Source organism: Sphingobium sp. RS1 (assembly GCF_056156825.1).
Genome location: NZ_JBLZXE010000002.1, coordinates 622,615 through 736,552, shown reverse-complemented (window position 1 = coordinate 736,552; position 113,938 = coordinate 622,615). Strand labels below are relative to the sequence as shown.

Here is a 113,938-nt window from a genome sequence, read left to right as displayed (position 1 = left end):
AAAGCGCTCGAGATCATCAGCACGCGCATCGTGACCGCTCAAAACAGCCTGATCGAGATAGGCATCGCCAATCCGATTGATCGTGCATTCAACCCCACCCCAAAGGGCTGGCCGGGTCGATGGAAGGGGCGGGGCGATAGGCTTTCCTGTCATGAGAACGCAGGCACGCAAAAGCGTCCACGCGACGCACCATAAACGCATGGGCGCGTCTGCGTGGCTATAATCGTATAGACACGGATTAATTTACGCCTTTGGGCTGGATCGTCCGGAAGGGTGGCTCGTTCACCCTGCTCCGATCCTTATCCTCCAGTCAGAAAGTCCTAGCCGCATGACGCTGGTCTGTTTCTCCCATCTGCGGTGGGACTTCGTGTTCCAGCGCCCGCAGCATCTGATGTCCCGGCTTGCGGCGAAATGGCCTGTCCTGTTCTGGGAAGAGCCAGTGGGCGGCGCAGCGGAGGCATGGCTTGAGCTGCGCGAGCAGGGTCGAAACATCCTCGTCGCCATCCCGCATCTTCCCGATGGGCTCGAGGATCAGGCGCGAGACGCTGCACTCAAACAACTACTCGATGCGCAGCTGACAGAAGCGCCAGCCTCGCTCATCCGGTGGTATTACACACCCATGATGCTCGGCTTTTCGCGCCATCTGGAGTCTGCCTGCACAGTCTACGACTGCATGGACGAACTTGCCAACTTCCGTTTTGCACCCGCGCAGCTTGCCGATCTTGAGGCCGAACTGTTCGATGCGGCAGACCTCGTCTTCACCGGCGGCTATAGTCTCTATGAAGCCAAGCGGGCGCGCCATCCTTCGGTCCATGCTTTTCCATCCGGCGTCGATGTCGGTCATTTCGCGCGCGCGCGCGGACAACGGCACCCGCTTGCGGAGCGTTCGACCCCGCGCCTCGGCTTTTACGGCGTCATCGACGAACGCATGGATCTTGATCTGCTCGCCGCGCTCGCGGACGCCCGGCCTGACTGGTCGCTCAGCATGGTGGGACCGGTGGTCAAGATCGATCCGGCTGACCTTCCCATGCGACCCAATATCGATTGGCTGGGTGGCAAGCGCTATGCGGAATTGCCTCAGATCATCGCCAACTGGGACGTTGCATTAATGCCTTTTGCGATCAACGATTCGACGCGCTTCATTTCGCCCACCAAAACGCCGGAATATCTTGCCGCCGGCCTGCCGGTCGTCTCGACGCCGATTACCGACGTCGCGCTTAGTTATGGCGCCCTTACAGGAGTGGCGATCGCCGACACGGCGGAAGCTTTCGTTGAAGCTTGCGAACACGCAATCATGCTGGGCCAGCAAGCCCGAGACGCCGCCTGGCGCGAGCAAGCAGATGCTGCCCTTGCGGATCAGTCATGGGAGAAGGTAGTGGACGCGATGACACGCCTCATCGATGACATCCTCGCTGCCTGTCCGCCGAAAAACAGCGTTTCTTATGACTATCTGGTCGTAGGCGCTGGCTTTGCCGGCGCGGTCATGGCCGAGCGCCTCGCACGCGACGGCGGCAAACGGGTGCTGGTGATTGACCGTCGCGACCATATCGGCGGCAACGCCTTTGACCATCATGACGAGGCGGGCATTCTTGTCCATCGTTATGGACCGCATATCTTTCATACCAACAGCCAGGATATCGTCGACTATCTTTCGCGCTTCACGCAGTGGAGACCCTATGAACATCGGGTGCTGGCCGACATTGGCGGGGTAAAGGTGCCTATGCCGATCAACCGAACGACCCTCAATCGGCTTTACGATCTTGAGCTGCGCACCGACGAAGAGGCAGAATCCTATCTTGCCGCCCGGGCCGAGCCGGTATCGCCGATCAAAACGTCCGCCGATGTTGTGATCGCAAAGGTGGGCCGCGAACTCTACGAAACCTTTTTTCGCGGCTATACGAGAAAACAGTGGGGTATGGACCCTTCGGAGCTGGACAAGTCTGTGACCGCGCGGGTGCCGACCCGCATCAATACGGACGATCGCTATTTTACCGACAGCTTCCAGGCGATGCCCGCGCAGGGCTATACGGCAATGTTCGCCGCCATGCTGGACCATGAACTGATCGACGTTGAGCTCGGTCTGGCCTTTGAGGATATTCGCGACCGGATCGACTTCGGCACGCTCGTCTTTACCGGGCCGATCGACGAATATTTCGACCATTGTTATGGCGAGCTGCCCTATCGCTCACTGGATTTCCGGCACGAAACGCTCGACCAGGAATGGCTGCAGGATGTCGCTGTGATCAACTATCCCTCAGAGGCTGTGCCCCATACGCGCGTAACGGAGTATAAGCATTTGACCGGGCAAAGCGCCGATCAGACCAGCATCACCTATGAATATCCCTGCGCGCAGGGTGAACCTTACTATCCCATTCCCCGCCCGGAAAATGAAGCGTTGTTCAAACGCTATGAGGCGCTTGCGCTCGCCACATCGCACGTACTGTTTGTCGGCCGCCTTGCGACCTATCGCTATTATAATATGGACCAGGTTGTTGGTCAGGCGCTGTCGACCTACCGCCGGCACGCGGCCCGCCTGGCAGCAGAAACGGTAAAGCAGGGGGCGGCCATCGCGGCAGAATAAGATCAAGAACAGGGGCCGGCTGTCGCCAGCCCCTCGACTGGGTCAGGCGGGTGCGTCCGCGCCGACATAGCGGGCATATTCTTCGGCATAGCGTTTGGTCATCAGCGTCTGGTCCTCGAGGGAAGTCTTTTCCTTCAGGTCAAGAAACCAATTACCCTCTTCGGCATACATATGATGCTGGACCGCGCCCTCGATATGTTCAAGCTTGTCGATGAAATCCTTGCTCATCGGGTCCAGTTTCTCGAGCAGCGCCATCTGCACCTTGACCATCGCCTGCTCATCATAGCCGATGCCGGCATGCGCCTTTTCGCCGCCTTGGGCGAGCGCGGGGTAGATGATCGCTTCTTCCGCGATTGCATGGCCTGTCAGCAGCACGCCGAGCACCTTGGTCGCAGCGGTGCGTGAGGGCACATCGGTCGCCGCTTTGACGTCGGCAAAGGCATCTTCCAAATCCATATGATGCTGTAATATCTGATCCAGCCAGTCGCCCGGCATGGCAGCATTGGTCGCTTTGGTACGCGCCTCCAGGCGAGCCTCCGCGCTTTCGGGCGGCGTGACGGCGGCAATGAAGCGGTCGATGATCGACATGGCTAAGTCTCCTGGTCGGGATAAACCGGCAAGACGCCGGCCTCGCGGGGACAACCTGTCGCCAATCGCCCTGTTCCCGCTGAACGCGGGAAAGCAACATCGATCAATGCTTTTGTTGGCGCGCTTCACACCATCGGCACAATCGTAATGACGCAGGTTAATTTCGTCATCCAGAAAGCAACCGGTCGCTCATCCACGGGTTCTGATTGCGACCTCACGCCAAGACTGCCGCAATCTTGCGGGCAATTCGCGCGCGCACCGCTCCATCTCAATCCTGCCTTTTATAGTCGAGGACATCATATGGCCAAGAAACCCAGCGCCCTCAAACTGTCGGCCCGCAAGGCGGCTGTCACACCTGCCGATCTCGCCGGGGCGGATATAAGTGGCGAGTCATCGCGTAAGGCGCCGGCCGTACCGAGCGATGCTGCCATCTCCCTGTCCTTTGCCGAACCACAGGGCGCGGGCGGCGAGACCCATCAGGTCGCAGAGGGCGAAATCGCGACCCTTACGACCCAGAATGGCATTCCCGTTGCCGACGACCAGAACAGCCTGAAGCAGGGGGCTCGGGGTCCCACGCTGCTGGAGGATTTTCATTTCCGCGAAAAGATCTTTCATTTCGATCATGAGCGTATTCCCGAGCGCGTCGTTCATGCGCGGGGCTATGGTGCCCATGGCTTCTTCGAATTGACCGACAGCCTTGCGGACGTCAGCCGGGCCGACATCTTTCAACGTGTGGGCGAAAAAACCCCCGCCTTTGTGCGCTTCTCGACTGTCGCAGGCTCCAAGGGATCATTCGACCTTGCCCGCGACGTCCGCGGCTTTGCCGTGAAGCTCTACACCCAAGAAGGCAATTGGGATCTGGTCGGCAACAACATTCCGGTCTTCTTCATTCAGGACGCGATCAAGTTCCCCGACCTTGTCCACGCGGCCAAACCTGAACCTGACCGCGCTTTCCCGCAGGCGCAGACCGCCCATGACAATTTCTGGGATTTTGTCAGCCTGACGCCAGAGAGCTTGCACATGATCATGTGGACCATGTCGGACCGCGCCATTCCGCGCTCGTTCCGCACCATGGAAGGCTTTGGCGTTCACACTTTCCGCCTCATCGATGCGCAGGGCAGATCGACCTTCGTCAAATTCCACTGGAAGCCCAAGCAGGGTCTGCAGTCGGTCATGTGGAACGAGGCGGTCAAGATCAATGGCGCCGATCCGGACTTTCACCGGCGCGATTTGTGGGATGCAATCAACGGCGGCGACTTCCCGGAATGGGAACTGGGGGTGCAGTTGTTCGACGATGCATTTGCCGACAGTTTCGATTTCGACGTGCTCGATGCAACCAAGATCATCCCCGAAGAGCTCATACCGATCCGCGTCGTTGGGCGACTGGTGCTCGACCGGGTCGTTGACAATTTCTTCGCTGAGACCGAACAGGTCGCCTTCTGCACGCAAAATGTACCGCCCGGCATCGACTTTTCGAACGATCCGCTGCTTCAGGGCCGGAATTTTTCCTATCTCGATACCCAGATCAAGCGCCTGGGCGGGCCGAATTTCACGCACATTCCCATCAACGCGCCCAAATGTCCGATGGCGCATTTCCAGCAGGACGGGCATATGGCGATGCGCAACCCGGTCGGCCGGGTCAACTATGAGCCCAATAGCTGGGGCGCGACGCAAGGCGGTCCGCGCGAGGACCCGGTGCGCGGCTTCACCAGCTTCGGGGAGGCCCCGGATGGACCCAAGCAGCGCGTTCGCTCGGAAAGCTTCGCTGACCATTATAGCCAGGCGCGTCAGTTTTTCGTCAGTCAGACGTCGATAGAACAAAAGCATATTGGCGATGCTCTTGTGTTCGAATTGTCCAAGGTCGAGCGCCCCGACATTCGGTCGCGCACCGTTTCCCACCTGCTCAACATAGACGCCACCCTGGCGGCAACGGTGGCGCAGGGGCTGGGCTTGCCTCTCCCCGATCCCGCAGTGGCGGCACGTACGCCGATCACCAATCTTCCCGCCTCCGACAAGCTCAGCATTGTGAAGAACGGCCCCGACAGCTTCAAGGGCCGTAAGCTCGGCATATTGCTGAGCGAGGGCGCAGACGCGAAAATCGTAAAGGCGCTCATCGCGGCGGTGGACAGCGAAGGGGCTGTATATGAGGTGGTCGCGCCGAAGATTGCAGGGGTCACCTTGTCGGATGGCACCACGGTCGCAGCCAAGCATAAGATCGACGGTGGCCCCTCGGTCCTCTTCGACGCCGTGGCAATTGTCGTTTCGGCTGAGGGCGCTGCCCTTCTCTCAATCGACGCTGCCGCAAAGGATTTTGTCACCGATGCCTTTGCGCATTGCAAATATATCGGGATGAGCGCGCAAGCAGAGGCGATCTTTGCCAAGGCCGGCATAGCCGGCGACCTCGACGAGGCTTGTCTACCCTTGAGCAAGGCGGCTGACGCGAAGGTCTTCCTCGCGGCCTGTCGCACCTTGCGGCACTGGCCGCGCGAATTGAAGGTCGATCTCGACGCCCAGCCTGCAGCCTGAGATTGGCGGCAAAGCGCTATGAGACTGGTCGATCCGGTCGCATAGCGCTTCTGATCTCGTCCCTATCGGTTTTAGGAGAGACCGGTTTGGCTCTCCTGGCGTAGATGGCTTTGCAAGTCGAGGTCTCCCATTCATAGCGTCAGGTCACGCATAGGATCCTGGTTGCCGTGGCGGAGCGATCGATCAACCTTACTGAGCGTTTGCTGTGCGCGCGCACCTTGCGTGCGGCGGTGACATTCCACGTCACTCTCCCTGCAGTGGAGCCTTCAAGGCCATGAAAAAAGAAAAATATCATGACCCAGTCCGGCCATAGTAATCGGATGTGGCGGGCCCTTGAATGCGCGATCCCGATCAATCGACAGCGAGCCAGCCTGAAAGCACAGCGCGCAGGTCGGGCAATATCTCAATTATGATCGTAACGGGCATCCGACCAGTCGCAGAGGCAGGATCCACACCCTTCTGCCCATATACTGTCCATGGGGCGCTATGCTCTTTTGAAACGGGCGGCATGTTGGGAGAGGATATATGCACTGCGAAGATCGTATGAGGACAAAGCTTCAGCGCAGGAACTTTGGTTTTTCCACTCTCATCCGCCGATAGCGCGCCTCGATCAGGCTGAACAGGCCAAATAGCCCTAGCCCCAAGGCTACTATGCTCAATAGAAGGGCGCCTTCGTCCTGAGCGCGCAATTGCTCCAGAGCTTCGCCGAGCCCACCGGCCCGATCGGGATCATGGTTGAGCGCTGCTGACATGAAGAACCAGCCGATGAGCGAAAATACCAGGGCGCGTGCAGCATATCCTAGACGACCAATCCATCGCACATAGTCAGGCGCCGGGACATCGCCGTCAAGCTCGTCAAACCGGGCCTTGAATGCCTTAAGAGCTTGGGCTGCCGCGACCATGAGGAGGAGGACACCCACGAGGACGAGCAGGAGTACGCCTCCGGGCTGTTCCAGAAGCCATGCTGACCATCCTTGCGCGCTTTCATCTCCAGGACTTCCTTCCTGCTTTGCCGTCTGCACAAAAGCAAGCCGTCCCGCGAACGTCGCCAGCATGATGTGGGAGATGCCGCTCAATGCGTAGCCGAGCCGTTCGAACTTTCCTTTCAGCGTACCGCCGCGATTTTCCGGATCAGTCACCGCTTCTGTAAGCCGCCAGACGGCGTAGCCAGCAAATCCGAGCGAACAGACTGCAAGAAGAATATGTCCAAGCGGCGCATCGGCTAAAGTGCCCAGCGCACCCTGATTGTCGGTTGTCTCACCCCCGTGCCAAGCGACGTCGAGCGCGAAACACCCGATCAGAATATAAACAAGACCGCGTGCGGCAAAACCCACGCGCGCTCACAGGGTCATTCGATCACTATATGTCATGCAGCCCTCTTATAGATCCGGAACAGTCCAGTGACTGCATATGTTCCCTGCCAAGAGTGTGCGCGCCTATTTGCCCATCGAACGGCTAAACCTTTTCAGGGCGAAGGAAATCCGCGCCTCCCGGTCGCGAAATTTTTGAAATCGTGAGGCAGTCGCACCTGTTGAAGTTTGAGCCGCTATGGTCGTTTTCTTTCTAATGGGGGGCAACGCTATGCCAGCAAGCAGATTGACACGCTTGAAGCGGTTAAGGACCAAGCTGGGTCTCAAGAGCGTGGAGCCAATGAATGATCGATCGTCGTGACCTGCCCCCACCGAGTGGACCGATTGGTTTGTTAGTGGATTAATCCCATCGCCGCCATATCCGGACGGAGGTGGAGCGAAGCGGAACCGGAGGCCGGATATGGCGGTGTTGCCGTTTCTGGTGCCGGTGGTCGGTATCCAAGGCTGCTGTGCGGGCGAACGGTGTTGTAATGCCGCCGCCATGCCTCGATCAGCACCTTGGCCTCCGCGAGGCTGTAGAAAATCTCGCCGTTGAGCAGTTCGTCGCGAAGCGACCCGTTGAAGCTTTCGTTATAGCCATTCTCCCATGGTGATCCCGGCGTGATGTAGAGTGTCTTCACGCCGATCTGGCCCAGCCATTTCTGGACGGCGGTCGCAATAAATTCGCTGCCATTATCGGACCGTATATGTGCAGGCGGACCGCGCGAGACGAACAGGTCGGCCAAGGCAGCCAGAACATCCTCATGCTTGAGCTGCCGTGCAACGATGAGCGCCAGGCATTCCCTGCTGGCCTCGTCGATGATCGTGAGGATGCGGAACTTGCGGCCATCATGCGTCCGCCCCTCGACGAAATCGTAGGCCCAGACATGTCCCGGATATTCGGGTCGTAGCCGGATGCATGAACCGTCATTGAGCCACAAGCGTCCCCGCTTTGACTGGCGCGGCGGAACCTTCAGCCCCTCACGCCGCCAGATCCGCTCAACCCGTTTATGGTTCACCGTCCATCCTGCATGACACAGTAATGCCGTCACCCGGCGATAGCCATAACGACCATATTGCTTCGCCAAAGCGACGATATCCTCTGTCAGTGCCTGTTCGTCATCCGCCCCGCGCGGCACCTTGCGCTGTGTCGATCGATGCTGACCCAGCACCCGGCATATCCGTCGCTCGGACACCGGAAGCTCTCGTCGTAAATGATCGATGCAGCGCCGCCGCCGCGCAGGGCTCAGAAGTTTCCCTTGGCAGCCTCCTGCAGGATCAGCTTGTCCAGCGTCAGGTCCGAAATCGCCCGGCGAAGACGCTGGTTCTCTTTCTCCAGATCCTTCATCCGCCGCGCTTGGTCGGTCTTCAGCCCGCCATATTCCTTGCGCCAGCGATAATAAGTCTGCTCGCTGACCCCGATCCGACGGCATGCTTCGGCGGTCGAAGTCCCCTGCGCCAGCACAATCTCAACTTCACGCAGCTTGCCGATGATCTCTTCCGGCTTGTGCTTCTTGAATGGCATCTGTCGTCCCTTTCGTGGTCCAGACTATCATAGTCTCTGGGCCACTCAGCAGGGGGCAGATCAGTCGGACAACAGCGGCGCCAAGACACACCGTCGCGCCAGACAGGCGGTCCAGCGTGCGCAGAGGAAGCCGGCCCGGCTTCGAGCCCTTGACTGATCATTTGATTGCAAAATAGAAGCTGAGAATATTTCTCAATCGGAACAGATTATGTCGGGCCTCGTTCCCGCTTCTATCAAGAGATAGGAGGATGGGATGGTTGACAATAGGTATGACGACCGCGTTGTTGTCGAACGCAAGGGTCCCGGCCGGACAATCGCCATTTTGGCGATAGCAGCCCTGGCGATCGTAGGCATTCTGTTCGCCACCGGTTTCTGGTCGGCAGACGTCAAGGAAGGCGATATGCCCGAAGTCAGCGTAAAGGGCGGCGCACTGCCGAAGGTCGACGTTGATTCCAAGAAAGTGGTTGTTGGCACCAAGAAGGAAGAAATCGAGGTTCCTACCGTCGGGGTGAAAGATAACGGCGAAAACTGATATGAATATCGTTTTTTTCGCTGCGCAGGAACCGATGTAAACTTGGTAAGTTTATGCTTTGCGGACGGTGATCGGCCCCCAGCTACCATCCGCTACCCAGCCCCGTCAGCAATGGCGGGGCTTCTTTTGTATAACGGCTCGACCATGCGCCAAATCTCGTATTAAGCAGATCTGAAGCAATATACATATCGTAAATGTCAGATTTTGTTGTGGAAAGGCGAAAGCAGAGTTTCGAGCAAAGTCCAAATGCGGACGGAAGGGAAATCACAAGCCGCCCCTCTGGATCGGGAAAGCGACAAAAGACTATATTTTCTTATCTACCACAACTTCGATCGCTGCCTGAGCAGAAGCATAGCGCCACTTTTCATCTGACTACCGGCCCGTCATCAATGGACCTGATGGCGGTACGGGAAATGCAAGTGGCGCGATAACCGCGCCGCGGTAGCCTGCAGTGCTCACAGTGTATAGCTTAAGGCCGAGCCCACTATGTGTGATCAAGGTCATTGATATCTGCATAAGAGTGATGGTCGCGGCGCCCCACCACAATGCTGGATGGACATGGCCTCGGCGACGACGATCTGCCACAATCGCAATCAGCGGCCACAACATCACTGCCGCGAAAACGCACCATTCTGCATAAGGAACAAGTAACGGCATCGGCAAAAGGCGGCCAAAGGCTGGCCCGGTCAGGATCGCCATGGCGCACAACATCAAGCGCCTGTGCCATTCGGTCCGCTTGCGCATTGAAACAGCCACCATGACCAAACCGCCGAAGCAGAGTATCGACAGAATGTTCATGACGAGAAAATATGCGGGGAGGAAGAAGAACGGAGTGGCGGCGTTTCGCGTCATGGCTATGGTCGTATATATACCAACAACGACCATGGCACCGGCCCAGCCAGTGCTTATCCAGCCGAGCTGCCGGTGCAGGGCGATCGACCCTTGGGTGACGAGGAGGTTTTGGGATATGAACAGCACCACCCAGCCAAAGAAGATGAAGGCGTGGAGGTGGACAAGCGGTGGCGCGCCAAAGGTTGATCGACCCGTCGCCGCCTGAAGGGAAAAGCCGGCAACGATCGTCAAAGCCATCGCGATCGCCATCTTTAAAAAGAACCGGTCATCCCGCCCATATCCGGGTAGCGGTTCAGCCAAGGTCGCCATATGTCGCCTCCACGCCATCTGGTGATGGAAGATAACGCAAGCAGCGGCGCGGCTCAACCGGGATGGATCAGCGGTGGAACCTGACCGCATCTTACGGCAACCAACTGAAATCATGATGAAAGGGGCCTAGCGAGACACTGATCTGCGATGCGCCGGCGGGGCCTGTAGGTCAAAGTAGGCAGGGCGATGGCTTTGTGACGATGAAATCTCCGTTCAGAATGAACATAATATCGGGCGACCGAACCAGGAGATAACCTGCTTGCCTTAAACCATTCAGAATCGGCGAATCTCTCCGCGAATCCAGGGGCAAAGCAGGTGTCAGATTTGGAAATTGATATTAAAAAAACGTTTACCACGATTATGGGGAACTTGAATTCGACCAAGGCGTATCATCGACGCGGCCTTATAGTTCGCCCTTCGATAGCCTCACCTCTCCCCCCGCGAGGTGAGGCACTTCGTTCGATCTTGTGGATCGGGTCCGTTCTTTAGCAAGCGAGGGCTGCAAGCTGGCGACGCGAGACTGCCGGCGCTGTGCGTGCCATTTTTGTCAGCTATCGTGGGGAAGATATTCAAAGCCGACGGCCTCGTCATCTGCGCGCAGATGGTCCATCAGCGTCTCTGCCATATCTTCTCTTCCACCAGATATCGTGCACGAAAATGCGATTTCGGCGTGATCCGCGCGTTGGCTGATTGCAGAAGGTTTGAAGCCGGCCGCAACGAGCTGCATGCGAAACGTCTCTGACGACCGGCCCGAGGTTCTGCGAAATCGCACGGACAGATGAGCGTAACTGCGTCGCGGTACAAGCAGTTCAGCTGCTGTCACAGCGGCGAGAACAGCAAGAGTTACGATGGTCCCTCCTATTGCAAGGCTGTAAAAGCCGACCCCGAATAAGATTCCAAGCGAAGCCGTCATCCAGAGCGACGCAGCGGTCGTCAGCCCTCGAACGTTGAATCCTTCCCTGAAAATGACGCCGCCGCACAGGAAACCGATACCAGTTAAAATGCCATGTGCCATGCGGACCGGATCAATCCGTATGATGTCGTGGGGCGTGTCTGTAAGCCAGCGGATTTGATGCACCGCGGCAAGCATCAGAATAGTGCAGGATAAACTGACGAGAATATGCGTTCGAAAGCCCGCCGGGCTGGCGCGATATTCCCGGTCCGCGCCGATCACTCCTCCCGCAGCAAGCGCGCCCAGCACTGGAAGAGCAAGGTCTGGATCGAATGGATTCATCTTACCGCCCAGCGATCATTGTTTGCGCAGCGCTTATCACTGCCCTGTTGTGCGAGCAAGAGATTGGCCGGTCGACAGGGCGTATAGGTTATTTCATATCCACTGTCTGGCAGAACAAGTCGTCGGCTTCGGTAAGTGTTTTTACAGGAGCGTCGACATCGGCAAGTTTGACATCGGCAGATAATTGCTGCCGGCGGTGTCGTCCGGAACAATCAGGACCGTGTTTCTTGCAGGGCCACGCGAGGCTTTCGCCGGTAGGATGTCGGACTTTTTCCTCAGATAGCGCGAATGTTTGATGCCATGGCGGTGTCGACAGACAAATGGATGTCGAGCGTCCCTGTTTAGCGGAACACGCAATGTCCCGCGTCGTTGGGGTTTAAGCCATCATGGCTACAAAAACAGATAGAGGATCGACAAAATGGTTCAAGCATCAGCGCTTTTCGACACCCATGCTGAGGCCGAGCGCGCCGTAGCCGACCTGCGGACGCTGGGAGTGGGGGACACCGACCTTTCGGTAATCGCCCATCATGGCGGCACCACGACGGCGCGATCAGGAGATGGCGAGATCACGGACGAACATCATCGCAACATTCTTCGCGGCATTCTGGGCGGCGGCGCTCTTGGGGCTGGCCTGGGTGTAGCGGCCCTTGCGATACCAGGCGTCGGGCCCTTGGCTGCTGCGGGCGCTATTGCCGCATCGGCCGTTCCTGAAGCCGTTGGTATCGGAGCTGTGCTTGGCGCGATCGGCGGTAGCTTGAATGAGGTCCTCACCAAGCATGGCGTGGAGGAAGAGGATGTCGCCTATTACAATGATGGCCTCAAGGATGGCAGGGTCCTAGTGACGGTAAACGACGCGGGGATCGACGGCGACCTTGTTCGCGATGTCCTTTACAGAAATGGCGGCCATAATGCCGCACAGGCCCGTGCTGCCACCCTATAAATGATAGCGTCCGGGAGCGCGTGTTCCCGGACGCACCTTGATCTGAATCAACCCCAAGTCTGCCAGTTCTCCGTTCTTCAGTAGGATCGGATCATGAACAAGGATAATGACAACCTGCCCCAACTATAGACGGGAAATAAGACATCGACCGATGAGATGCTGAGGGTCAGGCCTATCCATGATGCGATCGGAACTGACGGGAGCTGGCATGCCCTGAAAGGTGCGGGGCGGTCTCAGGAAGCGGGTCTGGGCGGGCGGAGCGTCGGTAGGCAAGGAAGATTATGACAGCGCCAGTGCGGGGCGCAGGGCAGTCTTCTAGGCAAAGGCCACACCGAACAAAAAAGCCCAGAAGATGATCCGGAAATGCCAGTAGGGGGGGGGGGCTGCTGCGAACCTTCCTCCGGGCAACTCGTCAATATAGCGCGGAGCATCAGGCGGCAAGAACGCTATCTTTAGCTGTACAAATCGTCCCAGTGTCCCAGGCCAAGGAGCTAAAACTCCACCGCTCTAGCCCAGCAGCACTTTATAAACTGAGATCCGTGTCGGCAACATGTGCTGGGATTGCCGCCTCATGTTGAATCTGAGTTGATGCGAGCGGTAGATAAGCTATTTCTAGAGCGCATAGGTCCTCAGCAACGTTATCGACATATTTATGATATTAGTTCAACCCGTTTTTACAGGAACGGCCGAACTATAAACCGTCGCACCGGTAGGATAACAAATTGTTACGTATCCAGAACGTAATATTGGAGATGGTCGCCAGGGGCGAGGACTTGGCAGCAACGGCGACGAGGCTGTGCCTTGAGGTAGAGGCCCTTGTGCCAGATGCGGCGTGCTCGATCCTGACAGTTGATGCTGCAGGACTGCTGCATCCGCTCGCGGCACCCTCCTTGCCGCCCGATTACTCGCGGGCGCTCGATGGTTTGTCGATTGGTCCTTCGGTAGGATCCTGCGGCACGGCCGCCTTCCTCCGGGCTGACGTTGCGGTCCAGGATATCAGAACCGATCAGCTCTGGAGCGACTATCGCGCTTTGGTCGCCCAACTCGACTATCGCGCCTGCTGGTCGACGCCAATCCGTAACGGCAAAGGAGAGGTTATCGGGACTTTCGCTTTTTATTATCGAGCGCGTCGGGGACCTACAAAATTCGAACGGGATATCGTCGAGGCATGCGCCAACCTCTGCGTCATCGCTTTCGAGCGCCGAGATCGTGTGGAAGAGCGTGAAAGGCTGGCGCGGATCGATGGGCTGACAGGCCTTCCCAACCGCAATGGATTCAACTCGGCTCTCGACGCCCTGGACTGTTCGCAGCCTGGCGCTTGGGCGCTACTGGCAATTGACCTCGATAATCTCAAAATTGTCAACGATACATTCGGGCATCATGCCGGCGATATTCTGCTGCAGGAAGTTGCGCAACGCATGGCAGACGCAGCAGCTCCTGACCGCACATTCAGGATCGGCGGGGACGAATTTGCCGTAATCGTACAGTCGCCTGCAGCCCTGCAGGATCTGGACGCTATGGCATATAGGCTCCTCGATCGCCTGTTGCATCCCGTTGGAAGTCTCGGCCACAGCCTTTATCCGCGCGCCACGATTGGCGGCGCTATCGTGTCTGAAGGCGATCTGTTGCCCCACAGTGTACGGCTGAATGCCGATCATGCCCTTTATCATGCCAAGGAAACCGGGCGAGGGGGATTTGTCCGTTACTGGCGCGGTCTGGGCACAGCGATTACGCAGAGGCTTTGTGCCATTCAGGAAGTAGGCGTTGCTCTGCGTGAGGGCAGGATCAAAGCTTATTACCAACCTGTCGTTCGCCTCGACACTGCAGAAATCGTTGGGGTCGAAGCGTTATGTCGGATGATCACGCCCGATGGCACGGTGCGGACCGCAGGCGAATTCCAAGAGGCGATGTCGGACATGGACATCGCCCAGGCCATTACCGATGTCATGCTGGAAAATGCTGCAAATGACGTGCGCCACTGGATCGACGAAGGTATCGCTTTTCAACATGTGGGGCTGAATATATCTTCAGCCGATCTTCACAGGGCCATGCCGATCCATGAATATCTTAGTGCCGGCTTTGCGAAGGCCAATGTGCCTCTCAAACACCTGATCGTCGAAGTTACAGAAGGCGTTTATCTGGATGATCGTGATGACGATGTCGGAGCTAAAATTGCGCAAATTCGACATCATGGTCTCAAAGTTGCGCTCGACGACTTCGGTACGGGCTTTGCATCGCTCACCCACCTTCTGACGGTACCGGTGGACATCATAAAAATCGACCGGTCGTTCGTTGCGGGCCTTAAAAATAGCACTCCCAGTTCGGCAATCGTGGAAGGGCTTTCGCTCATCGCCCAGAAATTGGATGTTCGCCTTTTGGCCGAGGGCATTGAGACGGAGAGCCAGGCGCGTCATCTACTGGCTTTGGGGTGTCGCATTGGACAGGGATTTCTTTATTCCCCAGCAGTCCCCAGCGCGGAAATGACTAAGCTCCTTCATCTCTATGCGCAGGGGTCGGGTGCGTGCCGCACCATTGGAGCTCTTTGGCGGCATACGCCTGACGAAATGCCGAAAGAACGGGCAATGGGAACCGAATGATAAGCCGTCCGAAATATGACTAAAATTGCTGCATGATATTGAGAGTGAAAGCTACGTAATTGGCTGGCTCTGCGGGCTGCGCAAAATCTACAGCGTCGTTCTCCCATCGATAGTCAGGCTTGCATCGGTCATATGCTGCTGACGCGTCCCGGATAAGATAGAAGAGTTGATGATAATCTGCTCTGACGCAATCAAAGGGATTGAAGTGACCCGCTGCCGCGGGAGTCGGGTGGGTCTTGGCCACAATAGCCTCCTGATGAGATGGCTTGGTTCCTGGTGTGCAGGGCGGTGACAAACCAGGCCAATGGAGCGCCGGCAAATTGCTGAGCGCGGCGGAGTAAAAACCAGCCATTGGTAAGGTTGCTCTTTTTGGAGCGGCCGGGGATGTTTGCCGTGGAGAGCTATGCAGCGGTACGCCGCTTTGTGTTTGTCGAAGGGAACAGCCAGCGGGAGGCAGCGAAGGTTTTCGGCCTGAGCCGAGAGACGATCGCGAAGATGTGCCGTTTCTCGCTGCCGCCTGGCTACACGCGCTCCAAGCCTGTCGCCAAGCCGAAGCTAGGATTGTTGCTGCCGGTGATCGACCGGATACTGGCTGAGGATTACGTCGCGCCGGTCAAGCAGCGGCATACGGCCAAGCGGATTTTTGAGCGGTTGCGCGATGAACATGGCTACGGCGGTGGCTATACGGTGGTGAAGGATTACGTGCGGCAGAGCCGTGTGCGCAGCCGCGAGACCTTCGTGCCGCTGGCGCATCCGCCAGGGCACGCTCAGGTGGACTTTGGCGAAGCGGTGGGCGTGATCGGTGGAGTGCGGCAGAAGGTGCATTTCTTCTGCATGGACCTTCCGCAGTCGGATGCCTGTTTTGTGAAGGCCTATCCTGCCGAGACGACGGAAGCCTTTCTGGACGGACATGTTTGCGCGTTCGCCTTCTTTGGCGGGGTGCCGCTCTCGATCCTGTACGACAATACCAGGATCGCGGTCGCCAAAATCTGCGGGGATGGCAAGCGTGAGCGTACCCAGGCCTTCACGGGGCTGGTCAGCCACCACCTGTTTGCCGATCGCTTTGGCCGCCCAGGCAAGGGCAACGACAAGGGGAAGGTCGAAGGGCTGGTGAAGTATGCGCGCTCGCACTTCATGGTGCCGATCCCGCGCGCGGCGACCTATGACGACTTCAACGCAGAGCTGGAACGGCGGTGCCGGGCCCGGCAGGAAGAGCGAGCCGGGCGCCACACCGAGACGATCGGGGAGCGACTGGCGGCAGATCTGGCGGCTTTGCGCCCGCTGCCCGCCGGCACGTTCGAACCATGCGAGACCAAGGGGGCACGCGTCTCCTCGACCGCGCTCGTGCGCTACCGCACCAACGATTACTCGGTGCCGACCTGCTATGGCTTCCAGGACGTCGTAGTGAAGGGCTTCGTCGACCGGGTTGTCATCCTGTGCGGGGGCGAGGAGATTGCCCGTCATCCGCGCTGTTATGGCGAGGCCATGTTTGTGGCAAACCCGCTGCATTATCTGGCGCTGATCGAGACCAAGCCAGGCGCGCTCGATCAGGCCGCCGCGCTTCAGGACTGGACCCTGCCGGAGGACTTCCAGCACCTGCGGCATCTCCTTGAGGTGCGGATGGGCAACAAGGGGAAGCGCGCGTTCATTCAGGTCCTGCGCCTGCTTGAGGCAATGCCGATGGAGGTGGTGACCTTCGCGGTGAAAGAGGCCATCCACATCGGGGCTATCGGCTTCGATGCGGTCAAGCAGATCGCACTGGCGCGGATCGAGCGTAGACCCGCCCGGCTCGACCTGGAAGCGTATCCCCACCTGCCCAGGATGGAGGTCAAGACCACACGCGCTGCCGACTATGCCAGCCTGCTGCCGGGGATCGCTGCATGAGCCGGGCGGGGGATGACAAGATGCCCATCGGCACGACGGCGGGCACGCCGCAGGTGCTGCTGGCGCATCATCTCAAGCAGCTCAAATTGCCCACCGTGCTGCGCGAGTATGAGAAGCTGGCCCGGGAATGTGCGCGCGATGGCGTGGATCATACCCGCTATCTTCTGCGCCTTATCGAGCTGGAACTCATCGACCGGGAGCGGCGCACGGTGGAGCGCCGTATCCGCGCCGCCCGGTTCCCGGCGGTCAAGAGCCTGGACACCTTCGACTTCACGGCCATCCCCAGCCTCAACAAGATGCTCGTGCTCGAACTGGCGCGTTGCGAGTATATCCTGCGGCGGGAAAACATCATCGCGCTGGGCAACAGCGGGACAGGCAAAACCCATGTAGCGCTCGCCCTGGGCTTGGCCGCCTGCCAGAAGGGCTTCAGCGTCCTGTTCACCACCGCTGCCGCCTTGGTGAACCAGTTGATGGAGGCCCGCGATGAAAAGCGGCTCCTGAGGATGCAGCGCGAACTTGCCGCCGTAAAACTGCTGATTGTCGATGAACTGGGCTATGTCCCGCTCTCGCCGACGGGGGCCGAACTGCTGTTCGAAACCTTCTCCCAGCGCTACGAGCGCGGCTCCACGATCGTGACCTCAAATCTACCCTTCGAGGACTGGACCCAGGTTCTGGGCTCTGAGCGGCTGACTGGCGCGCTCCTTGATCGCCTTACCCACCACGTCAGCATCCTGGCCATGAATGGCGACAGCTACCGGCTCAAGCAGTCTGCCCGCCGCCGCCGCACCGCCGGGGCGGACCAAAACCAGGCCACCACGCCCGACTGAACTGCCGAAAACGGCCAATATGCAAAGGGCCCCGATCGGGGCCCTTTGCATATCATCCGCGCCACATTCACTGGCCTGCTTTTACTCCGCCACGCTGGCCTAAAATCCGACCGCCGTTGACAATTACCCTTTGCTGAACTTACCGCGTGCTGGACTGGATTGCCCTCGCGATTTTGCGTCCAGTAGATCGATGTCGGAGGCAAACTGTAATCCCGCCAGTTCATCCCTAACCCAGACGGTTGTGGCCGCAATTTCTGCCAGGCGTCCGATGTCGAGCAACAGCGTCTGTCCAACCTTCAGATGTCCGGCGCCATCGATGCAAGCGCCTCCTGAAGATATGTTTCGCACGCGATGCACCGACGGCTCGGCGACGATGAAGCCGCTCGCCGTTCCCAAAAGGAACACGCTTTCACGTGGAGCTACACGGCGATTGATCCGGTTACGCATATCTATTTCTTACCGGTAAAGGTTTACCGATTGATTGAAAAGTTGCACAGCTGCCGTTACCGGCGAGAACTTGAGCCTTTTGATAGATGAAATCAAGCTGGTGACCGAGTTGGATCGCGCTGCACTATTTTCGGGTTGAGATTTGCCCGTCGTGACTAAACAGGTCGCAGGCGTATAATTTTTTGTGCAGTACGCTGCCGGAGCTAATGCAGGGGCCTAATTCTTGACCGCGAATCAAAAAAGCTCCGCGTGTTTCTTTCCTCGATGTCGACGGCGATGTGTCGCTTGCGCCCGACTGTCTACTTTCCAGCGGCAAATTCGCGCTTTTGCGCCGAGGGCGCCTCTACCGACTGGCTGTCAATCACCGCAGCGCTCGGACTGGCCCCTCGCAGCTGGCGCTCGCGATCGAGCATCCGTTCGGTGTCGTGGATCGTCCGAACCGGGAACGGGCGCGCCAGTTCTCAACACCAGCCATAGATCGTCTGGGAGGCACCCAAATGGACCGGCAACATGCGCCACCCGCTTCGTCTTTCGGGCAATCTTGGCCATCCGGCACCGGCTTTGCTGCGTCCACATGCAAAAGCCCGGAACAGCCGCATACCAACTTTGCAACTCCCGCAGCTGATGTCCCAAACGGCCTCTCAGGCTTTTTGCGGCCGACCAAGATCAAACTGGCGTGAGGCGAGAGCTGGCTGCGGATTCCTCGACGGATATCCATGGGAGCCAGACAAAAGAGCGGGGTTTGTGGGGAAGGGCGCAACCCCGCTGGCAATCAAGGCCAGGTCTGGCTCCACCGCAAAGATTTCTATAAGCTGATCGAGCATCGCCTCGACGGTTGCTCGGCCTTGCGGACTTATGAGTACCTGACTCCGCCGGCGGTCGCGGACAGCCGTCTCCCGCGAGATCATTCCTTCTCGCTCCATGATCTCGATCTTACGAAGGGCCGTAGATACCGGCACATGTGCGAATAGGGAGAGCGACCAGGAATAGGACGACCGGCCTTCGTTCGTGGCAACGAACAATTCCAGCAGCATGTCCAATATCGGACTTGAGCAAAAGCTATAACCAAGGCGATCGCCGACCACCTCCCGGGATGCGATCAGTTTGCGGCACATTTGCAGACGGGCGCGTGTCATATGGGGCATTGACCTCACTCCTATCCTCGAAATTGCTGTACCGGCCTCCGACCTGGCGTCGTAAAGCCGCGGCGGTGTGTCAGAAGATCATTATCGACGGCTTCGCGCTTTATCTGGCGCATCCGCTGGAGCAACAGCCGGTGCTGCAGACAAGTCGCTAGGTCGGATTCGACCACGATATGCAGCCTGGCGGCGAACCTCGCCGACCGGGCGCTCATCCTTCCGGGCTGGATCTCCATGGCGCATCCGAGCCAAAATGTTGCAGGCGCCTGCGATGCCGCCACGTGCCAGCGATCAGGAGCCCTTGCACGATCCAGCTCCAAAGCCCCGCCGCGTCGATATAGGCTTGTGGGACGACGTCGGGCACGACTGAGCGCGTGAGATGAACAATCGTTTCCGCGCCTAGTATCCCCGCAATCCAGATGGGCCAAAAGCGTGTGCTGCGTGTGGCAAGAAGCAGAAACACCCCGACCATCACGATATCCACGGCGAGGATGCCAGCTTCAAATGCGCGGAACCGCAGCGGTCCATTATGGGCAGAAGCGATACTTGCCACGACACCGAAAGCCAGGGTGGCGGCCGCGATCTGTTCGGGCCGACCACCCCTGACAAGAGCATAGAGCGTGCTCAGGATCAAAAGACACACGAAGATCATTTGCCTGGTCATCGCCCAATGTGAATAAAAATGTTTCGTTTAGTCAACAAATTAGCGTCGCTTTGTTACGCGGCGAGTCGCTGGATGTCCGTGACCGTCTGCCGACTTTCGGCGACCTTGAACACATCGCCATAGGATTGCGGGCCAAGACCGATGTCGTCGCTGACCTGCTTGAGCATGTCGTGGGTGGTCACGATCTTGTCGCGCGTCCGGGCAACCAGGACGATGGCGTCGGCGCAGGTGCGGAACGCATCCTGGCCAATGGAGGCGGCAAGCCGGCCGTCCAGCCGCGCCAGGGGCAAGGCGGCATTGAGTTCAGCGATCCGAGCTGCTGCGAGGTCCAAAGCCTCCTCGGCGGCATAGAGCCGCTGTGCAATGGAGTGGGCGATGGCGAGACGTTGCTTAGGCATGCGTTTTCCTTTCCCGCGCCCACAGCTGTGGAGCGGTTGATATGTTCGGGCTGTGGAAAGCCGCTCTAGTTGCGGGCGAAACTGCTCAGCGACGAGAGAAGCGATGCGGCAGAGCCGACGGACACCAAGGACCAGGCGCTCACCACCGCAAAGACGATCATGATATAGAATTTGTTCAGGTCATTGCTCTGCCTCCTGGAAGAGCGGATCGGCAGCAGGCCAATCAAGGCAGGGACGTCACGCCTCAGCAGTTGGAGTCGCTGAATAGTTGAGACGTTCCGATCAAGATCCGACTGCGAGTCCGCGTCGTTATCGTCGAGACCAGATGGCCCATCTTCCGGCGCTTCAAACATTCTGGTTGTTTGATTACCCAATTTTTGGGGGGGTAGTTCAGAGGGGCTTGAAGCCTCCTCAAAAGTGCGAACGATCCTGGCAACGTCGAACCTGTCCATGTCGCCAAACAAGACACGAACCGCCTGAACATGCTTGTCCACGGTGTTAGGCGCTATCCCCAGACGTTTTCCAATTTTCTTTGAGTTCAGATTTTCTGCAACGAGCAGCATGCATTGCCGCTGTCGGAAGGTAAGAGCCGCCACGGCATCGCGATATTGTTCAAGTTCGGCGGGGATTGGATGCTCTGGCATGTTGACGCGACCCTTTGCCAAGGGGCCGTCACCGCTTATGCATACGCCGGACGGCGACCCGTTGTGATGAGAAACGATTGTCACCAAACCGAAATGTGAAATCAACCTTTGACGGAAGCTGGCCGCCAGGCGTGACATTTCGGCAACGCTGCCACCGCCTCGCGGATATTCGTCCTGTCAGCCGACCCTGGCGGTGATGCTCGATGTGGAGGGGAGGGGGGAGGAAAGGTCTGCGCTTTTTTAGGCCACATTCCTCTCCTTCCAGCTGGATCAGTCACCATGGTCGATAAAAGCCGACCGGCCCGTAGGGTCGCTTGCCTCATTCTGAGCCGATTATGGCGCGGCGGCGACACCTTCTTGGCCCATCAGATGCAATCATACGTCGATAGAGTGCAAGGTTCGTCGGGCCTGTTCCAGGATAACCCATTGGATGCCGACAGCTTGCTTCAGGGGGTGGGCCCCGATGCTTCGCATGTGTGCAGCGTCGATTTTCGGCACCGGAGGGACCTCCAACGTCTGGGTCAGGCTGATTTTGCGCTCGGCGCGATTCGCGACATGAAACCGCTGACCCGGCTCATCCTTGTCCTTGCTGTCTCTCACCGCATGTCCGTCGATGAGATCTCCCAACAATTCGGCGTATCTCCATATCGCGTTCGCCGACACTTGCATCGAGCCGTCAGGGGCATCGCGGCAGGCCGCGAGCGACCCGGATCATGACCATCGATCTTGACCTGGCGGGCCAGCGACTTGCGCATCAATTGGGGGGATATTGGTCCAACGGGCGGGGCATGTGCCGATGTCCTGCTCATGCGGACAAAACGCCGAGCCTTTCCGTGAGGATCGGTAGGTCGACCTTGCTCTTCAAATGCTTTGCTGGCTGCGCCATCGAGGACATATTGAAGGGCTTGCGCCGCGAGAAGTGCTTGACCCCGACCGTGCCGGACGGCGCTACGGGGCCGATCAGGCGTTTGGCTGACAGCCGCGGGGCCGCGTTGCGGATCTGGGGTGAGGCGGACCCTATCGGTTCGACACCTGCAAGTTGCTACCTGGATGGTCGTTTGATCGCCCTCCGTCCCCCTGCGCTGCGCTTTCATCCAGCCACCCCATTGGGTTCCGGCGGGATGGTTCGCTACCTCCCAGCGATGATCGGTGCGGTCACCCACGGTCGGACCTTTTGCGGCATCCAGCGGATATTTCTTCAGCCCGATGGGCGGCCAGCCCCAATCGAGAAATATAAGCGAAGCCTCGGGTCACTGGGCTGTGGCGCCGTCGCGCTGGCGCCGGCAACAGATGTCCTTGGAATAGCCGAAGGCATAGAAAGCGCATTATCCGCGTCCATGCTGCTTGGCATTCCGGTATGGGCAACGCTCGGCGCCGAGCGATTTCACAAGATGGCGATCCCGCCGCACGTGTCGCGTCTGATCCTGTTGGCCGACAGGGATCAGGCCGGCAAGCGAGCGGCGAAACGGGCATTGGACGAGCGGGCGTCGCAGGATCTGAAGGTCGTCACGCTTTGGCCGCCTGCGCCCTTTGGCGACTGGAACGAGGTGCTTCAGGCAGGAGGGGAGGTGGTGAGGGAAGTGCGCGGCTCGCGGCCTGATGGTCAGGGCGCGCCGCGCGTTGGAGAATGTTCATGACCCAGACCCAGCCACTCCTCTATGTCGCGGCTTCCAAGCTCTCGATCGCGCCCAGCAATGTGCGCAAGCGCACCGATCCGGTCGAAGATGCTGAACTCAAGGCCACCATCCTTGCCTGCGGGATCATCCAAAACCTCGTTGGCATCCCTGTTGCTCGCAAGAAAGGGGAATATCAGATCATAGCGGGTGGACGACGCCTCACCCAGGTCCAGGCGCTCATCGCCGAGGGCCAGTTGCCGGATAACTATCAGGTTCCGGTCATGGTCCTTGCCGATCGGGGTGGCGCGACCGAGGTCAGTCTGATCGAGAATTTTACCCGCGCCAATATGACGCCGGCCGAGGAATGCCGCGCCTTCCAGGCGATCATCGCCGATGGAAAGAAAGCGCCGGCCGATGTCGCCAAGTGTTTCGGGCTGACCGAGCGTTTCGTCCTGGGGCGTCTGCGCCTCGCCAACCTTGCCGAAGTTGTCTTCGATGCCCTCGCTGATGGGGCGATCACACTCGATGTGGCCAAGGCCTATGGCAGCATCAGCGATACCGCGCGCCAGGCGGCGGTCTTCGAGGAATTGCAGGGCGGCTATTATGGGGGCAACTCCGGCGAAATCCGCCGCCGCCTCGTATCAGGCGTCTACCGCGGCAATGATCCCAAGGCCATTCTCGTCGGCCGCGAGGATTATCTTGCCGCCGGTGGCCGCATCGAGAGCGATCTGTTCTCCGACAGAGAGAACGAAAACTGGATCGATAGCGAGATCATCGATCGGCTCGTCGAGGAGCGGATGGAAGCGGCCGCTGAGGCGTTCCGAACCCGCGAAGGTTTCGGCGAGCTCAGGGTGGTGTGCCAAACCCGCGTGCCTTATATGGAAACGATGGCGCTCGACGAAGTCGAAGGGGTGCCACTGCCGCTCAGCCAGGAGGAAGAGGAGCGGCAGCGCGCTATCGAAGTCGAGCTGGAATCGATCGCCGACAATGCCGATGAAGACGGCTATTCGGACGAGGAGATCGAGCGGATCGAGGCTCTTGAGGCCGAGCATGAATCTCTCGACGATCGGCCCGCCGAACTCAATGCTGAGCAGAAGGCCGGGTCCATCGCCTATCTGGTCATCGGTGAAGATGGGGTGCCCCGGCTGCACAACCAGTTTTTCGCCATCCCGCAGGAGCCCGGTGAGGATGAAGCGGACGTTGAAGCAGTTGAGGGCGCCGAGCCTGAAGATGCATCCGCGCAAGAGACCGGGTCTCGCTCCTCGATCAGCCAGCGGCTCGGCGACGAGCTGGCGATGATGAAAACCGAGATATTGCGCGTCCATGTCGCGAGCGATCCGCATTTTGCGCTCGACCTTGGCACCTTCATCATGGTCGATACGGCGGTTGGCTATCGCTACGATATGCCAAGCGACCTGCGCGCGCCTGCACAGAGTTCGCGCAGCCCCGGCTTTGAAAGCGATACGCCTGCCGCGCAAAGCTGGGCGGAGATCGAGAAGGGCCTAGATCGCGGCTGGACCAAGGCGCCCGATCTTGTCGGACGCTATGATGCCTTCTGCGCATTGGACGACAATGCCCGGGCGGCCTGGCTGAGCTGGGCGGTGGCTCGGACGCGTCATGCCGTTCCTGCAGGGGGTTCGGGTTCTGCGCTCCTCGACCATATCGGCCGCAAGATCGACATCGATATGCCGGTCTGGTGGCGTCCGACCGCAAGGCGCTATTTCGATCGGATCAGCAAACCGATGATCCTGGAGCATTTCGAGGAGGTGGGCGGAGCTGAACTGCGTAGTCGATACAGCGCATCGAAAAAGCATGATCTCGCGCTCTCGGCCGAGAAGCTCTTCACCGGCCAGATCATCGTCGAGGCGGAGGTGAAGGAGAGGGCACTGCTCTGGCTGCCCGAGGCGATGACCTTCGGCCACATGACCGACGAAGAGGCAGATCAGGACATCGTTCAGGACCAACCGCTGGAGCAAGGCACCGGCGAAGAATTGGTCGTCGACGAGGACGACACGGACATTGCTGACGCCGCGTGAGCGCTAACACGGGGCGGGGTCGGCCGCTGTCGACCCCGCCATCCTCCTTTCAGCCTGATGACCTGACCATGTCGCATGGATCGCTCGGTCCGTGCGCGCCCCATTTTTGCAGGAGCTTCCGAATGACCCATCCGCTTTTCGCCGCCCTGGACGCCGGCTCCGATCCGCTTGATCAGAAAGTCTGGACCCTGGGGGCCGTCGCACAGTCTCTCGCAGAGCTGATCGTTACAGGCCAGCCCGTCACGCGCGCTCGGCTGTCACGCATGATGGCTGACGATTTCGGTGGCAGCGACGCTGACGGACGCTGGACGTTGCGCGAAGCCTATGACGCTCTGGAGATCGCTCAAGTCGTCGCTCTTGCGCGATACGACCTCCCATCCTTCGATCCGGCGAACCCGGCCGCGGCCCTGGCGGCGCTTGGCGACCTTTCCCAGCGGCTTCCGACCCAGAGCTTTCGGTCCGAGCGGCAGGTCGAGATGCAGCAATTCTCAACGCCGGCGCCGCTCAGCTATCTTGCAGCTCTGGCGGCTCAGATCACCTCAGCGGACACAGTGCTGGAACCGTCAGCGGGCACTGGGCTTCTCGCCGTCTATGCGCATGTGGCGAAGGCCCGCCTCATCCTCAACGAGCGCGACCCGGTCCGTGCAGGTCTGATCGGGCAGGCACTATCGACAGGCGTTACGTGCCATGACGGAGAACATATCGACGACCTTTTGCCGACCGATCAAAGACCGTCGGTTGTCCTGATCAACCCGCCGTTCGCCCGCAGCGAGGCGCGCGGTCGCGATCGTCACGCCGGCGCCCGTCATCTGCGTTCGGCTCTCGCCCGCCTTGCTCCTGGTGGGCGATGCGTCGCCATCATGTCGCCGGCGTTCGCCGACGGGGGCAGCGGCGAGGCAGGCTACCAGGCAGTTTCGGCGCTGGTCCTGCCGCGTGTAGAAATCACGATCCAGGGTCGGCCTTTCGCCAAACATGGCACGACGATACCGGTGCGGCTCATTGTCTATGAGAAGGGTTGGACCGGGACTGCGGAACGGTTGACCACGCCGGATGTCGAGAACCTACTGCCCCTCGTTCTGGCGCTGCCCAGGCGTCTGGATGCCGCCGCACCGGCGCAGGTTGCCGCCCCGATGGCGGCGCTTGCCCGAGCGCCGCGCAAGCCGGCGATACCCTCGGTCGGCAGGCCGCTCTTCACCGCGGCGAAACTGCCAACTGCGCCCAAACCGGCGGTTCGAACGTCTCCAACGCTCGACTCCACCGTGGAATTGCTGAGCTGCGATGTCCTTGATACCCCCCTGCCAGCCGAGGAGCAGATCGGCATCTACGTGCCTTGGCGTCTTTCGCGCATGGCGATCCCTGGCGCGAAGCCGCACCCTGATCAGTTGGTCGAGTCGATTGCCATGTCGTCCATTCTGCCGCCGCGGCCTGCCTATCGGCCGATGTTGCCCCGCTGCGCGGTCGCCGCTCTCTCCGACGCCCAACTAGAAACCATCATCTATGCAGGGCAGGCGTTCGAGCGCGATCTGCCGGGGTTGCATGCGCCCAATGAGCCGGGGACGCTGCTGGCCCCAGATGCCAACGGAAGGTCCTATCGCATGGGCTATTTCATCGGTGACGGGACTGGCGTCGGCAAGGGGCAGCAGGTGGCCGCCTGCATCATGGATCAGTGGAGCCGGGGATGTCGCAAGGCGGTCTGGATTTCGAAGAGCGCGGCGCTGATCGAAGATGCCCGCCGGGACTGGTCGGCGCTTGGCGGCCTGCCCATCGATATCCAGCCGCTCGATGCCTTTCCGTTCGGAACGCCCATCACCATGGAAAGCGGCATCCTGTTCCTTACCTATGCGACCTTGCGGTCCCAGCGTCACGATCAGGCCTCCCGCCTGTCGCAATTGCTGGCCTGGCTGGATGAGGATTTTGAAGGGCTCATCTGTTTCGACGAAGCGCATGAAATGGCCAATGCCGCCGGGACGGAAACCCAATTCGGCCAGCAGAAGGGCTCAGAACAGGGACTGGCAGGTGTAAGATTGCAAAATCTGCGACCCCGCGCCCGCATCCTCTATGTCTCGGCCACCGGCGCGACCGATCCCGCCAATCTCTGCTACGCCATTCGTCTGGGTCTCTGGGGACCGGGCACGTCCTTCGGCGATCGGGCCGAGTTCATGAGCGGGATCGAGAAAGGCGGCATCGCCGCGATGGAGATCGTCGCGCGGGATCTCAAAGCCCTTGGGCTTTATACCGCCAGGGCGCTGACCTTCCGTGGCGTTGAATATGAGCCGCTCGAACATCCGCTGACGCCCGAACAGATCGATGTCTACAATGCCTATGCTGACGGCTGGGCGGTGATCCACAGCAATCTCGACGAAGTGCTGGCGCTCACCAACATCGTCGATCGCATGGGTGACAAGGCGCTCAACGCACAGGCCAAGGGCACGGCGCTGTCCCGCTTCGAGAGCGCCAAGCAGCGCTTTTTCTCACAGCTTCTGATTGCCATGAAGGTGCCGACCCTCATCGCGTCGATCACGAGCGAGGTGAATGCGGGGCATCATGCCATCGTCCAACTGGTCACCACAGCCGAGGCGATGCTGGAGCGCAGGCTCGCCGCTCTCACCGCCGAAGAGCGCGCCCACCTTGATATCGAACTCTCGCCGCGCGAGTTCCTCTTATCTGGATCTCCGGATAATATGTATTCTTTGCAGTCGAGATTTATGTCGAGCGGTTCGCGCGCAGGCGCGGATTTGCGGGATGAGGGCATCGATTCTACTCCAGATAATTAAAATGACCCCAGCCCCAACAAGCTGGAGGAACTGCTATGTTGCTTGGAGCGATCATTCGACGGGATGACAAATGCGCTCCTTGTTTTGTGACCCGACATGGGCTAGATATACCTGAGCGCTTGCTGGCACAGCGCGGCTACGGCAGGCTCAGTGATGGGCTTCGAAGGGGTGATCCCAGCCAGAATTCATCGCAACGATCGATCCGTCGATATGCGGGAGTGAAGAGCCGTACGTGACTCCTGCATTGTACGACTGGAGGATTGTACGATGTCGCGTTCCAAGCGCCCCAAAACGTATGCCCAGGGAATTTTTTCGGAGCGTGCAGCGCAACTGGAGAAGGCTGTCTCCGAAGTTTTATCCCGTCCCGAATACCAAGACCTGTCGGCCCCTAAGTACACGTGGTATCGGAAGGCTATCGCGCAGGCTGCCGGTTATCGCAGCCTAGCGGCGGCAGAACGATCATTGAAAGAATCCACCGATAATGCGGGTGTTTTCTCGGGATTAAAGTGCGGGGATTTAAATTACGAGTCTCGTTTGAGCACTGTACTCTATGAATTGTACGGCGCGTCCTTTTCGGCGGCTGTTGCTACAGTACTCGACATGGGCAGCAGACTCGAAAGTGGTGGAAGGATATTGCCGACGATCACTGTGACAAGCCGCAACCCTAAAGGACTTTTCGGACCGGTGAGTTCAGCCAACTTTTCGCCATTTTCCCGGAACGAGAAAGCGACCACGGCGGGAGAGAGCCCGGAAGTGAGAGCGGACTTGGACGACTTCTTCATCAGGGTCGAAGGTAATCTCGAACCGAGAGAAACGGATTTATCAGCCAGTTGGACACCTCGAAAAACTCTGGCGTTTGATCGGCGGATTTGATTCACTTCGTCGGCGATGCGTAGGAGGCGATGATGGCAAGTCAGCCTGGTTTCTTCGATCTTTCGGACCGGTACGATGCGCTGAGCGCGGCGGGCGATCCGCTGGAGCGATTAGCGGCAGTTGTGGATTTCGAGGTTTTCCGTGGTCCGCTGGTGGCAGCGCTTCGTCGCTGCGTTCGCGGCAAGGGTGGGCGACCGCCCTTTGATCCGGTGCTGATGTTCAAGATTCTGGTTCTACAGGCGCTCTATTCGCTGTCGGACGAGGCCGCCGAGTTTCAGATCAAAGACCGGTTGTCATTCCAACGGTTCCTGGGCCTTGGGCTCGATGGCACCGTGCCGGATGCGACCACGGTGTGGCTGTTTCGGGAACGCCTGGTAAATGCCAAGGCCATAGACAAACTTTTCGCTCGCTTCGACGCTGCCCTCAAGGATCGGGGCTATCTCGCCATGGGCGGGCAAATCATCGACGCTACGGTCGTGCAGGCACCCAAACAGCGCAATACCGAAGCGGAGAAAGCAGCGATCAAGGAAGGCGGCGTGCCCGAGGGCTGGAAGCCGGCCAAGACCCGGCAAAAGGACCGTGATGCGCGCTGGTCGATCAAGTACAGCAAGGCCAAGATCAAAGAGGGCGCCGATCCCAAGGCGGCTAGGCCGGTCGATCTGGCCATCCCGATGTTCGGGTACAAGAATCATATCGGCATCGACAAAACCCATGGGCTGATCCGCACCTGGGATGCCAGCGCCGCCAATGCCCATGACGGCGCACGGCTGCCGGTTCTGATCAGTAAGGACAACACTGCCTCCGGCGTCTGGGCTGATACCGCCTATCGATCCAAGAAGAACGAGGCGTTCCTGGCCAGTGGCATGTTCACCAGCCACATTCACCAGCGGCGTAAACCGCGGCGAGCGTTGCCTGAGCGGATCGCCAAGGCCAATACCCGGCGTTCCAAGATCCGCGCCCAGGTCGAGCATGTGTTCGCCGGGCAAAAGAACCGCATGGGGCTGGTCGTGCGCACCATCGGCATCGCCCGCGCTACCATCAAGATCGGCATGGCCAACTTGGCCTATAACTTCCAGCGCTTGGCCTGGCTCGAAGGGCGAACTGCGCCTGCTTGATATGAACCAAGCGCCACCGACGGTAAATCCGGCCACTGCGGCACCGGCAATATCGAAATCACCGACAAATACGCTGCAACATCACTCCTTCCACGCCGCCTCAATCCGCACCGTCGACCCTACACGCAAATCCAGCGGTTCTTCGAGGTGTCCAGTTGGCGAGCGCCGTTTATGAAATCAAAGAAATATTAGGCAAGTTTTCTGCCTCATCAATGAATTGATAGATCGCCGAGTAGATGTGACAAATACAACTACTCGGCGATGGGTTTCTTGCTGAAATCGGAGTGCGATCATCAGCACCGTTTCCTGATATCGTTTAGCATCATGATCAGCGGATCAGCTGGGGGCCTGAACCGGCCTGGCTTGACCATCGGCGACCCGTGCGCGGCGAGAATCTGCAGCTTCTCTTCAGGATCGGCACGCAGATAGGCTTCCGTGCTCTGGATGCTGGCGTGGCCGAGCCAGAGCGCGACTTTGCGGATGTCGCCAGTCGCGGCGAGCGTGTGCATTGCGCAGGAATGCCTCAGCACATGGGGCGTGACCCGCTTGCGTAACAGCGATGGCTGCTTCTTCGCCGCCGTGGCGACATGCGTGGCCAGCCTGAACGCAAATCCATCGCGCGTCATTGGTTTACCCCCGGCGTTGAGGAATATCTCCATCGCTTGACATGCCGGCCTGACGGCGAGCCAAGCCCGCAATACTGCCTGCGTCTCGCGCCACAGGGGCAGGACACGCTCGCGTCGGCCCTTGCCAATGATGTGGACCGTTGCGAGCGAGCGTTCCGGAAAGTCCTGCATCTGTAGCGACAGCAACTCGGCGACCCGCAGACCGCCGGCGTAGGCGAGGTGCAACATGGCGCGATCCCGGGTGCCCAGGCGAGACCGGGGATCGGGTGCATCGAGCACCGCGGTGATCTCGTCCCGTGTCAGATAATCGATCAGGGTCGTGTCGGTTCGCTTTGTCGGCACGGCGCGAACACGCAGCGCGAGATCAAGGCAGGCTGGGACGCGATACTCGATGTAACGGAAGAACGCCCGGATCGCCGCAAGCCGAGCGTTGCGGGTTCTGGGGCTGTTTTTACGTGCATCCTCTGCGTGGTCGAGGAACGCCATGATAAGCTCGGGATCGAAATCCTCGATCGCCAGGTCGGTAGGTCGCCGCTTAAGGTGGTCGGCTGCGAACCGGACCAGAAGCGCGAAGCAGTTGGCATAGGTCGTAACCGTATGCCGGCTGACATTGCGCTCCTTGGGAAGATGATCACGCAGGAACGCGGCGAGATGGGGGGCGAGCGCGGTCATGCTGCATCTCCCAGGAAAAGCTGCTCACCTGCGACGGCGATGTCGCGAAGGAGGACAGGCGTTGCTTCGAGATACCAGTATGTGTTGGCCACATCGGTATGGCCCAAGTAGGTGCTGAGCGCCGCCATATGATGCCGGATCGCCTCCCGATCGCGCGGGCAGGACTCCAGTGACCTAACGGCGAAGGTGTGCCTCAGGTCGTGGACGCGAATGCCCGGCGTTCCGGTCGGCCCGCGGAAACCCAGCTCGCGAGCCAATCTGACGAAGACGATGTGAACGACGGTCTGGCGCGGCGCGCAGCCTCTCGTGGTAACGAACAGATCATCGCCACGGGCGTTCAGCCTTCCGCGGATGTCCAGATACGTGTCCAGAGCCTCCCGGGTCGATGACTGGATCGGCAAGAGGCGTTGCTTGCCGAACTTGCCGTTGCGGATGATGAGGCCATCGCTGACCACATCGTCGCGTTGGAGTGCGAGCGCCTCGGATATCCGCAGACCCGTCGTCGCCAGCAGGCCGAACAGGTAGTGGTAGGTATGCGGGCTGATCTTGCCTTTGGGCGGAAGATCAAGGGCAGCCTGCATGATCGCTCTGAGTTGCTCGGCCTCGATGATATGTGGCGTCGGACGGCGTCGCTTCCCTCTCCCGAAGACGCCTGCTGGCGGCACTTGGTGCTGCCGATCCTCGGCATGGGCATAGAGACAGAAGCGGCGCAGATGATCGAACCTGTCCCTCGCCACGTTCTGGGAGCTGGCTGACCGGCACCAATCGTAGAGCCGCTCGACTGTGACGTGCCGATCGCCAAAACCGTGAGCATAGTTGGCGAAGAGTCGGAGGAACCGCTCCTGGACGTCAAACTTGCGGCCGAAACTGCGATGCAATGCGACATACCGCTCGATCTGCGTGTTCATCATGCCGCGTCTCCCGGCCAATCCTGGGCGACCTTGAGCAGCATCGGGACGTCGACCTTGGCGTAGATGGCGGTGGTCGCCGGGGAACGGTGGCGCAGGATCGTGCCGACCGACTCAAGGCCGGCGCCGGCGCGCAGCATCCGTGTTGCCAGCGAATGCCGGAAGGCGTGGGCGCCCGTCGGCACGCCCTCGATGGCGCCCCGATCGAATACACGCGATACGATGCCGGCGATCTCGGCCGACGAACTGAACGGCCGGAAAGGAGGTTGCACCCGAATGAACAACCGCTCCTCGTCGATCGGCGGACGAGCCCGCTCAAGATAGTCGAGGATCGCATCCCCGGCATCCTGTGGCAGCGGTAGGCGGTCGGGCCGTCTGCTCTTCCCACTCACCCGAAGATATCCGTCGTTCCAGTCGATATCGGTCAAGCGCAACTGGCAGATATCGCCAGCCCGCAATCCGAGCCTGGCCAGCAGCAAGATGATGGCCTTGTCGCGGATCTCCACCGCGGTATCGGTCTGGCAGGACGCAATGATCTTCTCGACCGTCGCATCATCCATGTAGCGTGGCAGGGTGCCGAGCCGATAGCGCCTGATGGGCGGAAAGGCATGCTGGAGCGCCGGCTCGCACTCGCCGCGCGAAATGAGGAAACGCACGTAGCTCCGCATGATGCCTGCAATGGTCGAGGCGGAACCCGGCGCCTCGGCAATGCGATGGCTGACGATCCGTCTGATGATGCCCGCGTCCAGTTCCGAAGGCCTGGTCAGTTCCGGAAGCCAGTGCTTCACCTCTCCGCAGTAGCGCCGGATCGTCTCGGCAGAGCTGCCGCAATGGGCCTTCAGCCATGTCTTGTAGGCGGCCAGATTATCATCCTGGTGATCCCGGTAATCGAGTTGCGAGAGAATGTTCCGATCGCGAAGAAACCCAAGGAAGCGCCGGGCTCCTTTGCTGCGGCGAAGCGGCCCATGGTGACCGACGAGCGTCCCGCGCTTGCGGTAAACCGGGCATCGACAATCGTGGCCGGCATACTGGGCAACATGTTCGTCTCTGACATCTTCCCAGCGCAGGCGGATGACCCGGACCCAGGCGGCAAAGTGCGCCGCCTCCGATCGATAACTCTTGATGCTCGCAGCGCTGTAATGCTCCTGCACGAGGAATGTCGCGAAATCCGCCAACAACGTGTCCAGATGATCGATATCATCGGGCACGGCGACGATGCCCTGATCCTCCAGGAAGCGAACGAAGCGGCGGACCTTGCTGGTGAAGGTCGGCCGGTTGGGCTTGTGACGGGAAAACCCCTGACAGCGACAGCGATGCTTCTCGAAACGTCGGACGACAGCGTCATCGACCGTGGTCACCGCGATGCCCTGCTGCTCGATCCAGAACAGGAAATGGCGAGCGGCCGCTTTGTAAAGCGCTGCTGATCCCGCCGCACTCCCCAGAAGAGAAGAGTGGAAGGCGGTGGATAGAGCATCTGAGGTGGGAGCGTCCCCCGTCCAGGGTTTGGGCCGTCCGTATGAAACGACCGTCTTTGGCAACGTCATAGTTCCTCCAGCTTGTTGGGGCTGGGGTCATTTTAATTATCTGGAGTAGAATCGATGCCCTCATCCCGCAAATCCGCGCCTGCGCGCGAACCGCTCGACATAAATCTCGACTGCAAAGAAGCGATGATCGACTATCTGAAGTCCGCCTTTCCGGTGCGGATGATGAAAATCATCAGGGGCGCCGATGAAGCAGAGCGGTCCGAACTCATGGTGGATGAGGGCGGCAATCCCGTCTTCTGCCAGCAAGCGCTGGCGCTCCGCGATGAAATGATCGAGCAACTCTGTGCGCTGCCGCCGATCGGCTCGGCGCTCGATGAACTGATCCGTCACTTCGGAACGGATAGGATTGCCGAGGTCACGGGAAGAAGCCGCAGGCTGGTCGTCGACGCAGCCCGGCGACAGCGGGTCGAGAGCAGGGGCGCCCGCAGCAACATTGCCGAAGCAGAAGCCTTCATGTCTGGACACAAGCAGATCCTCGTCTTCTCCGATGCAGGAGGGACGGGGCGAAGCTATCATGCCGATCGGAATTGCAAATCCGCCGATCGCCGCCGCGTTCATTTCCTTCTGGAGCCGGGATGGCGGGCCTCCAACGCCATTCAGGGGCTCGGGCGATCCAATCGGACCAATCAGGCAAGCGCGCCCATCTTTCGTCCCGTCACGACCGACTGCCGGGGCGAACGGCGGTTCATCAGCACCATTGCCCGAAGGCTCGATAGTCTGGGGGCGCTCACGCGCGGGCAGCGCCAGACCGGCGGGCAAAATCTCTTCGACCCTTCCGACAACCTTGAAAGCGACTATGCCCGCGACGCCCTCAACCAATGGTATCATCTCCTCTATCGCGGCAAGCTCGCCAGCACGTCATTATCTGCCTTCGTCGCGATGACCGGCCTCAAGCTTCTCGACAAGGAAAGCGGCGGGCTGCTCGATGACCTTCCTCCGATCCAGCGCTGGCTCAATCGCCTGCTGGCGCTGCGCATCGAAACGCAGAACGCGATATTCGAGGAATATATGGGGCTGATTCAGGCCAGGATCGACGCCGCACGGGAGGCCGGAACACTTGATGTCGGCGTGGAAACGATCCAGGCTGAGCGCGTGATCCTGCTTGATGAGCAGATATTGCGCCGCGATCCGGTGACTGGCGCTGAAACCCGCCTTAGCCGCTATGAATTGCATCATCGGCGACGCGCAACGACGCGGGCTCGCCTGATGCGGGAGTGGGGCGAGACAGGGTTCGTCATGCTCCGCAACGGCAGATCCGGACGGGTCGCACTTCAGGTGCCAAGCTGGAGCATCATGGACGGCGAGGGCAATGCCATCACCATGTGGCAACTCGTGAGGCCCACTGGACGGGAACGCATCCGTGACAAGGCCTTGCATGAAAGTCACTGGGCTCCGATCGAAGGAGCAGCCTTCGAGGCAGCATGGGATGCCGAGGTCGAAGAGGCGCGCGAGCACATCGATATCGAGACCATCAATATCGCAAATGGCCTGCTGCTGCCGGTGTGGAACCAGCTGCCCGATGACGACATGCGCGTCTGGCGGGTGAGCGACAGGCAAGGCAACTCCGTCCTCGGACGCATCATCTCGCCGATCGGCATCGAAAAACTCTCCCGCAGCTTCGGCGTGGAAATGGCAATCAAGCTTTCGCCAACCGAGATGATTGCGGGCGCCCGCAGCACTGAGGGCGTGGTGATCCCAGGCCTTGACGGCGCGAGACTGATCTCGGTGCATGTCAACGATGCTCGCCGGCTGGAGATCAGGGATTTTCCTCCCGCCCGGCGCGATTGGCTCAAATCCATAGGCTGCTTTACCGAAATTATTGCCTACAAGACGCGGCTTTTCATTCCCGCGGACCGGGCAGCCGGCATCCTTGAGCAGATCATCCGGACCGGGGCGCAGTGGGACAAGCTCGTCGATCTCAACGCTGCCGCCTGACCGTCCGGTCGCTCAGGCAAGCGCGCGGTAACCGGCAAGGAGAGGAGGGAGGGGGCGGGTGCGATCCATTCTGGGGATCGAACGCCATTGAAGAGGTTCGACATGACCGACACACCCGCCCCGACCGCCACTCCTTTGCTCTACAGCCAGGTCAGCCATGATGAGCGCGGAAATTTCAGCTATCAGGGTGATCTCTATCGCCAGGCTGAACCCTTCCCGGATCTGGCGGACAGGGTCCGCACCCATCTGGCCGCCCATTTTCCCGACGCCGCATTCTCGATCATCACCGAAAAATTCGCGGGCGGGCGCAAGATCATCGCCGAGATCCTCGGTGCGTCCCAGGATCTCTCAACGCGCGAAGCCCAGGAGGCGATGATCACGGCCGTTCGCGACCAGATGGAGCGCTTCGGCTTCACCAACTCGAACCTCTATCAGGATTTCCACAGCTGTTCCTATTTCACGGAAGTTCGAATTGGCCGGGCCTACTGGTCGGCACTCGCGCGTCGGCGCGGTGCGGAAAACCGCGTGGAGCCGCTGGTAAGCCTCGCCCATTTTCGAAAGTCGTTGAAGGTCGGCCAGCAATTGAAGCTTCTTGCAGCGCCCAAGGGGCACCGGGCCCTCGGGACCACGCGGACGATCACAGCGGTTCGCTCGAAAGATATCATCCTGGACGGGGCTTCCTATCTGACCCTGCCGCGCGCCGCTGATTTCGCCTGCGACGGTGCCCGTGTCCGGATCTCCATGGGATCGGAGCATGAGCCCGATGCGCACCTGCTCTACGAATGGCTGCTGCCGCAGGCGGCGTAACCCTGTTTACAAAAGCTGCAGGTCCTCCCGAACAACCCGACGACACAGCTTGCCGGTTCTATCCGTGGCGCTTCGACGCTTGGAGCCGGTCGGGAGGAGAGGGGGATGGGGGAAGGCGGAGCAGCGAAGTGTTGCTCTTTGATCCTGCCAAGGAGATCCACCCCATGAACATGATGGCTCCCGCCGCGCGCCCCGCGCAGGCTCCCTATAAGGTCGATATCAGTCGCGGCCAGAATATCGGCCGGGTCTCGTCCGAATGGTTCTCAAGACCTGACGACGAGCGCTTTCTCTCGCTTGCCGATCTCTATGACAGCGTGCGCGCACGCGCCGACGTTGCGACCACAAGCATTGTCGAAAGCCGGTCTGTTCGTGTGGTTGCGCGCAGCGATGAACCGGAACGCCTTTCCCTGGTCGTTCCCGGTCGGGATGAGCCGGTGGCGCCCACGAACTGGTCCTTCGGACAGCTTTGCAGCCTCGTGGGGGCGCCCGCTTCCTATCTGCGGACGCTTCCCTCGGCCCTTGCCGGCATCAATATGCAGCATGGACTGATCCAGCATCGCGGAGAGCAGGTGAAGATGCTCGAAACGCGCGACGGGCGCACCGAACTGCGCGCGGTCACCGGCCCCGACTATGGCCGCATCTGGGACCATGAGCTCGTCGGCGCGGTGATGCGGATTGCCGGCAACGGAACGAGCGACACGCGCTGGAAGGTCCCCGGTGTCCTCGACTGGGGCACGATGCATTATAATCCTCATGTCGACGTCAGCCAGGAAACGACGACGCTCTACGCCTCGGATCGCGACGTTTTCCTGTTCCTCGTCGACGATACCCATCCGATCGAGGCGGGGAAGCTCCCCAATGGCGAACCCGATCTCTTCTTTCGCGGCTTTTACTGCTGGAACTCGGAAGTTGGCTCCAAGACCCTTGGGATTGCGACATTCTACCTGCGGGCCGTGTGCATGAACCGCAATCTATGGGGCGTGGAAAATTTCCAGGAAATCAACATCCGGCATTCCAAATTCGCAGCGAACCGGTTCGCCCATGAGGCTGCGCCGGCACTAGCGCATTTTGCAGAATCCTCGCCGGTCCGCTTCATCGAGGGCGTAAAGACGGCGCGCGAGCGGATCGTTGCCCGGACGGATGATGACAGAGCCAGCTTTCTGCGAACACGCGGCTTCTCCAAATCCGATACCCAGCAGATCATCACCGCGGTTCTCGAAGAGGAAGGGCATCCGCCTGCCTCGCTCTACGATTTCGTGAACGGCATCACCGCCGTCGCCCGCTCGCGTTCGCATCAGGACAGCCGGCTTGAACTCGAAGGCAAGGCGCGGGGGCTGCTTCAGCGCGCCAATTGAATGGTGGGGCGGCATCATTCGGCGCGCAACGCACATTGGCCGCCGATTCTCATGAAAGGACATGATCATGAACATCACCGAAGTCGGCGCGGCAGATCCCGACACGCTGGCACAGGCCGCACTCGCGGTTCTTCAGCGGCTCGGCCAACTGGGCCGTGACGGGGCGATTGCGCTGGCAAAACTCGTCACCGATGATGATGCGGATTTTCACGAGGCCGCCTCGTGGATCGCTGACATCACGGCTGGCGCCCTCAGCGACTGACCCTCGCATTCAAATCCAACGACCCGAACGAGCCCGGCCCAGAGCCGGGCTTTTTGCATTTTTAAGGAGCGTTATCATGGCTACCAATGCTTCCCATTGTCCTTTCAAAGTCAGGATCGACTATTTCAGCGGCGTTGAGGCATTTGCCACGCAGACCGTGCGGCTCGATGTTCATGACAGCAGCGAGGTGCAAGCCGCTGCCTCCAGAACGGCGGAGGCAAGTACCTATCATAATGAGCGCGTGCCCGATCTGTCCTACACGGTAACCATCGTCCCGCTCGATCCCGACGATACAGATCCTTCACCAGCCAGTGCCCGCGTCAAACCCGTATGCGCGGACTGCGGATCGGATCAGCTTGTTCGGGACGCGGCCGCCCGATGGGACATGGATGCTCAGGACTGGACGATATCGAGCATATTCGAATGCACGATCTGCGACCTGTGCAACGCTGAAAGCGACAATCTTGCGACATGGGTCGATGAGAAACATGTTACCCCGCTCGAGCAATATACTCGCGATCTGGCGCAGGCGGTGGGCAAAGTCGATGCGGAGCAGGATTACCGCTTCCCGATCTTCTGCCTTGACCATTATCAGCAGACACCGCTTGCCGAAGCGGTCGTGGCCTGGAGGGCAATCGAGCGCCCCGCGCCATGACGGCGCAGGCCTTCGATCCGGGCGACCCCGCCTGTTGGCTCGCGCGCGGGCGGTCGTCTGAGCACGCGGCTGCGATTGCTCTTGCATGGCGAACCTATCCCGATCTCGACTTTACTGCGCCGCTTGATCTGCGGATGCAGCGGTCTCGCGTCCGCGTGGCGGCCATGCGGCCCATCCACGAGGCGATGCGGCTCGAAACCGAGAGGAACCGCGTTGCTGCCAATTTTGCCTTCGTCGAAGTGCAACTTGCGGCCGGGCGTGTCGACCCGCGCTTTCCTCTCATCCTGCGGGCGCGTGATGTCCATGCCCTCGGATGGGACGAGGCTGTCGCCTTTGCCGACGGACATTATGCGGCGACGGCGGGTTGGGAACGCAGGTCACATTCGTTTGCTGGGACTTCTGCCACAGCAGCCTATGACCTCGGGTTCCGGACTGGTGGCGGATGCCCCGAAGATTTGTTCGATACAGCGCGGCGCGCCTTCTCCGCCGCAGCGAGCAAGCCGTTAGCGCAGGGGGCAGGATATTCAACTCCGCCCCGGCCCTTACCCAGTTGCTGGCCCGTCCCGACAGACGCGCCGCGACCCGTTCGCTGGCCGCGGCGACTGCTGATCATGGATATGGTGCACGCAGACATGTTCGCCGCCGATCTCGATCAACTGGAGCAATCGGACCGGCCCGTCATCCTGCTGGTGGATAGCGAGCGCGGCTTTTGTTGGCCGGACGCTCTGGATGATACGTGCCTGGACCCCGCTCGATGGACGCAAGGCCGCGATATCGAGGACATGCTGGTCGCGGTCGAGGACAAATGCCTTGTAGCTCTCGATGCCGTCGCAGCAGCTCTGCCCCTGTGCCGGACGATGGAGCGGGCACGCAACTCGGCGCTCCAGAGACGGTCCCAGTTCCGGCTGTGGTTTGGCCGCGGGCTTGTGCAAGGCGAGGTGCGCGCTTCGGGCCATATTCGCTGGGGAAAGGTTGCTCAGGGTCTCTACGGCCGACTGGGCGAATTCAAGGCCCGTTACGCGGGGCCGAACCGTCCTCGTGGCCATCGGATCATTGTCGAGATTGGTCCCGGGATCGCGGCCACCGGCTACAGGTCATCCGCAGGCAAGACGCTCGAACCGGAGCTGATCATCTCCAACCGTGCGCGCCTGCGCGCTGAAATGACGAAATTGCTGCGCCAGTTCGCCGCGGCGCTGCGCTATCCCTGAACATCGAAAGGACCGACGTATGGAGAAGGGCCAGTATCTGGTGCTTGGCACCGCCCATATCCGCTGCGCCACGGGTCAGCTACTGAACGATTGGGCGGACCTGCCGCCGGCACGTCAGCCGCTTTCCGTCGCGCCGACCCAATATGGCTGGTTCATCCCGACGCGTGTCGAGACGAGCGGAGCCGCGGCGCGCCACCTACCCAAGGAAATTCCAGCGATCCTGGAACTGGGGCGCGCTCAGGGGTGTGACTATGTCCTGCTCGATTGCGACGGACCCACCGAAGACGTCCTGCCTACCTTTCCCTGGTAATGGACGCCTCATCGCTCCGGCATTTTCATGCCGTTGAATGCGTGCAGCTTCCGACCGCTAACGACAAACCTTTCAAGTTGGAACTCCGATGCAGACCTTGTCACCTTTGCGGGCGCGTCTCGCGTCCTTCGAGCATGCGTATCGGCTTGCGACCCGCTTGCGGTCCGCAACGGGTAAGAGGCAATATGTCATCACCACGGGGAATTTGTTGCAGCCCGTCCGCGTGACGGACACGCCGCCCGCCAATCCGCTCTCCGTGATGGCGTGGGTCTTGTGATGACGCGCAGGCCGCCTGTTCTCTCAGCCTGGGTAGCAGGTACTTGTTCAAAGGCGATGATCATCGGGCTTGCCCACAGATGTGACGGTCCTGACGACCGACACGCTATTTGGAAGATCTGCTGTCGGCTGACCCGTCCCTTTGTGGATGCGAGTCTACCGAATGACCAAGGATGGGACAAAACTGCCGTTTCGGTTGAATGCGTGAAATGTCGGCTTACGATGTGCAACCCGCCATTCGCGGACGCGTCTCCAGCACCGATCTTCTAGACGTTTACGAACGGATGTCCGGTGATAAGGGGATTTCTCGCTGCTCCTTGACTCGCTGCATGGGAATGTCGGTCTTGATACTCTGAACGCCTTTGATGCGTGCGAGATGCTGGCTCTGAAATCGCCGCACCCCTTCCAGGTCTTCAGCCACGATACGCAACAGGAAATCGCAATCGCCGGCCATCAAATGACATTCCACGATCTGGTTCAGCTTGCCAACCTCCTGAATGAATCGGTCGACCTGATCTTCATCCTGTCCTGTAAGCCAGAGGCGGGCGAAAACCGTCATTCCTAACCCGACCTTCGCTGGATTGATCACGGCCGTGTAGCGTTCGATCACACCATTCTCCTCCAGCAGACGGACACGACGCAAGCAGGGCGAAGGAGAGAGGCCGACCCGCTTTGCCAGCTCATTATTGGGAAGACGTCCATCCTGCTGGAGCGTCCGGAGGATACGCTGATCGATGGTGTCCAGATTGGTTGGCATGATATGCTTCATTCAATGAAATATGGATGAGTTTATGCCAAATTTTTGAGCATCACGCTATAAGATCGCAAGCACATGGCGCGATTTCTCGGCTAAAGATTGCTTCTAATGAATAATCCGCTGGAACGCCGGCGTGAATGAGGAATCTTTCGATGTCGAAGCAATCAGTCTCTCAGCGGGTCACTGCTTCATCCTTGCGGATGCGCAAGCAACGCGGCGAGAAGATCGTATGCCTGACGGCATACACCGCGCCGATGGCACAACTCCTCGATCCGCATTGCGATCTGCTTCTGGTCGGCGATAGCCTCGGCATGGTGGTGCATGGGTTGCCGACCACCGTTGGCGTGACAGTGGAGATGATGATCCTGCACGGCCAAGCCGTAGTCCGGGGCAGCTCGCACGCTTTTGTGGCGATTGATCTGCCCTTCGGCTCCTATGAGCGGTCGTGCGAACAAGCCTTCGATACGGCGTCCCGAATTTTGTGCGAAACGGGTGCTCAGGCCGTCAAGGTCGAAGCCGCAAGCGGTGTTGCTGACAGCATCGCATTTCTCACCGGACGCGGAATACCCGTCATCGGTCACGTTGGTTTGCGGCCCCAGGCCGTTCACCTCGACGGCGGTTTTAAAGCCCGCGGGCGCAGCGAGGAAGAATGCGCGCGTGTGCTGGAAGAGGCACGGGCGACGGACGCTGCCGGTGCCGTCGCAATGGTGGTCGAGGGCGTGACGCCGGAACTCGCGGCGGAGATTACACGGTCGGTATCCTGCCCCACGATCGGCATCGGTGCATCCGCTGCATGCGACGGGCAAATCCTTGTGACGGAAGACATGCTGGGCATGTTCGACTGGACCCCGAAATTCGTCAGGCGCTACGCCGATCTCAGATCAACTGTTTCGGACGCGATCGAGACCTTCGCGCAGGACGTCAGATCAGCAAAATTCCCGGCAGAGGCGGAAGAATATCGTCTGACGACGCGCAAATGAGCAAAGCGTCTGGAAGTGACCGGCGCGCACCTGTGCGCCATTCTGACCACCTGGCAGATTAATTGCTGCCCCTGCCTTCGCTGCAGGCACATTGGAACCACGCTGTGAACCTGGCACTGCTGGCCGCCTTCTGGGCGGTATCGATGACGTTCGTCCTCACTCCCGGCGCGGACTGGGCCTACGCCATTTCGGCAGGCTTGCGCGATCGCGCGGTGATACCCGCCGTAGGAGGGCTCCTGTCAGGACACCTGTTGGCGACCCTGGTTGTCGCTGACGGTATCGCTGGCCTCATTGCGGCTATCCCCTTTGCACTGACCGGACTGACCCTTATCGGTGCGGCCTACCTGCTCTGGCTGGGTATCGGACTTCTCGCAAATCCCCCCGTTCCCCAGAGTGCCGCGATCGCGGCGGATAAAGGCTGGCGCCATTGGGCCGTGAAAGGTTTCGGTGTGAGCGGCTTTAATCCCAAGGTTATCCTGCTCTTCCTGGCGCTTCTGCCACAATTCGCCGACGTTCGTGCAGCCTGGCCGGTTCCGGCGCAGCTTGTCGGCCTGGGCGGCATTCACATCGTCAATTGCGGGATCGTATATCTGGTGGTGGGATACGGGTCCAAGGCCGTCCTGCGAACGCGCCCCGAGGGAGCGAAGGCTGTAGGCCGGATATCTGGTGCGATCATGATCGGCTTGGCTCTCGTCCTGGTAATCGAAACCGTCCCCTTCAGATAAGGCCACGCATATGACCAGCGACCTGCCCATTCTCCATCTCGACCTTGACGGCCTCAATGCGTTTCTCGACGCAGCCTTTCCGCCAGAAGCCCGTGCCAGTTTAGGTTCGCTGGTGGAGATTGTGCCGGGGCGTGTTCGAATGCTGCTCGAGCCAACCCCGGCGATGGCGAGGCCCGGAGGGATTGTATCCGGCCCTTCGCTCATGGCGCTCGCGGACGTTGCCGCTTATGCTGTGATTGCGGCGCATCATGGTCCTGAACCCATGGCGGTTACGCATGGCCTGACGATCTCCTTCATGCGGGCCTGCCGGTTCGAGCCGATCCATGCCGATGCAAGACTGCTCAAGCTCGGGCGCCGGCTGTCAACGATCGACGTCAGGATCTGGCAGGGAAGCGGGGACCGGCTCGTGGCCCAGGCCATAGTCGGCTATGCGCAGCCCTGATCTGAACGCTCAGTTTTCCGTTCTCTCGCCATCTCCGGCTGCATTTTCAGTCCGCGTTCTTTCCACAAAGCTGATCTGCGACCCTTGCTAGGATTGCCACTATCTCACCATGCACGCACCTCATGCGCGCCGGTATGTCGGCCATCGTACGAGACCTCTGGACCTATCGAGCGAGGCCCGCCGCGTGATGGCGGACCTCGCTTCAGTCACGTCGATTTTGACCGGAACACAACCGCGAGTCCGAGCATGATCATCGCAAGCCCACCCATAGCCAGCGGTGACATCGGATTGCCCAGCAAGGCCCAATCCATCGCGGCGGTGACGCCGGGGACCAGATAGAAGAGACTGGTCACGTTGACGAGATTGCCGCGAGCGATCAGCCGGTACAGCAGGAAGGTGGTCCCCACCGAGATAACCAGGCCGAGCCACAGGCCGGACAGGAGGAATGGCATGTCCCATTCGGCTTTCATTCCGGCGAACGGCGCGACACTACAGGCAAGCAGCAGCCCTACGGCATATTGCATCGGCAGGACGACCCAGGGCGCCTGTGTTTCGCGCTTCTGCGCGATTGAGCCGAATGTAATGCCGAGCAGCGCCAGCAGCGCGAAGATCAGACCCAATGGCTGAAAGCGCATAGCGATCAGCCCGTCGCCGACAACCGTTGCCAGGCCACACAGTGAGAGCAAAAGGCCAACGAGGCGTAGTAGGCCTACCTTACGCTCGGTCACCAACAGGGTGAGAATGGGCTGTATCCCAAGGATGGTAGCCAGCGCGCCCGGCGTCACGCCATGCTCCATCGCGAGAAGATAACAGACGGAATAGACGCCCGCGATCGAGAAGCCGATGAAGGCGACGCGCGTTCGGCTGCTGCGCTCGGGCACCAGCTTGCGATTGTAGATGGCTGCGGCCGTCAGCACGACCAGGGCAAGGCCATAACGCAGGATCAACAGGGCGAAGGCTGATCCATGGCGGAGGCCGATTTCGGATATGATGGCGCCGCTGCTCCACAGCAGCACGAATGTCGTGGTCGGCACCAGCGCCGACACATGTCGATTGAACATGAATAATCACCTGAAACGAGGTCTGAGCGCCCGCAAGCATTCCGCTTGCAGGCGAGCTTCAGCCTGCCGTCGAGGACAGGCTCAGATGCCCGGCGGCGGCGGTGCCGTCTTGCGACCGAACATCGATACGACATGGTCAGGAGGAGCAATCGGAGGAACCACGCCCAATGCCCGCGCGCTTGCGCACGGCACGATAATGGTCAGGGACGTCGCGATTACCATGGCCGTCCATTACCAGTCAGGTCGAAAAATTCAACCTTTGCATCGGCTATACTGCAAGGGAAAGCCCATGGAACGGTCATAGACCCTCAGCAGCAAGCCAGGCCGTCATGCAGCGCGCGAGCGCTTCGGGTTGTTCGAGCGGGATCATATGCCCGGTATCTTCAACGATCTCGATCTGAGAACCCGGTATTGCGCGCTGCATCTCTCCGGCCTCTCCGAGAGAACGAAGCGGATCTTCAGAACCGGCGATGATCAGTGTCGGGCAACCGGGGGGTGTATTAGCCGGAGCGCGGTCCAGCACCAACTGGGATGCGAATGTCTCGCGTCCCAGCCTGACACTCATCGCATGGATGCGTTCGACCAGATCGCCGTCGGATGCATGTGCAGGATGCAGGGAGCGCCGGATAGACTGTCGGCTGACGCCGCGATAATCACCGCCGGCCAGAGCGCCGAGCGCGGCCTGTTTGGATGCCAGTTGGGCAGGCGTGTCGAGGCGCAGCGACGTCGCGATCAGGATCAGCCCGGCGCAACGATCAGGAAAGCGCTGCACGACATCGCGGGCGACATAGCCTCCCATGGAAAACCCGACGATGACGAAACGGGGCGGCGCGGCATCGCCGATCCGCGTCACCACTTCCTCCATCGTCGCCTGACCTTGCAGACTCGCCCGTATCACGGGGCGCTCGGGCGGAAAGGCCGCGACCACTTCGTCCCACAGCGTCTCATCCAGCATGAAGCCGGGAACCAGAACGATCGGCGTTGTCATGCGAGACTTTCTTGCCGTGCTGTGACATCCGGTCGGCGAATGCGAGCGGATGCCACCAGCATCAGCGCCGTGATCCCTGCAACGGCCATCATCCCCGCCACGCCGTTCCATCCCCAATTGTGCCAGAACCATCCACCGGCAACGCCGGACAGGCTGGAGCCGATATAATAGAACAACAAATATAGCGACGAGGCATGCCCTTTGGCGATTTTCGCCTCCTGCCCGACCCAGCCGCTGACAACAGTATGCGCCGCGAAGAAGCCGGCGTTGATGACCATCACGCCTAGCAGGATGACGACAAGCCTATGATCCAGCGTCACGATGATGCCGGCCAGTGTGAGTCCCAGACCGATCAGAAGCGGCTTCAGTCGGCCATGCCTGTCCACCGCCGCGCCTGCCATGGTCGATGCGGTGATCCCGAAGATGGTGACGAGAAAGATGCCGCTGAGCTGACCCGGCCCGAGGCTATAGGGCGCCGCGACCAGACGGAAGGCGGTATAGTTGAAGGTCGGCACATAGATGCTGGTCAGCAGGAAGCCGATGACGAACAGCCGCAGAAGCATTGGGTTGCGCAGATGGCCCAGCCATATGCGGACATGCTCGCTGAGGGCCACGCCGCGCGTCGCGACGAAATTGCGCGACGGCGGAAGCAACACAGCAAAACCGGCAGCCGAGGCAAGGCCCAGCAGACTGATGCAGCCGATCGCCATGCGCCAGGTCGCGACTTCGGTAAGGAGGCCCATGCCGACACGACCGGCCATGCCACCGAACGCTGTGCCCGCGATATAGAGGCCAACCGCCTTTCCCAGATCCGACGGCCGCATCTCTTCGGCAAGATAGGCCGTAGCCACCGCCGGAACGCCGCCCAGCACGACGCCACTGAGCAAGCGCGCCACCAGCAGCAGCGGCCAGTTCGGTGCAAGCGCGGCAGCGAGATTGCACAGCGCCGACAATGTCATGGACGCCAGCATCAGGCCGCGCCGCTGCACCGAATGCGATACCGCGCCTGCAACGAAGATCGCGATCGCCAGCGCTCCGGTCGCCAGCGACAGAGCAAGCGAACTGGTTGCGGCATCGATCCCGAAACTCGCGGAGAACTCCGGCAGCAGCGGCTGCACGCAGTACAGCAGCGAGAAGGTCGAGAAGCCGGCGAGGAAAAGGGCGAAATTGGCTCGATTATAGTCGCTGCTTCCGCGAACCATTCCCGGAAAGGGGGCAGGTGTCGTGGTCATGCCGCCCCAAATGGGCTCGCGTGGACCTGAAGTCCAATATATAGCATGACCACCTGTAATAGCTTTTGGAGATACCAGTGGAGCTACGGCATATTCGGTATTTTCTGGCTGTCGCTGAGGAAGGCAACTTTACGCGCGCGGCGGCGCGGATCGGAATCGGCCAGCCTCCGCTCAGCCAGCAGATACGCGATCTCGAGCATGAGATCGGCGCCGAACTCTTTCGGCGCCTGCCGCAGGGCGCGACGCTGACTGATGCGGGCAAAGCTTTCTACACGCGCGTGAAGGCGATGCCCGACGTCGCGCGTGAGGCGGCTGACGAAGCCCGGCGCGCCGCGCGCGGCGAAACCGGCGTCCTGCGGGTCGGCTTTACCGGCGCGGCGGCGCTCAACCCGGCGGTGTCAGGTACGATCCGTGCTTTTGGCGAGCGGTGGCCGGACGTCGTTCTCATCCTTCGCGAAACCAACAGCAGTGATCTTGCGCGCGAACTGCTCGACGGCAGCCTCGATGTCGCGTTTCTGCGTCCAGGCGCTGCGCCGGACTATGGCCTCTCCCTCATCGCTATGCCCGATGAGCCGATGGTCGCGGGGTTGCCGGCGGGCCATCGTCTTGTCGAAGGGCTATCGGGTGCGGTCCGGCTGGCAGATTTGCGCGAGGAGCCTTTTGTTCTCACCGCGCGATCGGTTGGGCCGACGGTCTACGACACCGTGATCGAGACGGCCCGTCAGGTCGGGTTCGAACCGATCCTGGGACAGGTCGCGCCGCAGCTTGTCTCAGTTATGGTGCTGGTCGCGGCGGGCCTTGGGGTGTCGCTCGTACCGCAATCGATGCAGCAGCTCGCTCTCGAAGGCGCAGCTTATCGCCCGCTTGCGGACGTCTCGCCAGTGGCACGGCTCGCTTTGGGCGCACCCAAATCTGGCCGTTCGACCGCTGCCGCCAATTTTCTATCACTCTGCGTGTAAGGCCATCATTACGGCAGTCTTAAACGAGAGGTAACAGGCTGGCACCTGTTCCTGCTACTAGCCGGAGTGAATGTCGGATGGCCGCTTCTGTACGGGCCGGACATTCGAAGCGAGAAAGTGGAACGTCGTTAAGTGGTCGCGAGGCGACGTCGTTCGAGTGGCCAATTAAGCAGACTCACCGTAGATGCGGCTCCGTCCCGTCATTGGGTCCAGAATCGACCATGGCTTAGATTTCGATCAGCCTGCCGATCTCCGGGTTGGTAAGACCCTCGACAGTATCGCCCAATGCGCCCGCGATGGCTTCCAGTTCGGCTTGTTGAAAGAGCTGTCCCATAGTTTGTGAGATGCAGCAGAGATGGACGGTTTTGCCAAGAGGTGAGGGGGCGGTCTTTGGCAGGAAGGTTGGCTGGCGGCTGCCCGCTAACGCGGGCACCGCCGCTCTATCTGCGCGGCGCTTGCAGCGCCGCTCCGACCAAGCTCCGGCTGCGCCGGATCTTGGCCCTGCGGGTTACGATCGGCTGCCGAGAATGCGGCGCTGCTGATAGTGCGACTGGGATAGTGGTCAGCTTCGCGGGCGGAAATTCTGGGGGCGGCGTTCGAACTCTTGGGCAGTGGCGTCGAGGTCCGCTGCCAACTGGCGGAGGGCGCGCGCGGCGCCTAGCCGCTCCAGGCCGTCGCCACGGGCAGCGGAGCTTCCGCGCTCTGCGCGAGATCGCGCCAGCTGCGCGATGGTTCGCATCGTTTCGGGATCCATGGCCTTCATCATAGCGCCGATCGCGACTGGAAGCGAGCGGGGAGAAGGGGGGCGGCCCTTCGCTTTGCCGCATGCGGCAGCGCCTGCCGGGAGGTCGGGACAGAGAGGAGAGAGGGATTTTGGTGGGTGTCGCTTCGGATTGTCCGAGAGCGATGAACGTCAAAGGAATGTCTCATGAATATCGGTGAGTTCAACGTCCGCAACGATCGTCTCCAGGGCTGGATCGCAACCAACACCATCGACCTGCCGCGGCTGGGGCTGCGTCCGGTCCAGAGCAATCATGAACGCGCGCCCGTCTACGAGATCATCGCGCTCAATGTCGGCAATCGCTGGGTCAAGCTCGGCGCCCTCTGGGAAGCAGTCGCCACCCGCACCACCGGCGAAGCCTTCCTCCAGGGGTCGATCGATGATCCGAGCCTGCTCGACCCCCTCTCGATCGCGCTGTTCGGGACGGAGCAGGATGGGTTCCGTGTCGCATGGCGGCGGCCCCAGCGTCGCGACGACTTCGGACCCACGACGCGGCCCGATCGCAGCGGTTATTCTGCCGACGGCGAGGGTGGCGGTTTTGGCGACAGCACGGCGGGCATGAGCGGCGGGCTCGCGACCGACGAAACGGTCGATGAAGAGGTTCCCTTCTGACGGCTTGCCGCTCCTCTGGCCGGGGGCGTTCGCGCTCCCGGCCCCTTCAAATCTTCTATTCCGAAAGGGCAGGATATGACCCGCGTGCGAACCGCAAGCGTCGATCGCTTTGCTGACTTGAAGACCCTCTATGCAGAAGCCGTCGCCACCCCTGAATTCCAGGCGGTATTCGGCGATCCCATGCCGCTCTCGATCATCGAGCCGGGCGACGAGCCTGGCGAACATGACATGCCCGAGCCGCTTGCGGCCCAGGCCGAATGTGGCGGGATCGTCGCTGCCGTCTTCGATCTCTTCACCGGCACGCGGCTTGAGCCATTCGCGCCGGAAATCGCCTGGGGCATCGTCAATTCTTTCCACTTTGTCGCCGGGAAGATCGAGCGGCGGGAGGATGCCATTGCGCAGGAATTGGGCGATCTCGCCCGCAGACCGGACCTTAGCGAGGTCTATTCGACCGAGCTTGAGGAAACGCAGCTTGCCTGCCGATCGCTTGCCGAGCAGCGCGATGCGATTGAATGCATGCGCGATTATGCCGCCGAAATGTATCGCGCATTATCGGGATGGCCCTGGTCTCCGGCGAGGGGATCGCGTGCCTCGAGCGTTTCCATTGCCAGCCAGATCGCGGTCCAGGATTTCCTGCGCGAGCGGCAACTGGTCGCGCGCGAACGCCACCTGCCACAGGGGCCGATCGTCATCTTTTCAGGTCCCGCCCAGTGGGAGAACTGGCAGCCCATCTGGGACCGGCTCGATCAGATCAAGGCGCGTCTGCCCCATATGACGCTGGTGACGACAGGCCAGCGCAAGGGGGGCGACGCGATCGCCGCTGCCTGGGCGGCGCGTCCGGGCAATGGCGTGCCGCTCGTGGCCTATGGCCTTTATGGCGTGGGCAAAAAGGTTGCCTTTAACCGCAATCGCAAGCTCGTCGAGTTGAAGCCGGTCGAAGCGCTGCTCTGCGAGGGATCGGGGCTTCAGGCCAATCTCTATCAGCTCCTGCGCAAGGCAAGCGTACCCATCCACGCCTTTCGCAAGACCGAGGCGGCGATACCGGCAGGCGCGCTGCGACGGCCCGGTGCGGTGCAATCGCTCGCTCAAGCGGCGTGAGGTCGCCATGGCTTTCCCTGGCATTTGCATCCGCAACTACACTTTGCTCTTGCGCGCCGCGGAGCGGGGCGACCTTGCCCTGATGGAGTGCACCGATCGGGTAACCGGAACGTCCGTCTATGTCGTCTGCGATATGTGGCGTGAGGGTGCTGTCCAGGGCGTCACGCCGCTGGCGCAGCTCCACGCCGGTAAGCCGACGGATCTCATCTGGCCACCGGGGCTCGCGCCGACGGTCAACTGAAAATGGAATAGGCGGCCCTCCAATCTGGAGCGGCCGCCTTTTTCTTTTTCATTCGGTAAGCATCGCCAGGCGCCGCAACGAAGCCGCGAGCGCATCTTCATGCTCTTTTGCATCTATGGCATCGGGCAGGGACGTCGCGCGCAGCGTCACCTGGGTTCCGGTGGGGGCGGGGCTGATCAGGGTCTCGAACACCATCGTACCGGCGGTGCCGCCGTCCCGACCGATGAAACGCACCTGCTCGACGACGCGTTCGTCGGGCTGAAATTCGACGAAGCGCGCGTCGATCAGGTCCATACCCGGCGCGGACATGCCATAGCGCTCGTCCCCGTAAAGGAGTTTCAACTGATAGCCGCCACCAGTGCGCGGCTGGAGTGCCGTGAAGCTGCCTGTCACCCCTTCGGGAACCCGCCAGGCCTTGAGCGTCTCGGTGTCGCGGAAGGTTCTGAACAGGACGCGGGGACTCGCCAGGATGACCCGCGACGCACTATCGACCCGTTCTGCCTGCTCACCCATCCACAATATCTTGTCGTCCGTCGTTCGTGCCGTCTTCAAGAGCCGCGCCCTAATTGGCTTGTGCCCAACGCGCCAGTAGCGCGTTGATCATTCGCGGGCATGATGGTGGTCTGCGAGGGGGCAGCGCGTGAGGCACCCATTCGCGAATCGGGGGCATCGAGCCCCCGATTCGCAAGCCTCCTCTTCTCTCTCAACTCTTTTAATCGTGGCACGGGGACAGCGCCGGCCTCAAGGACGGCGGGGCCCCACCATTTTCCTTGGCGGGGCGACCTTGGGGCTTTCCGGGCGGGCCTTGGTGGCCGCCAAAGAAAATCGTGACCCCCACCGCCGCTTCGCGGTCGCTACGCGATCCTTGACCCCGACGCTCGGAGCCCGTGCCGAAAAAAGACCTCTTTCAATTCAAGGAGGTTCTCATGACGACGATCACCACCATCCGCAGCACCGAGGAAATCGCCGACCTTATCGCAGAGGAAAGCGCGAGCCTCACCTTCGAACATGCGTTCACGGAAACGATCGACGGGTTTCGGATGAGCCATGCCGATGACGAGACCGATGTCGGGCTTCCGCTCGCCCGTGAGGCGGAACTGGCGACCGAACTTGTGGTGCGCACCTTCTTCGATCTGCTGCGTGACACAAGGCTCGAAGCGATAGCGGACCGGCTCGCCTGGGGGGTCGTGCACAGCCTCCACAAGGTCACCGACCAGCTTGATGGCGAGGCGGACAAGGCGGCGAGGAAGGTCCGTGATCTCATACGCGACGCGGACGGGAGCGAAGTGCTGACGGCGCAGCTGGAGGATGCCCAGACGATATGCCAATCCCTCGATGAAGCCCGCGAGGCGGTGGCCTGCATGCGGGACCATGCCGCCCAGACTTTCGCTGCTGAAACGGGACGCCCCTGGTCCGCGCCAAGGGGATCGATGATATCAAGCAAGCGCACCGCAGCGGTGGTCTCGGCGACCGACTTCCTCGCAGCACGCCGCCAGCGCCGGATCGATCAGCACGCGCCCAAGGGGCCGATCGTAATCTTCTCGGGCGGCAAGACATGGGACGACAGCCAGCTCCTGTGGGACAGGCTCGATAGCATCCACATGCGGGTGCCGATGATGGTGCTTGCGACCACGGCGCAGGACAAAGGATGCGACGCGATCGCCGCCGCCTGGGCCGCAAGCCGTAAGGTGCCGGTGATCGCCTTCACCCTCGCAAAATGGCGCCATCTGGGCGACCGCGCTGGGTTCGCGCGCAACGACGCGATGCTGGCGTTGAACCCTGTCGAAGCGCTGGTCTGCGAAGGGAGCGGGGTCCAGTCGCAACTCGCCCGCGCCATCCGGGGAAAGGGCGTGCCCGCGCATTTTTTCCGCCTTGCAGATCAACGCAGGGCAGCCTGCTGAGGAGCATTGTTTAGGGCCGGTCCGGGCTGTGTTCGGGCCGGCCCTTTTTTTGTTGGTGAGGAAAAGGTCGCCCGGGCTCAGGACCCCAAAAGGGGTCCGTCGCCTGGGCGATGCGATGCCTTGTCGGCATCGGCCTCCTGCGCGCGGCTCCGCCGTGCTCGTCGCAGGGGCACCCTACGGGCGCTTTGCCGGTTCGGTTCGTTGGGGAACGGAGAGCGGCTTGAGGGCTGCGATACAGGCTGGGCCACCGATTCGGATTGCTTGCGCCAATATGTCGCGGAACTCCTTTTCCGACAGACGTTCGATCTCCAGGTCGGAGATGATGGAGGCATATTTGCCGCGCAAAGCGCGGCGGGCTTCGAGGATATCTTCAGCGATTTTCCTTTGCCGCGCTTCAAGGTCGGCGAGGCGTTCGCGGTCATTCATCTTGGGCATGCGTCATCCTTCAGATCTGAGAAGGTCTGTCCGCCGCGCATGATGGTGGCATGTTTTTCAGAGGATGCAACCGCTTCGCGGAACGGTGCCACGATCCGGGCGATGGCGGGGCGCAATTCAGAGCGGCCTGAGCGGTCGCGGCGTCCAGACTGGGTGCGGATCGGGCGCATTGGTTCCTCATATTTTTGATCGGAAAAGGATATCGCTTGGCCAGATGTTATAAGCCCCCTTCGGGGTGCCCCGCGCCTTCCGGCACGAGGCAGCGCAGCGCGGAACGCGCTGCGAAGAAAGGACGCACGCCAGGGGCGTTTTGTAATGCACCGTACGCACCCGTGCTGCCAATAAATGGCTTAAAAACAAGAGGTTATAGAATTTCTCCTTTGCCTCTCAGGACACATTTTTGAATCATCTGCGCCGAATCGTCAAGAGCTGATTCGCTAGCTCTTTGCCATCCATCGCCTCAGGTTTAGCTCGCATTCTGGCTGAAAAGCTCTTCCATCGTGCGAAGCGAGGCCTGCATCTTGGCAAACACGTCTCCCACGGCTGATGACCGTAGCAGGTCCTGGCGGCCGCTCATTCTGAGCACGACCTCCAGTACTTGGTCAGAGTGTCTCATCAGTGCGACGAGTTTGTCACCGCTTGGGCCGTTGTTCGCGGCCAGCCAGTTTTTGACCGTTCGCTCTTTAGCATTCGCCAGGCGGGCTATCTGTTTCACGGTCGCCGGCAGGTCGCCATATTCACGACGCAGAGCTGCGGCCACTTCTGATGCGAGATCGCGCTCGGTTGGCGCGGGGTGTGGAAGTTTTCGGTCCATTCCTGACAGCGACATGCCGCGTCCTCCATCGTATCGAGTCCCCGATAGCTCGAATTGATTGCGGATTGGGGTCAGGACGATGAAACCGGAAGATGTTTCAAAGAAGCGATATAGGGCTGCGCAATATGTGCGCATGTCCACCGACCTCCAAAAATACTCGACCGAAAATCAAGCCGAGGTGATTGCGGCATATGCTGCGCGGCGGGACATGGATATCGTTCGAACATACGCCGATGAAGGTCGAAGCGGCCTTAACATCGCGGGCAGAGATTCGCTCCGGAAGATGATTGAGGACGTTCGGTCCGGAGCCGCCGATTTTGACGTGATCCTCGTCTATGACATTAGCCGCTGGGGCCGGTTTCAGGATGCCGATGAAAGCGCTTACTACGAGTTCATTTGCCGTCAGGGCGGGATTACCGTCCACTATTGCGCGGAGCAATTCGAGAACGACGGCAGCCTTAGCGCTACCTTGATCAAGAGCGTGAAGCGCGTCATGGCTGGCGAATATAGCCGGGAGTTATCGACCAAGGTCTTTGCCGGGCAATGTCGCCTCATCACCCTTGGCTACCGTCAAGGTGGTCCCGCTGGATACGGATTGCGACGGCACCTTGTTGACGAACATGGCACAATAAAAGCGCCGCTTGAAAAAGGTCAGCACAAGAGCTTGCAGACGGATCGGGTGATCTTGATGCCGGGGCCGCCGGACGAACTGGAGACCGTGCGGCGCATCTACCGCATGTTCGTGCTGCAAAGGCGGTCCGAGCGCGAGATCGCACTGATACTGAACGAAGAGGGCGTCGTAACCGGTCTGGATCGCGGTTGGACACGCGGCATTATCCACCAGATTCTGACGAACGAAAAATATATCGGAAACAATGTCTACAATCGTGTCTCGTTCAAATTGAAGAAGGTTCGGGTCGCCAATCCACCCGATATGTGGGTGAGAGGTGACGGCGCATTCCTGCCGATTGTCGAGGCGGATTTCTTCGAAGCCGCCCAGCACATCATTGCCGAGCGCTCGCGCCGATTTACCGATGAACAGTTGCTTGCGATGCTTCAGGATTTCCAGGTTCGCAAGGGTGTGCTGTCCGGCTTCGTGATCGATGAGGACGAGGATATGCCGTCGTCATCCGCATATCGTTACCGCTTTGGAAGTCTGGTGAAGGCCTACTCTTTGATCGGGTACGATTCCGGGCGCGATTATCGATATCTGGAAACCAATCGCACGCTACGGCTATTGCATCCCCAGATTGTTGCCGACACCGTGTCCGAGATCGAAAGGGTCGGGGGGGCGGTTGAGGTCGAACCGATGACTGATCTGTTATCGGTGAACGGCGAATTTACAGTTTCTGTCGTGCTGTCTCGATGCTCTGAGTCCGCCTCTGGCTCTCATCGCTGGAAAATCCGTCTCGATACCGGCCTGGAGCCCGACATCACCGTTGCCGTTCGAATGGCACCGGGGAATCAGAAGCCTCAGGACTATTATCTGCTGCCGTGGATTGATGTCGGTGGCAGCGATGCGCTCAGGCTCGCAGAGCATAACGGGATCGCTATGGACGCCTATCGGGCGGATGATCTTTCACCGCTCTATCACCTGTCCCGACGATTTCAGCTTGGAGATGTCGCATGAGCAAAGCGCACGAAAAAATCGAGACGATCCCCACCGACAGGATCGACATTCTCAATCCCCGCAAACGCAACAAGCGCATCTTTGACGAACTGGTCGATAGCATTTCGAAGGTGGGCCTCAAGAAGCCGATAACCGTGACCGCAGCGCCAGGGGGGAGGTTCTCGCTTGTATGTGGTCAAGGTCGGCTTGAGGCATTCATTGAGCTGGAACAGGATTGCATTCCAGCCATCGTGATCGAAGCATCTCAGGAAGATAGCTACATTCTCAGCCTTGTCGAGAATATGGCCCGGCGAAATCACAGCCCACTGGAACTTATCCGAGAGGTCGGCGCGCTTCGGGACCGTGGATACACCGTCCAGCAAGTGGCTGATAAGATAGGGTTCAGCAACGAATATGTTTCTACAATCTGCACGATGCTGGATCGAGGAGAAGAGCGCCTTCTCGATGCAGTCGAGCGCGGAGTGATACCGCATTCGGTTGCATATGCGATTGTCATGGCCACGGATACGAACACGCAGGGCGCCCTGGCGGAGGCATACGAAAAAGGTCTGGTTTCAATTTCACAGATAGTGACGATCCGCAGAGTGCTGGATGAGCGATCGCAGATCGGCAAATCGATGAAATCGGCAAAAGGCGCCGCTCATAGCGGCCTTAAGCCGACGGCTGCGTCGCTGGTGCGCGTCTACCAGAAGGAGGTCCAACGTCAAAAGCTCTTGGTGAAGAAGGCCAGCCTCGCGCAAAGTCGGCTATTGTTCGTAGTCAATGCGCTGAAGAAACTGCTGACGGAAGAACATTTCGTCACTCTCCTTCGAGCTGAATCGATGGGCACAATCCCTCTTCCCTTGGCGGAACGCATCGGCATTTCGGAGGCCTAATCATGGCGAAAAAGGTCAAGATCGCGTTTGGTGCTCGATTGATTGAACTGGAGTTATCCGACATCCTGCCACTTCGGCAGCTCACGCCTCAGATTGAGGTCTCGAAACGCTTCGGGCGAATAACGGCCTCAATCAATACGGTTGGCTTGGCCGAGCCGCTTGTCGTCGCCAAGCAGAAGCGCGACCAGCCGTACCTGCTGGTGGACGGTCACCTTCGCTACTACGCCCTTCTGAAACGCGGGGATAAAATGGTGCGTTGCATCGTCGCAGACGATGATGAGGCATTTACCTACAACAAGAGGGTGAACCGGCTCGCGACCGTACAAGAGCATTACATGATCGACCGTGCGGTCAGACGTGGAGCGTCAGAAGAGAAGATTGCGCGCGCCTTCGGCGTGGATGTCAATGTCGTGCGACGACGGCGAAATCTTCTGACGGGGATCACTGCGGAGGTAGCCAACCTTCTTGCGGAAAGGAACATCAGCATTCAGACTTTTGAGGTGCTGAAAAAGATGACCGCTCCCCGGCAATTCGAGGCCGCCGAATTGATGGTTTCGGTGAACAATTTTTCTCATTCCTATGCCAAAGCGTTGCTGGCGGCGACTAACGAGGATGATCTGACAAAGCCCAATCGCAAGAGGCGGGTGGGAGGTTTGACACCCGAGCAAATGGCACGAATGGAAAGAGAGATGGAGAACCTCAGTCGTGACATGAAGGCGGTGGAAGATGGCTTGGGCGACGATGTTTTGCATCTCGTGGTCGCATCGCGCTATCTAGGCAAGCTGTTGGTGAACGAGCGTATCACCGCCTATCTTGAAAGGCGTCATCCTGAAATTAGAGCCGAATTCCAGACTATCATTTCGAATGCATCTCTGGAGCAATCATCCCATTGATATGGGTTTCGGCACGCCTGATCCGTCATAGCAGCTACGGCATCCAAAATGTTGCGCATCGCAGATTATGACGTTATATATGACGTCATGTATGTGCTGGATACGAACATTCTTGTCGCTGCGCTCTGGTCGCGGTCTGGAGCATCGTATCGGATCGTCCAGAGTGCGCTGAAAGGCGAACTTCCATACGCTGTGTCTGTCGCGCTGGTGTTGGAATATGAAGCTGTGCTCAACCGAGCAGCGATGCGCGAGGCGAGTTGGGCATCGAAGGAGGAGTTGGACCAAGTGTTAGATGCTGTCGTTGGACAGGCGCGGCGGATAATGCCGATCAGGACTAAGCTTCGTCCGACGCTGAGCGATCCGGCGGACGATATGGTTCTGGAGTGCGCGGTCCAGGCCGGGGCGGATGCCATCGTCACCATGAACGTGCGGGACTTTCTACCGGCACGGGAGTTATACCGCGTAGATGTGATTAAGCCCGGTGAGTTGTTTTTACGCCTCGAAGGAGGAGGGACGAAATGAGCAATTATCCTTTGCGGCTGCCGGATCATGTTATGGCGGAAGCCAAGCATCTAGCAGAGCTGAACGGTACGTCGCTCAACCAGTTTCTGTCGTCGCTGATTGCGGAGCGGGTAGGGGAGTTGAGGGCAACGGCAGATATCCGGCTCCGTGCCGAACGCGCAAATCCGGCTGCTGCGCTTGCAATCCTCGCGCAGGTCCCAGATCGGCCTCCGCTTGACGGTGACGAGTTGCCTGAAACGCATTGAAGGAGCTTCGGCTCAGTAGCGGGGGTAATGCACCTTGCGCACAGGCAATTCACCGTACGCACGGGTGCTGCCAATAAATCGGCTTAATTCAGTACGTTATGAGGCTCTTCAAAACAGGCCAAGACACATTTTGTGTTCTGGGGAACAATTTGGCAAGCAAAATCTTGGTACAGCTCGGTCCGGGCCTGAGCTTATCTCAAACGACCGGTAGGCGCCAGTTTTTTGCCGTCCAGCTGTGATACCGCAGGTCTTAGAAGCGGACATTCAAGCCGATCGGCAGCTAGGTCGGAACACTAAGGCTGCAAAACACCAGTTCATGCCATCTACATAGGTTTCAGAGGTCTCCAAACCGGCCGGTGGTCACCATTGTATTTAATTGCTATGACGCTTCTGTAACGACCAGCCCCGGGGGATGGATGAACGAAATTGCACACTTCGCGGTAAACACGCGACTGACAAGAATTCTAGGTGAAACTTATCGATCCAGCGAAGCGGCGTTGAAGGAACTTGTAGACAATGCATGGGATGCAGATGCCAATAACGTTTGGATTACTCTGCCTGAGCCCCTTACAAACGAAGCCGTCATAGTTCGTGACGACGGCACGGGAATGATCTGCCCCCTGCTGAGTGGCCCAGAGACTATGATAGTCTGGACCACGAAAGGGACGACAGATGCCATTCAAGAAGCACAAGCCGGAAGAGATCATCGGCAAGCTGCGTGAAGTTGAGATTGTGCTGGCGCAGGGGACTTCGACCGCCGAAGCATGCCGTCGGATCGGGGTCAGCGAGCAGACTTATTATCGCTGGCGCAAGGAATATGGCGGGCTGAAGACCGACCAAGCGCGGCGGATGAAGGATCTGGAGAAAGAGAACCAGCGTCTTCGCCGGGCGATTTCGGACCTGACGCTGGACAAGCTGATCCTGCAGGAGGCTGCCAAGGGAAACTTCTGAGCCCTGCGCGGCGGCGGCGCTGCATCGATCATTTACGACGAGAGCTTCCGGTGTCCGAGCGACGGATATGCCGGGTGCTGGGTCAGCATCGATCGACACAGCGCAAGGTGCCGCGCGGGGCGGATGACGAACAGGCACTGACAGAGGATATCGTCGCTTTGGCGAAGCAATATGGTCGTTATGGCTATCGCCGGGTGACGGCATTACTGTGTCATGCAGGATGGACGGTGAACCATAAACGGGTTGAGCGGATCTGGCGGCGTGAGGGGCTGAAGGTTCCGCCGCGCCAGTCAAAGCGGGGACGCTTGTGGCTCAATGACGGTTCATGCATCCGGCTACGACCCGAATATCCGGGACATGTCTGGGCCTACGATTTCGTCGAGGGGCGGACGCATGATGGCCGCAAGTTCCGCATCCTCACGATCATCGACGAGGCCAGCAGGGAATGCCTGGCGCTCATCGTTGCACGGCAGCTCAAGCATGAGGATGTTCTGGCTGCCTTGGCCGACCTGTTCGTCTCGCGCGGTCCGCCTGCACATATACGGTCCGATAATGGCAGCGAATTTATTGCGACCGCCGTCCAGAAATGGCTGGGCCAGATCGGCGTGAAGACACTCTACATCACGCCGGGATCACCATGGGAGAATGGCTATAACGAAAGCTTCAACGGGTCGCTTCGCGACGAACTGCTCAACGGCGAGATTTTCTACAGCCTCGCGGAGGCCAAGGTGCTGATCGAGGCATGGCGGCGGCATTACAACACCGTTCGCCCGCACAGCAGCCTTGGATACCGACCACCGGCACCAGAAACGGCAACACCGCCATATCCGGCCTCCGGTTCCGCTTCGCTCCACCTCCGTCCGGATATGGCGGCGATGGGATTAATCCACTAACAAACCAATCGGTCCACTCGGTGGGGGCAGGTCAGAAGCGGACGCTCGACATCTTCATCGCAAGTCAGGTGGAGGGTTTGAGCTATGTCGAGATCGCCAAGCGAGAACGATTGTTTCTCTGGCAGGTACGGCGCCACATGCTTCGCGCGATACGCATTATCGTTCGTGAAATGCGTTAAAATTAGCCCTATTCGCCTTGCCAGTCCAAAGGGGCTTGGCAAGGCGATGATTTGCCGCGATTCTACGCGGCATCATGAGAAGGCTCGACGATCCAGATGTGCAACTGCCCGACGCCAAGCGTCGGGAGCTTGCCCATGTCGTTGACATCATACGCGAGGGTTTCGCGCGCGCCATTCGCCACCGGACACAGCCGCGTTTCCGCAATGGCCAGATTCTCAAAATCATTCTCTTCGGCAGCTATGCGCGAGGCGATTGGGTCGAAGACCCTGTTGGCCGCTATTTCTCGGATTATGACCTCCTCGTGGTGGTCGATCATGAAGACCTGACCGACATTCCAGAATTCTGGGCGAAAACTGAGGAACGGCTGCTGGAGGAACTGACCGAGGGCAGAGTGCTGCGCACGCAGGTTAGCCTGATCTATCACAGCCTGGACGATGTAAACGAGAAGCTGCGGCTCGGTCGCTATTTCTTCATGGACATTCTCAAGGACGGCATCGCCCTGCACGAGGAGCCGGACCATCCCTTTGCGGAGCCAAAACAGCTATCATCAGGCGAAGCCCTGCGGGAAACGCGGGATTATTTTGAGGAATGGTTCGGAAGTGCAGAGAACTTTCGAACTCTGAGCGTCGAAGCTATCGCCAAAGGTATGCCAAAGGAAGGAGCCTTCCTTCTGCACCAGGCGACCGAACGCTTATATCACTGCATCTTCCTGGTCCGTACCCTGTACAGCCCCAAGACCCACAACCTCAATCGGCTGCGGGCGTTGACAGAGCAGCTTGAGCCGCAGCTTCGCGCCGTCTGGCCTACGGATAGCCGTTTGCACAAGCGCGCCTATAACCTGCTCCGCGAGGCATATATCAAGGCGCGCTACTCCCGCGAATTCAGCATTAGTGAGGAGGAGCTTGCATGGCTGGGCGAGAGGGTCGTCCTTCTGCAAGAGGTGGTACGCGATCTGTGCAACGCGCGGATCGCTGAGCTGGAGGCGCGCCCGGACGCAGCCTGAAATTCGCTATCATATTGATAAATTTCTATTTGTTGTAGAATTGGCGTGCGCTGGACGCGCACCCGCTGGTCGGGCCAATACCAACAATGGATAATTTCTGTAATGCAATCAAACTCACGCCGCGCCAGCCGCGACGCGAACCAATCTCCCTTGCCCAAGCGAGGCCGCAAAGCCCTGCCTATCGTGGAAAAGCCGGTTCCCAACTCCGCCAAATGGATCGACCCGCCAGGCTTTCGCGAAGCCCTCATCCTCCATATGGGCCGTCATGCGGAAAGCTATTATCAGCTTCACAGGTCCATCATCAAGCCGGGCGAAAAGCTGGATCGCGCGACATTGAAATCCTGGGTGGATGGACGCCGCACGCCGCAAAGCGCGGCCAGCCTGGAAATTCTCACCCGCATAGAGTGCCGCTATGATCTACCTCCCGGCTATTTCCGATCGAAACTGCCCCACCCGGCGCGTGCGCCGTCCGGGATCAATATCAAAGGCGTGACCAAGGCCGAGCAGCGGCGGTTGGCGTGGCACCTGCCCGACGATTTCAACGCAAGGTCGTTGAAGCAACAGGCGGAGATTCTGGAATGGGTCCGAGAAGTCGTGATTTCGGGCGCCACCGAATATCGCCGGTTTCAGGCGCAGGCCATGAAACTGCGGTACGCGATCCGATTTCCGGCGATCACCGGCAAAAGGATTCGGGGAGTCCAAGCGAGCGAGACGGCACCCGGCATCGACGATGATATGGATCATGAGGGCGTGGTGGATGCGCCAACTCGCCTTGTGTCGGAGATGGCTGACCTCGTCAGGTTCAAGACCTCTACCCTGACCGACATAGGGTTTCAGCGAAACGGCGTATGGGGAGAGGAAACGACCAGCCAGAAGATCGAGCATTTCGGCCTCATGTTCGGCGCACTGGCCGCGTCGCCGCGTGGAGCCGTGGAGGGGTGTGGCGTGCCGCTCAGGAACATCACTTTCGCCATGCTGGTCTTCCCGAGGGTGTGGGATTGGTATGTCCAGTGGCGCGAGCGGCGACGCGGTTTCTTTACCCGCTGGGAATGCGATATGTTACGGAATGCGATGGCCCTTGTCCGGGCTGATACCGGCTGGTTGCGGCAACATCCCGAACTGGCCGATCGTCTTGTGCCGATGGAAGGCCTCATATCCACCGACGACATCGGCGCGGCGCGCGCGGACTGGCGGCAGGCTTGCGACATTTTGCACGCACATGCCAGTGCGCGCGTCCGTGAGGTGGAGCGGGTCGCGCGCATCCATCGCGACCCGTTCGAACCGATCCTGCCCATATTGGAGGCACCCAGCCCGGTTGCGGAATATCTGAAGATCGCGGAGGAAATATTGAAATTCCGCCCTGACGGGCGGCGATACCCGAGGGCTGCGGCGGAGGTTGTCCGGTCCTATCTCCTGATCCGGCTGGGCCTCCATCTTGGACTTCGGCAGAAGAATTTGCGGCAAATGATGGTCTGCCCGCGCGGACATCTGCCGCGTTCAGAGCGTCAGCTCGAAACCATGAAGCGCGGCGAAATCCGCTGGAGTGAGCGTGATCAGGGATGGGAAGTCCTTGTTCCGGCAGTCTCCTTCAAGAACGCCCATTCGTCCTTCTTCGCGGGCAAACCCTTCCGACTGCTCCTTCCCGATCTTGGCGGCCTCTATGACCATATCGACGCCTATGTGGAGAAGCATCGGGCCATCCTACTTAACGGGGCGGACGATCCCGGCACATTCTTCGTGAAGACGGTGAAAACGAACAGCCGCGATGCGTCCTATGATCAAAACACCTTCTACGAGGCATGGCGTCTGGTGGTCCAACGCTATGGCGTCTTCAATCCCTATACCGGCCGGGGCGCGATCAAGGGTCTGCTGCCGCATGGGCCGCATAATGTGCGGGATGTGCTGGCTACCCATATCCTGAAGCAGACAGGCTCATTCGAGCAGGCGAGCTATGCCATCCAGGATACGCCGGACATGGTAGCGAAGCATTACGGACGGTTCCTGCCGCAGGACAAGGCGGCGATGGCAGCCCGGATTCTCAATCAGGTGTGGGAAGCGGCATAATCGAGAAAAACGGCGCGGCCCAACTGGCCGCGCCGTCCATTCATGCGTGATTGATTATCATTTGGGCGGCGCTTGGCTACCGGGTCTGGCCGATGAGAAGTGTCCCAAGCTTTTCGCAGGTTGCCGCAAGGACATCATTCGCCAGATGAGCATAGCGTGCGGTCATTTGGACTCTGCTGTGACCGAGGAGTCGGGATGTTGTGAAAAGTGTTTCTCCCGACATCACGGCATGGCTCGCGAAGCTGTGTCGGAGATCGTGGATGCGCAATTTCGGGGGCAGGTCGGCTTCGCGGCGGACGCTGACCCAGATCGAACGGACGCCGTCATAGTGCTGGCGACCGGCCAGCGGGAATACGTGGTGAAACCCGCCAATTCCTTGTCTCTGTAGGTTCACGCGGTAGGATTTCAGGAAGCGGCGAACCGGCACGCCGAGGGGAATATCTCGCGGGCCGGTCTTGCTGTCACGCAGTCGAAGCCGATCGGGCAATATATCCTGCCATTCGAGATGGACGGCTTCGCTGACCCGGCAACCCGTCGTGGTAAGGAAGCGGAGCAGGGTGGATGCCGTGCATCCTGCCTTGATCCGTTTGTCCAGTACGCCGCCGAGCCTTGCCATCTCCTCAAAGCCGAGGAAGGTGCCGATGACCTTCCGGCGGTTCATCCTGATCCCCTTCGCGGGATTGCGCCAGCCGTCCGGCATATAGCCCCAGGCGCGCGCGCGTCCGAGCATCTGCACCAGAATTCCGAGGGCGCGATTGGCCCCGCCCGGCCTTCGCAGGCTATACCCTTCGAACCACCGGATCACATCCTGACGAGAAATGGCATCTAGTCTCTGGTGGCCGAAGGCCGGTAGCAATTCACATCCCATATAGGTGCGGTATGTGCGCAAACCCTGCGGCTTGTAGAAGGCACCGCAGCGCTGTTCATGTTCAATCTGAAACGTCGCGAAATGCGGGACAGTAGGCGTCGTTGTCGGAGCCAAAGTCTCGCCCGCGAGAACGGCACGGGCGGAGGCTCGCGCCGCTTTCACGCCTATTTCCGGGAACGAACCCAACGACCGCCGGACTGCCTTGCCGTCGATGCGCGCGCGGACGATCCAGCTTCGCGACCCGCCGGGCTGTATCCGTAGGGCAAGGCCGGGCAGGCGGGTGTCGCGCATGGCATATTCCCTTTGTCCGGGTTCCGCGCGGGCGCAGAGGGTGTCGGTCAGGGAGAGGCGCAGGTTAAGCATGGGCGGCCTCCTTCGCACAGTCTATTCCGCTTACATCGGCCTTCCGTTTGCGGGCGGGACGTTCACACCCATCGCCGCGAAGGGAGCGTTCGATGCGTCGGGACACCTTCGACGCCGAGCGCGCCAATGCATCGGTGGCAAGGTGCGCGTAGCCGATGGTGCTGTCGATGTCGTTGTGCCCGAGAAGCTGGCCGATCAGTCGCAGGTCGATGCCGTTTGATACTCCGACCGATGCGAAATGATGCCGCAGATCATGGACGCGAATATTCTCCAGGCCTGCCGCTCGCCGGATCAATGCCCATGCGTAATCGAGTACCTTCATCGGCCCATCACTCTTCGGGGCCGGGAACACAAACCGTCCCTTTACCATTTCCTTGCGGGCGGCGAGCAAGTCGCGGGCAGGGGCGTTCAGCCAGATCGTTCGGGGGCCGGTCTTGGAGTCCTCCAGGACCGCGCGGGCACCGACTATCCGGTCCCATTCGAGCGAGAGGATTTCACTGCGCCGGGCGCCGGTCAGGAACAGGAGGCGGACCGCATCGCAGGCATCGGGCATCCGATCCTGCAATCCATCGAGCGCTCTCCAAAGCCTCCGAACCGCATCGGGAGACATCATTTTGCCGCGCTTGCTATGCTGTTTCTTGCGTAGGCCACGGCAGGGGTTTGAACCCGGCTCGCGCAATCCATGATCCTCCGCGTAGAGCATCAACCCCGAAAGAGTGGACAGCGCCATGCGCACGGCGCTGCTCTTCGCGCTGATGTCCATATGCCAGCGGTTGACCTCTTCCGGGATCAGTGCGCGAACCTTATGCCCCCCGAAATGGGGCAGGATGTGGGTCGTCGTAGCCGCCCTCATGTTGCGGATTGTGCCGGGCTTCCATCGTCCGGTTTCACCCGAAGCGAGGAAGCGGGGGAATACCTCCGCTATCGTTGCATCGGGACCAAAGACGGTATCGTCCGTGGGGGTGGATCGGTCCTGCGGCCCGGCGGCAAGAAGACGGCGGGCGGCTTCCAGAGGTAGGTGTCGTGCGTCGCCAAGGGTTGTGCGGATGGATCGCGCCGCCACCCGTTCGACGCCAATCCAGGTGCGGGCACCTGAAGCGCGGAGGCGCAGGATGAGACCCTTCGCCTTGGCGTCGTAGAGCAACTTTTCTCCCCGCGCGGGGAGGGGAATGGAGAGAATATCCATCGCATCAAAATCGATCTTGGTGCCGCTGGGCATGACAATTTGGCTCCACAAATCCCGGCTCCTTGCGGGCCGGTGGAAGCGCGTCCGGGGTATGTTCCCCAGGACACGCGGGGAACTTATCGGCGGCATCGATTCGTAACGGGCATCGCTCTCAGAGAAGGGCTGTCCCCGATCTTCGTCCGGCTTTGAATTACCGTTCTGGATCAGCAGGTTGCCCGCCGCATCGAACTTTCATCTGGCGCATTCGCAAGCTCATGCGAAAGCTCAGACGCACGCCTGCAAGGCGTAATTTGTAATGCACCGTACGCACGGGTGCTGCGGGCGCGAATCGCCAGCATTTGCGCGGCTTTCCGGCCGATTACGCGTCTTCGGATCATGGCACTAATTGACGCCCCTCGGTGCGCTTTGGCTGTCGCTTTTGATGGCGTGGCGGCTAAGTGCTTGATCTGACTTGGCACCGTTTGGCTGCCGTCCCGACTACATGTAATCAATTGAGATCAGGCTGAAATTCGAATATAAGGGCTTTGCTTCATCACGATTGGCCAGGCGACGAACAGGAGTTCGGCGCTTGCCCAGAGTTACCATCAGGTTCAAGGACGCGCTCTTCGGGCGTCTTGTCGTCGGTGCGCAGGCGGCCGGCTCGACTATCCCCGACTATATCCGGGATATCCTCAACCGCTATGAAGGCATGGATGCGGCTGGCTATCATGGCCGCTTCGACGAGGTGCAGGCGACCCTCATTCAGGTCTTCACCATCCTCGCCGCATCCGTCGGCGCGCGCCGGCCGGATATCCTCGGAAGGGCGATGGAAGATGCCCGCGCTCTGCTCCTGGAACGTGGCCTTCTCGATCCCGAGGAGATGCAATCATGAGCATCTTTCGGAACGACACGCTGGGTTCCTGGACAAGGGGCGGGCAGGCCATCGTCCACAATGTTCGCATGACCACGCAGGTCTTCTTCCAGACACTGCTGGCGGGGGTCGCCATCTGGGTTGGGGGAACCATCTGGTATGTGCTTGAGAAGTCCACCGACTATCAGCGGTTTGTGGCAGCGAAGATCGCCGAGGCGACGGTCAAAAGTAACGTCCCCGGCGGCGCGCCGGTCCTCTTTCTGACCCCATCGGGTCGCCAATATTGGACGACGTCCGATGCTTTGCTCGGCTCCAGCATCGCCAAGAAGACCCTTCAGGCTATGGAGCATCATCTGGTTTACGGCGCCGCTTTGGCGGGCGCCTTCGCCCTGTTGATGCTTTTTTGGGCCTGGTTCTATTTTACCCGCACGGGGAAGGGCCTCGGCTCTAACCAATTTCTTCGTGGTGCACGATTTGGCACGGCGCGGCAGCTACGGCGGCAGTTATGGCGCAACCGGAAGGGGAGCTTTGCGATCGGCGGCGTCCCTGTGCCCGACGCCTTTGAGTCTGAGCATATCCTCATCTGTGGTGCGCCCGGTACCGGCAAGACCAACATCATCGTCAAGATGCTGGATGGCATGCGCAAGCAGGGCAAGCGGGCTATCGTCTATGATACGGCCGGCACCTTCGTCGAGAAATTCTACCGGCCCGGGCACGACATATTGCTTAATCCGCTGGACGAGCGCGCCGATTGCTGGTCGCCCTGGGTCGATGTCCCGCGTGACTATCATTATGACCAGATCGCAGAGTCCACGATCCCCGACAAAGGCGGCGATCCCTTCTGGGCCAAGGCTGCGCGCGGGACGCTGGTTGCCGTCCTTCGCAAGCTTGCCCGGTACGAGCGGACGCTGGTTTCGGCGTTGCTGGAAACGGTGCTGCGCAGCCCCCTGAAGACGCTCGCGACATTCGCCGAGGGCACCGATGCCGCCGCCTTCATCTCGATGGAAGGTGATAGAACGTCGGCCGGCATTCGCGCGGAACTGGCCTCGGTGATGCGAAGTTTCTCCTATCTGGACGATACCACCGACGGTTTTTCGATCCGGGATTGGGTTGCCAATGAGGAGGACGATAGCTGGCTCTTCATCACCGTCAAGGCGGACCAGCTTCCTTCCCTCCGCCCCCTCGTGACCGTATGGCTCGACATCGCGATCAGCGCCATCATGAGCCTGCCGCCTGATCGTAAGCGAAGGCTCTATTGCGTCATCGATGAGTTGCCAACGCTCCAGAAACTGCCGTCGCTCAGCGACTTCCTGGCCCGCGCGCGCAAATATGGCGGCTGCGGCATATTGGGGTTCCAGTCCTATCCGCAGCTTGAAGCGACCTACGGCATCCAGGATGCCGCGGCGATCACCGGCTATTGCTCGACCTGGGTGGCGCTGCGCGCCAACGACACGCCCACTGCCAAACATGTTTCAGAAAATCTGGGGCAGGTCGAACAGGTCGAGGCCAATGAGGGCATGTCCTATGGCGTCAACGACATGCGGGACGGGGTCAACCTGTCGCGAATCCAGGTGACCCGCCCGCTGGTGATGCACACCGAGGTCACCAATCTCCCCAATCTCGCAGGCTTCCTTCGGTTCGGCCGAAACCTTCCCGTCGTCCGCTTTACCGATAGCTACAACGCCCTGGCGAGCCCGCAGGCCGCTTTCGTCGAGCGGCTGGCGCCGCCTGTTCGGCTGAACCCGGAAGATGAAAGCAAGTCTCACTCGAAGCCATCAGGATCGGCACCCAAGCGGCACCGATCGAAGAAGGCGGAAGCGCCCCAACTGCCGGTCGATACGGACGAGGGTAGCATGCCCACGCAAGACGAGGTCCGTCCGGAGGTCTCACCGTCCAATCCGGTGGATGGAGAGCATGAAATTCCAGAAGGTCGACTGCCCAAGCTCTTGGGGCGCGCCAGCGGGTTCCGGTTACGGCAACATGGCCGTGCATTGGGCGACCGTAATGATGCGAGGCCGGCATGATGCATCCGCGCCGTCTGAAAGGGTCACCCGGCAACATCGCCCGCTACTACGCGATCGGTGATTATTATACGAAAGGGAATGGGGAGCGATCGTCCTGGGGTGGTGCCCTGGCGAACGACCTCGGCTTAGCAGGCGATGTCGATCCCGAGACGTTTCGCGCCCTGCTAGCCGGCAAGGTTGCGGGGCAGCAGCTCGGTCGTCACCGCGCCGACGGTATCCAGCATCATCCCGGTTGGGACTTTGCGATCAGCGCGCCCAAATCGGTTTCGGTGATGGCGCTCGCCATGGGCGACGAGCGGATCGTCCAACTCCATGAGCGATCGGTCGATGTCGCGCTCGCCTATCTGCAGGAACATGCCCAACTGCGAAGGCGGGAGGAGGGAAGCATCGTCCACAAAACGACCGGCCGATTGCTGTGGGCGCGGTTTACCGAGCATGCGAGCCGCGAACTCGATCCCCATCTCCACACCCATGTTGTCGTCCTCAATATGACCAACGGGCAGACAAGCGATCCGATGGCGAGCCTGGAAACTCGCGCCATGTATGCCGAGCAAATGACCAGCGGGCCGATTTATCGGAGTGAACTCGCCCATGGCTTGCGCGAGCTTGGCTATGAGATCGATTTCAATGCGCGCCGGGGTCTCTTCGAAATCAGGGGCGTTCCCAAGCCCTTGATCGAGGAGATGTCGCAGCGGTCCGAGCAGATCAATGAACATGCCGCCGAGCATGGTCTTGTAGGCCAGGCTGCACGCCGGCAATCTTTTTACGCGACCCGCAGCGCCAAGGTGAAGATCGGGATCGACGCCCTGCTCGATCAGTGGCGTGGGAGGCTGGGGCCCCATGAAAAGCCGCTTGAAGCCGTAAAGGAACGCGCCGCCCAAGTGGGCGAGCACCCTGTGCCCATCGACCGAGCCGATGCCGCCCGCGCTTCTCTGTTCGGGATCAAGCAGTCGGAGGGGAAGGAGGCGGTGAACCCGCTTGGTCGCCTCTATTCCACGGGGCTTGCATCCCATGTCGGTGAGGTCCGGTTCCAGGATCTGCGGACCATGATCGATGCGCATGAAGAGCGACGTAAGCTGCTGGCGACGCGAGGCCAAACGGGGGATGCGATACTGACGCGGGGTCGGACGACCCGGCGGACGGTGCGGCTGGAGCAGTCGCTCGCCATGCAGCTGGCGCTTGCGGTCGGTGACGGACGGCCTGTAGCGAGCGCCGATCGGCTGCTTCCCGTACTAGAGCGGGCGGGTCTCTCCCCGGAGCAGGAACGTGCGCTGGTGGACATGGCTACCTCGCGGGACCGGGTGACAGCCGTTCACGGTGTCGCGGGGGCGGGGAAGTCGACGCTCGTCCGTTCGCTGAAAGATGCGGCGCTGCCCGGCACTAAACTTGTCGCCCTCGCTCCGACATCATCGGCCGCCGCCGAACTGGGGGAGAAGGCGCAGATTGAGTCGCGCACCGTCGCGAGCCTTCTGGCGGGTGCCGGCTATGGGATAACCGGTAATCATGTGCTGGTCCTCGACGAAGCGGGGCAGTTGGGAAGTCGACAGGCTTTGCGGGTGCTGGAGATCAGCAGGACCACCGGCGCGCGGCTCATTCTCCTTGGTGACAACAAGCAGACCGGTGCGATCGAGCAGGGGAAGGCCTTCTGGCTCATGCAGAAGCTAGGCATGGAAACGGCTGAACTGACCGAGTCGCGCAGGCAAGAAACTGCGGCGATGCGGGACGCCGTCGCGCATGCGCGGGCAGGGGACTACGCCGCTTCGATTGGTCGGCTCGACAAGGTGTTGAGTGGTGAGGATGCCGTCACTCTCGCTGCAGGCGTGGTCGCGGAATGGACCCGTCTCAGCCCTAAAAGCCGTGCTGCGACCAACATTCTCGTTCTCGACAATGCGTCACGCCTCATCGTGAACAGCAAGATCAGGGAGGTGCTCCAGCGCGAGGGCGTCGTCGCAGCCGAGGAGACCCGCCTATCGGTCCTGACACCCGGCGGGCTGATTGACCAGGAGAAGAGGCTGGCGCGGTTCTACTCGGGCGGGCAGGTGGTGACCTTCAACCGCGATCAGCCAGGAGCGGGGCTAGGGCGGGATAGCGAATATCGGGTCGCGGGCGTGGTTCGCGACGGTCGAGGTCGACAGCTGGTCCGGTTGGTGGATGAGCAGGGACGTGTCCATCTCTGGGATCCCCGCACGGCCAAATCCTCGCAGGTCAACGTCTTCATGGATGAGAAGCGGGAGCTCAGCGAAGGCGACCGCATCCAGTGGCGCCTGGCGTCGCGCGAGCTCCAGCTCAAAAATGCGGAGCGGGGGAGGGTCGAGAGGTTAGAAGGCCCACTGGCCACGATCCGCTGGGATCGCAGCCATCGGGTTCAGACGATCGACCTCTCCTGGCACAAGACCTGGGATCATGGTTACGCCGAGACCATCTATTCAGCGCAGTCCAAGACCTGCGACAGGGTCTATGTCCTGGCGCCCATCGGATCGCCGCTGGTGACGGCGCAGAACTATTACACGGCGATCACCCGCGCCCGATACGGGGTGAAGCTCTGGACCCAGGATTCCAACAAACTGGTGGAGACGCTCGTCGAACGATCGGGTGAAAAGACGTCGGGCCTAGAAGGTCTTGGGCGCATCGAGCGCGATCATCGCGACCGAATGGCTGCACGGCAGGGACCACATCTCCAGCAACTGAAGGAGGATCACGACAGGGAGAGACGCTTGCGCAGCGATCGCCGGCTTGAGCGCGAGCTCTGGACCCGTAGCAGAAGGCCCAGAGGTGTGGCAGAGAAGCTCGCTGATCGGGCGCAACAGATTTTCGAGGCACTCGACCAGCATCTTCAATCTTTGCTGAGCGACCGTCACGGCAATCGCGACGCGATTGCGCCGGGGCACGAGCAGCGCACCCACGACAATGAAAGGGAGGGCGGCCGTGGCCTGGATCGCTGATCGACGTTGGATCAGCATCGTCGTACTGGTGCTGATGGGGGCATTACCATTCGAAGGCGCTGTAGCGGCAAGGTCGCCGGAACCCGAGGTGGCTCGGTGTATCCGGCAGGCGGCACGCGGTCAGTCCTGGCTCGAAAAGACGCTCTGGGGATTGCGCGATCAGGAAGCCGGCTGGATCGGTGCGGAAATCCTCAACAGCAACGGAAGCCATGACCTGGGGCCGCTCCAGATCAACAGCTGGTGGGTGCCGAAAATCGCGGCGCTGCTGTCCCGGCGCGAGGAGGACGTCCGGGGCTGGCTCCAATTTGATCCCTGCTTTAATGCGGAGGCGGCGCGCTGGATATTCCTTGACGCACTCGAGACGGGCGGCAGCTACTGGAAGGCGGTAGGCATCTATCATAGCCCAAACGATGTCCGCCAGCGCCGCTATACGGCACAGGTCGCCGTTCATCTGCAAAGGCGGTTCGGGGCAAATGTCTTTGGGCCGCAATCCTCAGCAAGCGTGCGTACTAACGTACTATCAAATACCCGTCGAAGTATGTCGCATTAGGTGGAGCCTAGGCGCCGATCAGCCGAAGGTAGCACCAAACGACGCCGGCAACTTAGCTGCGTCCCTGGCCGCGGTAAGTAGGGGACAGCAAAAACCTGCCAATAAACAATAACCCCGCTAGCCTTAGGGAGGCCAGCGGGGTCCATCGAAGGGAAATGTGAATGACCCCGGGGGGGGCTGTCATTCAGCATCGTCAAAACGTCATTCAAGCTGTGCGGTTCCACTAATTGGACCTTAGCGGCATATAAACTATGATTTATCGTTGCAGATATGGAACTAATCATCGTGCATTGCGTCCTTCTGTCAGTCTCCTTAAGAGATCACTGGCTGCGCCTATAGACGGCGAAGTGAGTTCTTTCCCCGATGCCGCCTCCCCCCTCCAGCAGGCTCTGCCGCTCCAATCAATGGTATAGTTCTGAAGCAAGGAAAAGCATCATTCATGATCGCCTAAGGGTCCGATTGCTACAATTCCTGATGTAGGAAGGGAGATACCTGGGGCAATTGGTAGTTAGGCGGCGGGGGAGATGACTGGTCAGCAACAGCCAATAACGGATAAAGTGGGCAGGCGAGGATTAGGCATAGATGACACAAAAGCATCAGCATCAGCATCAGTATGACCGGGACCGGTCCAGTATTTTTTTGAAGGTCGAAGCCCTTGCCCTTGCTGCTCTGATGATAGGAGCCGCTGCTAGTGGCATTTACGGAATGCTGTGACCGAGCTCACTGTCCGTACGGGCCTCGCACGAAGAAAGCCATACCATTTCGGGTTCGAATGGTGGAGTAGGATGTCTTCAATCTCGGGAATGACATAGTCATCAGCCGCCTGATACGATCTGATTGACTGCTGGTCCCAAGGCCGATGGTAGATCCGAACCGAATCGCTCGAGCAAAATGCGCTAACGCTGTTTAGTCATATCTTCGCGCTCTCGTAGATCGAGCGAATTTGCTTCGCTGGAAGTTAGGACAACGGCTAAAGCAGCGTGCTCATGGCGGCGGAAGCCAGGTTGGCGTAGGCGTCGGCTAATCGCAGATGCGCCGACCGCCCTTTATCGGAACTGCACCTGACCGCCATCTGCTTATGTTTGCGGCAGCGGCAGGAGAAATAGAAAAAATCTAACCCTGTCATACCGTTGCATCCTCTCACGTCGTTCGTCTTTTAAGACAGATTTTGGGAATGCGAGTGGCAAGTCAATTACAATTTCATTACGATATCGAACTTAACGTTAATTGTAATATAGCAATTTACAAGCTCAATTCGTCGATTGGTAATTGTTTTGAAGAACAGGATGTGCAGTATCACGTGGGTTAGTAGCCGCGAAAAGCCGATTGCTACATTGAATCCTAATCCACTTTATTGCTTGGAATTAAAAAGCCTGTATCGCAGCTTCCAAGAGAACCCGTTGAGCAACGATGGCAAAATCACCAGAATATGGCCAATATCTTCGCAATGCTGCGGAGGCCCAGCAGGCCGCGGATGAGGCGCAGCGAGACGGCGACGATCCTGCGTTTATAGCTGAGTTACTTCAACGCGCCGCCTATTTCCGAGGCCTGGCTCGGGAAGAGAGCAAGTCTGGTTTGTGATATCGGCTTAGACCGTCGTCTGTGGGGACGGTCTTTGAGCAGAACCGCAGATTTGCAAAAGCGATATAAAGTCAAAATTCAACGATGGGTGTAAACTCGCCAGATGCAGACGAGGCGCTTGCCGAAACTCTGATGAATGAAATGATTTCATTGCAAATCATTGCGCTTTTGGCGCAGCATCAGGCTTACCAAATGCGAAACCATCGTTCAGCCTTCTAGCTCTACCCGGTCAATATCACCGCTGCACAGGCCGAGTTCGTCCACCAGTTGAATTGCGACGCGGTTGCGTCCGCCCCGCTTGGCCTCATACAATGCCTCGTCCGCAACGCGATAGAGGGCATGAAAATCGGTAGCGAATGTTGATCTCGCAATGCCTATGCTCGCTGTTACCTTGCGATGCGCAATGACGTCCCCATGGTCATATCCGCCTATCTTGTGACGAAGGACCTCTGCAAACCGCATGAGTTCGACATCTCCCATTCGGGTGACCAGCATCGCAAATTCTTCGCCGCCTAATCTCGCGACAGCGCTGAACATGCCCTCATGTGGGGCAAGACAGCGGCCAATACCCTCCAGAACTTGATCGCCCGCGTCATGCCCGTAGACATCGTTGATCGATTTGAACCAGTCCACGTCGATGAGGAGCAGAGCTACCCCTTCGCTTCTACTCGGCGGCGGATTGAGAAGTGCCGCGGCCCGTTCGGTGAAGCCACGTCGATTAGGAAGCCCCGTCAAAGAATCGAGTCTCGCTAACGCCTGCGCCTGGGCTTCGGCTTGGCGCGCCATGTCACGTTCCACGCGCAGATGAGAACGGCGGAGCAATATTCGACCACGGTAGCGGCGGGATAGTCCTGCTGCGGGCGGCGTAAAAGTCGTCCACCTTGAAGCCTTTCTGCCGAGTCAGGGAGGTGTGGGGATCTACAGCGTGGAACTTTATCTTCAGGTCCGTCTGGCTTGCGCGGATGGCATGAGCCAACGGGCGGCGGCGAAGCGTTTCAATGTGTCGCGCGAAACGGTACGCAAGATGCTGTCGTTTTCATCGCCGCCGGGTTACCGGCGCCAGTCCGTACCGCAGCGCCCGAAGCTGGACGGGTTTGTGGCGATCATTGATGGATGGCTTGAGGGTGACCGCAGTGTCCCGCGCAAGCAACGCCATACGGCGAAGCGGGTATTCGACCGTTTGCGCACCGAGCATGGTTTCACCGGCGGCTATACGATCATCAAGGATTACATCCGGGAGCGCGAACAGCGCAGCCGGGAGATGTTCGTGCCGCTGGCGCACCCTGCGGGAGATGCGCAGGCCGATTTCGGGGAAGCGCTGGTGGAGATCGGCGGGGTGGAGCAGAAGGCCTACTTCTTCGCGCTCGATCTGCCGCACAGTGATGCCTGCTATGTGCGGGCCTATCCGGCGGCGGTGGCGGAGGCCTGGGTGGACGGACACGTGCATGCCTTCGCGTTTTTCGGCGCGGTACCGCGCTCGATCGTCTATGACAACGATCGCTGCCTTGTGACGAAGATCCTGCCCGACGGCACGCGGCAGCGTGCCACGCTGTTCAGCGCTTTCCTGTCACATTACGTGATCCGCGACCGCTATGCTCGCCCGGGCAAGGGGAACGAGAAAGGCAATGTGGAGGGGCTGGTAGGCTATTGCCGGCGCAACTTCATGGTGCCGATCCCGAAGTTCCCGACCTGGGAGGCGTTCAACCTGTGGCTGGAGGAGCAATGCCGCAAGCGCCAGCAGGACAAGGTGCGCGGGCAGAGCGAGACGATCGGTGAGCGGCTGCAGCGCGATCTCGCGGCCATGCAGCCTCTGCCCGCTACACCCTTCGAGGCCTGCGATCAGAAAGGCGGGCGGGTCTCCTCGCAATCCCTGGTGCGCTACAGGACCAACGATTATTCGGTTCCGGTGGCCTGGGGCCATCAGGAGGTCTGGATCAGGGCCTATGTCGATGAGGTGGTGATCGGCTGCCGCAGCGAAGTCATCGCCCGTCATCCTCGTTGCTATGCCCGCGAGGAGGTTGTCTTCGACCCGCTCCATTATCTCCCGCTGATCGAGCAGAAGATCAACGCATTCGACCAGGCTGCGCCTTTGCAGGGCTGGGACCTGCCCGAAGCGTTCACGACACTGCAGCGGTTGATGGAAGGGCGCATGCACAAACATGGCAGGCGCGAATATGTGCAGGTACTGCGCCTGCTGGAAACGTTCACCCTCGCCGATCTCCAGGCGGCGGTCGAACAGGCCATCGATCTTGGCGCCATCGGCTTCGATGCCGTCAAGCACCTCGTCCTGTGCCGGATCGAACGCGTACCGCCCAGGCTGGACCTGGACGTCTATCCCTTCCTGCCACGCACCACGGTCGAGAAGACCTTTGCCAGAGCCTATCTGAGCCTGCTCTCCGACCGGCAGGAGGCCGCATGAGCGATCAGGCCCCGGAGATCCTTCTCGCTCACCATCTCAAGGCGCTCAAGCTGCCTACGTGCCTGCGTGAGCATCACAATCTCTCGCGGCAATGTGCCGCTGAAGGCGTCGATCATATCCGCTTCCTCGCCCGCCTCGTCGAGATGGAAATGATCGACAGGGAGCGTCGCATGGTCGAGCGGCGCATCAAGGCCGCGCGCTTCCCCGCCGTCAAAAGCCTCGACAGCTTCGACTTCGCCGCCATCCCCAGGCTCAACAAGATGCAGGTGCTCGAGATGGCGCGCTGCGAGTGGATCGAGCGGCGTGAGAACGCCATCGCTCTGGGGCCATCAGGCACCGGAAAGACGCACGTAGCGTTGGGGCTCGGACTGGCAGCATGCCAGAAAGGACTGTCGGTGGGCTTCACCACCGCGGCAGCGCTGGTCAGCGAAATGATGGAGGCCCGCGACGAGCGCCGTCTTCTGCGCTTCCAGAAGCAGATGGCCGGATACAAGCTGCTCATCATCGACGAACTGGGCTTTGTGCCGCTCTCCAAGACCGGCGCCGAACTGTTGTTCGAGCTGATCTCCCAGCGTTACGAACGCGGCTCCACCTTCATCACCAGCAACCTGCCCTTCGACGAATGGACCGAAACCTTCGGATCTGAGCGTCTCACAGGCGCGCTCCTCGATCGCCTGACCCATCACGTCAGCATCCTCGAGATGAACGGCGAAAGCTATCGCCTCGCGCACAGCCGGGCCCGCAAGGCCAAAACCAGACCCTGAAAATTACACCAATGCCGGGGGGAGTGGCCCTCGGGCTACGCCCTCACGCCACTCCCCCCGGCATGTAACACGATGGCCTGGTTTTACGCCGCCGAATGGCCGACTTTTGCTCCGCCGTTGACACGCAGACGTGAATAGCTGCGTGAGGCTGCAACCGAGAGCCAGAGTGTCTGCCATGCTGCTGCAAAAAGTACGAGGATCTGTGATCCTCCACCCCAGAACATGGCGTCTGCATCGAAAAAACTGGTGGAGGCAAGAACAAGCATTGGCACTGCCCATGCCCCAGCAAAGCTACGTGCCTCTTCACTCCCACGCCGCCAAGCCTGCGTGATCGAAACGGCCACTGCAGCCAAATTGGCAAGGACCAGGATGCCAAGCAGAGCGCCAAGCGTTTCGATCGGCCCGGATCGCATAAGGGACAGCGGTATGCCAATCGCAAACACGAGGGCCGTCAGTCCGATTGTCATTCGTCTGAGCCAGCGGCTGACATGGTCCTGATCAAGCGCAGTGACGGCACTCAACGTGGCAAGGGAAATAGCAAGGCAGGAGAGGCCCGTGCAAATTTGTGCAGAGACAGCGCCGGCCATTGAAGGAAAGAAAAAGAGATGGAGCTGCGACCAGCATGTGCCCCAGGCGACCATGGACGTAGCCCAAGCCGCTTGCCAGGCTGAGAATTGCCTACGAACAGCCAGTGCCAGCGAGGCATTATAGAGTGCGCCGGCGAGGAGCAGAACGAGCGCAGCGCCGATCAGAGCCGCCAATCCCGTTGTCTGCGTGCTTTCCTCGCCCCGTCCAACGAGCCTCATGCGCAAGAGCCGGGCACTCGCTACCTTGTCAAACCGCAACGTCACTGCACTCAGAGCCGTGTTGCGGTGAGGCGCACGAAATGCCAGCTGTCCGCCCGCCCGCCAGTGACTTCCAAAATCTCCGCTGCGGACATCCTGCCGTTCTATGGCGCCATCCGCATAGGAAAATGTGACAGTAAGACGATCGAACCGGGAACTATGCACGATCAGAGAAAGATCGTCGCGCTTGGCTGCGCTAATTGACACGATGGCCCGAAGCCACAAGGTTCCTTTCTGATAGCGGTCAGGCGTACCGGTACAGGAAAAGGTCGAAGGCGCGGCATTCCCTTGTGCCACCCTAGGGTTTGTAGCGTGGCATAGCGGATAACTCATCCGCAGCGCTTCGGCCGATAACGGAGACGACCAACACAAGCCGACTAATCCCGTGCAACCAATCAGGTGCAGGTTTGAGAGGATTGCCTTCAGGAGGCGCAGCATTGGCGAATCGCGGAACATGGCTGTGCGGATTATGGCAATAATGCAAAGAGATCATGGACAATGCGGTGAATTTCCTCCCGCCATCCAACGGTGTGTCGATCCCGGGGCGGCTGGGTACGATGCGGCATTGTCGGTCGAGGGCAGCTTCATTCAGACCGTGACGCTGAAGATATTCGCAATCGGCGCGAAGCGTTTTGACGCTGGACTACGCATGATAGGCTGGATCAGGAAAGGGCCAATTTGGCCGCGCTGAATATCAGTCCGGATGATCATACGGTTTTGGCATTGCAAACCTCCTTATGGAACTGAGCATCCCCCTTTTGTTAGCATCCGGCTATAGCGATCCGGCGCAACTACTACTGGAGCTTCGTTCGGCCACGGCGGTCCGGAAAACCTGTACGACGAATAGTAGCGCCAAGGCCATTTAGAAGCGTTCAGCGTAAAAGGCGACTGATTGAAGCGGCATTTTCGCAGAGCCGTCGCTCCTCGAATGGAACATTTTGCCTTGTGACAGGATTTAGCGTCTTGGGCGAGATCATCAGCGCGCGCCGAGGGGTATCAATGACTGTCACGCGTCGGGGGCCGAATCTTTTGTTGTTAGAAGCTGCATCTCCGCCAACGGGTGGTGACGCATCTGACATCGATTTGCTGCACAACATCAGCATCGCCTTGATTGGCGAAAATGATCGGTTCGAATTATATGGCAGGATCGTCGAGGCTGCAGTGACGATCACGGGAGCGCAGTTCGGGACGATGCAGCTACTTTGTCCAGCCGGTGACCCTTCTGGTCATGGCGGGCAGCTTCAGCTTCTTGCTCATCGCGGCCTTTCGCCCGAAGCTGTTGGCTTCTGGCAGTGGGTTAGTCCGGCGGCCTATAGTAGCTGCACACTCGCGTTGAAGCTCGGCCAACGTGCCATCATTCCCGATTTTGAGACATGGGACGCCATTGCCGGGACGCGCGATCTTGAGGCCTTTCGCGCTGCCGGCATACGGTCGGCGCAGACGACGCCGCTTCTGTCGCGCAACGGCAAATTGCTCGGCATGATTTCTACCCATTGGAGCAGGCCACATCAGCCCTCCGAGCGAGATTTGCGATTGCTCGACATTGTGGCTCGTCAAGCAGCCGATCTGCTGGAACGCACCATCGCTGAAGAACAGCTGCGCCATCTCAATGAAACGCTGGAAGCTCGTGTAGAGGCCCGGTCGCGCGAGTTGATGGCGGCGGAGGATCAGGTCCGTCAACTCCAGAAGATGGAGGCGATCGGTCAGTTGACCGGAGGCGTTGCCCATGACTTTAACAATCTGCTCACCATCATCCGTGGATCGGCAGAGCTGCTGGCATCGCGCGAACTGCCGCGCGACAAGCAGAAGAAATATATCGGCGCCATCGCCGACACCGCCGATCGCGCGGCGAAGTTGACCAGTCAACTTCTCGCCTTTGCGCGCCGGCAGGCGCTTCGTCCGGAAATCTTCAACGCAGCGAGCAAGGTCGACAGTGTCGCAGACATGCTGCGGACGGTGGTGGGATCGCGTATCGATCTTGTCGTCGATCCCATATGCAAATCCTGCTTCGTCGAGGTAGATGCCAGCCAGTTCGAAACTGCGTTGATCAACATAGCCGTCAATGCCCGCGATGCAATGGAAGGCGAAGGCCGCATCACCATCTCCATCGAAGCCGCCGGATCCATCCCTGCCCGCCGCGGTCATGCAGGCGCCAAAGGTGATTTCGTCAAAGTGTCGGTGACGGACGTCGGCTCGGGTATTGCAGACACGCAACTCCAGCATATTTTCGAACCCTTTTTTACGACCAAGGAAGTCGGCAAGGGTACCGGTCTTGGCCTCAGCCAGGTTTATGGTTTCACCAAACAGTCGTGCGGCGAAATCAATGTAAGCAGCCGCCTTGGCCAAGGGACGACCTTCAGCCTTTATCTACCCCGCGTCGCTGCTGAGCATATCGCAGAGCAGGCCCGGCTTCCCGGAAACGTTGCCAACGTTCCGGCGAACATCTTGATCGTAGAGGATAATGAACAAGTCGGGGAGTTCGCTACTCAGCTTCTCTGCGATCTCGGCTTCGTTACCCGGCGCGCCGCTAACGCCCATGAGGCGCTCGCTATCCTGAACAAGGAAGCGGAGGAGATCGATATTCTTTTCTCGGATGTCGTCATGCCCGGGATTGACGGCCTGGAACTTGCGCGTCGGGTTCGTTCGTGCTGGCCTGCGATCAAAGTCGTGCTGACCAGCGGTTACAGCCATGTCCTTGCCGATGATGCGCATCATGGTTTTACCCTGCTTCACAAGCCATATTCCGTGGAGCAATTGTCGGGCGTGTTGCAAGGAGGACAGCGTGAACGCTGAAAGCGGCTGGCTTCCAATTCCCTATGTGGACTGTGCCGACTTAGTATGCGCTATGGTCGCGCCTTTGCTGCTGGTGAACGCACGCTCCAAGAGGCTCAGTCTTTCACCCGGGAAACTGCTGCACGTGGGGACATTGTGCTTGCCCTCTGATGCCATTTAGGCAGGCCGAGGGAATTATGTCGGATAGCCTAACGGAGATATTCCCGGGACACTCCACGATGAGCGCGCTGATGCGCGCGCATGATTGGAACGCGACGCCGTTAGGCCCTCCGGAACACTGGCCCGAAGCACTTCGGGCGCCACTTAGGCTGATGCTCCTATCGCGTTTTGAAATGTGGCTTGGTTGGGGCGAGGACCTCAGTTTCTTCTACAATGACGCCTATATTGCGACATTAGGTGCCAAACATCCCGCAGCGTTAGGTGTGCCCATGTCGCAGGTGTGGCGTGAAGTCTTTGACGATGTGAAAGACCGCATCGTGTCTGTCTGAGGTGGTCTCGCTTTTCTGGACAGGGTGCTAAGCTAATCCCGACCTGATGGATTGGTACGGGAATGAAGACGACGAGGAAGCGCTACAGCGCCGATTTCAAAGCCAAGGTGGCGCTGGAAGCGATCCGGGGTGACCTGACGTTGGCGGAGCTGGCGGCAAAGCACGGCGTGCACCACACGATGATAGCGTCGTGGAAACGCCAAGCGATCGACGGGATGGCGGGGACGTTCTCCGGGGCGGGTGAAGCGGCCAAGACCGTCACCGAAAGCGAGGTGGAAAAGCTGCACGCGAAGATCGGGCAACTGGTGGTGGAGCGGGATTTTTTGGCGAAAGCCTTCGGTCGATGAGCGTAGATCGGAGGCGAGCGATGGTGGAAGTTGCTCACAGCCGCCTGTCGATCTCGGCGCAATGCAGTTTGCTACGGATCAGCCGCTCTTCCTATTACTACGCTCCGGTGCCGGAAACGGACGAGACGCTGGGACTGATGAGGGTCATCGACGAGACCTTCATGGAGTGCCCATGGTACGGCAGCCGCCAGATGGCGCGGCACCTGCGCCGGGCAGGTCATCAGGTAGGGCGCCGCCGGGCTCGGCGGCTGATGGCAAAGATGGGCCTGACGCCAATCTACCAACGGCCGCGCACGAGCGATCCGCACCCGCAGCACCGGGTCTATCCGTACCTGCTGCGCAAGTTGGTGATCGAGCGGCCCAATCACGTCTGGTGTGCCGACGTGACTTACATCCCGATGCGGCGCGGCTTCCTCTATCTGGTGGCGATCATGGACTGGGCAACGCGCAAGGTCTTGGCCTGGCGGTTGTCGAACACGATGGATGCCGGCTTCTGCGTGGCGGCGCTGGAGGAAGCGTTGGGCCGCTTCGGCAAGCCGGAGATCTTCAACACCGATCAGGGCAGCCAATTTACGTCGCAGGCCTTCACCAGCGTGTTGCGCGACGCCGAGGTCCGCATCAGCATGGACGGTCGGGGCCGGTGGATGGACAACGTCTTCATCGAGCGCCTGTGGCGATCCTTGAAGTACGAGTGCGTTTACCTCCATGCGTTCGAGACTGGCTCGGAGTTGCGTGCTGGCCTTGGCCGGTGGATCACCTATTATAACACCCAGCGTCCGCACTCAGGTCTTGCCGGAAAAACCCCGGCAGAGGCCTATGGGCGGTCCGAGCAATCAGATCATGGGGGGCATGCCCCCCATGATCTGATGATCAAGCAGGCGGCATGAACGACAACCGGGATTAGCTTAACTCAGCCGCCAAACTGTCCAAGAAGGCGGGACCACCTCAGTCATGCGTGATGGCGTTGCGACCTGGGATGAGCAGTTGCTACTTCTATTGGAACGTAATGGCTATCCGGAAGAAACCTACCACACCTTTTCATACAGCCCGCTGATCGGCGATAGCGGGTCCGTTGAAGGTCTGATGTGTGTCGTCAGCGAGGAAACCGAACGCGTTATTAGCGAACGGCGGATCACCATGTTGAACGCGCTTTCCGCTGCGTTGCTCGCCGCGAAGAGCCGCGCCGAAGTGGTCAGCACCGTCCGTCAAACATTTGCTGGCGGCAAGGATTTCCCTTTTGGCGATTTGGTGTTGCTTGAGGCGGTGGACGTTCCAGGTCCGATAACGACGAACGATGTGCCATGGCCGATCGCCTCGATCGCAGATGAGACGAAGGAGGTCGTCGTAGCGCTCGAGGGACTGATGACCGTCCCGCCAACCGGCGCTTGGCAGATCCCTCCACGCGAAGCATTGATGGTGTTGGTGAACCAATCGGGCGCGGCACAACCGGCCGGTGCGTTGGTTCTGGCGTTGAATCCTTATCGACCGCTCGACGGGGCAACTACTAATTTTGCATTGCTTATCGCCAGCCAGATCGCTGGAGCGCTTGCTACGATCGAGGCGATGTCGGCACAACGTCGCGATCGGGATCGTCTATGGACCCTGAGTCAGGATTTGATGCTGGTCTGCAACTTTGAAGGCATAATAGGCTCTGTGAATCCGACGGCTACACGTCTTCTTGGCTGGGCGGAGGATGAGATGGTGGGGCATGTCCTCGCAGATTTCGTTCACCCCGAAGATTTGGCCAGCACCGCCGCGGAAGTAGGCAAGCTGGCGCAAGGCGTCACGACACTGGCTTTCGAAAATCGCTACCGGTGCAAGGATGGAAGCTACCGATTACTCGACTGGAACGCGGTACCAGATGCCGGCCATATCCATGCCGTGGCGCGCGACATCACGAACGAACGTCAGCTCGCCCGCGACCGCGAGCGCATCTGGGCCATATCGCCAGTCGTTAAGGTGGTTGCCACAACTTCTGGGCTCATCAAGGCGGTCAATCCGTCATGGACCACGATATTGGGATGGACCGAAAAGGAAACGGTTGGTTGCGGTATCCTGGAGTTTGTCGCCGAAGACCGCGACGCTGCGGAAGCTCGTCTGGAGACACTCGCGGCCAGCGATGCATCTGTCTTAGAGTCGCAAAGCGTCTTGCGTGCCAGCGACGGTCGACATGTGCGGTTTTCGTGGACTACGGTTCCAGAGGCCGGAATGCTATATCTGTTTGGGCGAGATATTTCCGCGGAAACCGAAGCAGCCGAGACGCTCGCAGCTACGGAGGAGGCGTTGCGTCAGAGCCAGAAAATGGAGGCAGTGGGCCAGCTGACAGGGGGCATCGCCCATGACTTCAACAACCTTCTTGCAGGGATTCTGGGCAATCTTGAGCTACTTGACCTGCGCATGGCGCAAGGCCGAATCGAAGCGATCCCTCATCACCTGGAAACCGCGCAGGGCGCAGCAAAACGTGCCGCTGCTCTCACCCAGCGCTTGCTTGCCTTTTCCCGAAGACAAACGTTGGATCCCTCGCCGGTCAATGTCAATCAGCTTATATCTGGACTGGAGGACCTCGTGCGGCGCACAGTCGGTCCATCGATCGAAATCGAAGTCGTGGGTGCAGGTGGCCTTTGGCCGACGCTGGTCGACCGGTATCAGTTGGAAAATGCAGTCCTGAACCTATGCATAAACGCTAGGGATGCGATGCCGGATGGTGGACGCCTGACAATCGAGACAGCCAATAAATGGCTCGACGATCGCGCGGCGCGCGAACGGGAATTGCCGCCGGGCCAATACATCTCGCTTTGCGTCAGTGACACAGGGATAGGGATGACACCCGATGTCATCAGGCGTGCATTTGACCCATTTTTTACAACCAAGCCGCTGGGAGAGGGAACAGGACTGGGCCTATCAATGATTTACGGCTTCGTTCGTCAGTCCGGCGGACAGGTGCGTATCTATTCCGAGGTTGGGTCGGGCACAAACATGTGCATCTATCTTCCCCGGCATATCGGCGATGCCATCGATGTTGATCAGGCGCTAGAGCCTAGCCTGCCGCCGCCTGAGGGGCATGGAGAAACCGTTCTGGTGATCGATGATGAAACGTCAGTTCGCTCCCTTATCGTGGACGTGCTGGCAGATAGCGGATATCATGTTGTGGAAGCCGCGGACGGCCCAAGCGGCCTGAAGATATTGCAGTCGGACCTCCGTATCGACCTATTGGTGACCGATGTCGGACTACCCGGTGGGATGAACGGCCGTCAGGTTGCTGATGCCGGCCGGGCTTTGAGACCCGAACTCAAGATCTTGTTCATCACTGGCTACGCTGAAAACGCGGTTGTCGGAAACAGGCTTCTCGAACATGGAATGCAGATTATAACCAAACCGTTCGGGATCGAAGCGGTAGCTAATAAGATCAGAGACATGATTGATCATGACGAGATGTCATGAGGTGACCTGCTCATAATAATAGTTTCTAAATCGGTGCAATCGAGTTGACGCATATTCAGTTGCATAGCATCCATCGTGACAATAACACGATAGGATCGCTCGATATTTCAGCAGCGGGTGCGCGCTTTGATTACTTACATACTGGCGGGCCGGTCCAGTTAAACCTTCGCACAGGTGGTTATCGGCGCAGTTCTACAACAGCGCAATCCGAAACAGCGCGCTGCTCCCGAGTTGCTCGGTGGATATTCCTTACCCGGAAAACCGCTTAATCCTATTTTTGCGAAAAAACCGGAGCCGTCGTAAAACATATCGCTGATAAATTTATTCGCCTGAGCCACGCTATGCTGCGGCGCACACCACATCTTCGTCGCCTCTGATGACTTTCCGTAAGGTGTCCTTAAGCCGGGAAGGCGAGCATGGCTTACCACAGACCACAAACTCGAGGAAGCGATCGACCAGCAATGATGGATCTGCATGCCCAGAATGAAAAATGATAGGCACGCCGGCGCTGACTAGCGCTTCCGCCACCGGATAGACCTCGCCATCTGCCAGCTGGACGTCGAGTATTGCGCAATCTGGAAGCGCACTACCAACCGCGGTCAAGGCGGACGCGACGGAGATGTAAGGACCATCGACGGAGAAACCCGCTTCTTCAATGGTGTCCTGAAGATCGAGCGCAACGAACAGTTCGTCTTCAACCAGCAATACCGTTCCGGCCATTCACATCATCCATCAGCAAGCGCTTGCGAAGGCAAACAGATCTCGATTACAAAAGTTCCATCTTTCATCTCCCGCGTAACTCCAGCGCCGAGTTGCTTCGCGGAAGTCTTCACTAGCACGGTCCCGAAACCGGTCCCCTCTACGAGAACGGTTGCATGAGAGCATGCCTCTACCCAGCGCAATCGCACGGCATCTTTTTCAAGCTGCCAACCAATTTGCAGAACGCCGCCATCAGAACCCAAAGCTCCGTATTTCGCTGCATTCGTAGCCCACTCGTGCAGTATGAGCGCAAGAGGCGAAAGTGCAGACCGGGCGATGCGAACATTCGGTCCATCGACCGTTATTTCAGCGTGGTCGCGATAGGGTGCGAGGGTCGCATTCACCAGATCAGCCAGATCAGTGGCCTGCACCTCACCAGTCGGTGACGCGAGTGAATGAGCGTTACCCAAGGCCGCTATCCGTTCCCGCATGTCCGTCGCGAACGCGCGAACGTCCTGATGGGTGCGAGAACCCGCGGAAACCATGCCAGCGACGATGGCGAACAGGTTCTTCACTCGATGGTTCATCTCGCGCAGCATCAACTCGCGCGTTTCTGCGAGCGCATATTCTGGCGTCACATCGATGGAAACCCCCACAAGACGAGGCGATCCGTCACCGGTAATTAGTCGGCCGAAGCTCTTTATGCGACGCATCTGGTCGCCCTCGACAACCCGGTAGCTCGCCTCGAAGTCGCCGCCGTCGGCCACCGCCTTCATGAGGGCTGCGTCAAACTCGGGTCGATCATCGGGATGCAGGCGGCTTAGCCGCGTTTCAGCATCGGTGGAAGCCGTATCGGCTGATATCCCGAGGATCTCGCGACCATGGGCATCGACGACCGCTTCGCGCGTCTCAACGTCATATTCCCATACGGCGATGCCACCCGCCCGAATTGCCATATCCAGCCGCTCGCGCTGAGCCGCCAGATTTCGTTCCATTGTCAGGGCGTCGGTGATGTCCGTCAGTACCAATGTCGCGCCGTCCGTAGCACCATTTTGCATACGATAGGGGAGGGTTCTCAGCGACAGGGCACGCTCCCCATCCCGGGTCGTCACGCGGCGCTGGATTGCTGCATGCCCTGCCGCGACTGCCCGGGCATCCTCCATATAGTCTGCCTCGACAAGGCGCGTCGATACGTCCTCCAGTGGACGCCCTCGGTCGCTTGGTTGCAGGGGAAAGAGTGACGTCGCGGCTTCTGTGAAGCTACGGATACGCAGGTCCGAATCCAGCACGATCACCGCCAGTTCGGTCAATTCAAAGAAATTGCGCAAGTCGGAATTGGCGACGGTCAGCTGATCGACCTTGGATTTAAGCTCGTCGTTGACGGTGGACAGCTCCTCGTTTGTGGATTGGAGCTCCTCGTTCATAGACATCATCTCTTCGTTGGAGCTCTTGAGCTCCTCGTTAGCCGTCTCCAGTTCCTCTACAGTGGAGCGCAAACGATGGCGGGTAACGCGCAGCTCGTCCTCGAGCGCATCAAGATGGTCGTCGCCCGCGTCCATCTCAGCCACGTCATCTTCCAAGGAAGGCCTGAAGGGGGCGGTATCCCGGAAAACGAAAAGCAACGTCCCGTCGGGCAGCGGATCGCACACGACGTCGATCTGCTGCTTGCCATATTCCGTCTCGACCTGCACGTCCCGTACCACGACCCGCTTACGGCTATCGCGCCCCTCTCGCAGCAGTGGGCCGAGTACGGTGCGCAGACCCGCGCGAGCCAGGCTGATCGCACTCGATCCGCCGGTGCGGGTCACGGGGAAGTCGAAATAGCGTCCCAACCGGCCGTAGGCGGCAATAATAATTCCGCCATCCTGATTTAGCACCATAGTTGCAGGGGCATAGCGGTCCACGATCTGGCGCACTGCTGCACCCTCGTCCGACAATGTGCGTCCGCTACCCCTTTCAGTTCGGCCGTCCGCGCGAGTGCCGCGCGGATAGGCGCTGCCAGGCAGGTCTATGGGATAGCTGGGCGGACCTGGGGCACGCTTAAACAGGCGCCCTTGCTGATCGAGTGTCGGGAACAGATGTTCGAACCGGCCGACGCTCTCCGACGGGCCGAGGAAGAGATAGCCACCGGGACGGATCGCATAGTGGAGGAGCGGCATTACCGATTGTTGCAGGCGGTCGTCGAAGTAAATGAGGAGATTGCGACAGGACACCAGGTCGATCCGCGAGAAAGGCGGGTCCTTGACAAGGCTATGGCTGGAGAAGCGGATCATGTCCCGGATTTGCGACGCGATAGTGAAGCGCTCCGCGTGGGGGATCGCATAATGTTCCCGCAGCGCAACCGGCATGTCGGCGAGGGCCGAGGCGGGATATATGCCCTCGCGCGCAATCTGTAACATGCTTTCGTCAATGTCGGTCGCGAAGATCTGCACGGTAGCCGGAGTCACACCAAGGTTGCGCGCCGCTTCCGCAAACAGGATCGCGATGCTGTATGCTTCCTCGCCGGACGAGCAGCCGGGAATCCAGACGCGTATCTCCTCGCCGTCGCTGTCCTGCATCAGCGGTTCCACGACCTGCGTGCGCAGTCGCTCAAAGAGCTCGGCATCACGGAAGAAGCGTGTAACGTTGATAAGGAGGTCTCGGAACAGCGCTTCGCACTCCTCCACGTCGGCCTTTATGCGTGCCAGATAGGTGCTGCCCGAACCGATACCCAGCACATGCATGCGCCGTTCGACCCTGCGTATCAGGGTTGTGCGCTTGTAACCCGAGAAGTCGTGGCCGACAGCGGCACGCAAGGTCTTGCACATTTCTTCGATATGGTCCGCGACCAGCGCGGCCTCTCGCTCTGCTGCATCAACCGTTTGGTGGTTGAAGAAGGCAATCAGGCAGTCGAGCATCTCGCGGGGCTGCTTCACATAGTCGACGAGCCCCGTGCCAACGGCTGACAGCGGCATACCGTCATAGCGCGCACTTTCAGGCTGCTGGACCAAGCAGACGCCGCCATTCTCCTTGATGGCGCGTAGCCCAGTGGTCCCATCTGCGCCGGTGCCCGACAGGATGACGCACGCTGCATCCCCCTGCTGGTCGGTGGCAAGCGAGATGAAGAAATCGTCGATGGGACGGCGCAGGCCGCGTGGTTGCGCGAACTCGGTCAACTCCAGCACGCCTTCGCGGATGGCGAGGCCATGTCCTGGCGGAATGATATAGACCTTGTCTGCCGCGATGCGCTCGCCTCCTTCGGACTGAAGCACTTCCAGGGTCGTGTGGCGGTCGAGCAGCTGCGCCATCATGCTCTCATGCGTGGGGTCGAGATGCTGCACTATGACGAAGGCCATGCCGGTCGCCCCCCGCGCCGTAGACAGCATATCGCGCAGCGCCTCGAGCCCGCCGGCCGACGCACCAATGCCAACGACGGGCAGGCGTGGCGACGGAAAATTCCCGCCGCTCAAAGGAAGGAACCGCGATCTAGCTCGAGCAGGGTCAGCTTAGCCTGCGCTATGGTGGCAGCAGAGTTCGCGATCGTCATCAATGATCCCTCGACCACGATGCCGCTTTCCGCCAGCACCGGGCTTATTCGGTGCAGCGTCCGGCCGAGGGCGATATCATATTCCTGCAAAAGGTCTGCCTGCGTCCGGCTGACGTCGAACTGTGACGCGAAGATATAGCGTACCTCGCCCGATTGGCCCCGCAGCTTCGACATGTAGAGGAGGTTGACGAACGGACGGCTATCCTTGCGGAAGTTGACGATGGACGTGCGGACGTTGGTAATCCGGTCCTCTGCCAGAAACGCGTGGATCTTCTCGCGCGCCTCGTCATTCCGGCTCTCGCCCTGGAGAAAGCGGCAATTGCGACCGACGATTTCGCCGGCAGCGTAACCGGTCAGGTCACGAAAACGTCGGTTGGTCAGCAGCAAAGCATGATCGTTCGATGCCTCTCCCAGGGAAAGGGCGACCGGAGAGTTGTCGAAATAGTCCCGAAGCTCTGCGGGAAGGTCATCACGGCGCATGTATTCTCCGATGGCGTAAGATTGCCGAAAATCTTCCGGCATGGTCAAGGCCCAGTTGCCCGCCCTAACGGCAAAGCGTCGCGGGGACAACGCGCAGTATTATGATTAACTTACATTAATTCCAAACGACCCGTAGGCCGGCAGCCTATAAAAAGTTTAAGGAACTTGAGAGTACTGGCCACGCGGACCAGATCGGTTGGCGTTACTCAACGCCGTTGAAATAAACGCTGATCTGCATCCGCAACGGCAGGCGACAAACATTCCCGCACAGGCAGCATCTAGGTGGGGGGAGGAGGCGGCAAAACACGAAAATCATGTCCTGGGTTAATCATTTGGTCACCTGCGAGGTTCATTTTTTATAGTTCCGGGCTCAAGCGCACGCGTCCTTCGCTTCGATCCTTGACCAGGATTTGCGCTTAGACAGGCGATGGCGTTGGAGTTCCCGTGTTCGGGAGTGCAGACCATGCTGCCATCGCTATATGAACGACTGCGCAAAGCCGACCGACGTCGCGATGCAAGATTCGCTACGTCGTTCAGGGCCACCCTAACTTTAGACACCGGGAGCAGGTCCGTCGTGGTTGGGGACATCTCGGCAGGCGGAGCGATGCTCGAAGCTGCAAACGACCTCTGGCCAGGCCGTAAGCTTTCGCTCATGGCGAAAAATCTGGAAGTTGACGGCGAGATCCGATGGAGAAATGATAGGCTCTGCGGCGTCGCTTTTTCCATGCCGGTTGATCCAATTGCTGTAATCGCCGCCAACGCCGGGGACGTTGTGGACATTGTTGCCGAGAAACCGCCCTCATCACCTGGCCAGTCCGACGGGTCATAAATGCTCATCGCTGCATCGCCCTGATGAAAATTTTGACGCCGATTGAGTAATATGGCGGACGGCTTTGTCGTCATACGCGATGCCAATGTCCATTATCGGTTCGAATGAGGGATACCGCCGTGGCGCGCGCAGAAATTCGCCGAGACAGGCTGGTGCGGGCCTAAATAATATCGTTGGTCCTCCGCTAAGCTAAGAGGCTGTCTCAGAACGCTATCGTAACGGTGGACGGCCGAGCTTCGATATGATTCCGAGGGGTTGCGACACCAACCTTGGAAGCCATCATGTGGAACCCGACCGCACGCGCGCATCATAGCCGCGCGCAGCTTCGCTATGGAAGCGATCTTACGGACGCGGAATGGCATTTGATCGAACCGTATTTGCCCGCGCCATGCCAATGCGGGCGGCGACGGCGTTGGCCGATGCGGGAGATCATCGAGGCCATTTTCTATTTGCTGCGGGCAGGATGCCCCTGGCGGCTTTTACCTGACAGCTTTCCGCCATGGCGGACGGTCTACCGCTGGTTCTGCACTACGCGTGATAATGGAATATTCGAAAGTCTCAACCATCATCTCGTCCAGATGGACCGCGTTCGCGCAGGGCGAGAAGCGATGCCGTCAGCGGCGGCCATCGACAGCCAGAGCGTGAAAACTACCGAAGCAGGTGGACCGCGCGGCTATGACGCAGGGAAGAAGATCATGGGCCGCAAGCGCCACGCCATGGTCGATACCGATGGCCGTGCGCTCGAACTGCTGGTCCATGGCGCTGATGTGCAGGACCGAGACGGCGCAGTGCCTTTGCTCATGCAGTCACGCCAGCGGCACCCCTTGGTCGAGCATGCCTATGCCGACAGCGCCTACAACAGCGATCGCGTCCGGGACGCCACCTCCATCACAATAGAGATCGTCCGAAAGTTCGCCGACCAGACCGGGTTCGTCGTCCATCCCAGACGATGGGTGGTTGAACGAACCTTCGCATGGCTCAATCGAAATCGCCGTCTCGCCAAGGACTTCGAGCGAACCATCAAATCCGCAACGGCCTTACTCTATGCCGCCGCTGCCATCGTCCTCATCAGGCGCATCGCTCGTTACGCATAAGATTCAAGACAGGCTCTAAGGATCAGAGCATCTATCAGCCGTTCAGCTTGTCCCTAAGCGCCTTGGCATGCGTGAATCCAAGCTTCTTGAATTCGGCGATGCTAATCGCCTCACCGGTCGAAGGGTTACGCCCTTCGCGCGCGGCGCTATGCTTAACCTTGAACTTGCCGAAGCCGGGGATAGAGACTTCCTCGTCCTTTTCGACGGCTGCGACCTGCACGAACAGGGCGACCACAATTTTTTGACGGAGGTCTTCGCAAGGCCTTCGTCAGCGGCGATCGAGGCGATGACATCGGTCAGCGTCATAGCTATTCTTCAATATACTGATTCAGGCGGGTCAAATGCCAAGTCGGCAATGATCCGTTGAGAGGGAGGCGGAGGACGTCCGCCGCGGCGCCGTTTTTCTGCTGGGCGAATTGGCTGGAAGCAAGTATTTGAGGGCAGCACTGGCAGCAGTGCGGCCGAGCTGGGCCAAAAGCTGGATTAATTCGCGCGGTTCTCGCTCGGTCAGCATCTCAATCGGAACGTGCTGGACAATGGCGGTATAGCGTGATCGCAAGGGAAGGCGCGCTGCGTCGATTTCATCGCCCAGCTTGCGCTGCCTTGTTTCGAGCTCGCGTTCGGCAAGCTTTGGCAAGATTCATGTTCCGTCATGGGGCTGGCCCCTGGAGAAAAGATTGCCAGATTGCCGCCAGATAGCAAGATCGCTTCGTCCACGACTGGAAATCCGGTCTGACTGATCTGGATCAGGCTGATTTCTTTGGAAATCTGCCTGGATAGAGGTCAAATTGATGTACTCGACGTCGCACGGTCCTTCGTGTGATTCATGCGCTTCGTCGACTCTTTTGTGCGGAAAGCTTATGGCGCGTCGTCCGGTGGGCGGGGCGCCTTTTTTTAAGTGTACGGTCACCGAAGAATTACCTACTGATGCAGATTAGTGAAGCATTAAAAGCCGGGAACAAGGCTCTCGTAGGTCCGTTGCTCTATCTCAAGCATAGGAGAGAGATATGGTGGATGAAGCGAGCGACGGCGAAGAAAATTTCGATGTCCAGAGTGACGAGATTGAACAAGTCTCGGAACAGGCTGATAGTACCGATACAGACGTCGATGTCGACGATGAGGACAACACCGACGAGCTTGAAGATGTCCAGAAGGACGCTGCCGAGAAGCGGGAAGCAAAGGGGGGCTACCAGTAAGGAGTCTGCCGTGCCCAAGCTTCAATATGATGCTCTGCCGTCGCTCAGTGATTTGGAACTGGTTGCGGCCTGGGATATGGTCGAGGACTATTCCACCCTGACGCCTATCGAAATCGCTATCTTCCTTGAGATGGCATCTCGGGACCTGTGCGTTTGATCCTGTCTGCGGTTGCGACGCTGTGTAGAGCCATCGAGGGCAGCACGGCGTCGAACCGCAAGGCGTAAGCATGCGGCGCGTCAGTCGGACGATCTGGACGTTCGGATTTCGACCGGCGCTCGCCGGCGGATCTTGGTCACTGATTAGCCGGACGGCTTACGAGAGATTTTCCGCGAAGCAATGGAGCACTGATCAATATGAGCAAGGATGACCGCAAGCCGTCCGCACCGCCAGCCTATGACAGCGATCAGAAGGCCACCAACGAAAGCATCGGTATCACCCCACTTAGCCGGCCTTCCGCACACGATCGGGGACAGCGTGCCAAGCCGGGCTCCGGACCGGTCGAGGGCAGCGGCGCTGGTGCAGGTGGCACTTACGACGGAAGTGAAGATTATGATGAAGACAGTGCCGGGGGCGGTGGTGCGCCCTCTGCGGGTACCGATCCGTCGAAATTTGAAAGCGCAGTGAAAAAGGGTGCCGCTGGCGAAGCGCAGGAGCCCAGACTGCCTCCCGACACGAAATCGCTTTAGATTGCTTGCTCTGTGCTTTGCAGGCTCCGAGTTCATAGCACGAGACTATTGCAGATCCTTACGCTTTCGAATTGCCGGGCTTGGCACTCGTTCAGGCCCGGGAGCAGCTGTGGGGCATCATCAGTTACGGTTTGACGGTCGCTCGGATGAAAGGGCTCTAACGGCCGCCCGCAGATGCTTACTATCAGCGACCCGGCACAGTCCGGCAGATCGGGGTTTTTACGGGAAGGCTTATCTTGCGTTGGGTCGTCGCGGTTCTGCTCATCTATCGCCGCTAGCGCAAGCCTGCGACGTTTCTACGGTCAGCGACGGTATCACGATCCACTGCAAGAGTATCGATCGGGCGATCGGCCGCATTTCTTCCAGATGGTTCGGCCCACCCACGTTATAGCACTCAGCGTTGCATTGCGGGCGTCGAAGACGGGAAGGAACCGATGAGGATATCATTCGTCCAACCCGCATGGATTTTCAGACCAAACAGCAAGGTGCTCCATTGCCTCGCCGGCTGACAGAAGCAGGTGAGCGTCTTGCAGTTGAGGCTGCTGCAAGACATGGCGTAAGCGCCGATGCGACATCCGTTCTGCTTCAAGCGATCATTGAGGGCAATGGCCATCAGGCACAATTCAGTCATCCAGATCTCGGGGGCATGGGCCAATGGTCGACAGGGGGCATGCTGATGATCGGCGACATGTTTAATAACGGCCTAAAGGCAAAAATCAGTGCACTCGCCGATGACTTGGCCCGTGCCGCAATCCAGGATCTGAGTTTTGTTGCGCCGCCTAGGCCAGCCTCATCTTCCGCCGATTCCAGCGCGTCTTCTCGTTGGCCAGAAGGCCTCGGCACGCCATCCGCCACCGGCTCGCAGAACCAGATGCACTATGCCGTGTTTCCGGCAAGCCGGCGGCTCGCAGTCGTTACAGACGGTCACATGACGATTTACGACACGGCTGACCATGTGATTTCCGGACTCGCCCAGCAGCAGGGAAACGGTCAGAGCTTAACTTTGGCGAGCCAGAATGGTCCGGTGTCATTGTCTAGCCTTCAGCCGGTCAGCCATCTGGAGCCGCAGCCGAGCCCGCCGGAACTAGTTTCAAAAAAGCATGATGTCGCTCGAGAGGGGCTGGGCAGCACTGAGGGTTCAACTACGGGTCCGGCCCAGGATCGTCCATCCAGAGGCTGGATAGAAGATGAGCACGCGTCTATCTTTGCCAAAATAGAGGGGCTGTCGGGCCTTCACGACAAGAAGATCATCACCGCCGAGGAATATGCCGTCAAGAAGGCCGAGCTGCTTGGCCGACTGTAGCAGTACTGACATCGAATCGGCGGCACAGGTGTATCGCCAGCCTCCTCAATGCTTTTGGCATGTCATCGAGCTCGCCGCGACGCTGTGCGATCGATCAACTCCCTGAGCACATTTTATTCTGCCATTTCGCCCGAAAAGGTTCATCCGTCATGAAAATGAATATCCATGCGCATCTCGACTATGAACTGGACGAACCTACCGATGTGCTTTTGCAAGTCGAAGCAGCCGCCATTCCCGAGCAGACCGTAGGGTGGTCAGATCTCATCCTGCCCGACGCCGAGCACGTCGCGCGTGTACCTTCTCAGGACTGCATTGGTGAACGCATCTGGCTGCGCCTTTCGGGCAAGATGGTCGTCGACTATCGGGCAACCGTAACCGTCAATCGCCTGCTAGCTGATTGCAGAACGCTTCCCAAAGTACCACCGCATCAGCTCCCAGGTGAGACCGTACCCTACCTTCTGGCGTCGCGCTATTGCGAGTCCGACCGGTTCCACACGTTCGTCGATGCCGAATTCGGCAAGGCCGAAGGCGGCGAGCTCATAATGGCGATGCGGGACTGGGTTCACGGCCACCTGAGCTATGTGCCGGGATCGAGCAACGTTAAAACGACAGCGAGCGACACCTTCATCTCGCGGCAGGGAATTTGTCGCGACTACGCCCACCTTATGATCTGCCTGGCGCGCGCCGCCGGCGTCCCTGCCAGAATCGCAAGCGTCTACGCCTTAGGCGTAAATCCCCCGGACTTCCACGCAGTTGCAGAGATATTCCTAGGCGGCGAGTGGCACCTCGTGGATCCGACGGGGATGGCAAAGGAAGCCGCGATGGTAAAAATCGGGGTGGGCAGGGACGCAGCGGATATCGCTTTCCTCACCGCATTCGGCAATGCGCGGCTGATTGCACAATCGGTGTCGGTCGAGCCCAATTTTGATTGAGCATCAGGTGGTTCCAACCAAGATGTCCGCGAGGTAAGCAAAACGCCCACAACGCCTTAAATGGCCGGTGTTCCGTTTCCTTTAACCACGATCGTTACTCATACATCATGTCTCCTAAACTGAGGAACGAGCGTTGATGCTAGAAATTGGTGCAGCATGAAAACAACGACGATGGTCATGACAGCCGCAGTGTTCACCTGCACGATTGCCGCTTGCGACGGACCGAAGGAAAAGGCGGGCGCTGCAAGGGATGAGGCCGCTGCCAACGCTTCTGGCGTCCCGTATGAAGGGGATGGCCCTGCCGAGCGTGCCGGTCGAGCGGCAGATCGTTCAGATCGGGCCGCTGCGGAAGCCCGCGATTCCCGAGCCGAAGCGCTAGAAGATCAGGGACGTGCCATCGAAGCGGAGGCGGATGCAGAAGCTGATAAACTGGAACAGCGTGCAAAATCCATTCGCGATGCAGCCAGAGTGAAGGTTGAGGAGCTGAACAAGCAAGCAGAGAGCCTCAAATCGGCTTCTTGATTATTCTCTTGTCGCCAGGCAATTACGCACAGAATGCTTAAGTTTGTCGGGCTACTGAAACCGAGCGGAAATCCCTCTGCCGCTTCATTGACTAAATCTCTCAATAGATAGGATGCGATCAAGATCGGTTCGCGCGTCAACGACTTCTGGCCCACAACTTCAATGATCCCCCCGCCAACAGGTTGGAGTCGCTTCCCCACGCCTTCAGCGCAGCAGTCTGGCTAGGCGCAATGACATAGGAGTCACGGAAGCCGGCCACGTCCTATAGATCTGAAGTTTCGGCTTGCGCGCCATCTCGACAACACGCATCGGTCGCATCGGCGTTAAGTAGCTCGCGGGCCGGTGATCAGGATACTGAGGAAAGGTTTAGCCGCGCGCGGATCTCTTCTTCTACCACGATCTCGATACCCGAACTGGCGCGGCGCATCTCGTCAGCACGTCGATAATCGACGTTGGCTGTGTAGAAGCGCCCGAATGGCTGGTCGTTGCTGACAACGAGCATATTCGTCGTCGAACCAACGGCGGCGACCACCCGTGCACCGGCTGAAGCGAGAAACTGCGCCAGCGCCCCGTCTCGGGGAGCGCCCAGGATGGCGATACGTTTGCCCTTGAGCGGACCAACTAGTGCCGGTTTTGGTGCGGGACCAGCACGCAAGTTCGCCGGTACCAACCAACCCGCCAGTTCGATGCCAGTATGGTCGATGGCGCGTAAGATCACCATCCCAGCAGCGCGGGCGTCGCTGAGCGCATCGTGGTGCTTGTGGCGAACTCCGAGGAACTTCGCCAGGACATTCAGGCGATGGCTTGCCAGCTCCGGCCAGGCTTGCTTTGCCACGCGGACGCTGTCTAGCCAGCGCGTCTCGATTGGGTCGCGGGAATGAACAGCGCATGCCGCGCCCAGGGCGCCTTTGTCGAAATAGGAGTGCGCTACCGTCACGCGGCCTGCGAGGTGACCGTTCACGATTTCGTGGATGTGACCGTAGGTCGGCTGCCCGATAACGTGATCGCTGGTGATGCCGTGGATACGGGTATTGAAGGAGGAGAAGTGGTCAAGCGGGTCGACCAGTGTCTCGTACTCGAACGTCTCCACGCCGTCCTTGAACCCTACAATGCCGATCTGACAGATGCTGCTTACGCGCGAACAGGATGTTTCGACGTCGACCACCACGAAGTCGGGAACGTGCGGACCAGGTGTCAAATCAGGAGTCGGGATTAGGGAGACGCTCATTAGCGTGAGAACATATCAGGTCCGGTCGCCACACGCATCCGCTAATCGATGATAGCATCCACAGCGATGCTTTCATTCAGCCGTGGTCGTTATCTCATACCGGCGCTTGACATCCAGCACACATTAAACGCCTGATTTCAATGGGAGAAAAGGAAACAGCCTTTCTTGCGGACTGGTTCAGCCGAAAAGTTGCCGATGCGAGAGGTATAAAAATCCAGCGTATGATCGGTTCTGGCGTGAGCGAATAATTCCGACACACTGTATGTGCGACGTGCGTTGGACGAGAGGCAACGTCGCGAATGGGAGCTTTCTCAATTTTCTGCGGCGATATCGACAGCTTTTTGTCGGCTGGACGGTCGCTTGCCATGATAGGAATGGATTGCCACACCGATCGCTCATCGCCAAGGATCATCAGAAGTTGCGTCTCTTGCAAGCAAACTGGTTAAGATCAATGCCTGGTTAAAGGGATGAATGATTTACCTTTACGATGCGCCGTGATTTCGGGGAGCGGGCGGGGCTTCAGGAACATGGTTCCGCAGTGGATCATCATTGAATTTGGCCCTTGGCTTGAACGTTCGCGAGACGGGACCATATATGTCTTCGGCGGGCAGACCGATCTTGATGATTGGTATGCCATGAAAGAGTTCGAAGAGCAGTTTTTGCGCATCGGTAAGGTCATTGAAAAGACCGGCAAGCCGAGGGCTTCCATATATCGGGAAATGCAGGCCGGGACATTTCCCCGGCCTGAGCGCATTGGACCAAGGGCTGTCGCTTGGCGTCTGTCCGAGCTATGCCGCTGGATGGAAGCCCCGCGGAACTACCAGGTGGACTGAAACCATTGAAGCGGGGCCGTCGACGCAGGGTCAGCCAGCTCGTGCGCGGCGCACGGCGCGCTGCATTGCGCTTCCGCTGCGTCGATAGTCTCCCCACCAACTGAGCATCTTGCGCCGATGCTCAAGGTAGCGCGCAGAGTTGTAAATTCCCCGCACGCCGCGAGGTACGTGGGCAAGCTGCAACTCGATCCAGTCGAGCTGGAAAAGGCCAGATTCGTTGAGAACCGTGCTCGCGAGGGACCGAAAGCCGTGCACGGTGACTTTGCCCCTCATCCCCATCCGATAAAGGATGTCTAGCATTCTGTTCTCGCTGATAGTGTCCGAGCGAGGATTACCTTTATCACGTAGCCGCCTCGTGCGCTTTTATTACCAGTGTCGAATGCGTCCGGTGTCCACATGGACGAAATTGCTTTCGGGATAATAGCCAACGCCGCCCGCGCGTAGTGACAAGGCCGCTTTGTGCAGGTTAGCCAGCCTGACATTCTTGAGATTAATGTCGACCGCCTTGCCGAGCATATGCTGGCTTTTCGACGCGACGCCAGACGTGGTGCGATGCAGCCTGCCGTTGGTACGAGGCGAGCGGTAGCCCGAAATCAGGGAAAAAGGCGCGCGCTTGTCTGCGCCGGTTGCATGTTGAAGCTGGACCAGAGTGTCGAAGAGTTTGGTATCGATGCGCGTCACATCATTAGTGCGCCAGTCGCGCAGAAAATGGTTGAGCTCAGCAATCCCGGACGAGCGGAACCGTCCCCCGGAATAATAGCAGACATCCACGCGCTCGCCATTATGCGTGTTGTGGAACAGCAAACGCCTTTCAGGAATGGCAGCCCATGCGACCGCCGAGAAAAGCTGGCTCGCGCCACAGGCAGCGGCGCCAAACAGCACCGACCGTCGATCAAAGTTCATAAATTTTCGTTGGTCCCGATATTTGCTCAGGGAGACAAAGGCCGCTTTCCAGCGTTTCCTATGCGACTATCACATAGGGATTTTATTCGGTGATGAAAAGGCGGGTTCCACGTCATCTTCTCGTTTTCGTGGACAATATGTGACATGAAAATGCGCATATCGAAAGAAGGAGATTGATATGCGGCGCAGGCTGAAGGCCCTGATCGCGTTGGCCGCCGTGGCGACTAGCATGGCAGCTATGGGTTCTGGGGCGCAGGCGAAGGAGGCGGCCTATCGCCATTACAGCCTGGGCAAGCTGACCACGCCCACGCCCGATCCGGTGTCGGGCGGGCTGCTGCTGATGGGCGGGGGCGATCGCAATCACGACGCTATGCAATGGTTCTTCGCCTCCATTGGTCTCATTTTTGGCGGTTCCTCCACTTTTGCCCAGCCATTGATCGATCAGACTGGGGCGCATGTCAGCCTGCCTGCCAGCATGGATAGCCAAGTCTTCGAAGCGCAGGTTCTCCTCGATCGCGCCGGCTTCGGGCCCGGCGTGATCGACGGCCGCCATGGCCGGTTCTTTGTCGCTGCCCTGACCGCTTTCCAACAGGCTCATGGGATCGATCCATCCGGAAAGCTCGATGCAGCGAGCTTTGCCGGACTGCGGCAAGGTGCAGCCCCGACCGTCATTCGCATGCTCCTCAAGGATGATGCGCTGGACGCCTCCTTCACGCCCGATTTGCCGCGCCGCATCGCAGACCAGGCTGGACTTCCCTATCTGGGCTATCGCGATGTCATTGAACGGCTTGCCGAGCGCTTCCACACGACGCCAGGCACTTTGTTCGCTCTCAACCGTGGCCTTTCAAATCCCAGGCCCGGACAGACTTTGATCCTTCCCGGCCTCATCCCGGCAGACAAGGCCTATGATGAAGCGATGGATCTTAAATGGCGGCAGATGCTTGCGACCCTGAATATCGGCGCGAAACAGCCCAGGGCAGCAAGGATCGAAGTTAGCAAGGCGCAAAGTCTCCTCAAGGTCTATGATGCTGCGGACAGGCTCGTGGCGCAATTTCCTGCCACCACCGGCAGCGAGCATGATCCGCTGCCGCTCGGTAAATGGGCGATCAAGGGCACGGCATTCCTGCCCACCTATCATTATAATCCCGACCTGTTCTGGGACTCGAGCAAGGGGGATGAAAAGGCGCAGCTTGCGCCAGGCCCGAACAGCCCGGTTGGCGTAGTCTGGATCGACCTCGACAAGCCCCATTACGGCATTCACGGAACACCCGAACCTTCGACGATTGGCCGATCGGAAAGCCATGGCTGCATTCGACTGAGCAACTGGGATGCTGCGCGCCTTGCGCAGATGATCACGCCTGAAACGATAGCTCAGTTCGTGGCCTGACGAGACCGGCATGGCGCCTTGTCGTGCCATGCCGGTCTCTCCAACTTACCTAACCATTACGGGCCGACGTCCATGCCTGACGGCTTCAACCTGGCGCCGCTGCCCGCCTTGAAGCCCAAAGCCACCGAAACCGGATCGTTCCAGCCATAGGGATCGGCTCGGTAAACCGGCTGCCCTTCGTCATCGAACAATATGGTCTGGTAGAAAAGGCGCACGGGGATTTCATGGGGAAGCGATACGAAGCTTTCCTTGCCGGTCGCGCGCGCCTTGTTCCACTGGTCAGTGATCCCCGCATCCTTCGCTAACATGGCCGCAAAGCCAAGCGCGTCCTCGACCCGGATACAGCCATGGCTGCGCTGACGCTGGACTTCTGCGAACAGTTGCTTGGCCGGGGTGTCGTGCAGATAGATTTGATGCTCATTCTTCATGTCGAACTTCACCAGGCCAAGGGAGTTTTTCGGCCCTGGCTGCTGTACGATCCAGCCATCCTTGCGAGTCATGTTGTTCTGGCGGAAATAGGCGGCGCCCTTGGCAGCCAGTTCCTTCTTCTCGATCGAGCGTGGAACGGTCCAGGTCGGGTTGGCGACCAGCTGGTAGATGGGAGACCCAAGTTGCGGTGTTTCGGTGTCCGGTTCACCGACCACGACTTTGCGGACATCAGTTACCTTGCCATCCCGCCAGTAGGTCAGTCGTGCGGTCGCAAGATTAACGTCGATGCGTGTAGCTGGCGGGCTTCTCTCAAGCCAGCGTTCGCGCTCCATCGCGACGGCAAGCGTCTTCGCCTTATCGGCATCCGACAGGTTGAGGATCTCAAGCGCCCGCTCGCCAATCTCGCCATCCGGATCGATGCCGAAGTCGGTCTGCATGCGCTTTACCGCTCTGACCATCGCATCATTATAACCGTTGCCTGAGCCTTGCGCCTTGTCGAGATAGTCGGACGCTATGAGGGCCCGCGCGATCGCGGGCATGCGTTCATCCACTTCGCCGGGCCGGATCGGCTTGCTCACTGCCGGGATAGTCGGCTCTGGGCCCGTCTTCGCTTTGGTCAACGCCACATAGGCTTTCGAAAGGCCGCGATAATTATCGGTCTGGGGCGCCAGGCCTTTGAGCCAGTCGTAGACGTTGCCGTCGGCCATCGCCTTGGTCAGGCCCGCGCGCAGATCGATCGTCGGCCGTGCAAGCGTGTAGACCCTATACAGCTTAGTCGGATCGGCATTGCCCTGCGCAAGGGCGGACGCAAAACGTATTGCCGTCTGGGTGAGCGCTGTCTCGTCTTTCGTCGTGAAATCGAAAGAAAGATGGTCGAGGCCATGTGCGGCACGTTGGTCGATAGCGCGTTTGAGATCGGAGATATTGGCTTCGCTCCAGCGGCCATCGACAGCGGAGGCAGTGCCATTATCTGGTGCTGATTTTTGGCAGCCCGCCAGCACCAGCGATGAGGCGATGATAGAACCAGCAATCAATAATTTGTGCACAAGCTTCTCCTGAGGCCAAGTCTATATTTGCCCACGTCAGGGGGGGGATTTGGGGCAGGGGCCGGTCAGGCGTGCATGCCGGTCCAGGCGAAGACCAGAATGGCGGCGACGATGGAGGCAACAAAGAGATAAAGCGCGAGGGTGACAGTGGGTTTACGGGCTTCTCGTTCTTTATGATGCGGCATTTCGTTCCTTTCATATTCTCCTGGACCAACGCTTTTGGCGGGCGTCAGTGCCATCGATGGTCAGGGAGGTAGCAAGACGGACTGTGCAACAACGCAAACTCGCCGTCGCATGCCCGGATGGATCAATGTCGGAATCGAGCGCGGGTTGGTCCGCACACCATCATACTCGTCGAGGCTGACCGCCGAATTCCTGCGTTAGGCGCTGTCATTCAAGTCGCCACGCTCGTTGGATTCGGATTTGAGCGGTGCGAGAATCCAAAAGGTCAGAAGGGTAAAAACGGAGAGGACGACTGCGACATCATAGCTACCGAGGCCCACCGCGACGCCGATGGCGCCGGTGACCCACAAGCTTGCAGCAGTCGCCGTTCCTTTGACTGTATTCTTGCCCTGCAAAATGGCGCCACCGCCGAGAAAGCCGATGCCTGCAATTACCCCCTCAAGGACGCGGGCAATGGCAGCGAGATCGTGTGCCATCATGGTTTCAACCGCCTGGACGAAGCCGCAACTCGCAACCGCCACCAGCGGGAAGGTTCTGATGCCGGCGCTTCGTTCTTCCTTCTCCCGATTCCAGCCAATCGGAATGGCCAGCGCATAAGCAATCGACAGGGTGATGAAATGGGGAACCAGAGCGAAGCTGTCTGTCATGCGTAGCACAACGCGCGACGCGGGAATCAGATACGCTACGACCAATTGGGACCCTTCAGCCTTTCACATCCTGCTGGGACCTTGTCCACCTGCTGAACGGCAAAATGCTACTCGCGGCTATCGGCTACCGAGCGGAACAATCGAAGGGCGTAACGATTGACAATCTATAACCCGTTCATGGGAGAGAGATCATGCTTTGGACGCTTATCCTGATCCTGCTCATTTTGTGGGCTCTTGGCGCATTTGTCATCCCGGTGGGCGGTGGCTTGATCCACTTGCTCCTCGTCGTGGCGCTAATAGTGCTGGTCTACAATCTGGTTGTCGGACGCCGGGTGCCGTAATCCGGCTCAACATTGATGAGAGCCGGCGCGGCATTCAGGCACTACCCATTCACGATCGTCCCGCCATTGGGGTGCAGTACCTGCCCTGACATATAGCTGGCGTCGTCACAGGCCAGGAACAGGAAGGACGGTGCGACCTCATTTGGCTGACCGGGTCTGCCCATGGGCGTGCTCTCGCCAAAATGCTCCAGCTTTTCCGGGCTGGCTCCGCCGCACGGATTGAGCGGTGTCCAGATCGGGCCCGGCGCGACGGCATTGACGCGAATGCCTTCACCAACCAGATTCTCCGATAGTGATCGGGTAAAAGCCGTGATCGCGCCTTTGGTCGAACTATAATCCAGCAATTCGCTGCTCCCCTGATACATGGTGACGCTGGTGCAGTTGACGATCACTGCGCCGGCTTTCAGGTGGAGGCGCGCTGCCTGGGTCAGGAAGAACATGGCGAAAATGTTGGTCTGGAACGTCCGGCGAAGCTGGTCCTCGCTGATATCGGTAATGTCCTTGTCGGGATGCTGCTCGCCAGCATTGTTGACCAATATGTCGATCTGCCCAAATGCCTCTATCGTTTTAGCGACAACAGCATCGCAGTTCGCCTTCTCGCCAATGTCGGTACGGATGGTGATGGCGCGCTGCCCTTCAGCCTCGACGATGCGCTTCGTTTCTGCCGCATCGTCATCCTCCAGCAGATAGACGATGGCGATGTCCGCGCCTTCCCGCGCATAAAGTGCCGCCACGGCCCGGCCGATACCACTGTCCGCGCCGGTGATGATGGCGACCTTGCCCTGCAACCGACCCGATCCGGGATAGCGAGGCTGCCATTCGGGCTTTGGCTCCAGCCGGCTTTCGTGACCGGGCAGGGCATCTTCGTGGATCATCTCGTGGGTGTCGCTCATGATTTTCTCCTTTGCAGGAGAGAACAGACGGTCAGCCAAAGCGTTCAGCAAAAATCATACCGATCCAGATTAACCGGAGATATGCGATGGCGCTCAAGGCTCTTGCCCTCAACTGCACATTGAAGTCCGACGCGAGCGAGGCGTCCTCTACCGACGCGATGGTCGCAGTGTTGCAGAAAGTCTTTGCGGATCGGGGCGTGACCGTGACTGAAACGGTGCGGGTAGCCGCGCTCGACATCAAGCCGGGCGTCACCTCAGACGAGGGGGAGGGCGATGACTGGCCGGCGCTGCGGACTAAAATCCTTGCCCATGACATATTGATCTTTGGCGGTCCCATCTGGATGGGGCAGATCAGCAGTGTTGCCAAGCGCGTGCTGGAACGGATGGATGCCTTCCTGTCCGAAACCGACGATCAGGGCCGGATGCCAAGCTATGGCAAGGTCGCGGTCGCGGCGATCGTAGGCAATGAGGATGGCGCGCATTTCTGCTCCGCCCAGCTTTTTCAGGCGTTGAACGATGGCGGCTGGACGATTCCTGCGGTCGCAGCCTGCTATTGGGTAGGCGAGGCGATGGGATCGACCGACTTCAAGGATCTGAAGGATACACCGGACATGGTGACGAAGACCGCAAATATGGTGGCAGGCAATGCCGCCCATCTCACCGGGCTGCTCCGGTCCCAACCCTATCCCGGTTGACGGTGGTGGCAGATAGCAAGGCGGCGGGTGGTTTTCGCGCCAATATCGTCCTCTATGGCGCATTGCTGGCCAATGTCGGTATAGCGATCGCCAAGTTCATCGCGGCGGGGATCAGCGGATCATCCTCCATGCTGACGGAGGGCGTCCACTCACTGGTCGACAGCGGCAATCAGGTGCTGCTGCTCTACGGTCAGGCGAAATCCGCGCGACCGCCCGATGCCGCCCATCCTTTCGGCTATGGTCGCGAGCTTTATTTCTGGGCGTTCGTCGTCGCGATCCTGATCTTCGCGGTCGGGGCGGGCGTCTCCATCTATGAAGGCTGGCTGCATATCGCCGATCCTGAGCCGTTGCGCGATCCGACCATCAATTATGTGGTGCTGGGTATTGCTGTGCTGCTGGAGGGGGCAAGCTGGGCCCTGGCCGTTCGTGAATTCAACGGGAAGCGAGGCGCAAGCGGCTGGTGGCAGTCGATCCGCCGGTCCAAGGATCCGGCCGGGTTCATCGTCTTGTTCGAGGACAGCGCGGCGCTGGTTGGCCTGTTCATTGCGGGGGCTGGCGTATGGGCGAGCCATCATTATGCCGATCCGCGGATCGACGGCGTCGCCTCGATCGCCATCGGCCTTATCCTGGCGATGGTCGCGGTGCTCCTTGCCAGGGAAGCCAAGGGCCTGCTGATCGGCGAGAGCGCCGATCATGCCATCATCGCGACTGTCTGGCGAATCCTTGAGACCCGGGCGGCGGTGACGGCGGTCAATCATGTCCGCACGATCCATACCGCACCCGATGCGGTCTTCGTCGCAATCAGTGCGGACTTTGACGATCATCTGCCCATGGGTGAGGCAGAAAGCCTGATCGAAACGATAGAGGCCGAGATGAAGGCGGCCGTGCCCGAACTCACATCCATCTATATCCGGCCGGAGAAACGCAGCGATGCTCTGGTTCAGCCAAGACCTTTCTAGTCGTTAGCCTCGATGGGTGGGATGAAGCTGACCTGCGCAAGCCGCCAGGCGCGATCATCATGCCCAGGCCAGTAATGTCGCGGATGACGGCACTCGCTGGGCGCATGGGTATCATGCACTTCGGCGCGGATAAGACGGCCGGTTTCCCGGAGGCGGATATCGGCTCCGGGAAACTCCGCTTGCAGACGGTCCCGTACCTTCTCGGCGTCTTCTGAAAGGTTAGTGCTGGAAAGCGCGCGCGGAAAACCGTCGACCAGTTCGGCCGTGGATGACCGCAAGGCCTTGAAGCCGTCATTGATGACATCGACCGAGATGATGGCAGCTGCCAAAGCATCGGCCCACCACCAGCCCAGACCCAGCCCGATGATGCCGGCGAGGCCCGCCGCACCGGTCAGCCAGTTGGCCTTGTTCATCAGAGCGTCGGTGTGCAGCAACTTGTCGTTGAGCTTTTCCGCCAGCGGCAGTTCCTTGCGCCCTATGAACAGCGGCGGGATCAGGGAATAAAGCTGTGCCGCTATCATCAGCCAGCCGAGCCAGATATCCTGCCCAAGAATGACGATCGATCCTACGGTCGCATGCTCCGCGCTAGCGAGCGCCATGATCGCATTGTAAAGCAGCAGCCCGCCAACCGCCGTCAATGCAACCGCTGCTACGAAGAAGCCGAGGCCATTGACCCGCTCAAAGGCGAAGGGGAAAGGGCGCGAGCGGCCTGCATTGCGCTCCAAATGGGCGGCGATCAGGAACATGATCGGCGGAACCAGACCCAGCGTATCCTCAATCCAGGCGGTCTTCATCGTCTGGCTCTGGCCCAATACCAGCCCCATCGTAACGATGACGGTCAGCGTCCAGAAGATGTTCCAATATTCCAGGCGGATGGCTTTCGCCATGGTCTCGGACAGTTCGTCCGGCAGACTGTTGTCGCTCATTGTGCCCGTGCCTCTGCCGATATGGCGCGGCTGGCGCGCTCGACGGTCATGATCCAGCGACTCTCGCCATTGCGCATCGCGGCCTTCAGTTCGATCCTATCGCCCTTCACCCCCGACGCAGAGAGGGGCGGCCCGAAACCGACGTCGGTCAGCCATGGGCTTGTCTCGGCGAAACGGCCAACGGCCAGGTCAAGGCTGCCGCCATCCAGCCGCTTCAGCAGCGCCTCTCCCGCGCCATCGACCCATTGCGACCGGGCGCCGGTCCGCCTTTCGATTTCTTTGATCAATTTCCCGGTCTCGCTTGCGGTGCGGGCCGACGGGTCGGTCGTACCAACCAGAAAATGGCCCTGAGTGGCAATGCGTTGTGAAGTCCCCTCCGGATCGCGGGGCAGGGCATCGCACGCGCCGAGCGTCAGGCAGGCCAACAGGGCGATGCGGATCATGCGCGCCCCAGCGCCGCTGCTTGCGAGTGGCTGGAAGGATGTAAAGCGGAGGGGACGACCGATTTTGCGACCGGCTGCGATGCAGTTCTGGTCCTCCGACCATGATATTTAACGAGGCCGCTAGCCGCCTGCATCATCATTGCTGTTCCTTTGCTGTCGGGTGACAACGCCGTGAACGGCAAAGGGATCAATAAAGGACGCCAATATCATATGGCCGGCGTGGCAACGCCTTACGCCATGATCTCCAATATCCGCTGCGCCAGCACATCCATCGCAAATGGTTTTGTCACAAGCGCCATGTTCGGCGCGAGCTGACCATTTCCGATCACCGCATTTTCGGCATAGCCGGTGATAAATAATATCTTGAGATCAAGGCTGAGGCTGAGCGCCGCATCGGCGACCTGCCGCCCGTTCATGCCGCCGGGCAGCCCGACGTCCGTAATCAGCAGGTCGATGCCGCTGTGTGATTGCAGGATGCGCATCGCGCTGGGACCGTCCATGGCTTCAAGAACCTGGAAGCCAAGTTCTTCCGCGATTTCCACGACCAGCATGCGCACTGTCGGTTCGTCATCGACGACCAGAACGCAACCGCGACTATGCTCCCGATCCGCGACCAGCGCCGATGCGGCTGGTTCGGACAATGCGATATCCAATCCTTCCTCTTCGTCCGACAGGAAGCGGGGGATATAGATGCACATCGTTGTGCCGAGGTCGATTTCGCTGTAGATACGGACCTGCCCGCCAGACTGGCGGGCAAAGCCGTAGATCATCGACAGACCAAGGCCGGTACCTTCGCCCAGGGGCTTGGTTGTGAAAAAGGGATCGAATGCGCGGGATATCACCTCGGGTGTCATGCCCGTTCCGGTGTCGGTAACGCAGACCGACACATATTGCCCCGGATCAAGGTCGCGCTCGCGCGCGGCCGGTGCGTCGAGCCACTTGTTCGCCGTCTCGATCGTGATGCGGCCGCCATGCGGCATCGCGTCGCGGGCATTGATGCACAGGTTCAGGAGCGCGTTTTCAAGCTGGTTCGGATCGACCAGCGTCATCCACACACCGGCTTTGCCTACAGTTTCGACCTCGACCTGCGGGCCTACCGTCCGCCGGATTAATTCTTCGATATCGAAGATCAAGCGGTTCACGTTGGTGGGCTTTGGATCGAGCGTCTGGCGTCGCGAAAAAGCTAACAGCCGATGTGTAAGCGCTGCCGCTCGCCGGACCGCGCCTTGTGCGGCGACCTGATATTTGTCCAGTTCGCCAACACGGCCCTGCGCGATGCGCATTTGCATCATCTCCAGCGCGCCGGAAATGCCGGTCAGCAAATTATTGAAATCATGGGCAAGGCCGCCGGTAAGCTGACCGACCGCCTCCATTTTCTGCGACTGGCGCAGCGCTTCTTCTGCGCGGTCTCGCTGGGCGGTGGTCGCCTCGACCTCCTCCACCAACCGGATACGGTCCTCCTCAAGCTGGCGCTCGACGGCCTTGCGAGCAGACACATCCAGCATGGCGCCGACCATGCGCAGTGGCGCGCCGGCGCCATCCCGCAGCACGAAACCGCGGTCGAAGATATCGGCATAGCTGCCGTCACCACGCGCGAAGCGATATTCGTCGCTCCAGTCGGTGCCGTCACCGTCGATCACATGATGGATGCTGTCGCTGATCCGGCCACGGTCATCGGGATGGATATGGTCCAGCCACCATTCGCCGGTCGGTTTGACCAGGGTGAGGTCATGGCCATAGGCGTCTTCCAGCGCCACGTTCCAGGTGACATGATTGCCGCGCAGATCCCAGTCCCATACCGCGTCGTTGGTCGCCCGCCCTGCCAGACGCAGCCGTTCCTCGACCTCGCACAATGCGGCCTGACGGCGGCGGTCGGCGGTAACGTCCTGCACTGTGCCGATCAGGCGGATAGGCATGTCTTTGTCAAAAAGGGCGATCCCTTGCGCATGGATATGGCGTTCCAGCCCATCTTCGACCCCGATCGTGCGATATTCGGTGTCGAAAATTTGGCTGCCTTTCGGATCGAGTGCTGCGCCGACGGCCGCGTCGGCCGCATCACGATCCTGGGGATGCAGACCAGCAAGAAAGGCGCTTTCATAGCTGACTGACGTGCCCGGCGAGAGGCCGAAAAGCTCGCGGCATCGATCGTCCCAATCGAGTTGACCTGTCTGTGGCCAGAAGTCGAACTGTCCCATCCTCGCAGCGCGGGTCGCCAGTTCCAGCTTTTCGCGGCTGGTCGCCAAGGCGGCGCGGGCGCTATGGGCTTCGGTGACGTCGGTGGCGGTGCCGAACCACTCCACGATCTCGCCATCGGCGCCCAGAATGGGCACGGCGCGTGACGCCGTCCAACCGATGGCACCATCGGCCTGATATACCCGATGTTCGATCATGAAGGGGGACTTGTTCTCGATCGCTTGCCGGATCGCGTCCAGCACGGCGGGCCGATCCTCGTCAGGGATATAGGCTTCGATCCACCGCACCGAAGGGCTTTGCATATCTGCAAGAAAGCTGCGGCCATCAAGCTGCCGCATCTCCTGCCAGTCCGCGCTCATCTGGTAGATGACGTCGGAAGTCGCATTGACCAATGCACGGAAGCGGTTTTCGCTGTCGGACAGCTTCTCGCGTTCTGCGGCGATCCGGCGGGCATCGGTAAATTTCTGCGTCGTATCCACCGCGATATCGAGCAGACCGATGATTTCGCCATTGTCGTCGCGCAGCGGGCTGTAGGAAAAACTCCACCACGTATCTTCGGCGGCACCGTGGCGAGTCATGACAAGGTGGAAATCCTCTATGGCAACCGTCTCTCCACGCATTGTCTGCTCGATCAGCGGTTCGAGATCCGACCAGATTTCCGGCCACACCTCTTCCATCGGCTGCCCCAAAGCCGTGGGATGCCGGAGGCCCAGGAAGGGTGCGTATGCGTCATTATAAAGGAAGGTGCGTTGCGGTCCCCAGACGAGGCACATGGCAAAGCGGGATGCCAGCATCATATCAATCGACGTCCGCAACGATATTGGCCAGCGGGTGCGCTCACCCAGTGGCGTACTCGACCAGTCGAACGCATCGATCGCAACGGCCATCGATTGCGCGGCCGCAGGAATAGGGGAGAAGATGGATGCCATGTCGATCAGATAATCGGCATCGCGCCTGCTGTCATTGGAAGAGGTCATTGTTTGATAGGGCCGATATCTCAGTCTTGAAGATCATGCGATATCTGTGAACGTCCACAGCCGCGGCCAAGGTCGAACCTGCGCGTCGGACCTGATACCGCCCGTCGCACGGCGATGAAGTTCTTCGAATATGGCCTGGTCGGCAGGCGCATAATCGACCATCGTGGTGATGAGCAAATGAGCCTCGGCCAGATCCTGATCATCCCATGCTGCGATGCCGGACATATCCGATCGGTTGTTCGACATGATCTTTCCTCCGTTTGGCGAAGCCAATTTGCCAGTGCGACGCGTAACGATGGAAGCCATGACCTGTTCCCTGGAAGCTGAGCGTTGGAACAGGCCATTATCATTTCCTTTGAGCTGACTGCGCGAAAGCCGTCGCGACAGCTTCGATCTCGTCCGTCGAGACGCGCCGTGCGATGACTGGCATCGTGTCTGCTGGCTTGCGAGCGTCGACAACGGTTGGGTCACCGCGCCATTGTAGCATTCGTGTCCGTAGATAGGCCTGTTTTTGTCCGGAAAGGATCGGGGCCGTTTTGCCTGGGGCATGGCAGCTTCGACACGCGGGCAACTGGCGGCCCCGATCTCCGTCGGTGATCAGGCGATTATCGGAGTGGCCTACTGCGGAAAGTCCCGGCATCGCAGCGAAGTGGGTGGCAAGCTGCTCCATCTCGACAGGCGTCAGCGACGCAGCGGCGGCCTGCATGACGGCGCTCCTGCGGGTGCCATTAGCGTAGGATCTCAGCGCACGAAGAAGATAGGCCGGGCTCTGGCCGCCGAGTATCGGGATATTGTCCTGCTTGCGCCCGCGTCCATCGGTGCCGTGGCATGCGGTGCAATTGGACAGCACGCCCGGTCGCACGCCGGGCAGGGCAGTGCTATCGGCCTGTTCGGAAAGCACCCGATATTGCTGCGGCGTCATTTCGGGCAGGCGACGTACGAACGCGACCATATGACGTATTTCATCCTCGCGCTCTCCTGCGGGCCAGGCGGGCATGGCGGTGAATTTAACGCCATGGCGGATGATCCAGAAGAGTTCGCGGTCACTCCATTCTTTCGCGGTGACGGACAGGTCGGGTGCGGGCGGGGTTGCCGCCTGCATGACGGGCGAAGGGCGGACGCCGGGCGCGCCGTGACACACTTGGCAGGCCTGCCGAAAATGGCCCGCCGCACTGACCAGCCCTTCTTCCGAGCTGACCTCTTTGGGCGTCTGCAGGCTTGAATATGTTCGCACGCTGTTGCGCATGACCCAATGAAGGAACCAGTCTGTGATGCGCCAGTGTCCCGAGGACGCGGACACCTGCGTCGCACCAGACCAGGCGAAGAGCATGGCGGCTGTTCCTATGATCGCAGCCGCCAGCGCCAGACGTTTCCATGTGACACGGACATTCATGGGATCATGCGCCCCCGATCGCGCAGCAAACTGCCGAGGAGGACCAGCCCTCCGATGAAATAGCTTGCCGCACCGATGAGCAGCATTACGACTCCACCCAGTTGCTGGTCGGTCATCGCATCCATGCCAGCATGGTGCATGGCTGGATAGAGTTGCCGGGGCGCGAGCCCGATCAGGACGCCCAGCAGGGTCATGTGCATTGAGGTCAGCAACAGCGCGCCGATGCCGCTGGCGCGCTGCGGAGCATGAAAGACCGATGACCAGAGCATCCAGCCGGCAAGGAGAAAGCTCGCCTGTTCGGCGACCATGATGACCGGCGTTTGTGCGGCATAGCGCAGGGCAGGCAGATGCCAGAGCCAGACAATCACAAGTTCCAGCAGCATCATCGTCATGGGCGAGACGAGGCGTGGCCACGTGCGCGCAGGATCAAGCTGGCTTTCCGACAGCCCCCACGCGATCAGCGGAGCGGCGATGGCGACCGCGACCATATGCCCTGCCATATGACCGATCATGCCGAAATTTCCGGCCGCCATCAGCCAGCCAAGCGGCAGCAGAGCAATGCCTGTGAGGAAGGCGGCCCGCTTCATGTACATTCCGGCAGAAAGATAACGGGGAGGGCCGTGAAGAGCACGCCTGTAAAGCTAAGGCCGGCCAGAAGGAGGGTCGATTTGGCTAAGAAGCGTAGCCTGTCAATGTCGGTTGAATCCTCGTGCGGTGCGCTGCCGCCGGCCATGCGGCCCTGATTCCAGGCGACCCAGCCGGACAGTGCGATCAGCAGCAGCGCGATCACCGTGCCTACAACGAAGAGTGTCGGGAAGGTCGCGAACTCGCCTACTTTTGCGCAGGAGATCGCAGCCCAGAGATAGGAAAAGAGGAAATGCCCGGCCCAGATCGTTGGCGGTACGATCAGGGTCCAGAGCGTAACCCTCAGCCGTTCGGACCAATGCGGGCGACGATCGCTCATGCCACCTCCGGGAACAGGCCGATGACGGCATATGTGACGATGGCGGTGAGCGCGAAGAAATGCATATAAACGGTGACGTTGCGCAGATCTGCGTCATGGACCGGGTCCATGCGCCCGGCGAGGCTTCGGGCAAGGGCGTAAGCCTGCATGATGGCCGCTATGCCGGAATGCGCGGTGGTCCAGATCACCAGCGTCCAGACGATCGCGGGGTAGCTATGCGCCTGCGGGGCCATATCCCACGGCCCGGCAAGCCCCGCGCCGATGCCGGCGAGGCTGGCGGCCATACCCACGATCAGGAGCAGTCGGGCAAACATGACGCCTTTGCGCGCATGGACTTCCCGCGCGGCCAGGGTCGCCAGCCAGCTTGTCAGGCCCAGCCCCATCGCGACCATCGGCCAGAAGGTGCAGGGGAGATCCGCCATGCCAGCTGGCGGAAAGTCTGCATGGCGCGTCCAGAAGAAAAAATAGCCGAAAACGAGGCCTGAAAAGGCGGTGGCGTCAGCCATCATCGTGATGAACATCGCCCACCATCCGGGCGCCGAGGGGCCGGACAGATAGAGCGGCAGTTCGATGCCGTGGCCGATCGGCTTGCAAGGCTTTTCCGGGATTTCGGCCGTGCCGGTCCACAGCCACCAGATCGTACAGGCGAGGGTGGCGAAGCCACACACCAGCGCCGCCCAGTAGAGATGATAAGTGGTTAGGATGAATACGCCACCAAGTGCGACGGCGGTCAGCATCGGTTTCCAGCTTGGCGTGCCGAGCCGGATTACCGCCAGCGGGCGCGCGTCCAGCACCGTCGTCACGATCGTCTCGCGCCGACCTTCCTCCGCATCGGGCAGGAAGAAGCGGCCTTCGTCCACTTTTCTCACGAAATCTTGCTGGTCCCAGATCGGATAGCGGCTTTCGATCAAAGGGACGGACCGAATGCCCCAATCCTCGTCATCGGGATGGGCAAGCCATTCCAGCGTGCCTGCACCCCAGGGATTACGGGTTGCTTTCGTCCGCCGCGGAGACAGGCAAAGATCGACGCAGATGATGGCGACACCGGCCGCAAACAGGTAGGCGCCGAGTGTCGACGCCATGTTGAGGCCGCCAAGGCCCAGCTCGGCGGGATAGGTGAAGACCCGGCGCGGCATACCCATCAGGCCAGACAGATGCATGGGGAAGAAAGCGATGTTTGCGCCGGCGAACAGCATCCAGAAGGCGATGCGGCCCAGCCGGTCGGACAGTTTCTTACCGGTCACCAGCGGCCAATAATAATAGAGGCCAGCAAATAGCGGCATCAACGTCCCGCCGATGAGAACATAATGGAGATGCGCGACCACGAAATAGGTGTCGTGCGCCTGCCAGTCGAATGGCGCCACCGCCACCATCACGCCGGTGAGTCCGCCGATCACGAAGATGCCAAGGCTTCCTGTCGCGTAGAGCAGAGGCGTCGACCAGGTTACGCGCCCCGCCCATATCGTGGCGATGAACACGAAAATCTGCACGCCGGTCGGAATCGCGACTGCTTCCGACGCGGCGGAGAAAAATGCGAGGCTGATTTTGGGCAGGCCCGTCGTGAACATATGATGGACCCACAGGCCGAACGACAGGAAGGCAGTGCCCACTGCCGCCAGCACGATCCATGGGTAGCCCAGCAGGTGCCGGTTCGCAAAGGTGGGAACCAGCATCGCGAACAGGGCGATAGAGGGAAGGAAGACGATATAGACTTCGGGGTGGCCAAATATCCAGAAGAGGTGCTGCCACAGCAGCGGGTCGCCGCCCCGACTGGCGTCAAAGAAGGGCCAGTTCAGCAGCCGCTCCATCTCGAACAATATGTCGCCTGCGATCAGCGGGGGGAAAGCGAACAGGATCATCACCGCGACGACAAGGATATACCAGGCATAGAGCGGCATAAGGTTCAATCGCATGCCCGGCGGGCGACATTTGAGAACGCCGACGATCAGCTCGACAGCGGCGGCGACTGATGACACTTCGATGAAGGAAAGGCCGAGCATCCATATGTCGGCGCCAAGGCCCGAAAGATCCCTCCGGGTCGTTAGCGGCGGATACATGAACCATCCGCCATCGGGCGCGGCGTTGAAGAAGATGGAGCCGCCGACGAACAGGCCACCGATGAGAAAAGACCAGTAGCCGAAGGCGGAAAGGCGCGGGAAGGGGAGGTCGCGCGCGCCCAGCAACTGGGGTAGCAGGATGATCGACACCGCCTCGAACATCGGCACGGCAAACAGGAACATCATCATCGAGCCGTGCAGGGTGAACAGCTGATTGAAGCTGTTCGGACCAACCAGATCATTGTCCGGCACGGCCAGTTGGGTCCGCATGATGAGCGCCAGCACGCCTGCAAACAGCATGAATCCAAAGGCGGTCAATACATACCAGACGCCGACACGGTTATTGTTACAGTCGGTCCAGCGCAGGAACAGGCCCCTGGGCGGCGCCCAGACGGCCCGCAGTCGATCTTCCTGTGCGGACC

At 59.7% G+C, this 113,938-nt stretch carries 108 protein-coding genes and 2 pseudogenes (2 of these 110 running past the window's edge); 61 read left to right on the top strand and 49 right to left on the bottom strand.

The genetic code is table 11. The features are described from left to right. A protein-coding gene (locus tag ACNHGR_RS05180) for a sugar nucleotide-binding protein (protein ID WP_475284401.1) crosses the window boundary here: on the bottom strand, positions 1–201 show its 5' portion. The gene continues 1,992 nt to the left of window position 1, outside the view; the window shows 201 of its 2,193 coding nt (coding positions 1–201); its start codon is at positions 199–201; the stop codon falls past the left edge of the window. A 238-nt stretch (positions 202–439) separates the two neighbouring features. Between ACNHGR_RS05180 and glf the strand changes: the two genes are divergently transcribed. Beyond that, positions 440–2,581 (top strand): UDP-galactopyranose mutase, encoded by a 2,142-nt coding sequence (gene glf, locus ACNHGR_RS05175; protein ID WP_475284400.1) that lies wholly within the window; start codon positions 440–442, stop codon positions 2,579–2,581. Between the two features lie 42 nt (positions 2,582–2,623). Here glf and ACNHGR_RS05170 read toward each other — a convergent pair whose 3' ends face one another. Continuing rightward, positions 2,624–3,169 carry a hemerythrin domain-containing protein gene (locus ACNHGR_RS05170; protein WP_475284399.1) on the bottom strand — a complete coding sequence of 182 codons (546 nt, stop codon included), beginning with the start codon at positions 3,167–3,169 and terminating at the stop codon, positions 2,624–2,626. A gap of 300 nt (positions 3,170–3,469) precedes the next feature. Between ACNHGR_RS05170 and katE the strand changes: the two genes are divergently transcribed. Further along, complete coding sequence (gene katE / locus ACNHGR_RS05165; protein ID WP_475284398.1) at positions 3,470–5,695, top strand: catalase; 2,226 nt, start codon at positions 3,470–3,472, stop codon at positions 5,693–5,695. A 557-nt stretch (positions 5,696–6,252) separates the two neighbouring features. Here the strand turns inward: katE and ACNHGR_RS05160 are convergent. Further along, positions 6,253–7,029, bottom strand: coding sequence for a DUF1206 domain-containing protein (locus tag ACNHGR_RS05160; RefSeq protein ID WP_475284397.1), 777 nt, complete (start codon positions 7,027–7,029; stop codon positions 6,253–6,255). A gap of 368 nt (positions 7,030–7,397) precedes the next feature. Further along, positions 7,398–8,569 (bottom strand): IS3 family transposase gene (locus ACNHGR_RS05155; protein ID WP_475284352.1). Its coding sequence is split into 2 segments (ribosomal slippage): positions 7,398–8,305 and positions 8,305–8,569, totalling 1,173 coding nucleotides; the frame shifts between segments, so codons are not numbered across the junction. 253 nt (positions 8,570–8,822) lie between these two features. On the opposite strand from ACNHGR_RS05155, the gene ACNHGR_RS05150 reads away from it, so the two are divergent. After that, a complete protein-coding gene (locus tag ACNHGR_RS05150) occupies positions 8,823–9,101 on the top strand; it encodes a hypothetical protein (RefSeq protein ID WP_475284396.1) in 279 nt (92 codons plus the stop codon). A gap of 372 nt (positions 9,102–9,473) precedes the next feature. On the opposite strand, the gene ACNHGR_RS05145 is transcribed toward ACNHGR_RS05150, so the two are convergent. Next, the gene (locus ACNHGR_RS05145; protein ID WP_475284395.1) at positions 9,474–10,262 is read right to left on the bottom strand and encodes a hypothetical protein; all 789 of its coding nucleotides are present in this window, start codon (positions 10,260–10,262) and stop codon (positions 9,474–9,476) included. Positions 10,263–10,809: 547 nt separating this feature from the next. Next, complete coding sequence (locus ACNHGR_RS05140; protein ID WP_475284394.1) at positions 10,810–11,496, bottom strand: MgtC/SapB family protein; 687 nt, start codon at positions 11,494–11,496, stop codon at positions 10,810–10,812. Positions 11,497–11,914: 418 nt separating this feature from the next. Here ACNHGR_RS05140 and ACNHGR_RS05135 point away from each other — a divergent pair, with 418 nt between their 5' ends. The 4 genes from ACNHGR_RS05135 (at position 11,915) to istB (ACNHGR_RS05120) (ending at position 17,744) form a co-directional block, all read left to right on the top strand. Further along, complete coding sequence (locus ACNHGR_RS05135) at positions 11,915–12,436, top strand: hypothetical protein (protein WP_475284393.1); 522 nt, start codon at positions 11,915–11,917, stop codon at positions 12,434–12,436. Between the two features lie 773 nt (positions 12,437–13,209). After that, positions 13,210–15,033: a sensor domain-containing phosphodiesterase gene (locus ACNHGR_RS05130; RefSeq protein WP_475284392.1), complete on the top strand. Its 1,824-nt coding sequence runs from the start codon at positions 13,210–13,212 to the stop codon at positions 15,031–15,033. 384 nt (positions 15,034–15,417) lie between these two features. Beyond that, positions 15,418–16,917 (top strand): IS21 family transposase, encoded by a 1,500-nt coding sequence (gene istA / locus ACNHGR_RS05125; protein ID WP_475284391.1) that lies wholly within the window; start codon positions 15,418–15,420, stop codon positions 16,915–16,917. Continuing rightward, the gene (istB, locus tag ACNHGR_RS05120; RefSeq protein WP_125946501.1) at positions 16,914–17,744 is read left to right on the top strand and encodes an IS21-like element helper ATPase IstB; all 831 of its coding nucleotides are present in this window, start codon (positions 16,914–16,916) and stop codon (positions 17,742–17,744) included. The genes istA (ACNHGR_RS05125) and istB (ACNHGR_RS05120) overlap by 4 nt, the downstream gene beginning before the upstream one ends. A gap of 123 nt (positions 17,745–17,867) precedes the next feature. On the opposite strand, the gene ACNHGR_RS05115 is transcribed toward istB (ACNHGR_RS05120), so the two are convergent. The 7 genes and pseudogenes from ACNHGR_RS05115 to ACNHGR_RS05085 form a co-directional block, all read right to left on the bottom strand. Next, on the bottom strand, positions 17,868–18,191 hold the full coding sequence (locus tag ACNHGR_RS05115) for a PilZ domain-containing protein (RefSeq protein WP_475284390.1): 324 nt from the start codon (positions 18,189–18,191) through the stop codon (positions 17,868–17,870). Between the two features lie 302 nt (positions 18,192–18,493). After that, a pseudogene (locus tag ACNHGR_RS05110) lies at positions 18,494–18,712 on the bottom strand (IS5/IS1182 family transposase); the annotation flags it as partial. A gap of 120 nt (positions 18,713–18,832) precedes the next feature. Further along, positions 18,833–19,336: a hypothetical protein gene (locus ACNHGR_RS05105; protein ID WP_475284389.1), complete on the bottom strand. Its 504-nt coding sequence runs from the start codon at positions 19,334–19,336 to the stop codon at positions 18,833–18,835. A 205-nt stretch (positions 19,337–19,541) separates the two neighbouring features. Then, positions 19,542–19,982, bottom strand: coding sequence for a hypothetical protein (locus tag ACNHGR_RS05100; RefSeq protein ID WP_475284388.1), 441 nt, complete (start codon positions 19,980–19,982; stop codon positions 19,542–19,544). 65 nt (positions 19,983–20,047) lie between these two features. Beyond that, a complete protein-coding gene (locus tag ACNHGR_RS05095) occupies positions 20,048–20,392 on the bottom strand; it encodes a hypothetical protein (protein WP_475284387.1) in 345 nt (114 codons plus the stop codon). Between the two features lie 65 nt (positions 20,393–20,457). After that, on the bottom strand, positions 20,458–21,036 hold the full coding sequence (locus tag ACNHGR_RS05090) for a sigma factor-like helix-turn-helix DNA-binding protein (protein ID WP_475284386.1): 579 nt from the start codon (positions 21,034–21,036) through the stop codon (positions 20,458–20,460). A 375-nt stretch (positions 21,037–21,411) separates the two neighbouring features. Further along, entirely contained in the window at positions 21,412–21,666 is a 255-nt protein-coding gene (locus ACNHGR_RS05085; protein WP_475288493.1) for a hypothetical protein, read from the bottom strand. On the opposite strand from ACNHGR_RS05085, the gene ACNHGR_RS05080 reads away from it, so the two are divergent. The 6 genes from ACNHGR_RS05080 (at position 21,592) to ACNHGR_RS05055 (ending at position 29,450) form a co-directional block, all read left to right on the top strand. After that, entirely contained in the window at positions 21,592–21,753 is a 162-nt protein-coding gene (locus tag ACNHGR_RS05080; protein ID WP_475288322.1) for a sigma factor-like helix-turn-helix DNA-binding protein, read from the top strand. The two genes, ACNHGR_RS05085 and ACNHGR_RS05080, sit on opposite strands and share 75 nt — an antisense overlap. Further along, positions 21,750–22,673, top strand: a complete 924-nt coding sequence (locus tag ACNHGR_RS05075) for a DUF7146 domain-containing protein (RefSeq protein ID WP_475284385.1) — start codon at positions 21,750–21,752, stop codon at positions 22,671–22,673. The genes ACNHGR_RS05080 and ACNHGR_RS05075 overlap by 4 nt, the downstream gene beginning before the upstream one ends. After that, entirely contained in the window at positions 22,670–24,688 is a 2,019-nt protein-coding gene (locus ACNHGR_RS05070) for a ParB/RepB/Spo0J family partition protein (protein ID WP_475284384.1), read from the top strand. The genes ACNHGR_RS05075 and ACNHGR_RS05070 overlap by 4 nt, the downstream gene beginning before the upstream one ends. Positions 24,689–24,810: 122 nt before the next feature. Further along, entirely contained in the window at positions 24,811–27,462 is a 2,652-nt protein-coding gene (locus tag ACNHGR_RS05065; protein ID WP_475284383.1) for a strawberry notch-like NTP hydrolase domain-containing protein, read from the top strand. Between the two features lie 267 nt (positions 27,463–27,729). Beyond that, positions 27,730–28,335, top strand: a complete 606-nt coding sequence (locus tag ACNHGR_RS05060; RefSeq protein ID WP_475283829.1) for a hypothetical protein — start codon at positions 27,730–27,732, stop codon at positions 28,333–28,335. Positions 28,336–28,367: 32 nt separating this feature from the next. Beyond that, a complete protein-coding gene (locus tag ACNHGR_RS05055) occupies positions 28,368–29,450 on the top strand; it encodes an IS5 family transposase (RefSeq protein ID WP_031309815.1) in 1,083 nt (360 codons plus the stop codon). 293 nt (positions 29,451–29,743) lie between these two features. Here the strand turns inward: ACNHGR_RS05055 and ACNHGR_RS05050 are convergent, their stop codons facing one another. From ACNHGR_RS05050 to ACNHGR_RS05040, 3 genes are read right to left on the bottom strand one after another with little or no spacing between them, the layout of a single operon-like run. Beyond that, positions 29,744–30,748: a tyrosine-type recombinase/integrase gene (locus ACNHGR_RS05050; protein WP_475283828.1), complete on the bottom strand. Its 1,005-nt coding sequence runs from the start codon at positions 30,746–30,748 to the stop codon at positions 29,744–29,746. After that, positions 30,745–31,659, bottom strand: coding sequence for a tyrosine-type recombinase/integrase (locus tag ACNHGR_RS05045; RefSeq protein ID WP_475283827.1), 915 nt, complete (start codon positions 31,657–31,659; stop codon positions 30,745–30,747). Before ACNHGR_RS05045 ends, ACNHGR_RS05050 begins: the two co-directional genes overlap by 4 nt. Then, complete coding sequence (locus ACNHGR_RS05040) at positions 31,656–32,864, bottom strand: tyrosine-type recombinase/integrase (protein WP_475283826.1); 1,209 nt, start codon at positions 32,862–32,864, stop codon at positions 31,656–31,658. Before ACNHGR_RS05040 ends, ACNHGR_RS05045 begins: the two co-directional genes overlap by 4 nt. On the opposite strand from ACNHGR_RS05040, the gene ACNHGR_RS05035 reads away from it, so the two are divergent. The 8 genes from ACNHGR_RS05035 (at position 32,844) to ACNHGR_RS05000 (ending at position 39,732) form a co-directional block, all read left to right on the top strand. After that, positions 32,844–33,080: a hypothetical protein gene (locus ACNHGR_RS05035; protein WP_475283825.1), complete on the top strand. Its 237-nt coding sequence runs from the start codon at positions 32,844–32,846 to the stop codon at positions 33,078–33,080. The two genes, ACNHGR_RS05040 and ACNHGR_RS05035, sit on opposite strands and share 21 nt — an antisense overlap. Positions 33,081–33,254: 174 nt before the next feature. Further along, complete coding sequence (locus ACNHGR_RS05030) at positions 33,255–35,135, top strand: strawberry notch C-terminal domain-containing protein (protein ID WP_475284382.1); 1,881 nt, start codon at positions 33,255–33,257, stop codon at positions 35,133–35,135. A 102-nt stretch (positions 35,136–35,237) separates the two neighbouring features. Beyond that, positions 35,238–35,942, top strand: coding sequence for a hypothetical protein (locus ACNHGR_RS05025; protein ID WP_475284381.1), 705 nt, complete (start codon positions 35,238–35,240; stop codon positions 35,940–35,942). Positions 35,943–36,106: 164 nt separating this feature from the next. Continuing rightward, a complete protein-coding gene (locus ACNHGR_RS05020; protein ID WP_475284380.1) occupies positions 36,107–37,297 on the top strand; it encodes a DUF932 domain-containing protein in 1,191 nt (396 codons plus the stop codon). 67 nt (positions 37,298–37,364) lie between these two features. Further along, positions 37,365–37,559 (top strand): hypothetical protein, encoded by a 195-nt coding sequence (locus ACNHGR_RS05015; protein WP_475284379.1) that lies wholly within the window; start codon positions 37,365–37,367, stop codon positions 37,557–37,559. Between the two features lie 76 nt (positions 37,560–37,635). After that, entirely contained in the window at positions 37,636–38,214 is a 579-nt protein-coding gene (locus ACNHGR_RS05010) for a hypothetical protein (RefSeq protein WP_475284378.1), read from the top strand. After that, on the top strand, positions 38,211–39,422 hold the full coding sequence (locus tag ACNHGR_RS05005; protein ID WP_475284377.1) for a hypothetical protein: 1,212 nt from the start codon (positions 38,211–38,213) through the stop codon (positions 39,420–39,422). The genes ACNHGR_RS05010 and ACNHGR_RS05005 overlap by 4 nt, the downstream gene beginning before the upstream one ends. A 19-nt stretch (positions 39,423–39,441) precedes the next feature. Beyond that, complete coding sequence (locus ACNHGR_RS05000; RefSeq protein WP_475284376.1) at positions 39,442–39,732, top strand: DUF5983 family protein; 291 nt, start codon at positions 39,442–39,444, stop codon at positions 39,730–39,732. 550 nt (positions 39,733–40,282) lie between these two features. Here the strand turns inward: ACNHGR_RS05000 and ACNHGR_RS04995 are convergent. Next, complete coding sequence (locus ACNHGR_RS04995) at positions 40,283–40,765, bottom strand: Lrp/AsnC family transcriptional regulator (RefSeq protein ID WP_475284375.1); 483 nt, start codon at positions 40,763–40,765, stop codon at positions 40,283–40,285. A 152-nt stretch (positions 40,766–40,917) separates the two neighbouring features. On the opposite strand from ACNHGR_RS04995, the gene panB reads away from it, so the two are divergent. The 3 genes from panB to ACNHGR_RS04980 all read left to right on the top strand — a co-directional run bounded on the left by panB (position 40,918) and on the right by ACNHGR_RS04980 (position 42,912). Then, positions 40,918–41,745, top strand: a complete 828-nt coding sequence (panB, locus tag ACNHGR_RS04990) for a 3-methyl-2-oxobutanoate hydroxymethyltransferase (protein ID WP_475284374.1) — start codon at positions 40,918–40,920, stop codon at positions 41,743–41,745. Positions 41,746–41,849: 104 nt separating this feature from the next. Then, entirely contained in the window at positions 41,850–42,470 is a 621-nt protein-coding gene (locus ACNHGR_RS04985) for a LysE family translocator (protein WP_475284373.1), read from the top strand. Positions 42,471–42,480: 10 nt separating this feature from the next. After that, positions 42,481–42,912 (top strand): PaaI family thioesterase, encoded by a 432-nt coding sequence (locus ACNHGR_RS04980; protein WP_475284372.1) that lies wholly within the window; start codon positions 42,481–42,483, stop codon positions 42,910–42,912. A gap of 206 nt (positions 42,913–43,118) precedes the next feature. On the opposite strand, the gene ACNHGR_RS04975 is transcribed toward ACNHGR_RS04980, so the two are convergent. The 3 genes from ACNHGR_RS04975 to ACNHGR_RS04965 all read right to left on the bottom strand — a co-directional run bounded on the left by ACNHGR_RS04975 (position 43,119) and on the right by ACNHGR_RS04965 (position 46,193). After that, a complete protein-coding gene (locus ACNHGR_RS04975) occupies positions 43,119–43,958 on the bottom strand; it encodes a DMT family transporter (protein ID WP_475284371.1) in 840 nt (279 codons plus the stop codon). Between the two features lie 313 nt (positions 43,959–44,271). Beyond that, on the bottom strand, positions 44,272–44,961 hold the full coding sequence (locus ACNHGR_RS04970) for an alpha/beta fold hydrolase (protein ID WP_475284370.1): 690 nt from the start codon (positions 44,959–44,961) through the stop codon (positions 44,272–44,274). Next, the gene (locus tag ACNHGR_RS04965) at positions 44,958–46,193 is read right to left on the bottom strand and encodes an MFS transporter (RefSeq protein ID WP_475284369.1); all 1,236 of its coding nucleotides are present in this window, start codon (positions 46,191–46,193) and stop codon (positions 44,958–44,960) included. The genes ACNHGR_RS04970 and ACNHGR_RS04965 overlap by 4 nt, the downstream gene beginning before the upstream one ends. Before the next feature lie 77 nt (positions 46,194–46,270). Here ACNHGR_RS04965 and ACNHGR_RS04960 point away from each other — a divergent pair, with 77 nt between their 5' ends. After that, positions 46,271–47,152, top strand: coding sequence for a LysR family transcriptional regulator (locus ACNHGR_RS04960; protein ID WP_475284368.1), 882 nt, complete (start codon positions 46,271–46,273; stop codon positions 47,150–47,152). Positions 47,153–47,714: 562 nt separating this feature from the next. Here the strand turns inward: ACNHGR_RS04960 and ACNHGR_RS04955 are convergent. Further along, complete coding sequence (locus tag ACNHGR_RS04955; RefSeq protein WP_475284367.1) at positions 47,715–47,891, bottom strand: hypothetical protein; 177 nt, start codon at positions 47,889–47,891, stop codon at positions 47,715–47,717. Between the two features lie 189 nt (positions 47,892–48,080). On the opposite strand from ACNHGR_RS04955, the gene ACNHGR_RS04950 reads away from it, so the two are divergent. The 3 genes from ACNHGR_RS04950 (at position 48,081) to ACNHGR_RS04940 (ending at position 49,884) form a co-directional block, all read left to right on the top strand. After that, complete coding sequence (locus ACNHGR_RS04950) at positions 48,081–48,545, top strand: DUF736 domain-containing protein (protein WP_475284366.1); 465 nt, start codon at positions 48,081–48,083, stop codon at positions 48,543–48,545. 75 nt (positions 48,546–48,620) lie between these two features. After that, positions 48,621–49,643, top strand: coding sequence for a DUF2493 domain-containing protein (locus ACNHGR_RS04945; protein ID WP_475284365.1), 1,023 nt, complete (start codon positions 48,621–48,623; stop codon positions 49,641–49,643). Between the two features lie 7 nt (positions 49,644–49,650). Continuing rightward, a complete protein-coding gene (locus ACNHGR_RS04940) occupies positions 49,651–49,884 on the top strand; it encodes a DUF6117 family protein (RefSeq protein ID WP_475284364.1) in 234 nt (77 codons plus the stop codon). Between the two features lie 48 nt (positions 49,885–49,932). On the opposite strand, the gene ACNHGR_RS04935 is transcribed toward ACNHGR_RS04940, so the two are convergent. Beyond that, positions 49,933–50,436 (bottom strand): SRPBCC domain-containing protein, encoded by a 504-nt coding sequence (locus ACNHGR_RS04935; RefSeq protein ID WP_475284363.1) that lies wholly within the window; start codon positions 50,434–50,436, stop codon positions 49,933–49,935. Positions 50,437–50,810: 374 nt separating this feature from the next. On the opposite strand from ACNHGR_RS04935, the gene ACNHGR_RS04930 reads away from it, so the two are divergent. Then, a complete protein-coding gene (locus tag ACNHGR_RS04930; protein WP_475284362.1) occupies positions 50,811–51,785 on the top strand; it encodes a DUF2493 domain-containing protein in 975 nt (324 codons plus the stop codon). 174 nt (positions 51,786–51,959) lie between these two features. Here ACNHGR_RS04930 and ACNHGR_RS04925 read toward each other — a convergent pair whose 3' ends face one another. The 3 genes from ACNHGR_RS04925 to ACNHGR_RS04915 all read right to left on the bottom strand — a co-directional run bounded on the left by ACNHGR_RS04925 (position 51,960) and on the right by ACNHGR_RS04915 (position 53,049). Beyond that, positions 51,960–52,220, bottom strand: a complete 261-nt coding sequence (locus tag ACNHGR_RS04925) for a hypothetical protein (protein ID WP_475284361.1) — start codon at positions 52,218–52,220, stop codon at positions 51,960–51,962. After that, a complete protein-coding gene (locus ACNHGR_RS04920; protein WP_475284360.1) occupies positions 52,208–52,390 on the bottom strand; it encodes a hypothetical protein in 183 nt (60 codons plus the stop codon). Before ACNHGR_RS04920 ends, ACNHGR_RS04925 begins: the two co-directional genes overlap by 13 nt. A 296-nt stretch (positions 52,391–52,686) precedes the next feature. Then, positions 52,687–53,049 (bottom strand): hypothetical protein, encoded by a 363-nt coding sequence (locus tag ACNHGR_RS04915; protein WP_475284359.1) that lies wholly within the window; start codon positions 53,047–53,049, stop codon positions 52,687–52,689. A 64-nt stretch (positions 53,050–53,113) separates the two neighbouring features. On the opposite strand from ACNHGR_RS04915, the gene ACNHGR_RS04910 reads away from it, so the two are divergent. The 9 genes from ACNHGR_RS04910 (at position 53,114) to ACNHGR_RS04870 (ending at position 62,290) form a co-directional block, all read left to right on the top strand. Beyond that, a complete protein-coding gene (locus ACNHGR_RS04910; protein ID WP_475284358.1) occupies positions 53,114–54,664 on the top strand; it encodes a recombinase family protein in 1,551 nt (516 codons plus the stop codon). Then, positions 54,661–55,539 carry a plasmid partitioning protein RepB C-terminal domain-containing protein gene (locus ACNHGR_RS04905; RefSeq protein WP_475284357.1) on the top strand — a complete coding sequence of 293 codons (879 nt, stop codon included), beginning with the start codon at positions 54,661–54,663 and terminating at the stop codon, positions 55,537–55,539. The genes ACNHGR_RS04910 and ACNHGR_RS04905 overlap by 4 nt, the downstream gene beginning before the upstream one ends. 2 nt (positions 55,540–55,541) lie before the next feature. After that, positions 55,542–56,432, top strand: coding sequence for a plasmid partitioning protein RepB C-terminal domain-containing protein (locus ACNHGR_RS04900; protein WP_475284356.1), 891 nt, complete (start codon positions 55,542–55,544; stop codon positions 56,430–56,432). 48 nt (positions 56,433–56,480) lie between these two features. Then, positions 56,481–56,954 (top strand): putative toxin-antitoxin system toxin component, PIN family, encoded by a 474-nt coding sequence (locus tag ACNHGR_RS04895; protein WP_475284355.1) that lies wholly within the window; start codon positions 56,481–56,483, stop codon positions 56,952–56,954. Continuing rightward, the gene (locus ACNHGR_RS04890; protein WP_475284354.1) at positions 56,951–57,199 is read left to right on the top strand and encodes a pilus assembly protein HicB; all 249 of its coding nucleotides are present in this window, start codon (positions 56,951–56,953) and stop codon (positions 57,197–57,199) included. The genes ACNHGR_RS04895 and ACNHGR_RS04890 overlap by 4 nt, the downstream gene beginning before the upstream one ends. Positions 57,200–57,615: 416 nt before the next feature. Continuing rightward, positions 57,616–57,921 (top strand): ATP-binding protein, encoded by a 306-nt coding sequence (locus tag ACNHGR_RS04885; RefSeq protein ID WP_475284353.1) that lies wholly within the window; start codon positions 57,616–57,618, stop codon positions 57,919–57,921. Then, a protein-coding gene (locus ACNHGR_RS04880; RefSeq protein ID WP_475284352.1) for an IS3 family transposase occupies positions 57,872–59,043 on the top strand; the annotation gives its coding sequence in 2 pieces (ribosomal slippage) (positions 57,872–58,136 and positions 58,136–59,043; 1,173 coding nt in all). Before ACNHGR_RS04885 ends, ACNHGR_RS04880 begins: the two co-directional genes overlap by 50 nt. A 253-nt stretch (positions 59,044–59,296) precedes the next feature. After that, positions 59,297–60,226 carry a HEPN domain-containing protein gene (locus ACNHGR_RS04875; RefSeq protein ID WP_475284351.1) on the top strand — a complete coding sequence of 310 codons (930 nt, stop codon included), beginning with the start codon at positions 59,297–59,299 and terminating at the stop codon, positions 60,224–60,226. 183 nt (positions 60,227–60,409) lie between these two features. Further along, complete coding sequence (locus ACNHGR_RS04870; protein ID WP_475284350.1) at positions 60,410–62,290, top strand: hypothetical protein; 1,881 nt, start codon at positions 60,410–60,412, stop codon at positions 62,288–62,290. 76 nt (positions 62,291–62,366) lie between these two features. Here ACNHGR_RS04870 and ACNHGR_RS04865 read toward each other — a convergent pair whose 3' ends face one another. Beyond that, positions 62,367–63,521, bottom strand: a complete 1,155-nt coding sequence (locus ACNHGR_RS04865) for a tyrosine-type recombinase/integrase (RefSeq protein WP_475284349.1) — start codon at positions 63,519–63,521, stop codon at positions 62,367–62,369. Beyond that, on the bottom strand, positions 63,514–64,740 hold the full coding sequence (locus tag ACNHGR_RS04860; RefSeq protein ID WP_475284348.1) for a tyrosine-type recombinase/integrase: 1,227 nt from the start codon (positions 64,738–64,740) through the stop codon (positions 63,514–63,516). The genes ACNHGR_RS04865 and ACNHGR_RS04860 overlap by 8 nt, the downstream gene beginning before the upstream one ends. Positions 64,741–65,275: 535 nt before the next feature. On the opposite strand from ACNHGR_RS04860, the gene ACNHGR_RS04855 reads away from it, so the two are divergent. Genes ACNHGR_RS04855 through ACNHGR_RS04840 form a run of 4 tightly spaced genes read left to right on the top strand, consistent with a single transcriptional unit; the run spans position 65,276 to position 71,073 of the window. Beyond that, a complete protein-coding gene (locus ACNHGR_RS04855) occupies positions 65,276–65,578 on the top strand; it encodes a hypothetical protein (RefSeq protein WP_475284347.1) in 303 nt (100 codons plus the stop codon). Continuing rightward, a complete protein-coding gene (locus ACNHGR_RS04850; protein ID WP_475284346.1) occupies positions 65,575–67,581 on the top strand; it encodes a type IV secretion system DNA-binding domain-containing protein in 2,007 nt (668 codons plus the stop codon). Before ACNHGR_RS04855 ends, ACNHGR_RS04850 begins: the two co-directional genes overlap by 4 nt. Then, positions 67,578–70,523, top strand: coding sequence for a MobF family relaxase (gene mobF, locus ACNHGR_RS04845; protein WP_475284345.1), 2,946 nt, complete (start codon positions 67,578–67,580; stop codon positions 70,521–70,523). Before ACNHGR_RS04850 ends, mobF begins: the two co-directional genes overlap by 4 nt. Continuing rightward, positions 70,507–71,073, top strand: coding sequence for a lytic transglycosylase domain-containing protein (locus ACNHGR_RS04840; protein WP_475284344.1), 567 nt, complete (start codon positions 70,507–70,509; stop codon positions 71,071–71,073). The genes mobF and ACNHGR_RS04840 overlap by 17 nt, the downstream gene beginning before the upstream one ends. Before the next feature lie 1,788 nt (positions 71,074–72,861). On the opposite strand, the gene ACNHGR_RS04835 is transcribed toward ACNHGR_RS04840, so the two are convergent. Continuing rightward, positions 72,862–73,440 (bottom strand): GGDEF domain-containing protein, encoded by a 579-nt coding sequence (locus ACNHGR_RS04835; protein WP_475284343.1) that lies wholly within the window; start codon positions 73,438–73,440, stop codon positions 72,862–72,864. 139 nt (positions 73,441–73,579) lie between these two features. Between ACNHGR_RS04835 and istA (ACNHGR_RS04830) the strand changes: the two genes are divergently transcribed. Together istA (ACNHGR_RS04830) and istB (ACNHGR_RS04825) are read left to right on the top strand one after the other, a co-directional pair. Then, on the top strand, positions 73,580–75,073 hold the full coding sequence (istA, locus tag ACNHGR_RS04830; RefSeq protein WP_011950768.1) for an IS21 family transposase: 1,494 nt from the start codon (positions 73,580–73,582) through the stop codon (positions 75,071–75,073). Continuing rightward, positions 75,070–75,837 (top strand): IS21-like element ISSsp5 family helper ATPase IstB, encoded by a 768-nt coding sequence (gene istB / locus ACNHGR_RS04825; protein WP_063142326.1) that lies wholly within the window; start codon positions 75,070–75,072, stop codon positions 75,835–75,837. The genes istA (ACNHGR_RS04830) and istB (ACNHGR_RS04825) overlap by 4 nt, the downstream gene beginning before the upstream one ends. An 83-nt stretch (positions 75,838–75,920) precedes the next feature. Here the strand turns inward: istB (ACNHGR_RS04825) and ACNHGR_RS04820 are convergent, their stop codons facing one another. Further along, complete coding sequence (locus ACNHGR_RS04820) at positions 75,921–77,138, bottom strand: 7TM diverse intracellular signaling domain-containing protein (RefSeq protein ID WP_475284342.1); 1,218 nt, start codon at positions 77,136–77,138, stop codon at positions 75,921–75,923. A 507-nt stretch (positions 77,139–77,645) separates the two neighbouring features. Here ACNHGR_RS04820 and ACNHGR_RS04815 point away from each other — a divergent pair. From ACNHGR_RS04815 to ACNHGR_RS04800, 4 genes are all read left to right on the top strand, one after another. Then, positions 77,646–79,475 carry an ATP-binding protein gene (locus tag ACNHGR_RS04815; protein WP_475284341.1) on the top strand — a complete coding sequence of 610 codons (1,830 nt, stop codon included), beginning with the start codon at positions 77,646–77,648 and terminating at the stop codon, positions 79,473–79,475. A gap of 218 nt (positions 79,476–79,693) precedes the next feature. Then, positions 79,694–79,963: a hypothetical protein gene (locus ACNHGR_RS04810; protein ID WP_475284340.1), complete on the top strand. Its 270-nt coding sequence runs from the start codon at positions 79,694–79,696 to the stop codon at positions 79,961–79,963. Positions 79,964–80,025: 62 nt separating this feature from the next. Next, positions 80,026–81,197, top strand: a protein-coding gene (locus ACNHGR_RS04805) for an IS3 family transposase (protein ID WP_475284339.1) whose coding sequence is annotated in 2 segments (ribosomal slippage) — positions 80,026–80,290 and positions 80,290–81,197 — 1,173 coding nt in all. Because the reading frame shifts where the segments join, the coding sequence is not laid out codon by codon here. 64 nt (positions 81,198–81,261) lie between these two features. Beyond that, complete coding sequence (locus ACNHGR_RS04800) at positions 81,262–83,751, top strand: hybrid sensor histidine kinase/response regulator (RefSeq protein WP_475284338.1); 2,490 nt, start codon at positions 81,262–81,264, stop codon at positions 83,749–83,751. A 339-nt stretch (positions 83,752–84,090) separates the two neighbouring features. On the opposite strand, the gene ACNHGR_RS04795 is transcribed toward ACNHGR_RS04800, so the two are convergent. Genes ACNHGR_RS04795 through ACNHGR_RS04785 form a run of 3 tightly spaced genes read right to left on the bottom strand, consistent with a single transcriptional unit; the run spans position 84,091 to position 88,498 of the window. After that, the gene (locus ACNHGR_RS04795; protein WP_475284337.1) at positions 84,091–84,471 is read right to left on the bottom strand and encodes a response regulator; all 381 of its coding nucleotides are present in this window, start codon (positions 84,469–84,471) and stop codon (positions 84,091–84,093) included. Positions 84,472–84,476: 5 nt separating this feature from the next. Beyond that, on the bottom strand, positions 84,477–87,899 hold the full coding sequence (locus tag ACNHGR_RS04790) for a chemotaxis protein CheB (RefSeq protein WP_475284336.1): 3,423 nt from the start codon (positions 87,897–87,899) through the stop codon (positions 84,477–84,479). Beyond that, positions 87,896–88,498 carry a PAS domain-containing protein gene (locus ACNHGR_RS04785; RefSeq protein ID WP_475288321.1) on the bottom strand — a complete coding sequence of 201 codons (603 nt, stop codon included), beginning with the start codon at positions 88,496–88,498 and terminating at the stop codon, positions 87,896–87,898. Before ACNHGR_RS04785 ends, ACNHGR_RS04790 begins: the two co-directional genes overlap by 4 nt. Before the next feature lie 385 nt (positions 88,499–88,883). Here ACNHGR_RS04785 and ACNHGR_RS04780 point away from each other — a divergent pair, with 385 nt between their 5' ends. Together ACNHGR_RS04780 and ACNHGR_RS04775 are read left to right on the top strand one after the other, a co-directional pair. After that, a complete protein-coding gene (locus ACNHGR_RS04780) occupies positions 88,884–89,285 on the top strand; it encodes a PilZ domain-containing protein (protein ID WP_475284335.1) in 402 nt (133 codons plus the stop codon). Positions 89,286–89,566: 281 nt separating this feature from the next. Then, positions 89,567–90,379 carry an IS5 family transposase gene (locus ACNHGR_RS04775; RefSeq protein ID WP_475284334.1) on the top strand — a complete coding sequence of 271 codons (813 nt, stop codon included), beginning with the start codon at positions 89,567–89,569 and terminating at the stop codon, positions 90,377–90,379. 34 nt (positions 90,380–90,413) lie between these two features. Here the strand turns inward: ACNHGR_RS04775 and ACNHGR_RS04770 are convergent. Then, a pseudogene (locus ACNHGR_RS04770) lies at positions 90,414–90,685 on the bottom strand (HU family DNA-binding protein). Positions 90,686–90,716: 31 nt separating this feature from the next. Next, complete coding sequence (locus tag ACNHGR_RS04765) at positions 90,717–91,016, bottom strand: hypothetical protein (RefSeq protein WP_475284333.1); 300 nt, start codon at positions 91,014–91,016, stop codon at positions 90,717–90,719. Positions 91,017–91,386: 370 nt separating this feature from the next. Between ACNHGR_RS04765 and ACNHGR_RS04760 the strand changes: the two genes are divergently transcribed. The 6 genes from ACNHGR_RS04760 to ACNHGR_RS04735 all read left to right on the top strand — a co-directional run bounded on the left by ACNHGR_RS04760 (position 91,387) and on the right by ACNHGR_RS04735 (position 95,019). Then, positions 91,387–91,575, top strand: coding sequence for a hypothetical protein (locus ACNHGR_RS04760; protein ID WP_475284332.1), 189 nt, complete (start codon positions 91,387–91,389; stop codon positions 91,573–91,575). Positions 91,576–91,585: 10 nt separating this feature from the next. Then, on the top strand, positions 91,586–91,732 hold the full coding sequence (locus tag ACNHGR_RS04755) for a hypothetical protein (RefSeq protein ID WP_475284331.1): 147 nt from the start codon (positions 91,586–91,588) through the stop codon (positions 91,730–91,732). Positions 91,733–91,929: 197 nt separating this feature from the next. Continuing rightward, positions 91,930–92,262, top strand: coding sequence for a hypothetical protein (locus ACNHGR_RS04750; RefSeq protein WP_475284330.1), 333 nt, complete (start codon positions 91,930–91,932; stop codon positions 92,260–92,262). Positions 92,263–92,722: 460 nt separating this feature from the next. Next, complete coding sequence (locus ACNHGR_RS04745) at positions 92,723–93,565, top strand: SHOCT domain-containing protein (protein ID WP_475284329.1); 843 nt, start codon at positions 92,723–92,725, stop codon at positions 93,563–93,565. 149 nt (positions 93,566–93,714) lie between these two features. Further along, the gene (locus ACNHGR_RS04740) at positions 93,715–94,497 is read left to right on the top strand and encodes a transglutaminase-like domain-containing protein (protein WP_475284328.1); all 783 of its coding nucleotides are present in this window, start codon (positions 93,715–93,717) and stop codon (positions 94,495–94,497) included. Positions 94,498–94,653: 156 nt separating this feature from the next. Beyond that, positions 94,654–95,019, top strand: coding sequence for a hypothetical protein (locus ACNHGR_RS04735; RefSeq protein ID WP_475284327.1), 366 nt, complete (start codon positions 94,654–94,656; stop codon positions 95,017–95,019). A 346-nt stretch (positions 95,020–95,365) separates the two neighbouring features. On the opposite strand, the gene ACNHGR_RS04730 is transcribed toward ACNHGR_RS04735, so the two are convergent. Continuing rightward, positions 95,366–96,184, bottom strand: a complete 819-nt coding sequence (locus ACNHGR_RS04730) for an exonuclease domain-containing protein (RefSeq protein WP_475284326.1) — start codon at positions 96,182–96,184, stop codon at positions 95,366–95,368. A gap of 590 nt (positions 96,185–96,774) precedes the next feature. On the opposite strand from ACNHGR_RS04730, the gene ACNHGR_RS04725 reads away from it, so the two are divergent. Further along, positions 96,775–97,080, top strand: coding sequence for a helix-turn-helix transcriptional regulator (locus ACNHGR_RS04725; RefSeq protein ID WP_475284325.1), 306 nt, complete (start codon positions 96,775–96,777; stop codon positions 97,078–97,080). 30 nt (positions 97,081–97,110) lie between these two features. On the opposite strand, the gene ACNHGR_RS04720 is transcribed toward ACNHGR_RS04725, so the two are convergent. Together ACNHGR_RS04720 and mepK are read right to left on the bottom strand one after the other, a co-directional pair. Beyond that, positions 97,111–97,380: a hypothetical protein gene (locus ACNHGR_RS04720; RefSeq protein ID WP_475284324.1), complete on the bottom strand. Its 270-nt coding sequence runs from the start codon at positions 97,378–97,380 to the stop codon at positions 97,111–97,113. Between the two features lie 66 nt (positions 97,381–97,446). Then, complete coding sequence (gene mepK / locus ACNHGR_RS04715; RefSeq protein WP_475284323.1) at positions 97,447–97,983, bottom strand: peptidoglycan L,D-endopeptidase MepK; 537 nt, start codon at positions 97,981–97,983, stop codon at positions 97,447–97,449. A 178-nt stretch (positions 97,984–98,161) separates the two neighbouring features. Between mepK and ACNHGR_RS04710 the strand changes: the two genes are divergently transcribed. Continuing rightward, positions 98,162–99,370, top strand: a complete 1,209-nt coding sequence (locus ACNHGR_RS04710) for a L,D-transpeptidase family protein (RefSeq protein WP_475284322.1) — start codon at positions 98,162–98,164, stop codon at positions 99,368–99,370. Positions 99,371–99,426: 56 nt separating this feature from the next. Here the strand turns inward: ACNHGR_RS04710 and ACNHGR_RS04705 are convergent, their stop codons facing one another. From ACNHGR_RS04705 to ACNHGR_RS04695, 3 genes are all read right to left on the bottom strand, one after another. Continuing rightward, a complete protein-coding gene (locus tag ACNHGR_RS04705) occupies positions 99,427–100,845 on the bottom strand; it encodes a L,D-transpeptidase family protein (RefSeq protein WP_475284321.1) in 1,419 nt (472 codons plus the stop codon). 65 nt (positions 100,846–100,910) lie between these two features. Further along, entirely contained in the window at positions 100,911–101,084 is a 174-nt protein-coding gene (locus tag ACNHGR_RS04700; protein WP_475284320.1) for a hypothetical protein, read from the bottom strand. Between the two features lie 141 nt (positions 101,085–101,225). Beyond that, positions 101,226–101,675, bottom strand: a complete 450-nt coding sequence (locus ACNHGR_RS04695) for an MgtC/SapB family protein (RefSeq protein WP_475284319.1) — start codon at positions 101,673–101,675, stop codon at positions 101,226–101,228. 191 nt (positions 101,676–101,866) lie between these two features. Between ACNHGR_RS04695 and ACNHGR_RS04690 the strand changes: the two genes are divergently transcribed. Next, positions 101,867–102,016: a lmo0937 family membrane protein gene (locus ACNHGR_RS04690; protein WP_475284318.1), complete on the top strand. Its 150-nt coding sequence runs from the start codon at positions 101,867–101,869 to the stop codon at positions 102,014–102,016. A 41-nt stretch (positions 102,017–102,057) separates the two neighbouring features. Here ACNHGR_RS04690 and ACNHGR_RS04685 read toward each other — a convergent pair whose 3' ends face one another. Further along, positions 102,058–102,909 (bottom strand): SDR family oxidoreductase, encoded by an 852-nt coding sequence (locus ACNHGR_RS04685; protein WP_475284317.1) that lies wholly within the window; start codon positions 102,907–102,909, stop codon positions 102,058–102,060. Between the two features lie 86 nt (positions 102,910–102,995). Here ACNHGR_RS04685 and ACNHGR_RS04680 point away from each other — a divergent pair, with 86 nt between their 5' ends. Beyond that, positions 102,996–103,604, top strand: a complete 609-nt coding sequence (locus ACNHGR_RS04680) for a flavodoxin family protein (RefSeq protein ID WP_475284316.1) — start codon at positions 102,996–102,998, stop codon at positions 103,602–103,604. Between the two features lie 5 nt (positions 103,605–103,609). Continuing rightward, positions 103,610–104,563: a cation diffusion facilitator family transporter gene (locus ACNHGR_RS04675; RefSeq protein ID WP_475284315.1), complete on the top strand. Its 954-nt coding sequence runs from the start codon at positions 103,610–103,612 to the stop codon at positions 104,561–104,563. On the opposite strand, the gene ACNHGR_RS04670 is transcribed toward ACNHGR_RS04675, so the two are convergent. From ACNHGR_RS04670 to ACNHGR_RS04635, 8 genes are all read right to left on the bottom strand, one after another. After that, complete coding sequence (locus tag ACNHGR_RS04670; protein ID WP_475284314.1) at positions 104,560–105,489, bottom strand: cation efflux transmembrane domain-containing protein; 930 nt, start codon at positions 105,487–105,489, stop codon at positions 104,560–104,562. The two genes, ACNHGR_RS04675 and ACNHGR_RS04670, sit on opposite strands and share 4 nt — an antisense overlap. Further along, positions 105,486–105,932: a hypothetical protein gene (locus tag ACNHGR_RS04665; RefSeq protein ID WP_475284313.1), complete on the bottom strand. Its 447-nt coding sequence runs from the start codon at positions 105,930–105,932 to the stop codon at positions 105,486–105,488. Before ACNHGR_RS04665 ends, ACNHGR_RS04670 begins: the two co-directional genes overlap by 4 nt. Positions 105,933–106,162: 230 nt before the next feature. Next, entirely contained in the window at positions 106,163–109,102 is a 2,940-nt protein-coding gene (locus ACNHGR_RS04660; protein WP_475284312.1) for a PAS domain-containing protein, read from the bottom strand. A gap of 33 nt (positions 109,103–109,135) precedes the next feature. Continuing rightward, positions 109,136–109,408: a hypothetical protein gene (locus tag ACNHGR_RS04655; protein WP_475284311.1), complete on the bottom strand. Its 273-nt coding sequence runs from the start codon at positions 109,406–109,408 to the stop codon at positions 109,136–109,138. A 40-nt stretch (positions 109,409–109,448) separates the two neighbouring features. Continuing rightward, the gene (locus ACNHGR_RS04650) at positions 109,449–110,495 is read right to left on the bottom strand and encodes a c-type cytochrome (protein WP_475284310.1); all 1,047 of its coding nucleotides are present in this window, start codon (positions 110,493–110,495) and stop codon (positions 109,449–109,451) included. Then, complete coding sequence (locus ACNHGR_RS04645) at positions 110,492–111,082, bottom strand: cytochrome c oxidase assembly protein (protein ID WP_475284309.1); 591 nt, start codon at positions 111,080–111,082, stop codon at positions 110,492–110,494. The genes ACNHGR_RS04650 and ACNHGR_RS04645 overlap by 4 nt, the downstream gene beginning before the upstream one ends. After that, a complete protein-coding gene (locus ACNHGR_RS04640; protein ID WP_475284308.1) occupies positions 111,079–111,459 on the bottom strand; it encodes a hypothetical protein in 381 nt (126 codons plus the stop codon). Before ACNHGR_RS04640 ends, ACNHGR_RS04645 begins: the two co-directional genes overlap by 4 nt. Beyond that, positions 111,456–113,938, bottom strand: partial view of a cbb3-type cytochrome c oxidase subunit I gene (locus ACNHGR_RS04635; protein ID WP_475284307.1) — the 3' portion only. It continues 34 nt past the right edge of the window; the window shows 2,483 of its 2,517 coding nt (coding positions 35–2,517); its start codon lies beyond the right edge, outside the window; it ends in the stop codon at positions 111,456–111,458. The genes ACNHGR_RS04640 and ACNHGR_RS04635 overlap by 4 nt, the downstream gene beginning before the upstream one ends.

Excerpts from the sequence above, each read along its gene's own strand:
- ACNHGR_RS05170 (WP_475284399.1), bottom strand. The coding sequence starts at position 3,169 with ATGTCGATCATCGACCGCTTCATTGCCGCCGTCACGCCGCCCGAAAGC.
- katE (WP_475284398.1), top strand. The coding sequence starts at position 3,470 with ATGGCCAAGAAACCCAGCGCCCTCAAACTGTCGGCCCGCAAGGCGGCT.
- ACNHGR_RS05150 (WP_475284396.1), top strand. The coding sequence starts at position 8,823 with ATGGTTGACAATAGGTATGACGACCGCGTTGTTGTCGAACGCAAGGGT.
- ACNHGR_RS05145 (WP_475284395.1), bottom strand. The coding sequence starts at position 10,262 with ATGGCGACCTTGGCTGAACCGCTACCCGGATATGGGCGGGATGACCGG.
- ACNHGR_RS05140 (WP_475284394.1), bottom strand. The coding sequence starts at position 11,496 with ATGAATCCATTCGATCCAGACCTTGCTCTTCCAGTGCTGGGCGCGCTT.
- ACNHGR_RS05135 (WP_475284393.1), top strand. The coding sequence starts at position 11,915 with ATGGTTCAAGCATCAGCGCTTTTCGACACCCATGCTGAGGCCGAGCGC.
- istA (WP_475284391.1), top strand. The coding sequence starts at position 15,418 with ATGTTTGCCGTGGAGAGCTATGCAGCGGTACGCCGCTTTGTGTTTGTC.
- istB (WP_125946501.1), top strand. The coding sequence starts at position 16,914 with ATGAGCCGGGCGGGGGATGACAAGATGCCCATCGGCACGACGGCGGGC.
- ACNHGR_RS05115 (WP_475284390.1), bottom strand. The coding sequence starts at position 18,191 with ATGCGTAACCGGATCAATCGCCGTGTAGCTCCACGTGAAAGCGTGTTC.
- ACNHGR_RS05105 (WP_475284389.1), bottom strand. The coding sequence starts at position 19,336 with ATGCCCCATATGACACGCGCCCGTCTGCAAATGTGCCGCAAACTGATC.
- ACNHGR_RS05100 (WP_475284388.1), bottom strand. The coding sequence starts at position 19,982 with ATGATCTTCGTGTGTCTTTTGATCCTGAGCACGCTCTATGCTCTTGTC.
- ACNHGR_RS05095 (WP_475284387.1), bottom strand. The coding sequence starts at position 20,392 with ATGCCTAAGCAACGTCTCGCCATCGCCCACTCCATTGCACAGCGGCTC.
- ACNHGR_RS05090 (WP_475284386.1), bottom strand. The coding sequence starts at position 21,036 with ATGCCAGAGCATCCAATCCCCGCCGAACTTGAACAATATCGCGATGCC.
- ACNHGR_RS05080 (WP_475288322.1), top strand. The coding sequence starts at position 21,592 with ATGAAACCGCTGACCCGGCTCATCCTTGTCCTTGCTGTCTCTCACCGC.
- ACNHGR_RS05075 (WP_475284385.1), top strand. The coding sequence starts at position 21,750 with ATGACCATCGATCTTGACCTGGCGGGCCAGCGACTTGCGCATCAATTG.
- ACNHGR_RS05070 (WP_475284384.1), top strand. The coding sequence starts at position 22,670 with ATGACCCAGACCCAGCCACTCCTCTATGTCGCGGCTTCCAAGCTCTCG.
- ACNHGR_RS05065 (WP_475284383.1), top strand. The coding sequence starts at position 24,811 with ATGACCCATCCGCTTTTCGCCGCCCTGGACGCCGGCTCCGATCCGCTT.
- ACNHGR_RS05060 (WP_475283829.1), top strand. The coding sequence starts at position 27,730 with ATGTCGCGTTCCAAGCGCCCCAAAACGTATGCCCAGGGAATTTTTTCG.
- ACNHGR_RS05055 (WP_031309815.1), top strand. The coding sequence starts at position 28,368 with ATGGCAAGTCAGCCTGGTTTCTTCGATCTTTCGGACCGGTACGATGCG.
- ACNHGR_RS05050 (WP_475283828.1), bottom strand. The coding sequence starts at position 30,748 with ATGACCGCGCTCGCCCCCCATCTCGCCGCGTTCCTGCGTGATCATCTT.
- ACNHGR_RS05045 (WP_475283827.1), bottom strand. The coding sequence starts at position 31,659 with ATGATGAACACGCAGATCGAGCGGTATGTCGCATTGCATCGCAGTTTC.
- ACNHGR_RS05035 (WP_475283825.1), top strand. The coding sequence starts at position 32,844 with ATGATCGATATCATCGGGCACGGCGACGATGCCCTGATCCTCCAGGAA.
- ACNHGR_RS05030 (WP_475284382.1), top strand. The coding sequence starts at position 33,255 with ATGCCCTCATCCCGCAAATCCGCGCCTGCGCGCGAACCGCTCGACATA.
- ACNHGR_RS05025 (WP_475284381.1), top strand. The coding sequence starts at position 35,238 with ATGACCGACACACCCGCCCCGACCGCCACTCCTTTGCTCTACAGCCAG.
- ACNHGR_RS05020 (WP_475284380.1), top strand. The coding sequence starts at position 36,107 with ATGAACATGATGGCTCCCGCCGCGCGCCCCGCGCAGGCTCCCTATAAG.
- ACNHGR_RS05015 (WP_475284379.1), top strand. The coding sequence starts at position 37,365 with ATGAACATCACCGAAGTCGGCGCGGCAGATCCCGACACGCTGGCACAG.
- ACNHGR_RS05010 (WP_475284378.1), top strand. The coding sequence starts at position 37,636 with ATGGCTACCAATGCTTCCCATTGTCCTTTCAAAGTCAGGATCGACTAT.
- ACNHGR_RS05005 (WP_475284377.1), top strand. The coding sequence starts at position 38,211 with ATGACGGCGCAGGCCTTCGATCCGGGCGACCCCGCCTGTTGGCTCGCG.
- ACNHGR_RS05000 (WP_475284376.1), top strand. The coding sequence starts at position 39,442 with ATGGAGAAGGGCCAGTATCTGGTGCTTGGCACCGCCCATATCCGCTGC.
- ACNHGR_RS04995 (WP_475284375.1), bottom strand. The coding sequence starts at position 40,765 with ATGCCAACCAATCTGGACACCATCGATCAGCGTATCCTCCGGACGCTC.
- panB (WP_475284374.1), top strand. The coding sequence starts at position 40,918 with ATGTCGAAGCAATCAGTCTCTCAGCGGGTCACTGCTTCATCCTTGCGG.
- ACNHGR_RS04980 (WP_475284372.1), top strand. The coding sequence starts at position 42,481 with ATGACCAGCGACCTGCCCATTCTCCATCTCGACCTTGACGGCCTCAAT.
- ACNHGR_RS04970 (WP_475284370.1), bottom strand. The coding sequence starts at position 44,961 with ATGACAACGCCGATCGTTCTGGTTCCCGGCTTCATGCTGGATGAGACG.
- ACNHGR_RS04965 (WP_475284369.1), bottom strand. The coding sequence starts at position 46,193 with ATGACCACGACACCTGCCCCCTTTCCGGGAATGGTTCGCGGAAGCAGC.
- ACNHGR_RS04955 (WP_475284367.1), bottom strand. The coding sequence starts at position 47,891 with ATGCGAACCATCGCGCAGCTGGCGCGATCTCGCGCAGAGCGCGGAAGC.
- ACNHGR_RS04950 (WP_475284366.1), top strand. The coding sequence starts at position 48,081 with ATGAATATCGGTGAGTTCAACGTCCGCAACGATCGTCTCCAGGGCTGG.
- ACNHGR_RS04945 (WP_475284365.1), top strand. The coding sequence starts at position 48,621 with ATGACCCGCGTGCGAACCGCAAGCGTCGATCGCTTTGCTGACTTGAAG.
- ACNHGR_RS04940 (WP_475284364.1), top strand. The coding sequence starts at position 49,651 with ATGGCTTTCCCTGGCATTTGCATCCGCAACTACACTTTGCTCTTGCGC.
- ACNHGR_RS04930 (WP_475284362.1), top strand. The coding sequence starts at position 50,811 with ATGACGACGATCACCACCATCCGCAGCACCGAGGAAATCGCCGACCTT.
- ACNHGR_RS04925 (WP_475284361.1), bottom strand. The coding sequence starts at position 52,220 with ATGCCCAAGATGAATGACCGCGAACGCCTCGCCGACCTTGAAGCGCGG.
- ACNHGR_RS04920 (WP_475284360.1), bottom strand. The coding sequence starts at position 52,390 with ATGCGCCCGATCCGCACCCAGTCTGGACGCCGCGACCGCTCAGGCCGC.
- ACNHGR_RS04915 (WP_475284359.1), bottom strand. The coding sequence starts at position 53,049 with ATGTCGCTGTCAGGAATGGACCGAAAACTTCCACACCCCGCGCCAACC.
- ACNHGR_RS04910 (WP_475284358.1), top strand. The coding sequence starts at position 53,114 with ATGAAACCGGAAGATGTTTCAAAGAAGCGATATAGGGCTGCGCAATAT.
- ACNHGR_RS04905 (WP_475284357.1), top strand. The coding sequence starts at position 54,661 with ATGAGCAAAGCGCACGAAAAAATCGAGACGATCCCCACCGACAGGATC.
- ACNHGR_RS04900 (WP_475284356.1), top strand. The coding sequence starts at position 55,542 with ATGGCGAAAAAGGTCAAGATCGCGTTTGGTGCTCGATTGATTGAACTG.
- ACNHGR_RS04895 (WP_475284355.1), top strand. The coding sequence starts at position 56,481 with ATGTTGCGCATCGCAGATTATGACGTTATATATGACGTCATGTATGTG.
- ACNHGR_RS04890 (WP_475284354.1), top strand. The coding sequence starts at position 56,951 with ATGAGCAATTATCCTTTGCGGCTGCCGGATCATGTTATGGCGGAAGCC.
- ACNHGR_RS04885 (WP_475284353.1), top strand. The coding sequence starts at position 57,616 with ATGAACGAAATTGCACACTTCGCGGTAAACACGCGACTGACAAGAATT.
- ACNHGR_RS04875 (WP_475284351.1), top strand. The coding sequence starts at position 59,297 with ATGAGAAGGCTCGACGATCCAGATGTGCAACTGCCCGACGCCAAGCGT.
- ACNHGR_RS04865 (WP_475284349.1), bottom strand. The coding sequence starts at position 63,521 with ATGCTTAACCTGCGCCTCTCCCTGACCGACACCCTCTGCGCCCGCGCG.
- ACNHGR_RS04860 (WP_475284348.1), bottom strand. The coding sequence starts at position 64,740 with ATGCCCAGCGGCACCAAGATCGATTTTGATGCGATGGATATTCTCTCC.
- ACNHGR_RS04850 (WP_475284346.1), top strand. The coding sequence starts at position 65,575 with ATGAGCATCTTTCGGAACGACACGCTGGGTTCCTGGACAAGGGGCGGG.
- mobF (WP_475284345.1), top strand. The coding sequence starts at position 67,578 with ATGATGCATCCGCGCCGTCTGAAAGGGTCACCCGGCAACATCGCCCGC.
- ACNHGR_RS04835 (WP_475284343.1), bottom strand. The coding sequence starts at position 73,440 with ATGGCGCGCCAAGCCGAAGCCCAGGCGCAGGCGTTAGCGAGACTCGAT.
- istB (WP_063142326.1), top strand. The coding sequence starts at position 75,070 with ATGAGCGATCAGGCCCCGGAGATCCTTCTCGCTCACCATCTCAAGGCG.
- ACNHGR_RS04820 (WP_475284342.1), bottom strand. The coding sequence starts at position 77,138 with ATGTTCCGCGATTCGCCAATGCTGCGCCTCCTGAAGGCAATCCTCTCA.
- ACNHGR_RS04810 (WP_475284340.1), top strand. The coding sequence starts at position 79,694 with ATGAGCGCGCTGATGCGCGCGCATGATTGGAACGCGACGCCGTTAGGC.
- ACNHGR_RS04800 (WP_475284338.1), top strand. The coding sequence starts at position 81,262 with ATGCGTGATGGCGTTGCGACCTGGGATGAGCAGTTGCTACTTCTATTG.
- ACNHGR_RS04795 (WP_475284337.1), bottom strand. The coding sequence starts at position 84,471 with ATGGCCGGAACGGTATTGCTGGTTGAAGACGAACTGTTCGTTGCGCTC.
- ACNHGR_RS04785 (WP_475288321.1), bottom strand. The coding sequence starts at position 88,498 with ATGCCGGAAGATTTTCGGCAATCTTACGCCATCGGAGAATACATGCGC.
- ACNHGR_RS04780 (WP_475284335.1), top strand. The coding sequence starts at position 88,884 with ATGGCGTTGGAGTTCCCGTGTTCGGGAGTGCAGACCATGCTGCCATCG.
- ACNHGR_RS04775 (WP_475284334.1), top strand. The coding sequence starts at position 89,567 with ATGTGGAACCCGACCGCACGCGCGCATCATAGCCGCGCGCAGCTTCGC.
- ACNHGR_RS04760 (WP_475284332.1), top strand. The coding sequence starts at position 91,387 with ATGGTGGATGAAGCGAGCGACGGCGAAGAAAATTTCGATGTCCAGAGT.
- ACNHGR_RS04750 (WP_475284330.1), top strand. The coding sequence starts at position 91,930 with ATGAGCAAGGATGACCGCAAGCCGTCCGCACCGCCAGCCTATGACAGC.
- ACNHGR_RS04745 (WP_475284329.1), top strand. The coding sequence starts at position 92,723 with ATGGATTTTCAGACCAAACAGCAAGGTGCTCCATTGCCTCGCCGGCTG.
- ACNHGR_RS04740 (WP_475284328.1), top strand. The coding sequence starts at position 93,715 with ATGAAAATGAATATCCATGCGCATCTCGACTATGAACTGGACGAACCT.
- ACNHGR_RS04735 (WP_475284327.1), top strand. The coding sequence starts at position 94,654 with ATGAAAACAACGACGATGGTCATGACAGCCGCAGTGTTCACCTGCACG.
- ACNHGR_RS04725 (WP_475284325.1), top strand. The coding sequence starts at position 96,775 with ATGGTTCCGCAGTGGATCATCATTGAATTTGGCCCTTGGCTTGAACGT.
- ACNHGR_RS04720 (WP_475284324.1), bottom strand. The coding sequence starts at position 97,380 with ATGCTAGACATCCTTTATCGGATGGGGATGAGGGGCAAAGTCACCGTG.
- mepK (WP_475284323.1), bottom strand. The coding sequence starts at position 97,983 with ATGAACTTTGATCGACGGTCGGTGCTGTTTGGCGCCGCTGCCTGTGGC.
- ACNHGR_RS04710 (WP_475284322.1), top strand. The coding sequence starts at position 98,162 with ATGCGGCGCAGGCTGAAGGCCCTGATCGCGTTGGCCGCCGTGGCGACT.
- ACNHGR_RS04700 (WP_475284320.1), bottom strand. The coding sequence starts at position 101,084 with ATGGCACTGACGCCCGCCAAAAGCGTTGGTCCAGGAGAATATGAAAGG.
- ACNHGR_RS04695 (WP_475284319.1), bottom strand. The coding sequence starts at position 101,675 with ATGACAGACAGCTTCGCTCTGGTTCCCCATTTCATCACCCTGTCGATT.
- ACNHGR_RS04690 (WP_475284318.1), top strand. The coding sequence starts at position 101,867 with ATGCTTTGGACGCTTATCCTGATCCTGCTCATTTTGTGGGCTCTTGGC.
- ACNHGR_RS04685 (WP_475284317.1), bottom strand. The coding sequence starts at position 102,909 with ATGAGCGACACCCACGAGATGATCCACGAAGATGCCCTGCCCGGTCAC.
- ACNHGR_RS04680 (WP_475284316.1), top strand. The coding sequence starts at position 102,996 with ATGGCGCTCAAGGCTCTTGCCCTCAACTGCACATTGAAGTCCGACGCG.
- ACNHGR_RS04670 (WP_475284314.1), bottom strand. The coding sequence starts at position 105,489 with ATGAGCGACAACAGTCTGCCGGACGAACTGTCCGAGACCATGGCGAAA.
- ACNHGR_RS04665 (WP_475284313.1), bottom strand. The coding sequence starts at position 105,932 with ATGATCCGCATCGCCCTGTTGGCCTGCCTGACGCTCGGCGCGTGCGAT.
- ACNHGR_RS04660 (WP_475284312.1), bottom strand. The coding sequence starts at position 109,102 with ATGACCTCTTCCAATGACAGCAGGCGCGATGCCGATTATCTGATCGAC.
- ACNHGR_RS04655 (WP_475284311.1), bottom strand. The coding sequence starts at position 109,408 with ATGGCTTCCATCGTTACGCGTCGCACTGGCAAATTGGCTTCGCCAAAC.
- ACNHGR_RS04650 (WP_475284310.1), bottom strand. The coding sequence starts at position 110,495 with ATGAATGTCCGTGTCACATGGAAACGTCTGGCGCTGGCGGCTGCGATC.
- ACNHGR_RS04645 (WP_475284309.1), bottom strand. The coding sequence starts at position 111,082 with ATGAAGCGGGCCGCCTTCCTCACAGGCATTGCTCTGCTGCCGCTTGGC.
- ACNHGR_RS04640 (WP_475284308.1), bottom strand. The coding sequence starts at position 111,459 with ATGAGCGATCGTCGCCCGCATTGGTCCGAACGGCTGAGGGTTACGCTC.